This window comes from Bacillus sp. ms-22 (assembly GCF_009759805.1).
In the GTDB taxonomy this organism is placed as follows: domain Bacteria; phylum Bacillota; class Bacilli; order Bacillales; family Bacillaceae; genus Bacillus; species Bacillus xiamenensis.
Genome location: NZ_CP046653.1, coordinates 346,029 through 461,371 on the forward strand (window position 1 = coordinate 346,029; position 115,343 = coordinate 461,371).

A 115,343-nucleotide genomic window follows, 5' to 3' on the forward strand; every position below is an offset into this window, starting at 1 on the left:
CAGGATCAAACGATGATTTTTGTGGAGCATGTGTTGGACGGTGTGATCGAGTGGATGGATCGAGTGATTTTATTAGACCATCAAGGCCGTATTATAGCAGATGGACTTCCAAAAGACGTGATGAAAGCGTTTGGGGAAGAAATGAAAGAGGCAGGAATTTGGCGTCCGAAAATATTTCCCGAGAAATGGTCCACAGTCGTACAAGATCCATTTCATCCACTAAGCCAAACACTCATGCAAACCTTTGAGGCAAGAAAAGAGCGGCATGAGAAAGTCTCATCAATAGATGGAGAGACAATCCTTCGAACCGAACACCTTCAACTAAGCTACGGGAAAAAAAGGATTATAGATGACCTGAAGCTAGACATAAAAGCAGGCGATTGGGTTGCGATCATCGGTGAAAATGGAAGCGGGAAAAGTACGTTTCTTAAACATGTCATACGTTTAGAGCCATTAAAAAAAGGCCACATTTTCTTAAAAGAAAAACATCTAAAAAAGTGGTCTGACCGATCACTATATGAAGAGGCGGGCTTTGTATTTCAAAATCCTGAACTTCAATTTATACAGGACACAGTGTTTGATGAAATCGCATTTGGTGGAAGACAGCGAAATTGGCCAGAATCAGTGGTGCAAGAAAAAACGAATCAGCTATTAGTAGAGTTCGGCTTAGAGAAGCATGCAAACGCGCATCCATTCACCTTAAGTTTAGGGCAGAAAAGAAGACTAAGTGTCGCCACGATGCTTCTTTTCGATCAGGATGTACTCCTTTTAGATGAACCGACCTTCGGGCAGGACGAGAAAACGGCGAAGGAGCTAATCAGACGTCTGAAAGAGCGTCAACGGCAAGGCACCACTATTATCATGGTCACACATGATATGGAGCTCGTCGATGCGTGCGCTGATCAGGTACTTCTTTTTCATCAAGGGAAGCATGTGTATGATGGGACGCCTTTCGATTTATTTTCAAATCAGGAACTCGTCAATGGTTATCAGCTGAGAGTGCCTTTGCATTACCGCTATGTGGTTGAAAGAAAGGAAGTGCTGACGCTTGCAAAGTAATCATTCCTTTCTATCCACTGTGAATCCAGTCGTGAAATTACTCGCTCATCTCCTTGCGATGTGCTGTCTGATGGCCATTTCTGATCCTAAAACCACATTCATCATCTGGCTTTTGGCCCTTGGCATCGGGCTTGTCTTAGGCGGCTGGAATATCCAATATCTCATCACAAGACTTGTTCCTTATCTGCTCTTTTTTATTCTCGTGTTTTGGATGATGGCGGCTTTTGGTAAGGGGGATCATACTGTGTGGAAATGGGCATGGTTTCATGTCACAGAGGAGAGTTTAAGAAATGGACTCACCATTTCTTTTAGAATGCTTGGCTTTGTGACATTTGGTCTCCTTTTTACATCCACAACTGATTTGACGGCCTTTATGATGAGCTTGATACATCAATGCCGAATGTCACCAAAATGGGCGTATGGAATGCTTGCAGGCTTCCGGTTTATCCCGTTGTTTCAAAGTGAATTAAAGCAAATGAAGGCTGCGCATAAAATCAGAGGCTACAAGCAAAAAAACAGCTGGAAAGCTTTTATGCGTTATGCACTGCCCCTTTTCACGCAGGGCATTCGGAAGTCAGAGCGCTTGGCCATTGCGATGGAAGCAAGAGGCTTCACAGGAACGAGAGAGCGAACGTATTATCATGTCATCAGCACATCATGGATTGACTACATGTATCTCTTTTTCATTAGTGTGAGTGTCCTGTTGTGCATGCTTATTTTTTGATAAACCCCCACATTCTTATGATGGAATGTGGGTTTTTTATGTGACTTAGGTCATTTGGTTGATATTGGGACGCATTACAGGCTGTAATAGATCATATAACGAACCGATATAGAGGGTGTACTGAGAAAAGAGAGGATGAACGTGAGCGAATGTCACAAAGAATTGTTGAAAACATAATAGCCACTTTACCCATCGTTGGACTAGCTATGCGAGAGCAACTCACCTTTTCTGTTTTAGGTAAAGAGAAGGTACTTTATTATCAGCAACACGGGGATATTAACTTAGGGTTTAAAACTGGTGATGCAGTTGATGAGGGATTTCAAAATTTTTCTATGCTGAAAAATGGCCGAGAGGCATCATTTATCCAAGTTCCTCAAGAGGTGTACGGAATTCCATTGGATATCGTAGCCGTACCAATCACAGATGAGACAGGTCAAGTGGTAGCTGTCTTTTGTGTTGCTTATGATCAGTCAAATCAACAACGATTAGAACACATTATGACAGAAAGTAACCAAGCTTCTGAAAAACTAGTCGCGATGGTCCAGCAAGTGGCCGCACATTCAGAGGAACTACAAGCGACAAGTGAACAAATTCTACAAAATACAAAAGCCACTGTCGAAAATTCTTCTAAAATCAATCAAGTGTCCAATCTCATTAAAGGAATTTCTGATCAAACAAACTTACTTGGACTCAATGCATCCATTGAGGCTGCAAGAGTAGGTGAAGCAGGGGCAGGCTTTGGAGTGGTCGCAACAGAGGTCAGAAAACTTTCAACCCACGCCAAGCAAGCCACAACGGATATCGAAGCAGCATTGAAAGATGTGCAGGGCTCGATTAAAGGAATGGAAGAAGAAATTGCACAAATTGTAGCTTCTTCTGAACATCAAGCAGAGCTTGTCAGCACTTTCACAAAAATTATTGAAGGACTTCATGAAACAAACGAAACGATGAAAACATTAGCAGATGACTTAGTAAATTATCAAGTAAAATAAAAACTTTTTGACCAAAACCTCCAGCTAGATCGGAGGTTTTTTAACGTTTTAAGGTGAGGTATTTGTCAGAATATTGACCGGTTGATCGCTGACAGGCAGGGTACACTTCTGTATGATAGAAAAAGAGATACCTGTTTGATCACTAGACCGATTCATAAGGAGGAAGACCATCGTGACACAATCAGCAAAGCTGCAAGAAGTACTAGCGCCTTACCGTACATTGTTAGATCAAACCAAAAAACCAAAGATTGAATTACAAATGAAGCAAGGAAAAACAGGACCTTATGACAGTAAAATAGCAGGTGATCCCTACTTCCCAAAGACCGATGAATATCCAGTGGATGCTGAAGGTCATCCTATGAAGCTATTGGCACAAATTAATTTCGGTCAGCTGCCGAAGCTGCAAGATTATCCAGAAACAGGACTTCTGCAAATCTATATTTCTGTGCATGATGATCTTTATGGCATGAATATTGACCATAAAACAGAGCAAAAAGATTTTCAGATCAAATTCATTGAAGAACCTTTTTTAGCAGAAGAAGAGTTATTCACTGATTTTTCTTTTGTGAAGATTCCAGATGATTTTTATTTCCCTGTCACGAAGGAAGGTGCGATCACAGGTGAATTATCAAGCGAAACCATCAGCGTAGGAGATTTTCGCTTTGAAAAAATCGTAGGCACACAAAGCTGGGACTTATTCGAAGAATTGAGTGATGATGCTGAAGAAGCAGATGCATTGCTAGATGAATTTTATGAAACAGAGAGTGGATTTGGTCATAAAATGGGTGGTTATCCAGGGTTTACCCAAGAGGACCCGCGTACCTATGTGGATCAAGAACATACCGTTCTGTTATTACAAATTGATTCAGATGATGAAGTGGATCTGATGTGGGGAGATTGCGGCATCGCCAACTTTTTTATCAAACCAGAAGATCTCAAACGAAAGAATTTCGAGAATGTCGTCTATAATTGGGATTGTTCCTAATTTTATCAAAAGCACTCTTTTATAGAGTGTTTTTTGTCTGCTTTTAGACTTTTTTGCCTCTATTTCATCATTTCTGAGAGGGAATATGTCATTCTTTCTAGTTGACCGTATCAAAAAAAAATGTAAAATCATCTTAAAGTCCTCTTTTTTGAAAATAATAATAAAATGACATATCAACAATGAAATGCTTGAAAAAGCGGAATGTACTGGGGGGGGATCAATTGATCATTTCGAAAGTAATCAATAATAATGTGGTCAGTGCTTATGATGACGAGCAGCATGAGCTGGTCATTATGGGCAGAGGAATTGCGTTTCAAAAGAAAAGCGGAGATCCGATTGACGAAGAACGTATTGAAAAAGTATTTTCCATTCAAAATAAAGATATATCAGAAAAATTCAAAACCCTGCTTTACGATATTCCAATTGAGTATATGCAAGTGTGTGAGGCGATTATTGATCATGCGAGAACGAGCCTGAACAAAAATTTAAATGACAGTATTTATGTCACGTTGACGGATCATATCACCTTTGCCATTGAACGTCATCAAAAAGGAATGGACATTAAAAATGCTTTGCTTTGGGAAATCAAACGGTTGTATAAAGATGAGTTTATGTGCGGTGTAGAAGCAATTCGCATCATACAGGACAAGCTCAACATCCGCCTTCCTGAGGATGAAGCAGGTTTTATTGCCATGCATATCGTCAATGCAGAGCTCAATGAGGAAATGCCAAACGTTATTCAAATCACAAAGCTGATTCAAGATATTTTGAACATCGTCAAATATCACTTTCAAATTGATTTGGACGAGGAATCATTAAATTATTTCCGTTTTGTCACGCATTTAAAGTTTTTTGGACAACGTCTGTTTAACGAAACACAAATGGAAAATCAAAATGAATTTCTGTATGAAGTGGTAAAGGAAAAAAACACAGCAGCTTTTCAATGTGCTGAGAAAATTAATGATTATGTTCAGAAAGAATACAACCGAAGTCTCATAGAAGATGAGATGTTATACTTAACTTTGCATATCGATCGAGTCATAAAAAGAAAATAAATCAAAAAGAAAGCGTTGACATCACAAAATTAACATGATAATTTATAACTATAAACTCAATAACCCACAATCTTTTAGGATTGTTACTGGTCAAGCAGGCAAAACCTAAATCATTGTCCCTATCTTTGATAAGGCATGATTTAGGTTTTTTGTATCTAAAGACTTATAAAATTAAATAACGATCAATCGCTATGAAGGATTGTTACTGGTTAAGCAGGCAAAACCTAAATATCGATTAATGTCTGAATCGCTATTTTTCGGGCATTAATGGATGTTTAGGTTTTTTCTATAAAATGAAATCAACGATTGGAGGGTAACACAATGAACCACAAACAAACAGCAAAAGAAGTTCTAGAGCTAGTCGGCGGTGAAAAGAATGTCAAGCACGTCACACATTGTATGACAAGACTTCGCTTTAACTTATACGATGAGAGCAAGGCGGATAAGGAGAAGCTGCAATCAACAGATGGCGTCATGGGTGTGAATCAAAGCGGTGGTCAATACCATGTCATTATCGGCAACGACGTATCAAACGTCTATCAAGCGATGGTTGCTGATTCAGGGCTATCAACAGAGGTAAAGTCAGGCGGCACAGAAGAAGAAACAAAACAAAATGTATTGTCAAAACTTTTCGATTTTATCTCTGGTGTCTTCACACCGATTCTTCCAGCCATCGCTGGAGCCGGTATGATCAAAGGAATATTGGCACTCATGCTGACGTTCCAGTGGATATCAGATAAAAGCAGCACATATACCATTTTAACAGCAATCGGAGACGGAGCTTTTTACTTCTTACCAATCCTGCTTGCTGTAAGCGTAGCCAGAAAACTGGGCACAAATCAGTATATTGCCGCAGCCATTGCTGCAGCAGCGCTGCATCCACAGCTAACCGCTTTACTTGGTGCAGGAAATACAGAATTTCTAGGCTTGCCAGTGGTAGCCGTTGTGTACTCTTCATCGGTGATTCCGATTCTGCTCACAATCTGGCTTGGCTCATATGTTGAAAGATTCGCAGAAAAATATAGTCCGAAATCATTAAAAATCATCCTTGTTCCAACTGTAACACTTCTTGTCGTTGTGCCAATTATGCTTATAGCAGTTGGACCGATTGGTGCCATTATCGGAAATGGCCTTTCAGGCGGAATTGATTTATTGTTTAAACATGCAGGTATTTTAGCAGGACTCTTAATCGGCGGCTTCATGTCACCATTGATCATTACGGGTATGCACTATGCACTTGTTCCAATCATGATTAACAACATTACGTTAAACGGTTTTGATTACATTATCCCAATGATGTTTGTTGCCAATATGGCACAAGCCGGTGCAGCATTTGGTGTCTTCTTAAAATCAAGAAACAAAACATTCAAGTCATTGGCAATGTCAACAAGTATCACAGCATTAATGGGTATTACGGAACCTGCTATGTATGGTGTCAACATGAGATTGAAAAAACCGTTCATTGCAGCCCTCATCGGTGCGGCAACAGGCGGCGTGTTCATGTCCATCTTTAAAGTAAAATCCTATGTGGTGTCTGGTTCAGCAGGTATTCCAGGTATCCCAACGTTCATTGGACCAACGTTTGTTTACTCGATCATTGGTTTAATCATCGGCTTTGTCGTAGCAACCATCATGACACTTGTGCTTGGATTTAAAGATGTACCAGTGAAAGATGATACAAAAGCAGACAAACCAGAAGAAAATAAAGATACAACAGCGCTTCAAAATGAAGTGGTACAAAGCCCGCTTGAAGGTCAACTAAAGCCGCTAAATCAAGTAAATGATGCAACATTCTCTAATGAAATCATGGGCAAGGGAGCTGCCATTGTACCAACAGTTGGACGAGTGGTTGCACCGTTCAACGGCAAGGTGGAAACCATTTTCCAAACGAAACATGCCATCGGTTTAAAGAGTGATCAAGGTACAGAGCTTCTCATCCATGTCGGAATTGATACAGTAAAACTTGGCGGAAAGCATTTCACAACTCATGTGCAGTCAGGTGATATTGTCCAGGCAGGAGATGTACTCGTTGAATTTGATATCAACGGCATTCAGCAAGATGGTTATGACGTAACCACACCGATTATTGTCACAAACACAAACGATTTTGCACGAGTTGATGCGAAAACAGATGGTACGATTACAGTGAAAGAAACACTGCTTACAGTCAGTGTGGAAGAAAATGAGGAGGGCATTCAACATGACCAAATTAGAAAAAACATTTCCTAAAGGTTTCTTATGGGGCGGCGCAGTAGCAGCCAACCAAATTGAAGGCGCTTATAACAAAGATGGAAAAGGCTTATCTACAGCTGACGTATCACCGCATGGTATTATGCATCCATTCGATGAGTCAATGAAAGACCTTAACTTATACCATGATGCGATCGATTTCTATCATCGCTATAAAGAAGATATTGCTCTTTTTGCAGAAATGGGATTCAAATGCTTCAGACTATCTATATCTTGGCCGCGTATTTTCCCAAATGGCGACGATGCTGAACCAAATGAAGCTGGACTCGCTTTCTATGACAAAGTATTCGATGAACTGCATAAGCATGGAATCGAGCCGGTTGTCACCATTTCTCATTATGAAATGCCGCTTGCACTTGTGAAAAACTATGGCGGCTGGAGAAACCGTAAGCTTGTGGGCTTTTATGAAACCTATGCCAAAACATTGTTCACTCGTTATAAAGACAAAGTGAAATATTGGATGACTTTCAACGAAATCAACGTCGTGTTACATGCACCTTTCACAGGTGGCGGCCTTGTATTTGAAGAGGGCGAAGACGAGAAGAGTATTCAATATCAAGCAGCACATCACCAATTTGTTGCAAGTGCTCTAGCTGTCAAAGCAGGACACGAAATCATTCCAGATGCGAAAATAGGCTGTATGATTGCAGCTATGACGACATATCCGTACAGCTCAAGACCGGAAGATATGTTTGCTGCGATTGAACAAGATCGTAAAACATTGTTCTTCTCAGATGTACAGGCAAGAGGCTATTACCCTGGATACATGAAACGTTATTTCCTGGAAAATAACATCAACATTGAATTCCAAGACGGTGACGAAGACATTCTAAGAAACCATACAGTGGACTATATTGGGTTTAGTTACTATATGAGCTTCGTGGCAAGTACAGACCCTGCAATCCTTGATCAGGCGGAAGGTGGAAACCTATTTGCTGGCGTGAAAAACCCTTACCTAGAAGCAAGTGATTGGGGCTGGCAAATTGATCCGAAAGGACTTCGTACGACACTGAATCAGCTGTATGACCGCTATCAAAAACCATTGTTTATTGTAGAAAATGGATTGGGCGCTGTCGATCAAGTAGAAGAAGACGGATCCATTCAAGACGATTACCGAATTGATTACCTGAGAAGCCATTTGTTAGAGGCAAGAGAAGCCATCGCAGACGGTGTGGATCTCATCGGCTATACAAGCTGGGGCCCAATTGACCTTGTCAGTGCTTCAACAGCTGAAATGAAAAAACGCTACGGCTTCATTTATGTCGACCGTGATAATGAAGGAAACGGTACATTAGAGAGAAAGAAAAAGAAAAGCTTTGATTGGTATAAGCAAGTGATTGCTACGAATGGTGAGCATTTAGATGCATAAATAATAAAAAACAAAAAACCACTCATTACCATGAGTGGTCAGATTGTAGAGAAACTCATGTTTTTCTACAATCTTTTTTATTTTCAGCGTAAGTATGATGGATAAGATTGAATGAAAAAGGCCTCCCACACACCTAGCCTAACTTCGCTAGGTGTGTGGCAATCTTCTTCATGTTCTGACAGGCAGCTGTGAGAAGCACTTGCTCACTCACATTTTGTTTTCCCCTCAACCGGCAGTAGCGAAGCCCATGCAGTTGTTTTGAATCTGCAAAGCTTCGCTCTATTTTTTCTTTTCTTTTTTTGTATAGCTCTTTTCCAGCGGGAGACAGACGATTTTGTCTGACCTTTTCTTTATGTTCCTCCCACACATGTCTTGAGATGACCTTTTGATGATTTTTAGATCTTGTACAGTTTTCAAGAAAAGGACACGAAGCACATTTTTTGGGATCTGATTTGTAGAACCTATAACCTTTTCGATCAGTTGTGGTATATGAAAGCTTTTCACCATTCGGGCATATGTAGTGATCGTGTTCAGAATCATACTGAAATTTCCACTTCTCGAATAATCCTCTTGTTGGATGAAAGCGTCTATGTGCGATAACACCAAAAATACGTCGATCGGATAAACCTTTACAGATTGGGGTTGTCAAATAACCAGAATCAAGGGCAACAGCTTCTACTTGAAAACCAAATCGTGCGATTTGGTGATCCAGTCGTTCAAGATATGGTACAGAATCGTGGACATTACCTGGTGTGACATGAGCATCAGTGATGATATTGTACTTCATATCTGTTGTACGGTGGTCTAGGTAGAAAAAGCCTTCTGGCTTGTTTTCACTTCCTCTTTTACCTTTAAGGGCTTTTTTCCGTGTGCCATCCGATCTTCTTGGATCGCTTCTTCTAAATCATTTATATAGTTCTGGGTATCTTGTTCAATCGTTTTTCTCGTATATTTATGTTTATTGGCATTGGCTTTAAGATGAGTTGAATCAGTAAAAAGAACGCGGCCTCCTACCATATCATGATTGATAGCTTGAAGCACGATCTCGTCGAAAATGTCTTGAAAAATCGTTGTATCTTTGAATCGAGTGCGACGATTCCAGCTAATGGTCGAGTGATGAGGAACGGGATCATTGATGTTCAAACCTAAAAACCATCTATACGCCATGTTATAGTAAATTTCTTTTTCAAGTTGTCTTTCAGAACGGATACCGTACAGGTATCCGATAAACATCATTTTGAACAAAATAAGTGGATCAAGAGAAGGGCGACCTTTATTCTCGCTATAATACGGTCTTACTTTATCTACGATAAATGAAAAATCAATGTACTGATCAATTTTACGAAGCAGGTGATCCTCTTCGACCAGTTGATCTAGCAATACAAATTCGGCTTCGTGCTGAGAAGAATTTCTAGTGTGGAACATGAGAAAAACACCTTCCTTTAGTAGGCTTTTCTCTATTATAAAATGAGAAGATGTAAATTTTAAGGAAAAAATAAAGCTGTCGAGATTTTCTCGACAGCCTGGCCACTCATTACCATGAGTGGTTTTGTTTTTTTACAATTAACAAATATATATGAATTATATTAAAAGTTTGTGAGGATTGTCGTAATATGTCGATCGATAGTAGTTGATATAAAATTGGTAATATAGGATAATTATCCCTATTGCGGAATAACTGTATCGAGAAATCGGGGGAAGATATGTCTAAATTCAAATTTTTATATCTAGCTATTATTTTTGTAGTTGCATCATCATTATTTTATGTTCAAGATGCTCAAGCTTATAGAGCAGTAAAAACAATTTCTAAGGTAACGGCTAAAGCGGATTTACCGTATTGGTCTGATCTTAAAGGTTGCGGTAAATTTAAAGCTCAAAGTCAAACAACACGTACAGGCTTTAAGAAACTTCACCACGATGTCAGTTTTTACACTGTTGGAGGAAGTGTTTCTGCTCCAGGAACGGGAGCTACAGGAAGTGCATCAAGTAAATCTTATAGTAAGTCAACGAAAGGTAAAATCTACACTACTTCAGGTAACGTTTGTGCAGGCGGATTAGCTATTTATCTTGGTATGTATACGACAACTGAAGTAGATCAAAATAGCAGCAGAACTTACACAGCTACAGCTAAAATCTAAATCTAAAAGTCAATTGATTCAGTTATTCCGCACTTATTTCAATTAGTATTAGGAGAATACAACATGTATAGAATACTAATATTTATCATCTCAATGATCTTGATTGTAACGGGATGTAGTCAAAATGAAAAGATATCTATGCAACGAAAGATATATAACAAAGACTTTTTACGTACTATCCACTCTTATATGAAAAGTGAGTCAGGAGGTCAAGTCTTTGAGGTCAATAGTCAGCAAGAGCAACCATCCGAATTAATTCAAAACACGCTAGCCCTTTACCAAAAAAATCATGGTCACGATCGTAAACAAGTAGAGTGTAGGGAAGAAAAAAATCAATTTTTCTGTAAGGTGGCACTTTCTCGCAGTGTGAATAAAAGTCAATTTTCAAAGAAAGATATTACCGGTATGGATTCCTATTTAAATCTTTTTTTATTATATAATGTTTTTACTGAAATTAAGGATTCTAAAGGTGTTAAACTAGTCAATGAAACTTTCTCCAAATTGGAAAAGCCGTCTCCGAAAGATAAAATAGAGTACCATTATTATTTAATATTGACATCATATTTCCATCATAAGGTACCTTCCTTTTTAGAAAAAGAGATTCAATCTAACTTGGAACAATATACAAGTCTATCTCTTTTTGATTATGACGAGCCTATCATTCTTTACGCATCTCTTATATTGGCGAATATGTTAGAGGTAGAACCAAATGTGAAACATTTAACGAAGATTTATTTTAATGAAGGTAACCAAAAAACCATTTTGTTTAGAGATGAAATTACATATTGGTTTCACTTTCAAATCATTCAGTTATTACAGGATATGAATCATAAAAAAGAGAGCGACCTTACTTTTAACATTCCTTCAGATTATAAGCCTTTTCCTTCACTATTTTACTCATTAGATTCTTTAAGGAATCTTTATTTAATGTCAAACATTTTTTCTAGTGCTGATTTTGACCAAGCAGAAGAATATAGACAGATTTTAACTAATAGATATGAAGGTTTACTAGAAGATGAACATCAATTAAGCAGTTATCAAAATCAGTTTTTCGCAAAGCAAATCACGAGTGAACTAGGTTTACCGTTTGACGAAACATCGATCCCTGGTGGCGCGTGTCAAAACATAGAGAACAGTAGTGAAATGTACTATTGTTTTAAACTTAAAGGGGAAAAAGCCGATAAGAGTATTGTGAAGTGGAGCGATTCGGATGATTTATTAACAACACTTATGAAATATGATATTGTAGACATAAATCAAGAAGATAAGAATAAATTGGTAGATATGTTTAATGAAGTTATTTCATATCATGGAGTTAATCATTACATTATTCTCAATTTATATACGGATCTTTTATTGCGCTATAACCTTAATGTGCCAAAAGATCAAATCAAGAAAAAAATTAAATCCTCCCAATGTGGTTTGGGTTATTGCACATCTAAAGGAAATTATGATTTTGAATTGGGTGTTTATGGCAATCACACACTTAATTTGTTAGAGGGGATTGAGATGGCTAGTGAACTTAGATAATAAAGGAGATACGTCGATTCTAAAGATCGATAACCTTGGCTTTCGATATGGGGATGCAACCATATTAAAAGATTTATCTTTACATATTCAAGGCTCTGGCCTTTATGCCCTTCATGGGGAAAGTGGTAGTGGGAAGACGACATTTATTAACATTATTGCGTTGATTCAAAAACCGAGTGCCGGGAAGATGACGTTGTTCAATCAATCCATTGACTTTACGAATCAAGAACAGGTTGATGAATACCGCAAGAAAATTGCCTATTTCTTTCAAGATTTGAACCTGATTGAGTCTTTGACTGTGAGAGAGAATCTACATGTCATCTCGTTAATCAATGAACAAGAAATCTCAAATGAAAGATTAGCAGAACAGGCTAAGAAGCTCAAAATGAGCGAGAAACTTGATGTAACAGTGAGTAACCTATCAGGTGGAGAAAGGCAGCGCGCGGCTTTTTTGAAAATCATGCTGTTTGATTATTCACTGATTCTTTTAGATGAACCAACAAATAACCTTGATAAAGATAATATTCAGATGATGCTTGGTATGTTATCTGAATTGAAGAAAACGAGGACAATTTTAGTCGTTACACACTCTGATATCGTTGTGCAACAAGCCGATGTCGTCCTTCGTTTTGAAGACTTGAATAAAAGGAACCAATCCATATGAAAATGTTATTCGTGTTTGAGTATTTAAAAAAGAAACATCGATCGACTTTGAGAAAATTGGCTGTTTTGAATTTTGTTTTGCTGATGTTGATCTTTTTCTCTATATTTACTATCTTGATTTCAGCTGATAATATTTACAAAAACGTATTGACTAACGATCGGCTTTCAATGGTTTTAATTAATGGGTATTCGAAAACTGGTGAGTACGAGTACGATACAGATAAAATTAAGCGTATGCCGAATGTCAAAGACATTGTCTACGAATATGATGTCTCGTTATCTATCGAAGCAGATGGAGAAACGGATATATTATCAGCTCTATCCTTCAATCCGACAACCAAAGAGGCTGTGAGCTATGAGGGAGATCTAAAAGAGAACACCATCCTTCTTCCAGAAAGGTTCAAGGGTAAAAAAATCAAAGCCTATGATGGTGAAGTGGAGCCATTAGAAGCGAATATCGAGTACTATAAAGGTGAAGGTAACTATTTCTTAAAAGATTACGGTTACCTATCACCAGATCTGTACAAAAAACTGAGTAGTCAAATTAAGATTGGTGAGAACTACGATGGTGTTAGAACACTCATTGTTCATTTAAATAAAACCGAGGATATTTATGAGTTTGTGAACCAGTTTGATCGGATGTTTGATGAAGAGGACGTTTTTGTATACTATCAAGCGCAAGGGCTAGAGAAATTAGTTGCTAATTCAAAATTGTCATTTTTGTTGCTTGTCGTATTTCAGACCATTTTATTTGTGGTCATTGCTTTTATTTATCGAGGTCAGATGCATACACTAATTAGCATTTTGAATCGAGATTTGTTGTCCTTGTATTTAAATGGGATGTCACCCAAGGATATGATCAAGCAATTCTACCGTAGTATAGATAAGATGAATCTAAGAGTGTATATTGTGGCGGTAATACTCATTGCTGTCTTGGGTGCTTTGTTACTTGGACAATTACCAGGAGAGGTCATTTTATGGATTGGCGGTACAGCAGTTGGACTTCTTCTCGTCTTGGTTATACTGAATAAATGGTTTGTGCGCTACATCATCACAAAACGTATGCAGAAAGAACTGTCAAAAGAGAATATCGTATCAAGATTGCGAAACTAAGAAAAGAAAGATGTAGACAAAACCTCGCATTCTTTGTCAACAACCTGAAGAACTGCTGAATGGCAGTTCTTTTTTTAATAAAAAAAGCCCTAAGCCAAGGGGACTGACCCCCGTTTTTGAGACAGGGATCAAAACACCTTTACGAAACAGCCAGTTGCCGAAACTCTTTTGGTGACTGGCTGTTTAATTTCAATTGAATTCGGATATTGTTATAATAATCAATATACTCCCTGACTGTTTTTTCTACAATGGCTGTTGTAGTGTTTGTCAGGTGGTGGAGATAAAATCCTTCTGATTTTAAACTTGAGTGGAAGGATTCGATGGGAGCATTATCAGCGGGCATTCCCTTACGGGACATGCTCATGGTAATGCCTTTTTCCTTTATCTCCTTTTGATAAGCATAAGAAGTGTAGACCGAACCTTGATCACTATGAAGTACGCAGCCTTTAGGCAGTGTCTTTAACTGCTTCAATGTATCTAAAACAAGAGAAACATCCTGTTTATCACCAATCGTATAAGCCACAACCTCACTTGTATATAAATCTTTTATGCTGGATAGATAAAGCATTTTTTGCCCAAATGGCAAATACGTGATATCAGTCACCAATTTTTCAAGTGGCTTTGTCGCAGAAAAATCTCGTTTTAAGTGATTTTCTGCAATGTAATAGGGTTGACCGGTCTGTTTACGCTTTTTCACTTTCACACGACACTGCAAACCGTAGGTTTGCATCATTCGTTGTACTCTCTTATGGTTAATCTTCATTTCTTTGCGTAGAAGAGCCGTTATTTTACGATACCCATACGTATACTTGTGCAACTTACAAAGTGTTGAAATAAGCTTGATTAACCCATGTTGCTCTGAGTGATGATGATCTTGTTTTTTCCAACGATAAAATGTTGATTTAGCCACTTCAAATAGCTGACAGAATTCACTGACACTCACTTTATCTTTTACCGTTTCGTAGATCGACACGAGTGCTTCTTTTTCCACCACCTTTCCCATTCTCGGTACTTTTTTAATATGTCTATTTGTTGATTTAGATAGCGATTTTCTGTTTTCAATCTCTCGTTTTCATCTTGGTATTCAGGTCCTTTACCGTATGAATACTGCTTTCCAACAGGTTGATGAAACCGGTGGGTTTCACCATTGTGATACCATTTCATCCAAGTTTTCACTTGTGTTTTATTCTTAATTCCTAGCTTGTCCATGATTTCTTTTGTTGAGACTCCTGCCAACTTCATCTGAACCGCCTCTTCTTTTACACTTGCGGGGTAACTGACTCTTGTTCCCATACAAAAAACACCTCCAAATTGTTTTCAGATATGATATACCCGATTTTCAACTTAAAGGTGTTTTTATTTGTCTCACTTTATGGGGTCAGTCCCCAAGAGAGCTTAGGACTATACATTTTATTTCCACACTTGATCCGCAATCTCAATCACATGACGCAGCTTTTCCCATTGCTGCTCTTCTGTTAACAGATTGCCTTCCTCTGTTGAAGCGAATCCGCATTGTGGGCTTAGACAAATTTGATTGATGTTTACGTATTGAGCGGCTTCCTCGATTCGTTTTTTGATCTGTTCAACCGGCTCAAGCTCTCCGTACTTTGAAGTCACAAGGCCAAGTACGATTTGAAGGTTTGGATTCTTCACATATCGAAGGGGTTCAAATCCGCCAGAACGATCATCGTCGAATTCTAAAAAGAGACCATCCAGATCTAGGCCGTCAAAAATCGTTTCTGCTGCGGCTTCGTAGCCACCTTCAGCTGCCCAAGTCGATTTAAAATTACCACGGCAAATGTGCATTGTAATGACTAAATCATCTGGTCGATCGGCAACGGCTTCATTAATTGTTTTTGCAAACGACTCACGAAGTTCATTTTCCTCGCGGCCAAAGGCTTTGATTTGTTCATGTCCCTTTTCAGAGAAGAACACAGCCCATGCTGTATCATCTAGCTGTAAGTAGCGGCAGCCAGCATCATAAAATGCACGGATGGCTTTTTTATAAGCCTGTGCCACGTCATGGTGGAATTCATCTAAACTGTCATACACACCTTCATCTAGCTTGCCGCGGAAAAAGAGCATATTCGGGCTTGGAATCGTCATTTTAGCCGTATGATCACCGGCGATGCTGTGAAGGAAGCGATAATCCTCTAGCATTGGATGATCTGTAAAATCAATCTTGCCTGTTACCTTGATGCCTCTCGCTTTTGTCGTCGTGTTGTGGAATTGAATGCCCTGGTCTGCTTCAAATCCTTCGACTCCATCAAGTCCTTCTAGAAAGTCAAAATGCCACCATGCACGTCTGAATTCTCCATCTGTGACAACCTCTAATCCAATTTCCTTTTGCTTCTCTACAATACGTGTAATTTCCTCGTTTTCAATTTGCCTTAGCTGCTCTGCTGTCAGTGTACCGTCGGCTTTTTGCTTGCGAGCTTCTTTGATGCGCTCAGAACGAAGCAAACTCCCTACTTGATCTGCGCGAAATGGCGGCTTTGTTGTTTTCTTTCCGATGGTTTGTACTTGTGTCATGCTGAATCCCTTCTTTCTTCAGGTTAACATTCAAATAAAAAAGCTCTTCCTTGGATAAGGAAGAGCATCATATACTGTGAGATCTCTGCCTTATCTTCAAACAAGCATCAGCTTGTTTAAGGAATTAGCACCATTCTGTTCCGAGGAACAGCGGTTGCCGGGTTTCACAGGGCCAGTCCCTCCACCACTCTTAATAAGGTTACCTTTTGATTCAATTTTCTTAATAAACACAATTATTCAACCTTTTTGAGAAAAAGTCAATGGTTTTTACAATTTATTTTCCTACATGAACAAATCAGCGACGAGGACACCAGCTAGTCCGACAAGTGAAAGAACAGTCACCATCAATGTCCAAGTTTTAAAGGTTTGAGCCATCGACAGATTAAAGTATTCTTTGTAAATCCAGAAACCCGCATCATTCACATGAGAGAATGTAATACTCCCGGCACCTGTTGCAATCACCATTAATTCCGGGCTGACACCCGTCAAACCAATCAGCGGTGCAGAAATGCCAGCCGCTGTGAGACCGGCGACAGTGGCTGATCCTAAAGAGACACGAAGGACAGCGGCAATCAGCCAGGTGAGGAGCAGAGGAGACAGTGTGCTTCCTTGCATAATCCCTGCAATGTATTGATCAACACCGCTGTCAATGAGCACCTGTTTAAAGGCGCCGCCACCTGCAATGATCAATAGAATCATCGCAATGGAGCCAATTGAATCCGTAATCGACTTCATGACGTCCTGCATGCTCTTTCCTCTGCCAAGACCAAATGTGTAGATGGCAAGCAGCACAGAGATTAATAGGGCGATCGCGGGCTCACCTAAAAACTCAGCCGCTGGCAGCAGTGGAGAGGACGGGAAGAAAATTTCTAAACATGCTCTGAATGTCATGAGCAATACAGGCAAAACAGCGGTGAAAATGCTAATGCCGAAGCTAGGCATTTCATCTTCTGTAAATTCCTTTGGATTAAATAAATTCTTTGGAATGTGTGCGTGCAGTTGATCCTTTTTAAATAGTTTTGTAAAGAGAAGTCCGCCTACTAAAACAGCAGGAATCGCTAAAATGATTCCAATTAATAAGGTTTGTCCCATATTGGCTTGAAATACATTGGCAATGGCTGTCGGCCCTGGGTGAGGAGGGAGGAAGCCGTGTGTCGTGATGAGTGCAGCGACGAGCGGCATTCCCACATACAACACAGGAAGTCTTGCGGCTTGAGCAATGGTAAAGACTAATGGAATGAGAATGATGAATCCGGTTTCATAAAATAGAGCAATTCCGATAACAAAACCAGTCAGCATCGTCGCCCATTGAATTTTTCCGATACCAAATCGGTCGATGAGTGTCATCGCGATACGCTGAGCACCGCCAGAATCAGCCATCAATTTACCAAGCATCGCTCCAAAACCAAGAACCAATGCTAAGTGACCGAGTGTGCTTCCGAGCCCTTTTTCGACAGATGCGATCGCTTCAAGTGGTGACATGCCCTCTAACACGGCAACAATTAAAGAGACAATAATCAATGAAATGAAAGCGTTTAACTTAAAGACCACCATAAGTAAAAGTAATAACAAAACGCCAAGTCCAATAAAAACTAATGACATGATCTTTCCTCCTTTGTGTTGCATGAGGGAGCGTGAACACTCCCTATGCTTTATCCTTCAAGTATGTCTACAGCTTCTTTTAACGTATCCTTTGAGCCAACATTTCCCGGGAAAATCACATAAGACATGAATGGGAATTTACTGTCTTCTCCTGTTTGCCAAACGGGAATACCTGGTCGAATTTGACCGGCGACAGTCGCACGCTTGACGTTAAGACCCCTTGTTCCTATATCGCTTGAGGTAATTCCACCTTTGGCAATCAGATACTTAGGACGAATGGAGAGGCGCTGGACAATGCTTGTCACAGCATCACTAATCTGAACAGACAGCTTCAATTCTTCCTCTTGACGATCGTCCCCGAGATCAAGCCGTTCCCTCCTTGTATAAACAGCAACAGATTGCCCTGATGTTAACAGCGCTTCAGTCTGTTGGATCACGTGGTCAATTTCCACTTGAAATGCTTCAGGTTCTAACACGAGGTGTGTATCGAACTCGATAAAAGCGATCTCTTTATTTTGTTGAAGTGCTTTTAATTGTTCCGTTGTTTTCTTGACATGGGAACCAACCATGATGAGACCACCGTGCTGGCTTTCTTCTTGGATCAAATCTTCTCTTGTTAATAAGGGTCGATCCTGAACCCTGCCAAGCACTTTTGTAAGAGCGGCCGCACTTCTAAATAGAAATTGCTGTCCTGCTTTGATGGCATCTATGAGGGCAGTGACAAAGACTTTGACATCATCATAGTCCACCGCATTCACAACCACCTTTTGAAAATTCTTCACGGTCATAAGCTGATTCTTGATGTGGTCAATGCGTAAAGCCCGTATATCCTCTAAAGAAATATAGGTAGTGTTCTCCTTTGTGAACGATCCGCCTGATTTCTCTTCAATCCACTCACCGAGATGAGAAGATTGAAATCCGAATGTACGATCTAGTGCAAACTCTGTCTCACCAGCAGGAATTAATTCGTGTCCTTCCTGTACGTAGTGAATATTGCCAATCGTAAAGCGCCCGCCTTCTTTAAAAAAGGGAAGAAGGATTTCGCCGTCAAATTGGTGGGAGCTTTGCTGTTCAATGGTCGTTCTGAGAATTTCAGTCTCTAGCGGGAAGTGTCCACGCAGGGTGGAATCCCCCCGGCTGACAATGATGAAATCTTGATCAAGCCGTTCAGCCGTTTTCACAATCGTTGATGCGATCGTTTCATGAAGAACCGTCGTTTCTTTCTCTGTCATACTGCGAGAGTTGGTTAAGATAAAGAACATACGGCTGTCTTCAAGAAAACCAGCTTCAATGCTTTTCTCTGACCAATCGGTGAAAACAGAGACGCCGTGTACGGTTTGAATGCCTGTTGGGTCATCGTCTAATACAATCACTTTATGGTGAAATTGATTTAGTGCTTGTTCGTATGCTGATTGAATGCGGTCTGAATCCGCTTTCGGAATGGTATTTAGTAAATCAATACTTTGTTTCATAAAGCCTCATCCCTTCTTCACTTCAACATGAGCCATTTTTTCGTAATATTGAACGATTCCGCCATGATCAAGTCCAGATTTTCCGTCCGCTTTGAGGGCGTGGAAGATTTCAAGCAGCTGACTAGAAAGCGGAAGAGGAACGCCAATATCATGGGCAGTTTCCATCACATTGGTTAAATCCTTTAAGTTGATGTCGATGCGTCCGCCAGGTTCAAAGTTTCGTTCTAAGATGAGCGGAACCTTTGCATCGAGAACAGCACTTCCTGCCAGTCCACCGCGAATAGCCTCATACATTTTATCAATCGCAATGCCTGACTTAGCGGCAAGAACAAGCGCCTCGGACATGGCAGCGATATTTAAGTTGACGATGATTTGATTCGCAAGCTTAGCGGTTGTCCCGCTTCCATTTGATCCAACTAATACGACATCTGTGCCCATGGCATGCAGGACATCCTTCACTTGTTCGAAGATCGCTTCTTCGCCGCCCACCATAATCGCCAGTGTTCCGTCAATCGCTTTCGGCTCTCCGCCGCTGACAGGTGCATCAATAAATTCGACCTGATGCTGTTTTGCCAGTGCAGCTAATGCTCTAGAAGTAACAGGTGAAATAGAGCTCATATCAATGATGACCGTGCCAGGTTTAGCGGCAGCTAAAATGCCCTGTTCACCTGCTACAACTGCTTCTACATGCTCACCCTTGGGAAGCATCGTGATTATGATATCGCTTTCAGATGCTGCCTCAGCAGCTGAAGTGGCGCCTTTTGCTCCTGCTTCTTTTAATGCTTGAACAGCTTCCGTATGAATATCGAAAACAGTCACAGTATGACCGGCTTTTAATAGATTAAGTGCCATAGGTTTTCCCATAATTCCTAATCCGATGAATCCAATTTGCTTCGTCATTTTGTCGCCTCCCATTTCGAAAACCCTTACAAAAAGCGCTTTCTTTTCTTTTTGTTAGTATATATACTATCTATTATATTTGATAGTAGGAAATAAACTATTGTTCATTTAATGTACATGACGTGATAGAACGTGTCAACGGAAAATATGAGGAAAGTCACAAAAAAAGACCGGAATCAGCTCCGGTCTTATGCCATTTATGTTTTATTTTTAGCTACGGCTAATCGAGATCGTTTGACGTTTTCGATCGCATGTGGTCCTAGTTCTAAAACAGCTGCAACGTACAGAACATCAATGATCACAAGCTGGTTAATACGGGAAATCATTGAGTCGGAGCGATAGGTTGTTTCTCTTGATGAACTGAGCAGATGAAAATCAGATCGCTTGGCGAGCTCTGATTTTGGATAGCTCGTGATCGAAGCGATTGCTGCTCCTTTTTCCTTAGCAAATTGCACGGCATCCAGGATTTCTCTGCTTTCTCCTGAATGTGAGATTGCAACGATAAAATCATGTTCCGTTGCATGGGTTGCAATCATATTCATCATATGAGGATCACTGCATAGACTCACTTCAAAACCAAGCTGAAGGAATTTATGATAGGCATCTCCAGCAATAAAACCGGATGCACCTGCTCCAAAGAAGACAGTTTTATGTGCCTGCTTCATTTTCTCAATAAACTTTGTCACAGCCTGGTCTTCTAGAATATGCTTCATATCCTGAATCGAGTTTGTTGTTAACTCTATGACTTTGTGTTTAATATCTGCGACACTATCAGATGCCTCGATCTCGCCGTATATTGATTGGGGCGTATTGGTCGCAATATCCTGCGCGATGTGGACGCGAAACACTTGATATGACTCATAGCCAATTTTTCGTAGAAACCGAAAGATCGTCGTTTCACTTGTGTTGCATTCAGCGGCGAGCGCACTAATGGAATGAAGCACAACTTTCTGAGGGTTTTGCAAAATGTAATTGGCAATCTTTTTCTGTGTTGGAGATAAACTATGAAACGTTGTTCTAATATGACTAAAAATATTCTCTTCTATGATAAACACCACACTTCATCTAACATTCTATATTAAGCATACAGGAACTAATGAAAACGGTAAACAAACCTGATGTGGAAAAAGAAAGGATAATATGGAAAAAATACTTTTTTTGGTTCTTTTGTCATGGTATACTCATTTGGTAATAGACAAAAATGGGGGTTTTTACTATGACAATGAAAAAGAGCTTAACGATCAGCCTGCTCATTTTTTCGCTGATTGTTTCGTTGTTTGCTCCAGTTGGATCTGCGGATGCCAAACAAGCAAAAAAAGCAAAAGTAAGCACACATTATTATAAGAAGAAAAAAACGTTCAAATATGCACAGGTGAAAAACCTTAGTAAGGCGCATATGAAAACCATCAACCATGATTTAAAAGAAGATATCGCATTCTCCTATTCTATGTACTTGTTCTTAAAGGACGAAGCGAAAAAAGAAGGCATTGGGAAGATCACGTACGAGAGATCGTTCGAAACGAAATTTAACAATGGGAAGAAACTAAGTTTCTTAAACTATGATTACATGAATGACGGCACCATGCATGGGGATACGATGGTCACGAGCATGAACTATGTGTTAACAAAGAAAAAGACAAAGCAGTTGTACTTAACAGATGTTGTGAAAACAAAGAAAAAACGCACGAAAGTAAGAGATTATATCTATAAATATACGAAGAAGCATAAAAGTAAATTCTATGCGGACCTGAAAAAAAGTGATATTCAAATCGACTACAACACGCAGTATTACTTCACGAAAAAGGGAATTGCAGTTGTCTTCCAGCCATATGAAATCGCACCATACTCTCAAGGAATCCCTATGATTCAAGTTCCTGCGAAGGTGTATAAATAAAAAAAAGAGAAACGGCCATGAATTTGGTCGTTTTTGATGTGTCTGAATCGGTTATTTGCAAACAAAAAGAGCCCCTGATCAGGCTCTTCCTTTCAATTTATACTTGTTTGGGTGCATTGTGTAGTGGGTGGCGGCGTTTGCCGTTGTAGTGGCGGCGCATACGAAAGATTTCGAACTCCGAAAGCTCTGCGCTTTTTCGTTTTTGGGTGCGGTTATCTTTTTTGAAAGAGAGTAGTAAGTAGCAGCAAAGTGAAGCGATAATCAATAAAATCATCATATGACATTCCTCCAATTCATCCTATTCTTTCAGTGTAGACAGGGTGAGTGATGTTTATAACTGAAAATAAGCAGCAGACTCAGTTTAGTCCTTAAGGTTTAGTTTATCTGCTAATTTAGGTCTAAAATACTGGTCGTTTGTAACTATTATATTTCCAGTTATTTCACTCGTCAAGAAGAATTTTTCTGGGGTTGTCTCTATTAGTACGATTAAGTGTCACAGAAGTTTCAGAAAATTGTAAACTTTCATTAAAAAACCGTTCCCGAACAGGAACGGTTTTAAACATATTTATGCTTTTTCTTCAAATAAACGTGCAATTTCTACGATGACTTCTGTTGCTTTTAGCATGTTTTCCACAGAAATGAACTCATATTTACCGTGAAAGTTCTCTCCACCAGTAAAAATGTTTGGTGTTGGGAGTCCTTTATATGAAAGCTGTGAACCATCTGTGCCGCCGCGGATCGGTTCAATGACAGGTGTCACTGAGCGGTTTTCCATGGCTTCATGAGCGATGTCCACGATATGTTTCACCGGCTCAATTTTTTCTTTCATATTGTAATATTGATCCTGAATGCTGAGGGTAATGCTGTTTTCACCGTATACCGCTTTTAAGTCATTCGCGATTTTTTCAAATAATGCTTTGCGTTTGTTAAACTTTTCTTTATCAAAATCACGAATAATATATTGCAGCTCTGCTTCTTCTACTTCTCCTACAAACCTCGTGAGGTGGAAAAAGCCTTCGTATCCTTCTGTATATTCTGGAGATTCGTCTGAAGGAAGTTTGTTGTGAAAGAGCATTCCGATCTTCGCAGCACTGACCATTTTGTCTTTTGCTGTTCCTGGATGGACGCTGTTTCCTTTAATTGATACTTTTGCACCTGCTGCGTTGAAGCTTTCATATTGAAGCTCTCCAAGCGGCCCGCCGTCAATCGTATAAGCATAAGAAGCGCCAAAGGCATCAACATCAAATTTGTGTGGCCCTCTGCCGATCTCTTCGTCTGGTGTGAAGGCGACTCGAATTTTTCCATGCTTGATTTCTGGATGCTGAATGAGGTAATGCATGGCGGTCATAATTTCTGCGATACCTGCTTTGTTATCTGCACCAAGTAAGGTCGTGCCATCAGTGGTGATCAGTGTATGTCCTCGGTATTTTTGTAAATTTGGAAACTGAGCTGGAGATAAGACGATATGTAGATCTTCATTTAACGTAATGTTGCCGCCTTGGTAGTTCTCATGGATCTGCGGTTTTACATTTTTGCCAGTGAAGTCAGTGGCTGTGTCGATATGAGCCAGGAAGCCAATGGTCGGCACTTCTTTGTCTGTGTTAGATGGGATCGTTCCCATGACATAGCCGTTATCATCCATTGTCACTTCTTGAATGCCGATGTCTTTCATCTCTTCAACAAGCTGCCTCGCTAGGTTCAACTGTCCCTCAGTCGATGGACAGCTTTCTTTTTCTGCATCAGACTGGGTATCCACTTTTACATAACGTGTGAAACGCTGGATCATTTCGTCTTTCATCAATACGTCACTCCTTTTGTAGAATACGTTCATTTTATCATGTCTTGAATGCGCTTCGTAACAAAAAAGGCTTTCTCTGACAATTGGAGAGGAAAAAGGCCTACTTTTATTTTGTGATGTGCTGAATGGTTCTTTAGGGTGATTTTTTTGGGTGTCTTTTTATTTATAATGAGTACATATAAAATCATCCATTTGTACGTTAATTTGGGAGAAAGGGGTGCGAAAGTTGGATTCTAGTCAAACGCTGGCACTCGCTCAAAAGTTTCAAGAAGCGGCTGATGACATTCGGCAGTCAAAGCAGCTGCTTGAGAACCGGTTGAAGGCAGTGGGATCAGGCTGGCAAGGAGAAGCAAGAAATAAATTTGATCAAAGCTTTGAGGAAACAGCGGCACGCTATGATCAATTTGAAAAGGATTTGCTTGAAACAAGTCAGGAACTGCGGGATGCAGCCGCCAAAATCGAGGAGCGTAAAGCTGAAATTGCTCGAATGGAAGAGCTTGAACGAAAAAGAAGAGAAGAACGGAGAGAAAGAGCTCGAGAAGGGAGATGATGTGATGGCACGTGACATTGTAGTGGACCCAGATCAGTTGACAGGGCTGGCGAATGATGTGATAGGAGAGCTTTCGGTCATTGAAACAAAGCATCACGATTTACATAGTGAACTGGATGGTCTGATCCTAGGCTGTGATCCTCGTTATAGAAGCTGTTTTTCTGGAGTTGGAGACGCATGGAGCGCTGGCCAAGCCTTAATCAGCAAATTGAGCAGTGATGATATTGCCATTCGTCATGCCAAGGATAAAATGGTCGAAGCTGATGATATTTTAAGGAAAATGTACAGCATTTATGATCAATATGGTACACTCACGAGCTTAGCTGGTATTGTGATGATGCAGGCGAAATACTATGGGCTCGGGATGACGACCTTCTTGAAGGAAAATGGCCGCTATGCAGCGCAGCATTCAAAGCTGCTTCTTGATCTGACAAACCGGGTCGAAGGAACGAGATTTGACCGGTTGGCAAGGATTTGGCTGAGTAAAAAAGAATTATTAAAACGGTCGAACTGGTCGATGGCTGATTTGGTCCATAAGAAATTCACAAAATTTTATCCTGACGACACGGTTGCGTTTACAAACAGTGTCCGTGATTTCACAAAAGGAAGTATCAATTGGAAGGACACAGCTGGAATCAAGTCTGTTCTGAAAAATGGTGCAAGATTTGCGAAAGGAAATGCCATCATTGCAACGGTTGTCACAGGTGCAACAGAAACGGTTGGCTGTGGTTTGAAAATTGCTGAGAACTATGCAGAATTCGGTGATCAACCGGAAGTGCTCAAGCGTGAAAATGCAAAGGCAGTTGGAAATGCAGTGAATAATACGGTCTTTATCGCAGGCGGGTCCGTTGCAGGTGCCGTTGTCGGCGGCGCTCTTGGAAGCTTTGCAGGGCCGATTGGAACAGTAGTCGGCGGAGCGATAGGATCGGCAGTGGGTGGATTTATTGGTGAAAAAGTCGCCAAACTTACATCCGGTTTTGCAGAACAGGTCGCAGTGAAATTGAAAGACCCGATTCATGCGGTCGTCGACAAAGGGAAAGAAGCATTTGAACTGGCGGGTCAAGGGGTAAAAGCAGTCAATGACACCATTGATCAAGCAAATCAGATGATACATAAAGGAATAGAAAAAACAAAAGAAACCGCAGATTCGCTGATGAAAGGTGCAGGTGATTTCTTGAAGGGCGCATTTTCTTTTGGATAAGGAGAGATCAAGTTGGATCAGCTAAGTCTAAGTATCGAGGAGCTCATCTTTAGTTTTTACAGTGAAGGCTATTTTGAACAAGGCATGTCATTAAAGGAAGCTTATTATCCAGAAGTAGAGGATGAACGTCTTGGTTTTTTATTTGAAATCGCATGCCGCTCTCTGCTGGCAAAGGGCGTACTGGAATTTCGAAACAGACAATACCGTTATAAAGAAGATTACCGGCATTTCATTCAGGCCATGAATGATGCATCGCATACCGTGAAGGCTTCAAGATTTGGCGCGTTAGATGAAGATGTCAGTACGTCCTTTCATACGACGCAGGCAGGTGTGTATGCGCATCATACGCTTTATGACCAGCAAGTGCATCAGATCCACAAACTAAAAGACGATCAGCAGACAGAGGAGCAAGTGACAACCTTCTTGAACATACACATGAGTGATCACCCCACATCCGTCATCAACCTGCAGGCAGAGGAATTTGAAATGCTGTTAGAACAAGCCAGCGAAGGCAAAGGTGAGTGGCTTTCTTTTCTAAACCAAGCAGAGAACCAAGAGCTTGTGATGGCATTTGTTTCTGATGTGCGGGCAAGAAAAGGGAAAATGGACTCCCTCATGAAGGTCGCTTATGACAAAAACAATACGCCGGATGTAGAATCTATGATATTTGTTATTCCGGGGGAGAGGCATTCTTGGCTTGTGTCTGGGATCAAGGAAAACGAATTTCGCATAGAGACAGCTCATAGAGACGGATTACGTTCTATATTCTAATGGGGAAAAGGAGAATGGCGCTTGAATCCAAGTGAAGTAATAGAAGTGAGGAGCAGGCTCTTTCTAAGAGTATGGGCATTCTTAGCAACGGGCGGCTTTGGTATCATCGGTATTTGGTTATTTTCAGAAGCTCTTACATTTGAATCGAATTATACGTTGTTTTTATTTTTAGGCGGACTATTAGGCATTGTCTACGGATGCATATCCTTTTTGATGATCCTGCCGGCTTTTACGAAGAAAGGAAATGTCATTTTTCGCATTCAGCGCGGAGAGAATGGCGCTGTTTTGTATCAACAACAAAAGATCCCTTTTCAAGATATCCAATCCATTGATATGCGTAGGCATCGGTACAGTATAAGGGGCTTTCTTTTCATGGATGTGCTCATTCGTAAAATAGATGGGAAATTAATAAAGATTCCGGCGTACAGTATTTTAGATGAAGAAGTATTTGAGCAAACCGTCAAGCAAGACATATATCCATATTTACATGAGACAGCCCAACAGAATTGGAGACAGCAGCATGGTCAGAGCGAAGAGCCGGTTAACTAAGCTGAATTTGTCATGATTTCATGAGATGAGACGCTACTTTTTTGAAGAAATCGTGTATGATGTCAGTAAAGACTGAACATTCAAGAGGTGATGAGAGATGGACAAAGAAATGGTAATCGACCTCGTCACAGAACAAATGGCACGAATTCGAAAAGAAAAGAATTATACGCAGGATCGTATGGCTGAGGTGCTTGGTCTATCAAAGCGGCATGTGCAGCAAGTAGAAAAAAATAGACTCCGCCTCAACTGGACGCAATCGGCGGCCGTATGTGCATTATTCAGGGATAGTGACATTTTAAAAGGAACACTTGGGGATGATCCGCTCGAGATTTTGGAAGTCGTGGCACATGATGAATTGCATCTATCTGTTGAACGTACGATTGGCGGAAAGGTTTGGTGGCGAACGTCTGTGAAAAAAGGTGCGTTTCGTCTCCAGCAAAATGTGCTGAGCCAGCATTACCGCATCTTAGACGATGAGAATTATCGCTATTATAGTTCCTTTAATAAAGAAGAAGCAAAGCGGCGGTTAGAGGAATTAAGTGAGCTGTCGTAAGCAGCAGCTGATATGAAAGGGAAAAGAGAGGTTACCCGTATGACAGGGACCTCTCTTTTTTGTGTTTATACTTTCAGAGTGTTTTTCGCCCGAATAAAGGCAACAAGCTGTTTGATTTCTTCATCAGTTAGTGGAACGCCGTCTACATAGATCGTTCCTTCTTTTGCTTCCGTCAGTTCAATTTTGATATCAGAGATTTTGCGTTGTATCTCTGGCTCGTCCGTTCTACCAAGTAAAAAATCAATGGACGTATCATACAAATCAGCCAGCAGCTTCACTGCTTCAAGCGAAGGTCGTCGGTACCCAGATTCGTAACCGGCATAGGTGCTTTTGGCGATACCTAGGCGATCTGCCGTATGCTGGAGAGACCATTTTTTCTTCTTTCTAAGGGTGGTTAAACGATCGAGTATCATACATGAACGCTCCTTTATATACAACAACAGTATATCATATTTTGACATAGAGTGTACGCGTTATGCGTAATAATTTCTTGATTAATTCGCGTTATGTGACTATAATGGCAATGAAGGTACGCGTAAAGCGTATATTATAGAATAGCACAAGCTGGCTTATAATATGTGTGACAAACGAAGTAATTTTACTGAAAGAGGTGGACCTGTTGAAGAAATTATTGCTTTTAACGACTGGTGGGACGATTGCATCTGTAGAGAGTGAAAATGGTTTAGCTCCAGGTGTTAAAGCTGAGGACCTTTTAAGCTATTTAAACGAAATTAATGCAGAGTACACAATGGACACAAAGTCCCTGATGAGTATAGATAGTACCAATATGCAGCCTGAATACTGGGTGGATATCGCAAAAGCCATTTATGAAAATTATGATCAATATGACGGATTTGTCGTCACGCACGGAACTGACACAATGGCCTATACATCAGCAGCACTATCTTATATGCTACAAAATCCTGATAAGCCGATCGTTATTACAGGTTCACAAATTCCGATTACCTTTAAGAAAACAGATGCGAAGAAAAACATCACAGATGCGATTCGCTTTGCATGTGACGGCGTTGGCGGGGTGTATGTCGTGTTTGATGGCAGGGTCATTCAAGGAACGCGTGCAATCAAACTAAGAACGAAAAGTTACGATGCATTTGAAAGCATCAACTACCCATATATTGCATCGATTGAAAACCATCAAATTGAATACAATAGCAAAGTAAAAAGATCACCAATGAAACCGCTTAAATTAGATGCATCCTTGAACACAGATGTTTGTTTATTAAAACTGCACCCAGGGCTGAAGCCTGAGTTTTTAGATTCAATCAAAGGTGTATACAAAGGTGTCGTCATTGAAAGCTACGGCAGCGGCGGCATTCCTTTCGAAGGAAGAAACCTTCTAGAAAAAATCAACGAATTGCTGGAAGAAGGCATTTCTGTTGTCATCACAACTCAGTGTCTCGAAGAAGGAGAAGACATGAGTGTGTACGAAGTAGGGCGCAAAATCAATCAAGAACTGGTGGCACGTTCACGCAACATGAACACAGAAGCCATCGTGCCGAAGCTCATGTGGGCATTAGGCAAAACAACAGATCCACGAGAAGTGAAAAAGATTATGGAAACGCCAATCGCAGAAGATTTAGTGATTTAACTATAGAAAGCAGGTCATACAAGATGGTTCAAGCAACTTATCGCTACGAGAAGGATTTTCTTGGTGAAAAAGAAATTCCGGCAGACGTGTATTATGGTGTTCAAACCCTTCGTGCAAAAGAGAATTTTCCGATTACAGGATATCGCATGCATGAGGAACTCATTAGAGCCTTTGCTATCGTCAAAAAAGCAGCCGCTCAAGCCAATATGGAAGTTGGACGTCTATATGAAGGAATTGGCAATGCCATCGTTCAGGCTTCGGATGAAGTCATTGAAGGCAAGCTCCATGAGTACTTTATCGTAGACCCAATTCAAGGCGGCGCAGGAACTTCCATGAATATGAATGCCAATGAGGTCATTGGGAATAGAGCCCTGGAGATCATGGGACATCAAAAGGGTGACTACATTCATTTAAGTCCAAACACACATGTCAACATGTCGCAATCGACAAATGATTCGTTCCCTACTGCGATCCATATTGCTGTGCTGAAGCAGTTAGACATTCTGCTTGAGACGATGCAAGCCATGCAGGACGTATTTCAAAAGAAAGCACAAGAATTCGATCATGTGATCAAAATGGGGCGTACTCATCTACAAGATGCTGTTCCGATCCGTTTGGGACAAGAGTTTGAAGCATACAGCCGTGTGCTTAGCCGTGATATTAAACGAATTAACCAATCAAAACAGCATTTATATGAAGTCAACATGGGTGCGACAGCTGTTGGGACAGGCCTTAACGCAGATCCTCGCTATATTGAGATCGTGGTGAAGAAACTCGCTGACATTTCAGGGCTGCCATTAGTAGGCGCAGAGCACCTTGTTGATGCCACACAAAATACAGATGCGTACACAGAAGTATCTGCTGCATTAAAGGTATGTATGATGAACATGTCTAAAATTGCGAATGACCTTCGCTTAATGGCGTCTGGTCCACGTGCAGGTCTTGCTGAAATTGCATTGCCAGCCCGTCAGCCGGGATCATCCATTATGCCTGGGAAGGTCAATCCAGTGATGGCAGAGCTCATTAACCAAATCGCATTCCAGGTCATTGGGAACGACCACACCATCTGTCTTGCTTCTGAAGCAGGTCAGCTGGAGTTAAATGTGATGGAGCCTGTTTTGGTCTTTAACTTGCTTCAATCTATTAGTATAATGAACAACGGATTCCGCTCATTCACAGATCATTGTTTAGTGGACATCGAAGCAAATGAAAAACGTTTGAAAGAATATGTAGAAAAAAGTGCGGGCGTGATCACTGCCGTGAACCCTCACTTAGGCTATGAAGCAGCCGCTAGGATTGCAAGAGAAGCGATTTTAAAGGGACAATCGATCAGAGATCTTTGCTTGCAGTATGATGTTTTAACGGAAGAAGAACTTGATATTATTTTAAATCCTTACGAGATGACAAAGCCTGGTATTGCCGGTGAAGAGCTGCTAGAGCGACAATAATATCAAAAATTTTATTTTATTAATATGTGGAATTGCCTGTGAAAGAGAGAAAAAACAGGCAATTCATTTTCTTTCAAATTGACACACTTTTTTCGCAATATTTTGAAAACGCTTAACGCACGCACAAAGGGAGGAAACAAACATTGAAATCGGTTCGCTTGCCATCTATGGTAGAGATCATCGCAGTACTAGGGCTATTTTTAGCGATTGTCTTATCCTTTACTATTTATTTTAACTTAGATATTCAACTGGCTTTATTTATTTCATGGTTTCTAGCAATTGGACTTGGTCTTCATTTAGGGCACTCTTATAAAGATTTACAGAATGCTATTACTAGAGGAATATCAAATGGGCTTGAAGCTGTTTTAATTTTACTTGCTGTCGGTGCTTTAATTGGAACATGGATTGCGGGTGGCGTTGTCCCTACACTCATTTATTATGGACTAGAGTTTATTCATCCGAATATCTTCTTACTCGCAACATTAATTATTTGTGCGATCATGTCTGTTGCTACAGGTACTTCTTGGGGAACAGTTGGTACAGCTGGTATTGCCATGGTTGCGATCGGTGAAGGGCTAGGAATTCCCCTGCCAATCGTAGCAGGTGCAGTGTTGTCTGGCGCTTATTTTGGAGACAAGCTTTCTCCGCTATCAGACAGTACAGTTCTTGCCTCGTCTTTATCAAAGGTTGAGGTGCTCGCACATGTAAGAGCGATGATGGTATTATCCATACCGGCCTTTGTTATTACAGCTATTATGTTTACAGTGACTGGATTTATCTATGGAGGGCGCAATATTGATCAAGAGAAGGTGGAATTTTTAAAGAATGCCTTGCTTGATACATTTAATATTAATGTGTGGATGCTCATTCCAGCTCTGATTGTTGTTGTTTTACTCGTGATGAAAAAGCCTGCTTTACCGGTTATTGCGATTGGTGCTTTGTTTGGGGCGGTCTGGGCATTTGCTTTTCAGGGAACGAATCCAAGTGATGCAATTGGTTCAGCATACAATGGATTTTCAATTCAATCAGATGTAGACTTCCTTAACCAATTATTAAATCGTGGTGGAATGGTCAACATGCTCGGCTCTTTGGTCGTCATTATCCTAGGTCTTGGCTTTGGCGGAGTATTAGAACATCTGGGTGTATTGAAAGTCATTGTCTCAACATTTGAGAAAAAGCTATATAATGCGGGAAATGTGACACTGTCCACAATTCTTGTAGCATTCTTTGCCAACGTTTTTGGGTGTGCAATGTATGTATCCATCATTCTTACACCAAAAATCATGGAAAAAAGCTATGACAAATTAAAATTAGACAGACGTGTGTTATCTAGAAACTCTGAGGTCGGAGGAACGCTTACCTCTGGTATGGTTCCATGGTCAGATAACGGAATTTACATGGCAGGGATTCTCGGCGTGTCGACATTCTCATATTTACCATTCATGTGGTTGAGCTTTGTCGCCATTGGACTTGCGATCATCTATGGATATACAGGGAAGTTCATTTGGTACGTGAAAGACCAGCAAGAAAAAGAAGAAGCGGCATCATAAGCGTTTACAAAAGCCGTCCCGTGAGAGGGGCGGCTTTTGTTTGTCCTAGGATCGGAAGACTATATGTATCGTCTAATGGACGAATGTGTATTTTGACCCCTTATAAAAGGGGGCTCAAGGTGTGGTATGCGGTAGATCGAAAGCATATTTATACCATAAAAAGGGCACAAATCCCTATTCAAACATGAGTCTTTGAACCTTATAATAACAATATTGGAAAAAGTACGATTCGCCATTACGCTCGTTTAGAGGGACTCTAAGCAGCGTTTTTATTTTTTGACAGGAGGAGGAACCCATATGAGCTTATCGGATATGCTGTCTGCCCTTAACGGTGGCATTTCAAATAAAAAGGCAGAGATCGAAGAGAAAATCGATCGACTCAAAAAAGCGAAAAGTAAGATTGAACGTGAACAAAATGCGGCAGAAACAGACCTAAAGCAAATCAAGCAGCCAAAGCTTGGGGCCTCTTGGAAAGGTGAGCGGAGCCAAGATTTTAAATCAAAGCGGAATGAAGCACACGATGCGCTGCAAACGATCGTGAATGACAAATACCCACGCTATGTGAGCCGCATTGAATTCAAAATCAGTACATTAGAAGCTGAGCAGTCTGCCTTATCTTTTGCCAGCTCTTTAGCTGGAGACGCCGCACGTCTGGCTGAAAAAGGAGAAGACGCAGTAGAAGACGCAAAACGTTTGATCTCAAAAGCATGGAGCAGCTTGTAAAGCTGCCCTCACGCTGAACAAATCTGGAGGATATCACAATGGGACAAATTAAGTTAAACTACCAAACAGTCATGGATAAACTAGATGAAGTCTCCCAAGCAGTTGAAGCTTTAACAATGAAAAAAGCAGCAGATAAAGCTGGTGAAAACAGCCTTGAATTTGTGACCAAGTGGACGGCACGTGAAGCAGAGGTGGGCGAAATGGTTTCAAGCTTTAAAGAAGCCTTGATCAAAAATGTTCAGGATACACGCTCTAATGTGAAAACATTAAAAGAACAGGACGAAGCGATTGCTGCAAAATAATGTGTCACAATCGTTTTATTGACAGCATAGTTGAATATTAATTGAAATATAGTCTCAAAGACTCATATATAATTCAGGATTTATGACCTTGTATTATTCCGTTTTTTTTCAAACCTCATGGTAAAAGGACACCTTTTCCCTATTTAAGCCTAAGGCTTTTCACCTTATACTATACTTAATGAAAGCGAACGATAGAAATGTCAGGATTGGAAAAAGCAGGTGATCTGCTCGGTTTCCAAGACTCTGGCGCCGTGCTTTCTTATGAGGTCCAATAGAGGTGGATGACATGAGTTTATCCGAGATGCTGCACCATCTGCATATGGGAATTGAAAACAAGCGTGCAGAATTTGACGAAATGATCTCTCGGTTAAAGACAGCCAAAAGTAATATTCGAACAGAACAAGATCTTGCGCAGTCTGACATGAAGGAAATCAAGAAGCCTGCTCTAGATTTGTCATGGAAAGGTGAGAGAGGAACAGACTTTCATTGCCATCGGAAAGAAGCCTATCGTGCGATACACGACATTGTGAACCATGAGTATGAAACCTATATTACGGAGATTGACCAAAAAATTATGCACTTTGAGTTAAAAAAAATGGAGCTCGCTGTCGCTAGTAATTTTGCCGGGAGAGCCCAAGATGTGATGGAAAAGGGCGAGGATTTTGCAAAGGATGTCAAACATTTAATCGAACGGGGCTGGAAAGCTCTTTAATCAAATAAATGAAACAGCCGTCTGAACAGCGGCTGTTTTTTTGTTTTAGTCACATCCGCCGCTTCCGCCTGCATCACCCCCGCAGGAGGCATCAGAAGCGTGATGTGTATACGAATCAGTATAGTGACTTGTTGTTGAACTGTGATGTGCAGAATGTTTAGAAGATGTGCGCTTATCCTTCGGTGTAAGGATATGGGCAACGATGAAACCTAAAGAAGCCAATATGATTATGATCACAAACATGATGTATCCCTCCTCTTGTTTCATATTCATACGTTTGAGCTATAACGAAGTTCCCGAGTCGAAAGAAAAACTGGGCAAAGAGTTCTATTTTCGTTTATGATGATAGGCAAAAGTAATTGACTAAGGGAGGGGAGTCTATGTTATCTCTACGTCAGGAGGAGCTGCTGAGGCGATTAATGCAGGCGGAGCAGGAGCTGACAGGTGAAGAAATTGCCCGCCTGGTAGGCGTCACATCACGAACAGTTCGAACTGATTTGAAAGCGCTTAAATCAATATTGGAAGAACATGGGTCGACACTTCATGTAAAACGCGGAGCAGGATATACATTGACTGTCGAGGATTATGGAGCATTTCGTACATTTTTGAAAAAGTCCATGAGAGAAAGAAATGAAAAAAAGAATCAGGTCATTCCAAATCAGCCAGAGGACCGCATCTTTTATTTACTGAGAAGGCTTTTATTGTCTGAAGACTATATCAAATTAGACGAATTGGCTGAGGAATTATTTGTGAGTGAATCTACCGTGAAAAATGATCTGAAAGCAGTAAGGCACTTATTTTCTTTACATGGACTTTCTGTTTCACATCGGCCTAAATATGGACTAAGGCTGACTGGAGATGAAATGAAATTAAGGTACTGTCTCGCAGAGCATGTATTTCAGCAGGAGCATCCAAATCCTGCGCTTTTACCCGAAGAAACGTATCAATTGATTCAGGATATGGTGCGTTCACGGACAAAGGCAAGCGGTCTTCATGTGTCGGAGATCGGTTTAAGTAACTTAGTGACACATATCGCCATCGCGTGCAAACGAATCGAAGAGAAAAAGCTGGTCATGATGCCAGAGGCCGAACTAAAAGACATTCAAACACAGCCTGTTTTTCAAGTGGCGAGACAAATGGCAGAAGATATGCGTCACGTGCTTGGTATAGAATTTCCTGCATCTGAAATGGCGTATATTGCGATTCATTTAATGGGGGCAAAAATGGTGGCATATGGAGAAACGGGCCACACACTATTTCACATGCTTGATGAAGATCATTTTCGTTTAACCCACCAATTACTTGCTTATGTCGAAAAGCACATGTCACTGGATATTCAGACAGACAAGGAGCTGATCGTAGGACTAAGCCTACATCTGAGATCAGCTATTCATCGGTTCAAGTATGACATGAACATTCGAAATCCCTATTTATCAGACATTAAAAGGCATTATCCGATTGCGTTTGAGGCAGGCATATATATGGGCAGATGGCTGAAGGAAAAAGAGAATGTAGAGATTCATGAGGATGAAATTGGATATTTGGCACTCCATATTGGTGCTGCAATAGAGCGGACAAACACCCAACATGTAAGAAAAAAATGCCTGATTGTGTGTGCAACGGGTGTCGCCAGCAGTCAGCTTCTTCTTCATAAGCTGAAGGCCGCCTTTAGCGGAAGGCTCGAGATTGCTGGAACTGCAAGTGTTGGTGACCTTCTGTCGTATGACCTGAGAAGTATAGATTTTATCATTAGTACCATTCCGCTTCGGAACACGCTGCCCGTGCCAGTGATTGATGTACATACCATTCTCAGTGAAGAGGATATTTTGAGATTGAAACGGTTTGTACAGGGGGCGCAGAATATGGGGGTCTTGCAATATGTCAGTCCGAAGATGACTTTTTTTCAGCAAGATCTACAAACAAGGGAAGAGGTTCTTCAATTCTTCGTGAAAGTATTGCAGGAACAAAATCGCATACCGGATGAGTTCGAACAGCTATTGCTGGAAAGAGAGCAAGTGTCACCTACGTCATTCGGTCATTTGGTCGCGATCCCCCATCCAATTAAACCGGCAACAGATGATACGTTTTGTGCGATCTGTACGTTGAGAAAGCCGGTGCTATGGGGCGAAGAGCGAGTACAGGTCGTCTGCTTGTTAAGTATTCAAAAGACGTATCAAAAAGAATTGCAGTCTCTTTATCAATTTCTTGTGCGGCTGACAGAGCAGAAGGAAGTGGTCGAGCAAATCATCAAAGCTGCTTCATTTGAGGAGTTGACCGCAGCGTTTCACGTGTTGGAACAGCCAGATGAAAAAAATGGACACCCATTTCCGCATCTGTGAGGAAAAAGATTAGATGTTAATGAAAGCGCTTTTAAAATAACATCAAAAAGGAGGATGATTACGAGTTTTTGTAAAGGGGGAGACGGATCATGAGCTTCAAAGAGAAAGCGGCAGACGTCATGGGACATGTCGCTTACCGCATTACCAATCAGAAATATATTATGGCGATTAAACAAGCATTTGTCACGCTGATGCCAATCATCATTACGGGGGCTTTTGCTGTACTAGTGGCGAATATGATCATGAGTCCGGAAACAGGGCTTGCTCATTTTGAGATATTCAGATTTTTAGCAGAGCTTCAGCCAATTATGAAGGCAATCAATTATGCCACGCTGAACTTTTTAACGATTGGGGCTGTGTTCCTTATCGGAATCGAGCTTGGAAAAATCAATGGACACAAATCTTTGTTCCCGGGCTTGATGGCATTGATATCCTTCATATCTGTTATACCGACGACTCTTCTTCTAGAGGTCGATGGATCAATGCGCGAGGTGGTAGATGTCCTGGCGAGACAATTCTCCGATCCAAAAAGTTTATTTTTAGGCATGATCATTGCCATCGTATCTGTTGAACTCTTTTGTAAGCTGACCGAAGTGAAATGGCTTCAAATCAAGATGCCAGATTCTGTTCCATCTAATGTGGCGACGTCTTTTTCTTCACTTTTCCCATCAATTATTACAATCACAATCATTAGTTCATTCGGATTTGCGTTTCACCGTTTGACAGGCATTTATTTGCATGAAGCAGTGTATAACGTGGTGCAGCGTCCGCTTGAAAGTGTTGTGCAGGGGCTGCCAGGCATTTTAACGTTGATGTTTGTGGCTCAATTTTTCTGGGTGATCGGTATTCATGGCAACCAAATGATTAAGCCGATTCGGGAGCCGCTGTTATTAGGGTCGATTGCAGTGAATATGACGGCATTTCAAGAGGGAAAAGAGATTCCGAATATTATCACCATGCCATTTTGGGATGTGTATATGAGTATTGGTGGTTCGGGTGTGACCATTGGGCTTTTGATTGCGATTTTTATCGCTGGGAGAAGGGAAGAGATGCGAAGCATTGCCAAGCTCTCATCAGGACCTGGGCTGTTCAACATCAATGAGCCAGTTATTTTTGGATTACCCGTCATGCTGAATCCTGTGATGGCGATTCCGTTTATCATCACACCGCTTGTGACAGGTACGATTGGTTATATCGCAACGGCTACAGGCTTTGCTGGCAAAGCAGTCGTGATGGTGCCGTGGACGACACCCCCGATTGTGAATGCTTGGCTATCTACTGCTGGCAGCATGGGGGCTGTTATCACACAGCTGATCTGTATTGTCGTCGCAGTCTTCATTTATTTGCCGTTTGTCCTTTTGTCCAACCGGAAGCCAGAGGCTGCACCTGATTCAGAATAGAAGGAGGGTTCATGAATGAACATGCAATTTAGGTGGTATGGGGAGGAAGATCCTGTTTCACTCTCATATATTCGTCAAATTCCAGGCATGAAAGGCATTGTCAGTGCCGTCTATGATGTGCCGGCTGGTGATCTGTGGCCAGAGGAAAGTATTGTTCAATTAAAAGCGCAAATTGAAAGTCATGATCTTACTTTTGATGTCGTAGAAAGTCTTCCAGTCCATGAAGATATCAAGCTAGGGAAACCTAGTCGGGATATCTATATTAAGCATTATCAAGAAAATATCCGCCGATTAGCCAAACATGGTGTGAAGGTCATTTGTTATAACTTTATGCCTGTCCTTGATTGGACACGAACACAGCTCGATTTTCAACTAGCTGATCAATCGACAACCCTTGTCTATTTTCAGCATCAGCTTGAACATATGGATATAGAGAAAGATCAACTTTCCTTACCGGGATGGGATACGTCTTATTCGCAGGCAGAAATGAGACAATTGATGGCTGCATACAGGGATTTGGGAGCTGAAGGGTTATTTGAGAACCTGGTTTATTTTCTGGGAAATATCCTTCCGGTTGCAGCGGAAGAGAACATCAATATGGCACTGCATCCAGATGACCCCCCCTGGGATATATTCGGCCTGCCTCGTATTGTCAGTTGTGAACGACATATAGATCGTATTCTTCAGATTGATGACCGCTCGCAGCACGGTCTCACCTTTTGTTCTGGTTCCCTCGGCTGTGATGTGAAAAACGATGTTCCTTCACTTGCAAGAAAGTATGCGAAAAAAGGGCGAATACACTTTGCTCATTTACGTAATGTCAAATTGTATGAGAACGGTGATTTTGAAGAGTCGGCTCATCTATCGTCAGCAGGCAGTCTTGATATGGGAGCGATTGTGAAGGCGTTGTTTGAGGAAGGATTTACTGGCTATGTCCGGCCAGATCATGGGCGAATGATCTTTGGTGAGACAGGCAGACCTGGCTATGGCTTATACGACCGAGCACTTGGGGCTATGTATGTACAAGGGATTTGGGAAGGACTTCAAATTCAAACGAAGAAGGGTGAGGTGGCACATGAACAAAATGAATATACCGAATGATTTTATCCTAGGTGCTGCGGCTTCTGCTTGGCAGACGGAAGGCTGGAAAGGAAAGAAGCCGCATCAGGATTCGTATATAGATCTCTGGTATAAGGAAGGGTATCACGTGTGGCACAACGGGTATGGGCCGGCAGGAGCGACGAATTTTTACGAGCGGTATCCCGAAGATGTAGCCCTCATGAAGGAGATTGGCTTAACTCATTACAGAACGTCCATCAATTGGTCAAGGTTTCTCATAGATTATGAGAATGGGATTGTGGATGAGACCTATGCTCGTTATATAGATGATTTGATTCATGAACTAATTGCTGCAGGTGTAGAGCCGATGTTTTGCCTAGAGCATTATGAACTTCCTGCTGTTTTACTTGAAAAGTACGGCGGCTGGTCATCTAAGCACGTTGTGGAGCTGTTTGTTCTCTATGCAGAGAAGGTGTTTGAGCGCTATGGAGACCGGGTCAAACATTGGTTTACCTTTAATGAACCTATTGTTGTTCAGACACGTGTTTATTTAGATGCAATCCGTTATCCCTTTGAACAGAATACGAAGAAGTGGATGCAGTGGAACTATCATAAAGCTCTGGCGACAGCAAAAGTAGTGAAGCTGTTTCGGGAAATGGGATTGAAGGAATCTGCGGGTGCAAAAATCGGGGTCATTCTTAATCCAGAAGTGACGTATGCAAGATCTACGGCTCCACATGATCAAGAGGCGGCCCGTATGTATGATTTGTTTTTTAATCGCGTGTTCTTAGATCCCTCCATCAAAGGCGAGTATCCTGAGGAACTGCTTGATGTATTGAAAAAGCATGACATTCTTTTCGATGCAGCAGAGGAAGACCTTCAGATCATCAAAGATCATACAGTAGATGTGGTAGGTCTCAATTTGTACTATCCGCATCGTGTCAAGGCGCCGAGCAAGGCTTGGAACGAAGGAACACCGTTTCATCCATCCTATTATTACGATATGTTTGAACTTCCAGGTAGAAAAATGAATCCATTTAGAGGTTGGGAAATCTATCCGGATATCGTCTATGATATGGGCATGAGAATCAAAGAAGAATACGGGAATATTGAGTGGTTTGTAGCTGAAAACGGTATGGGGGTAGAGCAGGAAGAGCGGTTTAAAAACGAAGAAGGCATCATTGATGACCAATACCGCATTTCATTTATCAGCCAGCATTTGAAAAGGGCCCTTCAAGTGAAAAAAGAAGGCTCAAACTGCAAGGGATATATGCTATGGGCTTTTACGGATAATGTCTCACCGATGAATGCATTCAAAAATCGCTACGGATTAGTTGAAATCCAGCTGGAAAATGAACGGAATCGTCAGCTGAAAGCATCAGCATATTGGTACAAAACATTAATCAAAACAAGAGAACTCAAGGTTGAACCAGATTTCATTTATCAATAGGAGTGATGGAGTATGAAACGAATCATTCTCGCTTGCGCAGCAGGAATGTCAACATCAATCGTTGTGTCTAAAATGAAAGCAGCCGCAGAAGCAAAAGGGCTGGATTATCATATTTATGCCATACCTGAAGGGGCCATTGCGGATGAATTAGAAGAGCATGGAGACGATGTAAAAGTCATTTTGCTAGGACCGCAAGTCAGCTTTATGAGAAAGGCAGCAGAAAAAACGGCGGCACCCTATCACATCCCTGTCGATGTTGTAAATGTAAGATTATACGGAACAGCGAACGGAGACAAAATTCTAGAGCATGCATTGAAACTAGCAAATGAATCTTGAGTAATCGGAGGAGAAGCAGATGACGGTATTAGAGGAAATGCAGGGAGCAGCCTTTCAAATCATTGCCCATGCAGGTGAGGCGAGGAGCCATTATGTAGAAGCTATTCGTCTAGCAAGAGCGGATGACTTTGAAGCAGCGCAGCAGTTGATTGAAAAAGGGGAGGAAGCGTTTCGAAGCATTCATCACCTGCACTTGTCGCTTATTCAAAAAGAGGCGGCGGGTGAACAGCTTCCCTTTTCTTTACTGCTCATACATGCAGAAGATCAAATGCTCACAACAGAGACCATCCATCTGCTTGCCATTGAAATGATCGAAATGTGTAAAAAAATGAACACCCTGTCAAAATAGCTGTCAGCTATTAACCAATTTCTGTTATAATCATTCGGTAGATAGAGAGAAAGCAGGATTGGTGAATGAAAAAAACATGTATGTGGATGTCGGTTGCTTTTGTCTTGCTGCTGATTTCGGGCTGTATGGGAACGAAGCAGCAAACAGAAGGAAACCAGCAAGCAGGAAAAGAGGAAAAGGGTCAAGTACAAGCAAAAGAAACAAAACAGACGCATCAAATAGAAGTGGCAGAGATAGACAAACAAAACTGGATTCAGCAAAAGGAACCAGTTGCGCTTCCGATCTTGATGTATCACAGCATCTCCAGCGGCAACTCGTTACGTGTGCCAATGAGCGAGTTTGCGGCTCATATGAAATGGCTGAAAGACAACGACTATGTCACGCTGTCGCCGGAAGATGCCTATCAGGTCCTCATGACAAATTCGACACCAAGTGAAAAGTGTGTTCTCATCACATTTGATGATGGATATACGGACAACTACATAAAGGCATTTCCGATTTTAAAACAATATGGAATGAAAGCAACTATTTTCATGATTGAGCAATCCATTGGCCGCCTGCATCACTTAACAGATGCTCAAATGGATGACATGATGGCGCACGGTATATCAATTGAGAGTCATACCATTCATCATTTAGAGCTCAATCGTTTATCACAGAAGCAGCAGGAAGAAGAATTAAAAGGATCGAAAGCCTTCTTTGATCAGCGGTTTTCTCAGCAAACGATCATGGTTAGCTATCCGGTCGGACGCTATAACGAAGACACGCTGAAGCTGGCGAAGGAAGCAGGATATGAGATGGCTGTGACCACTGAGCCAGGACATGCCAAAAAGGAACAAGGCATGATGTCCTTACACCGCCTTCGCATTTCACCGGGACTTTCACCCGAAAGCTTTGGCAGGCTGGTAGAAGGAGATTGATATCAGGTCACAGATGTTTCACATGAAACATTTTACGACAAATTTTATGGTGTTGATGGGGAATGGACAACATCATATGGCTTGAGTACATCACCCTAGGCTTTTTCTCAAACGTGATAGTAAAACATCATGTTTGAGAAATGAAAGGAACAGGAAAGGAGAACGATGGTGTCAAATTTCTTTGGGATCGATCATGTCCAATTAGCTGCCCCAAAGGGGAGTGAAGAGAAAGCACGTTTGTTTTTTGGAGACATGTTAGGAATGAGTGAAATACCTAAGCCTATTCATCTAGCTAAACGTGGTGGAGTTTGGTTTCAGTGCGGCAATCAGCAGCTTCATATTGGTATTGAAGAGCCATTTCATGCTGCGAAAAAAGCTCATCCAGCTTTTCAAGTAAAGAGTCTATCAAATTTAAAAGAGACATTAATGAAACATCACATTCTGATAAAAGAAGATCAGCCCTTAGACGGAGCAATCCGTTTCTATGTAGATGATCCATTTGGAAATCGAATTGAGTTTTTAGAGAGAATGGTGTAGAAAACATTTTTTAGGGTGCATCTCAAAAAGAAATCATAAGGCTGTCGAAATTTTCTCGACAGCCTTATGATTATTGATAAACGGGATAGCCCGTTATTTTGATATCTTTCCCCATTTGTTCAATAGAGAGGTGATCCAGTTCAATGGCATCACTCATGAGGCGTATGCCTTCGCCTCCGAAAAAGGAAGGAGAGAGTCGTCCGCCAATGAGTTTAGGTGCCATGTAGATGACCAATTTATCTACAAGCTGCTGTTCTAAAAATGAGGCGTTGACTTGACCGCCTCCCTCGATCATAAGGGAAGAGACCTGTCTTTCTCCAAGCACTTGAAGCACCTCTTGCAAAGGGACTCGCGTGTCTCCATCTGTCATAATGACGTTGACCCCTGCTGCTTCTAAAGCGGCTCGTTTTTCCTTATCGGCTTGCTTTGTTGTAAATATCCACGTAGGTGCCATCTGATCGGTGACGACCTTTGCCGTCAGCGGTGTAGACAGTTTAGAGTCTAAGACAATTCGAATTGGATGATGCCCATTTGGAATCCGCGCAGTTAATGAAGGGTCATCATGTATGACGGTTTGCGCACCGACTAAGATCGCATCGTTGATACTGCGAATGTGATGCGCATCATAACGGGATGTCTCTGACGTAATCCACTTGCTGTCAGACGTAGCAGATGCAATTTTTCCGTCTAACGTGATGCCCGCTTTGAGCGTTACGAAAGGCGTTTTTTTCGTAATAAAGTGGTTAAACACTTCATTCATGAGAATGGATTCCTGTTCAAGTACGCCCGTGATCACTTGGATACCTGCATCTTGTAAAATGGCAATTCCGCGGCCGGCAACAAGCGGATTCGGATCAAGTGCTGCGACAACCACCTTTTCTACGCCAGCTTTCACAAGTGCTTCAGCGCATGGGCCTGTGCGGCCATGGTGGGAACAAGGCTCTAGGGTCACATAGATCGTGGCGCCTTTTGCCTTTTCTCCAGCCATGTTGAGTGCATGAATTTCAGCATGTGGTTCACCAGCCTTCATGTGCGCACCAACACCAACAATTTCATTCTCTCGCACAATGACAGCCCCGACGAGCGGGTTTGGAGAAGTCTGACCTTTCATAGCCCGTGCATTTTCAAGGGCTAGCTTCATATATCGCTCATGATGTGGCAATCGTACGCACCTCTTGATCCGCCTTCATATGGCCTGAGCGGTTAATTTTTGTCTGTAAGTATTTTTCATTGAACTCAGAGACATCACCCCAAAGCGGAATTCGTCCAGAAAGAGAAAGGCCTGCATGGCTGATGGCATCTGTCTTTTTCGGATTATTGGTAATGAGTCTGACTGGCTTTGTACGCAATGTTTGAAGAACAGCAATCGCTTCTTCATATTGACGTGTGTCATCCTCAAAGCCAAGTGCTTCATTTGCTTCTACTGTATCGTAGCCGTTCTCTTGAAGAATGTAGGCCATGGCTTTACTGAAAAGGCCAATCCCGCGGCCTTCATGATTGGCTAAATAAAACAGGGCGCCTGCTCCATTGTCCTCAATCATCCGCATGGACTGTTTCAATTGAAACCCGCAATCGCAGCGTTTGCTTCCGAAAATATCGCCAGTATGGCAAATGGAATGCATGCGGATAAGTGCTTCATCGGCCTGCTCGAAGTCTCCGTAAACAAGGACGCTTGATTGCTGGTGATCTGCAAGCTCACGGGAGGAAAGGCTTTCGATTAAATCTTCATCTGATAAGGGTTCTTTTCCATCGTCCTTTAACCATGAATACCAGTTGAACATCACTGTTCTACCGTCTAAATTCACTGGCAGTTTAATGGGTCCAGTGATATATATATACCCGTCTTCTTGCTGTACTCGTTTGATTTTATCTTTTAAAATGGCTGTTTTATGCTCTGTGTGTTTGTCCATATTCTGCACCTTCTTTTTTGTCAGTTTCTTCAATCTGTAAACGAACGAGAACGCCAAATGGATCAATAAATTCGTTGCTTTTTGCCGTCGTTTTAATGGAAACGCCAGCTTTAGTCAGACGTTCGACGACAGATGTTCGATCTTCTTCTTTTGGAAAAACCAGAGTATAGCTTCTAATTCCTGAAAAGCGTGGATCAATGGCTCCTTTTCTCCCGCGTCCCCATGCATTAAAGGCAAGGTGATGATGGTACACGCCAGCAGCGATAAATAAACTTGCTGGGGGAGCCATGCGGATATGAAAACCGAGCGTATTGACATAAAAGGAATCAGCTTCTTCTGGGTTGAGATGGAAATGCAAATGTCCCATGACTGTTCCAGCCGGGAGTCCTTCCCATGTGGAATCCGCGGCTTCTTGCAGGAGACCATCTCCATCAAGCGGAGCATTCCCGCCACCTTTTAGCTCTCCATGCTCACCGACCCAAATGTCTTCGGGGCGATCAGCATAAATCTCGACGCCAATGCCGTCTGGATCACTTAAATATACGGCTTCGCTGAAAAAGTGATCGCTTGCTCCAATTAAAGGATAGCCTTTTTTGATCACATGCGCCAGCCATGTGCCCAGGTTTTTTCTGGCAGGTAATAAAACGGCAAAATGATAAAGACCCGGCTCATGATCAGGCTTCTCCTTCAGCTGTGGATCTTCTTTCAGTAAAAGGATCGGTTCCTTTGCATTGCTGCCAAGAGTGGCGGTCGATTCTGTCTTTTCTAATAGAGTAAAGCCTAAAATGTCTGTATAAAAAGGTAAAGAACGCTCAAAGCTGGATACGTGCAATTCCGTTACACCCAATCTTAGCTGCTCGATTTTATTCAAAGCTCGGTCATCTCCTTCATGATATATGCATCAGCATGTTCAAATGTTTTAGATAATCTATAAAAATGAATACCTTGTTACTTTTAGTAACTAAACTATATAATAGTTAGTGACTTATTTCAAGTAATTAATTGTGTTATAATGAAAAAAAGTAGAGAAAAGCAGGAGGGAGTAAGGTATGGCTCAAGTAGATGGCTGCCCAATTACAGATGCCATGGAGATTCTAGGGAAGAAGTGGGTCATTCTCATCATCAATCAGCTTTTGACAGGGCCGAAACGTTTTTGTCAGCTTGAAAATGAAATGAACATCAGCGGAAGATTATTATCGGAAAGGCTGAAAGATTTAGAAGCTGAAGGACTCGTTGAGAAAAAAGTATATCCCGACATCCCAGTGCGAATCGAATATGAGTTAACAGAACAAGGAAAGAAAATTGAACCGATTATTCGGGAAATGTATGCTTGGTCTTTAGAGCGAAATTACAGCAAAGAAGGGGAACATGTCCCTTCTTAATCGATTTCGATCAGTGTCCCTGATCGATTTTTTTTGTGATTTTCCAGAAATCTAAGACAATAGTATGAAAAAGGATATTGACAATAAATTCATCCATCATATAATATCAAGGAGAAGAGGGTTCTTTTCCCTGTAATGGAATGGAGGTTATGCCATGGTATCATGAATGGGACATATTGCCTAAAACAAGTATCAATTCATCATCTAGAAACAAACATCTTTGACTTTTTAGAAGCAAAGATTTATTTTTCCAACTCAATTGATAATGATTATCATAATCATTTACGAGTGGATTTTACACTCGTATAAAGGTTATTTTTTTTATTGTCTATTGAGAATAATTATCAATATCATTTAGGAGGGTTCATGATGAAAGGACTTCGTTCAACATCACATATCTTATTATTCTTTAGCTTTGTTCTATTGTTTGCTCTAGCTCCGGTTAGCTCTGCTTCAGCAGCAGGCTTAGCAGATGGTCAATATTCAGCACAATATGTGGTATGGAAAGCAGATAGTGATTCGACTTCAACAGCAAATTCGTATTTTGAAAAACCAGCCAAGCTTGTCGTGAAAGATGGGAAAATCAAAGCACAAGTCACGTTAACGAACAGCTCTTGGATTACAAGTTTTAAAACACTTGATCAAGGTGTATACAAAGATGCAACGGTGATCAGTACAAACACAGCTGCTAATAAGAGAACGGTAGAATTCAATGTAACCAGCCTGACAGACGTTGTACCAGCAAAAGTGAGTGTGACTGTACCGGTCATTGGATACACAGGCAATTACGACATTCGCATCAAGTTTGATGCAGCAACTGTTCAATAAAAAGGGAGGAAATTCGTTTGATGAAAAAATGGATAAGAATGCCTGCCCTGATGGCTGCATGTTTACTGGCACTTATACTGCCCTTTTCAAACGCACAGGCTGCCTCGTTAAATGATGGTACATACTCCGTCAATTATACTGTGCTGAAGGCCGAAGGAAATGCGGTCTCTATGGCAAATGATTATTGGCTGAAGCCAGCAAAAGTGATCGTGAAAAATGGGAAACTGACTGTGCAAATGACCATTAAAAATAGCAGCTGGGTAACGGAATTTAAAGTGCCGGGAAATGGCGGCTATGTCGACACGACGGTTCTATCAACGAATAAAAAAGCCAACACAAGGCTCGTTCAATTCCAAGCGCAGAGCTTGTCTAAACCAATCAAGTCAAAAATTCATGTCACAGTGAAATCTGCTGATTACGATCACGACTATACCATCCAGCTGAAATTCGATGAAAGCAGCATCAAGTCACTTTCGTCGAACAGCTCGAACGAAACAGCAGGTGCAAAAAACAAGCATGCATCATCACAAGAAACAACAAAAAAATCTGATGCATCCACTGATACGAAACAAGAAGAAAATCCTCAAACTGGTGATACAAGCCAGATAGGATGGCTCCTTGTGCTCGTCCTATGCTCAGGCGGGTTTTTAGCGAGAAAGTGGATCATCAAGCATTGACGGAAGGAAGTGTCACCTTTTGAAACGTCTTTTTCATCTAAACGCAGCCATTCTGCTCGTCTTATTCAGTTTGTTGACTGCGTTTCAGCTGCCTCAAGGAACGGCTCAAGCGGCATCGCTGGCTGATGGTGAATATACAGCCGGATTCACTATTTTAAAAAATGGCAGCAGTGAAGCGTCCATGATGGATACCTATACAGAAAAGCCAGCTAAGTTGATTGTGGAAAACGGCAAAACGACAGCCTATGTCACACTAAAACAAAGCAAAGAAATCACAGATTTTAAGGTCGAACAAAATGGCACTCTCGTCACTACTGAAACGGTGAGTGAGGATGAAACAGCCAATACACGTGTGATCAAGTTTGATGTAGCCGATTTATCAGCGAAATTAAATGGCTGGGTCAAAATTTACTGGGATTTAGGCGGTTTTATTTATGACGAAGCGTATGACGTACAGCTTGTTTTCGATCCAAGCAGTCTCACACTTGTCACGCCTGCGAAACCAGACGACAGCGGCACCACGCCAGATGATCAAAACGGCACAACACCAGATGATAGCGAAACAACACCGGACGACAGCGGCACAACACCAGATGATAGCGAAACAACGCCGGATGATCAAAACGGTACAACGCCTGACGATCAATCGACAACACCTGATGATTCTGCACAAAATCAATTAAAAGATGGTGTGTATCGTATCAATTATAGTGTGCTCAAAGGAGATGAGGATGAGGCATCTCGGATGAACCAATACTTCTCACACCCTGCATCTTTAACCGTCAAAAATGGAAAACAAACCATTTCCTTTACGGTGAAGGACCATACGTCTGTTGCTTCTTTGAAAACAGAGAAGAACGGTTCATATCAAGAAGTGAAGACTGTCAGCACAGATCAAGCGAAGAACACAAGAGTGGTCTCATTTGATGTAGCTGATCTGACAAAAGCGGTGAAAGGAAAAGTACACATTGTGGTAGCCGCCGCTCACTATGACCAAACGTACGATATTCGTTTTCAATTTGATTCAAATAGTATCGCTCCACTGAAGGACGGTGAGGTAGAAGAGGAGACACCAGCTTCTTCTGAAACACCAACACCAAATACACCAGCCGCAGAAACCACTAACGGCGGAGCCAATCAAGAGACTGCGCAGCTAAAAGATGGTGTATACAAGCTTCCTTTTTCAATAAAGAAAGCGGACAAGGATGAGCTGTCTCGAATGAACGATTACGTCGTGAGCCCTGCGACATTGGTGGTGAAAAATGACCGCTATTTCGTTTCATATACAGTGAAGAACAGCTCAGCCATCACGTCCTTCCAAATAGGGACTGGCGGGAAATATGCAGAGACACTTGTGGCAAAGACAGACCAAAAAGCAGATACACGAGTGATTCAATATGAAACAAAAAGTTTAAGCAGTGATCAGATGGCACGTGTGAAGATCGATATTCCAGCTGCGAATTACCATGAGCAATATGATGTCAAGCTTGTCTATGACACAAAAGGAATCGCACTTGGTGAAGGAAGCGGGATTGCGACGGTGATTGGAGACGATGAGGGTATCGGCTTTGTTAAAAATCCAAATGATCACGATTCTCAAACAAACCAGCTTGTGAATTTGGCACCAGAGGAAACGGGTGCAGAGCAAATGACATTTACTCCATCAGATGACCAAACCAAGTCTGAGACTGGACAGCTGAACCCGAAAACAGGAGATACCTCTCTTCTCTGGGTGTATCTTCTTTTATTCGGCGGCTCGTTATTCGTGCTCGTGAGAAAGTATCAAACTCGTACAAGATAAAATGATCTATTTTCAGTGAGATGCGCCATTCATCTTGGCGCATCCACGCTCTTTTTTCGAAAGGAGGCTTCTGTTTTTTGAAGCATCGAATGCTATGGACCTTGATCGCTGCTCTCAGCATGTGCATGATCTTGTCAGGCTGTTCACAGTCAGCTGAAAGCTCAGCAAAAGGCAAAAAAAGTGCAGAATCAAGTGCACGCATTGTGGCAACGACTGTAGCTGCTGCAGAGATCATGGATGCCCTAGAGGTGGATCTTGCCGGGGTTCCAACAAGTCAAAAATCCTTGCCAGCTCGTTACAAAGGACTGCCAGAAGTCGGCAACCCAATGAGCCCGGACATGGAAATCATCCAATCACTTCAACCGACAGATGTCTTGTCTGTCACGACCCTTCAATACGATTTAGAGACACCTTTTCAACAAGCAGGTGTCCCTGCCACATACTTAAATCTTGAAAGTCTGGACAACATGGAGAAAGCCATCACAAAGCTTGGAGAAAAGTATGACAGACAGAAACAAGCCAAACGCATTGTGTCTGACTTTGAGCAAAAAAAGAAAGACATACAGGAGAGGACGAAGGGAAAGAGTAAACCGTCCGTTCTCATTTTGCTTGGTGTACCAGGCAGTTATTTAGTGGCAACAGAGAATTCATATATCGGTGATCTTGTGCGTATCGCAGGAGGAGAGAACATCGTCAAAGGTGAGAAGATGGAGTATTTGGCATCCAATACAGAGTATTTACAAAAAGCCAATCCAGATATCATTCTCCGGGCCGCCCATGGGATGCCAGATGAAGTCGTCCGTATGTTTGATCAAGAATTCAAAACAAATGATATATGGAAGCATTTTAACGCAGTCCAGCAAGGTCGAGTGTACGACCTAGAAGAAAGCTTATTCGGGACAACAGGGAATTTAAAAGCAGCAGAGGCATTAGAGGAATTGACCCGTATGTTGTATCCGTCATAAGCGGCGAATCTTAATGACAAAAGGACGTTCAAGATGAAAAAAACAGGGTTTTTGTTTCTGATAGTCAGTTTCTTATTGGTCGGCGTATTTATTTATTCCGCCATTACTGGGAGCATTCATGTCACTCCGATTGAATTATTGGAAGGGCTCATCACCGGTCAACATGCACAGGTAGAAATCATTAAAGATTTGAGAATCCCCCGCATGCTCATTGCAATGTTTACAGGGGCGGCTTTATCTGTCTCCGGTGTCCTGCTGCAGTCGGTTATGAGAAATCCGTTAGCGGATGCCGGCGTCATTGGCATTTCATCAGGAGCCAGCTTCTTTTCTTTAATGGCGATTACAGCGCTTCCTCAATTTTATTTCTACTCTCCTTTATTTTCGGTTTTAGGCGGGGCCATTGCATGTTTCCTCGTATACGTCCTGTCTTGGAAGGGCGGTTTAAGCCCGATCCGTATGATTTTGGTTGGGATCGCCATCAATGCCATGTTTACTGGGATGGCAGAGGCATTTGTCACCATTTGCAGCTATTTTAATATCACCATTAATCAGTCAGGACAGTCGAATCTCACGATGAAAACATGGGGAGATGTCCGTTTAATCGGCGTCTATGGTGTCGCCGGTCTTGTCGCTTCACTTTTCTTTAGCAGATGGTGTAACCTGCTCGCCCTTCAGGATAAGACAGCGAAAAATTTAGGATTGCGTGTGACCAGAATGCGCCTTTTGATTTCAGTGACGGCGGTGTTACTAGCAGCGGTGACAGCTGCAGTAGCGGGCGTGATTGCCTTTGTCGGGCTGCTCATTCCGCACATTTCAAGAAGGCTTGTCGGCTCGGATCATCGGGTGCTGATTCCATTTTCTGCATTAAGCGGGGCATTGCTCATTTTGACGGCTGATACGCTCGGCAGAACGCTTGTAGCGCCAAATGAAATCCCTGCTTCTACGATCATGGCTGTGATTGGCGGGCCGTTTCTGATCTTTTTATTAAGAAAGGGGGATCGTCTTCATGGACATTCGTGAGGTGTCATTCTCCTATGACCAGCAGAGAAACATCGTTCAATCGGTTACAACACGGATTGAAAAGGGGAAAATCACAACCATTATTGGTCCAAATGGCTCGGGAAAGTCCACGCTTCTTTCCTTGATGGCACATAATCATTGCCCAAATAAAGGGCAGATTTACTTAGACGGTCAAGAGCTGAATGCGTTCAAGCCAAAGGAGCTGGCGAGAAAGCTGGCTGTTGTTCATCAGCAAAATGAAGCGCCGCTTGATTTAACCATCGAACGGGTTGTGGCCTTCGGGAGAACGCCTTATCAGACGATGCGCGGCGGTGACAAGGAAAAGGATGAGAAAGCCATTGAGTGGGCGCTGGCCTGTACAAAGCTGACGGAAAAGCGAAAGGTGCCGCTCGCCTCATTGTCAGGCGGAGAGCGGCAGCGTGTATGGATTGCGATGGCTCTGGCGCAAAAAACACCGATCCTATTCTTAGATGAACCGACGACCTATTTGGATATTTACTATCAATTTGACATTCTTGAACTCATTCGAGAGCTCAATGTCGTGCATGGATTAACGATTGTCATGGTGCTGCATGACATGAATCAGGCTGTTCGCTACAGCGACGTCATCATTGCGATGAAGGATGGACAGATCATCAGAGAAGGAAAGCCAAACGATGTGTTAACAGAAGAGATGGTGCGTCACATTTATCACGTGTCCGTCACGATTAGACAGGACGCAGAAACAGGGATGTACATCGTACCTGTTGGGATATAAGTTGTGCAAAAAGCAGGTGAAACAGTATGAAACGAGGAAAGCGGCTCGGTCAGCGGATGCTGACGATCGTCTGTTTAGGTGTATTCATTTATAGCGGTACAGCCATCGGTTTCGAGATCTTCGGTTATTACCAAAATCGTCAGGTACTTGCAAAGGCTCAGACGCTGTACACACAAGAGAATGAAATGAATAAACAGCGGAAACCAGGAGAAATCCGTCAGTCATTTGATGACCTGCGAAAGGTGAATCAAGACATTGTCGGCTGGATCAATATGAAGGACACGATGATTCAGTATCCAATTGTACAATCTCGCGATAATGCATTCTACTTAACTCGCAATTATGTAAAGGACAACACCCGGGCAGGCAGTATCTTTATGGATTATCGGAATGACGTCTTGCATGAAAGCCCAAATACAGTGGTGTATGGCCACCGGATGCGGGATGGATCCATGTTCGCTGGACTCACAAACTATTTAAAAAAAGATTTTTTCCAAGAGCACCGGACATTTCAGTACGATACGCTGTATCAAAGCTATGAAGCAGAGATTTTTGCTGTGTATGAAACAACGGTCGACTTCGATTATATTCAGACTGATTTTCAGGATCTTGGCGAATATGCGCACTACTTAAAAGCGGTGCGTAAGAAGTCTATTTACAAAACAAAGACAGACGTGTCCACGGATGACTTGATCCTCACCCTATCAACCTGTGATCATGTACTGGCACCTAAAAACAGACGTCTCGTGGTACAAGCGAAGCTAAAGAAAGTTTACTAGAAAAGGAGAGACAGACGGTTGAAATGTTTACATGTGATCTTGGCAGGACTCGTCCTGATGCTTCTCCTTGGCGGGTGCAGTCAGGCAGCACCCGCCGAAAAAGGGAGCGGGCAAGGAGCACTGAAGATAAAGGATTTTTCCGGAAGGACGTTGTCGTTTCATGAGTCACCTCAACGTATTGTCTCATTGTCGACTGGCGATATGAGCATCATTTATGCCTTAGGTGGTGAGGTCGTCGGCCGGCCTACTGCCGAATTGCCAGAGAGTCTACAAAAGGCAAAATCCGTACAAACGATCGGCACAACACATCAATTTGATGTAGAGCTGATCACTAGTTTAACGCCCGATGTGGTGCTTGGGAATGAATCATTAAATAAAAAGGACATCTCGACTATAGAAGGAATTGGCTCACAGCTTCTTTTGACAAGTGCCAATTCGGTGAAGGATATCCAGCGTCAGATTACGTTATTCGGAGATTTGCTCGGGAAGCAGCAAAAGGCCCAAGCACTCAATGATCAAATCAATCAGCGGATAAAGCAAGTGAAGCAGCCACAGAAAAAAGTAAAAACACTCGTTGTATACGGTGCACCCGGCACATATATGGCGGCACTACCACAATCTTTAAGCGGTGATCTGCTGCATATCGCTGGTGGTGTGAACATTGCCGAGAATGAACCGGCGCTCGAAAAATTCCCGCAATACGCACAAATCAATGCAGAAAAGGTGATCGAAGCTGACCCGGATCTCATTTTGCTCATGACACATAGCAACCCCGAAGACGTCAAAGCAGGCTTTATGAGTGAGATGAAGCAGAATGCGGCGTGGCATGATGTGACAGCTGTCAAAAATGGACACGTTGAGATTCTGCCAAACGATCTATTTGGGACGAATCCAGGCGCAGAAGTGATCAGAGCGATTGATGAATTAGAGAAGAAATTGAAGCGATTATCATCATGAAAATGAATCCAGAGCTAGATTTTCAAAAAAGGCAGTCTAGACGCAAGTGGCTGTTACCGGGACTGTTTCTCTCTTTATGTGTAGGTGCATGTCTAGGGCTTGCATTAGGTTCTGTGCAATTGTCGATGACGGATGTAATCGCTGTTTTGATGGGATCAGGCCAGCCTGTTCATGAAAAAATCGTGATGGATTTACGTCTGCCACGTGTCCTCATTGGTTTCATCGTCGGTGCTTGTCTTGCGGCATCAGGGGCCATTTTACAAGGAGTCGTTCGAAATCCTCTGGCTGACCCTGGCATCATTGGTGTGACTGCTGGCGGCGGGTTAGCTGCTGTACTCAGCATGATTGTTTTGCCGCAATTCACGTATTTGCTTCCAGCCGCTGCCTTTCTTGGCGCTTTATTAGCCGCACTTGTTGTGTATATGCTGTCATTTGACCAAGGGGTTTCACCGCTTAAATTGATATTGGCGGGCGTCGCAGTCAATGCCCTGCTTGGTGCAGTGATGAACGGGTTTATGGTGCTCTATAGTGAGCGTGTGCAGGCCGTTCTGCCCTTTTTATCAGGAGGATTAAACGGTCGGAGCTGGCATCATCTTAGCTTTGTGTCGCCATATGCGCTCGCTGGATTGTGTCTTTGCTTTTTTGCGATCAAGCCATCAAATCTTCTCTTGCTTGGTGATGAGTCGGCTCAGCTCTTGGGCCTTAAAGTAGAGCGGACCCGCTTTTTCTTAATTGCGCTGGCGGCACTTTTAGCTGGAGCGGCTGTAAGCGTGAGCGGTTTAATTGGGTTTGTCGGGCTGGTCGTTCCTCATTTTATCCGCCTTTTGATTGGAGATGACTACCGGTATTTGCTGCCGATGTCGATGCTGGGCGGAGGCGTACTTGTGGTCTTTGCCGATACAGCGGCACGGGTCTGGTTTACACCGGTTGAATTGCCTGTAGGTATATTACTAGCCTGCATCGGTGCACCTTTCTTCCTCTATTTATTAAAAAAGAAAGGGAGGGGTTAAGTTGGATGTCATTGCAATGGATGATGTGAGTCTCCGTCAAGGGGGCTTTCGGCTGTCTTCCATTTCAGCAGCTGTTCCAAAGGGAAGCGTGACTGGAATCATTGGACCAAATGGGTCAGGGAAGTCGACTTTTATCAAAGCGGCCGCACGTCTCACGTCAATTGAAAGCGGCATGATTTACATTCATGACATACCGCAAAAGGAGATGACGGCGCAGGAGATCGCAAAGGAGATCGCCGTTCTCATGCAGACAAGAACAGCCATCCCATCTATGACAGTACGTGAGCTGGTCGCACTTGGACGCAGTCCGCATCGTTCAATTTGGAAAAAGAGTTCGAAGTCAGATCATGAAGCGGTTGAGTGGGCGCTTGAGGTGACGAATAGCCGCAGCAATGAAAACAGGATGCTGCATACATTGTCAGGCGGAGAAAGGCAAAAGGCGTACATTGCGATGGCGCTCGCTCAGAAGACCGATACCATCATTCTGGATGAGCCCACAACGTATTTAGATATTGCACATCAGCTTGAATTACTGGAGCTGCTCAAACAGCTGAATCAGAAGCATGGGATCACCATTTTAATGGTTCTTCATGACCTGCAGCAGGCAGCAAAATATTGTGACCGCCTCATTGCCATGAAGCGTGGTCAGGTGCATCAAATAGGCTTACCAAAAGAAGTGTTAACAGAAGACTTTTTCAAGGATGTTTTTGGGATTCAGGCAGAGGTTCACTTGGACGGTGAGCATCCGCTTATTATTCCAATTGCTTCGATCAAACAACAAAAGGGAGATGAAAATAACATGATCATTGTAAACAACCAAGTAAGAGTAGAAAAGGGCAGTGCAGACCACCTCGTCAAGCGGTTTAACAAGCAGGGACAAGTAGAATTCATGGAAGGGTTTTTAGGCATGGAAGTGTGGGTCACACAGCAGACAACTGATTACGATGAAGTGACCATTCATACCCGCTGGAATCGAAAAGAAGACTTTGTGAACTGGACAAAATCCCAAGCGTTTGGTGATGCTCACGCTCATGGAAAAGCAAGACCTGAAGGGCTATTAAAAAACAAGATTACGTACTATGAAGTGCAAGTGACAAGACCAGCTTTACAGAAAAAAGCCTAAATAAAATAACAGCGCTGCGGATGATATGCAGCGCTATTTATTTGCGCTTTTTTCTTTCTGTCACATATTTTTGACAAAGTATTCAAATAACTGACACAATACCATCCAATTTTTAGGTAAAATTTACTTTATTTTTGAAGCGCATGGGTGTAAAGTACAGGTATAAATAACTAACCGAATGAAAAACAAGAGTAAAAATTCACCGGATGAACCAACTCAAATAGACTATCATTTGTGAATGTTTGAACAAACGGTGAACTTTATGTGAAGTAGTGAGCATAAATATCTCAAATCATTCGGTAGGCGAAAGTAAGGGAGGATGTAAGGCTGTGAGCGAACTGTTTTTAGCAAGATTTCAATTTGCCTCAACGACATTATTTCATTTTATTTTTGTTCCTATGTCCATCGGTTTGGTGTTTATCGTCGCATTAATGCAGACCCTTTATGTGGTGAAGAAAAAAGACATCTATAAAAAGATGGCGAAATTTTGGGGTCACCTTTTCTTAATTAACTTTGCAGTAGGTGTCGTGACAGGTATTTTGCAAGAATTCCAGTTTGGAATGAACTGGTCTGACTATTCAAGGTTTGTCGGTGATGTCTTTGGTGCGCCACTTGCCATCGAGGCGCTTTTGGCCTTTTTCCTTGAATCAACCTTTATTGGCCTTTGGATATTCGGCTGGGATCGCCTGCCGAAAAAAATTCATTTATTGTGTATTTGGCTTGTTTCTCTTGGTACGATCTTTTCGGCGTTTTGGATTTTACTCGCCAACTCATTCATGCAGGAGCCAGTCGGATTTGTGATTAAAAATGGACGTGCAGAAATGAATGATTTTGGTGCGCTTGTGACGAATCCGCAGCTCTGGGTAGAGTTCCCGCACGTTCTGTTTGGTGCACTGGCAACAGGTGCTTTCTTTATTGCAGGGGTAAGTGCCTATAAAATGATCAAAAAACAAGAGATCGCCTTTTTCAAAAAATCATTCCAGATTGCCATGGTACTCGCGCTTATTTCTGGCTTAGGTGTAGCATTCTCTGGACATGACCAAGCGAAGCATCTCATGGAATCACAGCCGATGAAGATGGCAGCAAGTGAAGCGCTGTGGAAGGATAGTGGAGATCCCGCCGCTTGGACATTATTTGCCAACATTGATACCGATAAAAAAGAAAACTCCAGTGAAATCAATATTCCATTTGCTTTAAGTTACTTAGCTTATCAGAAATTCAGCGGAGATGTTCCAGGGATGCTGACGCTTCAAAAAGAATATGAAGCAAAGTTTGGCCCAGGAGACTACATTCCTCCAGTGAAAACAACGTTCTGGAGCTTTAGAGTCATGGTTGGTGCCGGAATGCTGATGATTTTTGCTAGTATGATTGGTTTGTATTTGAGCTTTAGAAAAAAACTTGAATCAAACAAATGGTATTTACGCTTGATGGTTTGGATGATTGCGTTCCCGTTTATTGCGAACTCAGCCGGCTGGATCATGACTGAAATCGGGCGTCAGCCGTGGACCGTCTTTGGTATGATGACGACTGCTCAATCAATTTCACCAAACGTATCATACGGCATGCTGTTATTCTCAGTGATTAGCTTTACGACCATTTATCTGATTCTTGCCATTGTGCTTGCTTACTTATTCATTCGAGAAATTAAAAAAGGGGCACATTCTGAAGAGGATACAGATCATAAGGATGAAACGGACCTGTCTACAGATCCATTTGATGGAGGCGCATATCATGGCTTATCTTAACGAGATTTGGTTTATTCTTGTCGCAGTATTGTTTGTTGGGTTTTTCTTCTTAGAAGGCTTTGACTTTGGTGTAGGAATGTCCATGCAGCTGCTTGGAAAGGATGCGCACGAGCGCCGCATTTTAATCAATACGATTGGTCCTTTCTGGGATGCGAATGAGGTCTGGCTCATTACAGCTGGAGGTGCTATATTCGCTGCTTTTCCTCACTGGTATGCCACAATGTTCAGTGGATACTATATTCCGTTTGCGGTTCTGTTATTAGCGCTCATTGGGCGGGGAGTCGCCTTTGAATTTCGAGGAAAGGTTGAAAAAGCATCCTGGATCAAAACCTGGGATTGGGTCATCTTCTTTGGCAGTCTGATTCCGCCATTTTTGCTCGGTGTGTTATTCACAAGTATTTTACGAGGCATGCCAATTGATCAAAGCATGAATATGTACGCAGGTTTCACAGACTTTGTGAATCTTTATTCAGTCATCGGCGGGGTGGCGGTGACGGTTCTTTGCCTTCTGCATGGATTGATTTTTGTCACACTCCGAACAGAGGGTGATTTAAGAAATCGTGCAAGAAAGCTCGCTCGGCGTGTCTTATTGATTGCACTCCCAGTTCTTGTTGTATTTGTCGGTGTGTCAATCATTGAAACAGACATTTATACAGTGCGCCCGATCATCACCATTCCGTTAACTGTACTGATTGTGGTTTGTTATCTAGCGGCTCTTGCCTTTATGAAGAAAGAGCGTGATGGCTGGACGTTCTTGTTCACAGGTGCAGGTATTATGGTGACGGTGACAATGCTTTTCACCGCATTGTTCCCACGTGTGATGATTAGTTCAATCAACCATGCGTTTGACCTCACCATTCAAAACGCTGCATCAGGATCGTATTCACTAACGGTCATGACGATTGTAGCCATTTCTTTGCTGCCTTTTGTGCTTGGGTATCAAATTTGGAGCTACTATGTCTTCCGTAAACGTGTAAGCGGTAAGGAGCCAATGACCTACTAATGGATAAACGTTTGCTTCAATTAAAGGGAATGAGAGGGCTGCTTGCCCTCTTAGGTATTGTGTCACTCATCCAAGGAGCAAGTATCATTTTCCAAGCACAGTGGCTGGCACATGCCATAACAACGCTGTTTGACGGGAAAAGCCTCACGCAGGCAACGCCATATGTTTTGCTGTTTCTTGCTGCCTTTCTGGTTCGGCACGGTCTCACCTTCATTCGGGAGAAGGTCATGTTTACCTACTCCTCCCGAATTGGAGCAGACGTAAGAAAGCAGCTGTTAGACCAGCTCTTTCGGTTAGGTCCAGCCTTCACCAAGAAAAAAGGAACAGGAAAGCTTGTGACATTAGCGATGGAGGGAATTGCCCAATATCGTCAGTATTTACAGCTGTTTTTGCCAAAAATGGTGAACATGGCTGTGATTCCGGTGATGGTCCTTGTCTATGTTTGGACATTAGATGAAACATCTGCTGTCATTTTGATTGTGACGCTGCCGATTTTAATTGTTTTTATGATTTTGCTAGGTCTTGTCGCTCAGCGTAAAGCGGCCAAACAATGGAGATCGTATGAGAAATTATCCAATCATTTTACTGATTCCCTCCGTGGTCTTGAAACGCTTCGCTACTTAGGTATTAGCAAAAAGCACTCTCGCAATATCGCGGAGGTCTCAAAGCGATATCGAAAGGCGACCATGAGTACGCTAAAGGTCGCATTTCTTTCATCGTTTGCCCTCGATTTCTTTTCCATGCTGTCCATTGCGACCGTCGCTGTATTTCTTGGCTTGCGACTAATTGAAGGAGACCTTCTGTTATTGCCGGCTTTGACAGCACTGATGCTTGCTCCGGAATACTTCCTGCCAGTACGTGAGGTGGGAAATGATTATCATGCGACGTTAAATGGAAAAGAAGCAAATGAAGCCATTCAGGTCATTTTAGACGAAAAAGGCTTCCGCACGCAGGAGACACAATCTGTGAAGCTGAACGAGTGGAATGACCAATCTGAACTCACACTGCAAGATGTATGTGTCCTGCATGATGAACAAGCCCCTTATTCAATTCAGGATGTGAACCTCACTGTTAAAGGGAAGAAAAAGATTGGTATCATTGGTGCCAGCGGTTCAGGTAAATCGACGTTAACAGATGTCCTCGGCGGTTTTGTTGAACCGTCTTCAGGTCAAATCTTGCTAAACGGCCAGCCGCTTGCTCATTTACAGCTGAAGGCGTGGCAAAAGGAAGTCGTTTATATGCCGCAGCATCCTTATTTGTTTCACATGACATTACGAGAAAACATTCGTTTTTATGAGCCGCATGCAACAGATGAAGAAGTCGAAAGAGCTGTGCAGAAGGCAGGCTTATCTCAGCTCGCAACGGAGCTGGCAAATGGGCTGGATGAGGTCATTGGTGAACAGGGAAGGGGGCTGAGCGGCGGACAGGCGCAGCGGATTGCGCTTGCTCGGACTGTGCTGGGGCAGCGGTCAATCATGCTGTTAGATGAACCAACGGCACATCTGGACATTGAGACAGAGTATGAATTGAAGAAAACGATGCTTCCGCTGTTTGAAGATAAACTTGTGTTTTTGGCCACACACAGGCTTCATTGGATGCCGGATATGGATGAAATCATTGTCATGGATCATGGTACCATTGCAGAAATGGGTACTCATGAATCATTAATGGAAAGAAAAGGTGTGTACTATCAATTGGTACAGGAGCAAATGGGGGCGGTCACACATGGTCAGTAAAGGCTGGTTTATACCTTATATCAAGGAGAATCAAAAGCTGTTTGCCTTGGTACTTTTTTTAGGGGCCATTGCGGTGTTCTCTGCTTCAATGCTCATGTATACTTCAGGATTTTTGATTTCAAAAGCTGCCACAAGACCCGAGAATATCTTGATGGTCTATGTCCCAATTGTGGCAGTACGTACCTTTGGTATTTCACGCTCAGCTGCTCGTTATGCAGAAAGACTGGCGAGCCACCAGCTCATTTTGACGATGATTGAAAAAATGCGGGTGCGTCTATATGACATGGCTGAACGAAGTGCCAAACAGACAAAGCTGGGTACAGGTGAAATGCTTGGGCTTTTGTCAGAAGATGTGGAGAGATTACAGGATGCGTATTTAAAAACCATCTTTCCATCCATCGGTGCGCTGCTTTTATATGCAGGATCGATTGGAGCACTTGGCCTTTTCTCATGGCCTTTTGCTGGATTGATGCTGCTCTATATGGCACTGCTTGTATTTGTTTTCCCGTATGTCACAGTGCTTGTGAACCGGGCAAGGCAAATTCAAATGAAAAAAGGCAGAAATGAACTGTACAGTCATTTAACAGATGCCGTTATGGGTGTCAGTGACTGGTTGTTTAGCGGGAGGCAGAACGATTTTGTTGACGGGTATGAACAGAAAGAAGCGAAGCTGTTAACGCTCGAAGCAGCCAAGCATCGGTTTATCCGTCTGCGCCAATTTTTTTCGCAGCTGATCATTGGAGGAGCAGTCGTCCTTGTCGTGTATTGGAGCGGCTCGGTCGTTCAGTCAGGTTCCATGTCACATACACTCATCGCGGCCTTTGTACTTGTGCTCTTTCCGTTAACAGAAGCCTTTCTTCCGCTGTCAGATGCAGCAGGAGATATTCCTGTTTACCAGCATGCCGTCAGTAGGTTACATCATTATGAAAAGCAGTCATACGAAGGATTAGCGGAGAGGGAGACAGCAGATGAGACACCAGTCTCTCATGATGAAGCGGTCCGTTTTGATCATGTAACCTTTGGATATGAGGCAAATCAGCATGTACTGAAAAACCTCTCGTTTTCCCTTAAACAAGGAGAAACCCTCGCCCTCTTAGGAAAAAGCGGTGCAGGGAAATCGACCATTTTAAAATTGATAGAAGGGGCAGTCATGCCAAATCAAGGTGTTGTTAGCATTCTGGGGAAACCAGTTCAGGGCGTTCAATGGAATATGTCAGATGATGTGTCTGTCCTCAATCAACAGCCCTATTTATTCGATACGTCTGTTTTGAACAATATCCGCTTAGGCGCTACAGGCGCAACAGAAGAACAGGTAAAAGAAGCGGCGAGACAGGTGCAGCTGCACGATTACATTGAATCGTTACCAGAAGGCTATCACACAGGGGTACAGGAGACAGGGGTTCGTTTCTCAGGTGGTGAAAGACAGCGGATGGCGTTAGCTCGGATTTTGCTGCAAAATACCCCGATTGTGGTATTGGATGAGCCAACTGTCGGACTGGATCCGCGCACAGAGTCTGAATTGCTTGACACGATATTTCGTGTATTAAAGGGCAAGACGGTGATTTGGATTACCCATCACCTGACTGGCTGTGAGGCGTGTGACCGTATCATGTTTATTGAAGATGGTCGTATTGAGATGCAGGGCAAGCACCAGGATTTATTGAGAGAAAACCTGCGTTATCAAAAGTTGTATGAGATGGACCGTCCATTTTCTACAGTGTCAATCAAATGAATGACAAGAACGTTCGGACAGATGGCTGTCCGAACGTTTTGTGTATTAAGGATTTACTTTTCCTACACCCGCATTTGATACAACTTCTGATTTCACATTGTTCACGTTAAGCAAAGAGTAGTTATAAGGAGGGTTGTACGTACCTGTTGAAGACGTTGGCAGACTGCCTGTGCTGTTAATGTAAGAGTTGTTGATGACATGCCATGTACCGACTTGACGGCTGTCCCAGCTGCCGATGGCATTGTTTGTATTTTCAAATACGTTATGCTCAATTCTCATTTTCGCGCCCATACGAGAGTTAATCGCTGTTGTATGGATGCCTTTGTAATAGTTGTTATACACATGACCTTCCCCGTAGCGCATAGACGGTACACGAGAGTTCAAGTTTTCGAAACGGTTGTTGTGGAAAGTGATTTTTCGGTTGTAGTTATCGTTATCGGAGCTGCCCATGAGCATCGTTTTCCAGCTGTCATGTACGTAGTTCCATGAGAACGTAATGTAATCAGAGTCATTTTTTACATCAAATAAACCATCATAATCATCTTTATCAGAGTTTAACGTGTTGTAAAGTTCATTATGATCGACCCATACGTTTTTAGAAGCGCCTTCGATGCCGATTGCATCCTTATCACCAATTTTGCTGTGGTGGATTTTCAAGTTACGGATGATAATGTTATTGGCGCGCCAAACTTTAATGCCAATCCCGTTAAATTCGCCATTCGTGCCTTTACCGACGATGGAGACATTGTTTGTATCTTTCACATCAATTTTATTGGCCGATGTATTAGAAGGGGTAATCTTTCCGTCTACAACAATTTTTAACTTCTCATTTGTTCCTTTACTTTTGAGGGCAGCTAATAGTTCATTTCCAGTTTTCACTGTCACCGTTTTACCGCCTTCACCGCCTGTTGTGCCACCATTTAGAGTAGCAAATCCTTGCTGATTAAAATTGGCCATAATTGAAGGGCTTTCTGGATATTTGGTTGCTGCTTGTGCCTCCCCATTTGGTGCAAATAATGAAGTCACGAGGCCAACCGCTAACACACCAGCTAACATTGGAATTTTTTTCTTCAACATGAACATCTCCATTCTATATTTTGTTTTAATGTAAACGTTTCCAAAATAAGCTGCGATTGAAACACTCCTCCTTCTTTCGCCAGCATCGCCTCTTTCGGAATGTAGGACGAGCATAGCATGCGAAAAGGTATCATCGGCTAAGAATAGGATCAATAGATTTCATGATTTTCTAGGAAACTAAGGCGATGATTATTTCATTTTCATCTAAATGAGACAAGGATCATTGACAATAGGTATTGGGATGACATAGGGATTATGGGAAAGAGACGTTCCATTCTATGGAAAATCATGATGATTACGAAAACGTCATTCTGTTAGGGACAAAGCAATGTCATAATCATTACATAAGAAAAAATTGGATATAAAATGGGTCATTGATCGGATTATTAGGGAGAAAAGGTTCCATTTTGAAAAAATAGAGTTCATTTTAAACGATGTGATCAGCAGTGTCGTCTGATAAATAAGCGTAGAAAAGAAAGGAGGGACGTGTTTGGAGCAGACAGAGGAGACCTTATTGATTGAGCGGGCAAAACAGGGAGATGATGCTGCATTTACCGCTCTTTATCGGCATCACTACTCGTTTCTTTATCGTTATCTGATGAAGCTCACCCTTCAGCAAGAGCAGACAGAGGAAATGATGCAAGAGACGATGCTGAAAGCATATATGAAACTTTCTTCTTTTAGAGGAGATTCCTTATTTTCAACATGGCTCGTTTCTATTGCAACTAGACAATTTTTAGACCACCAGAAGAAAAGAAAACGTGAACAAACGAGAGAAGGGAAGGCGAATCAAGAGGCGATACGCCGTTTCAAATGGGACGTTCAGCAAAAGGGGCATACATGGCATGAGATATGGGAGGTTTTAAATGAATTGAAGGTTCAGGAGAGAGTACCGATCATTCTGCATTATAATAATGGCTATACGTACCCCGAAATTGCTTCGATGCTTGGTATGAGAGAAGGCACTGTGAAATCAAGGGTTCATCATGGGGTAAAGAAAATTCGAAAGGAGTGGTTCAAATGAAGGAAGATCGTTTCGCCAAGCGTTTGAAAGAGGAGTTACAGCAGCTAGATGAACAGATTGAAGTAGAAAAGCCGAGTGAACAGGCTTTGATGCGGATGCTAAAGCAGGGAAAGGAAAAAGAGAAAAGACGCTTGAAACAAGAAATGATGGCGTACATCATCACCAGTCTCACCATACTGACACTTTTTGCAGCTGCCATTACTCAATTGCCCATGATCTTCATATGTCTCCAAGTAGTAAGTGTGCCGCTCTGCGTCATAGTAGGCATCAAGGAATATCATCACATCAAAGGAGGGTCTTTCTAATGAGTCAGACGGAAATAATCATCTTATTATGCGTATTGCCGTTATTGTTTGCACAGGGATTTCTTTTATTTATGGATGCGAAGAAAAGAGGGCGTTATAAGTGGTTCTGGGGCATTGTCGGTTTGTTGAACTTCCCATCTTCTTCTATTTTATATTGGCTCTGTGTCGTATTACCTGATCGAAGAGGCGGGAAGCTTCGCAAAGATTGAGCCTCCCTGATAAAACTTTTGGCCTTTTTTTCAAATAAAAATCATCTAGAAAGAAAGAGAAATTCAACAATCTGTCAAAGAAAGCGGGACATAGTAAGTCCAGTTCATCATTTCTAGCACGATCGTCATTCTTTGTGCAGGCATTTTTCAAGACGAAAGATGAGACTGCTTGATCTATCTCAATTCGGCATCATTTTCATCTGTTATCAATATTGATCAGATTTTACAAATGGTGTTAAATTAGTCTCAATATGCGTTAGAAAATCTGACAATCAAAAATGTGAGATATTTACAAGGAGGCAGATGAGACATGTTGACCTTAGATCGAGCAGCACAAACAGCACAAAGCTACATCCACCGTGTACTAGAGGATGTAGAAAAAAGAAATCCAGGCGAGGCGGAATTCCAGCAAGCTGTAAAAGAAATTCTGGAATCACTCGTTCCGGTTTTTGCAAAGCATCCAGAGTATGAAAAACTGGGGATTTTAGAACGATTAATTGAGCCTGAGCGGCTTGTTGTGTTTCGTGTACCGTGGGTAGATGATGAAGGCAAAGTGCAAGTGAATAGAGGGTTTAGGGTTCAATTCAATAGTGCGATTGGTCCTTACAAAGGAGGCATTCGTTTCCATCCATCGGTCAATGCAAGCATCATCAAGTTTTTAGGGTTTGAACAAATCTTTAAAAACGCATTGACTGGTTTGCCGATCGGCGGAGGAAAAGGAGGATCAGATTTTGATCCAAAAGGGAAGTCTGATGGAGAAATCATGCGTTTTGTTCAAAGCTTTACGAGTGAACTCAGCCGTTATATTGGACCAGATCAAGATGTGCCAGCAGGGGATATTGGTGTAGGTGCACGCGAGATTGGCTATATGTTCGGCCAGTACAAAAAAATGCGTGGTGCGTATGAAGCGGGTGTCCTTACAGGGAAAAGTCCTGGATTCGGAGGCAGCTTAGCCAGAAAAGAAGCGACGGGCTATGGACTGGTGTACTTTATGGAAGAAATGTTAAAAGCACATGGACTGCAATTTGAAGGCATGTCGGTTGTTGTGTCTGGCTCAGGGAATGTGTCGATTTATGCCATGGAAAAAGTATTGGAATTAGGCGGAAAGGTCGTTGCTTGTAGTGATTCAAGCGGAGTCATTTACGATCCTCAAGGCATTTCACTTGAGACAGTGAAGCAGCTGAAGGAAGTCGACAACCAGCGGATTGGGGCTTACATAAACACTCACCCGCACGCTGAGTTAATTGAAGATTGTGAACAAATATGGTCTGTCCCTTGTGACATTGCGCTGCCATGTGCGACACAAAATGAAATTTCAGAGACGCAAGCACAGCAGCTGGTGGCAAACGGTGTCATCGCTGTAGGAGAAGGAGCTAATATGCCATCCACTCTTGAGGCGGTCAAAGTATTTGAACAACATGATATTCTGTTTGCACCTGCAAAAGCGGCGAATGCTGGCGGTGTCGGTGTTTCAGCATTAGAAATGGCGCAGAATAGTGCGAGGTTGTCGTGGACGTTTGAAGAAGTAGATGGTCAGTTGAAACAAATGATGCAGTCGATTTATCGTCAGTGTACCGAGACAGCTGAAGAATACGGTCACTCTGGGAACTTAATGGCAGGCGCAAATATTGCAGGATTTCGCAAAGTCGCAGATGCCATGATCGCACAAGGCGTCATTTAATTCCTGCTCTCCCGCACCTGTTTATTTCGTGACAAGATGGGGAATTGTCTTGTAAGAATGACAATAAGGAGGCGCGGGAGAAAATGAAAAAATGGCTGAAACAAATGGTCAAATGGGCTCCAGTGATTTATCCAGTGGTGAGGAAAATATATAAAGAACGAAAAGCATCAAAAAGTCGTAACATATCAGCCGGATAATCCGGCTTCAGCGTGTAGACAAACCCTCGCATTCTTTGTCAGTCCTGCGTGCCGGTGCTCACGAATGTCAAATTCGCTCCGCGCCGGTACTCGTCCTTCCTAGACTGCAAAGGTTTTCATGTCACGCTGAAAAGAAGACAAAGGGCTAAAATAAAGATCATTTTAGCCCTTTGTCAACAATCTGCAGCCGGATAATCCGGCTTTTTTTATGAAATCAATTGAACAAAAAAGAGGCTGTTTGAATGATTGATTTTACATCTCTCTCCGTTCAGTACATAACAAATGAAAATGAAAAAAGCTTTTTAAACGATCCCGCTTCGTTCCGCACTTGATCAGCTAGTTCTCAGAGTATGCCTATTTAGCAGTGAGTACGATGTAAAAGGGAATGGACGGAAGTAAAGCTGTCGAAAAAGAAGCGGAAGCGTGAATTGAAACACGAAGGACTTATGAGATGCGATTGCCTCTGTGTACGGAAAAAAGCAGGGAAACCGTTCAAAGCCATTTGATCATGCAACCGGTACACATGACCAAAGATGACAACTGACTTCCTCATAAAAAAGGCGGATACACGAAGGTGTAACGCCTTTTTCATGATGTTTACAGCAGCCTCTTAGAAGGAGATTCATAGGTCATTAGATATGGTTGATTGTATAAATAGGGGCAATTGTCATATAAATGAGTTGGCAATTTTTATTTCTTTTCAGTAGAATATGAGTAATGAAGAGAACTGCAAGCGTATACAACCTGTCCAGACAAGGCAGATTCTCCACCCTTAATGAAGGAGGCCGATCTGATGCTGAGTAAAAGACTGGCGCATATTTTAAGTCAGCTGATGGCAGCTGAGACTCCTCTCACCAGCGCTGCGCTTTCTGTCAGCTTACAAGTAACAAGCCGCACCATCCGTACAGACATCAAGGAACTGAATGACCGCCTTGCCCCTTATCACGCGAATGTATCAGCTGTTAGAGGAGCTGGTTATGAGCTGCTGATCAAAGATGAGAATGCCTTTCGCCGTTTTATGAAGGAAGAGGTTGAACAGGAAGAGCCTCTGGCCGTTTTACCGGAGGAACGTGTTCGATTTATTTTAAAGAAGCTGCTTCTAGCAGAATCGTATGTGAAGCTAGAGGACTTACAGGAGCAGCTGTTTATTAGTAAATCGACGATGAGTAACGACATGAAATGGGTCAAACGCAAGCTTGAGCCCTTTGATCTGAAACTGGAAGCAAAGCCGAATAAAGGATGCAGAATTAAAGGGTCTGAGATGAAAATCCGCTATTGCATGTCAGAATATTTGTTCAACGAACGCCGTTCCTATCAAACGATGCTGAATACAGCCATCACCATTTTGCCAAAACATGAGCTGGAATTGATTCAGAAAACAATGATTGATTATATCAACGAGGAAAGAATGAATCTATCAGACATTTGCATGAATAATTTAATAGTTCATGTTGCCATTGCCTGTAAACGGATTAGACACGGAAACTATGTATCTGTGCTGCCAGAGGAAATCAATGAAATCCCGAGGGCAAAGGAATACAAGGTCGCCAAAAAAATGGTTGAGCGTCTTGAAGGACTGCTTGATGTCTCATTTCCAAAAGAGGAAGTTGTCTATATTGCCATTCATTTGTTAGGAACAGCCAAAATGGTACAGTCTTTTTCATCGAGCGGTCAAAAACAAATTGTGGATGACGACACGAGCCGTCTTGTTCAGCTTATGCTGAAAGCCATTGACCAAAAGTTACAGCTCGATTTAGCGGATGATGCGGAATTACTGATTGGGCTCAGTCTGCATTTAAAGCCAGCAATGAACAGGTGTAAATATGGAATGAACTTAAGAAATCCGATGCTTGATGAGATAAAAGCAGGCTATCCAATCGCCTTTGAAGCTGGAATTATTGCGAGCAGGGTCATTGAAAAAGAGGCGGGTTTGTCCATTCATGAGAATGAAATCGGATATATGGCGCTTCATTTTGGTGCTGCCTTAGAGCGTAGAAAAATGGAGATACCGCCGAAGCGATGTCTCATTGTCTGTGCATCTGGCGCAGGAAGTGCAAGACTATTGCAGGATCGGCTGCAGTCACAATTTGGATCAAAACTGACCATTTTAGGAACAGCAGAGCTCTACTCACTTCCGCACGTCTCTTTACATTCTTTGGATTTAATTATCACGACCATCCCCATTCAGATGGAATTACCGATTCCAGTCATTCAAGTAAACACGATTTTAGGAGGCAGCGACTTTTTAAAAATTGAGGAAGCCTTGACGAGTGAAACGAGAGTGACACTAGCCTCTCAATATATGAAAAAGGAATTGGTTTTTACAAAATGCGCCTTTCAAACAAAGGAAGAGGTGGTAACATTTCTCACGCAGAAAGTCATTGAGCTGGGGTTAGCGCCAGTAGAACTGACACAATCTGTGATGGAAAGAGAAGAGGCTGCACCTACCTCATTTGGGCATTATACAGCCATTCCGCATCCGATGACGCCGCTGACAGACGAAACGTTCTGGGCGATCTGTACATTAGAAAAACCGATCATTTGGGGAGAGAAAAAAGTTCAATTTGTCTGCTTGCTTTGTGTCGAAAAAGAGAATGTCAAAGACTTAAAAGGCATGTACCGGCTGCTGGGAGAGCTTGTGCATCATGTGAAATTCATTCAGCACCTCATCGCCTGTGATACCTTTGAAGACATGCTGGATGTGATGTATAAAAAAGTTCCTTCGTACAAGAACTAAAGGTGTGATCTTAACTTTTTCCGCTTCCTAAAGGAAAAAGTATAGGTGTTTATGAAAGCGGTTTCATAATATGATGAATGTGTAAAGAAAAGCTTCATACTTCGAAAAGGGGGCGTTTACACATGAACATCTTATTGGTTTGCGCAGCAGGTATGTCAACAAGCTTGCTTGTCACAAAAATGGAGAAAAGTGCACAAGAACAAGGGAAAGACTATCGTATTTGGGCAGTATCTGGAGATGCTGCAAAAAGTCATATTGATCAAGCCGATGTGCTTTTATTGGGACCGCAGGTTCGATATTTATTACCACAAATGAAAAAGCTCGGAGAAGAAAAAGGAATACCAGTAGACGTCATTAATACCGTGCATTATGGTGTTTGTAATGGCGCCGAAGTTCTAAAATCTGCTGAACAGTTAGTGAACGGATAAGGGGGGCGGAAGGGATGAATGGATTCAACCGATTTCTAGAAGAGAAGGTTATGCCGTTTGCAGGAAAGATTGCCGCTCAAAGACATTTACAAGCATTGCGTGACGGAATTGTTTTAACAATGCCTCTCATTATTGTCGGTTCACTGTTTCTTATTTTAGCCAACCTTCCAATTCCGGGATACAGCGATTTTATGGCAAGTATCTTTGGAGACGAGTGGGCCACGAAACTATCTTATCCAGTGAATGCAACCTTTGACATTATGGCACTTGTTGCAACCTTTGGGATTGCGTACAGGCTTGCGGAAAAGTATGCGGTTGATGCACTGTCATCTGGTGCGATCGCTGTTGCGGCTTTCCTTTTAGCCACACCATATCAAGTACCGTTCACACCTGAAGGCTCAACAGAAGCCATTCTAGTGAATGGCGGCATTCCTGTCTCACTCATGGGCAGTAAAGGGTTATTCGTCGCCATGATTATTGCCATGCTTTCAACCGAAATTTACCGTTTTATTGTACAGCGAAATATCGTCATTAAAATGCCTGATGGTGTACCGCCAGCAGTCAGTAAATCGTTTATCGCACTTATTCCAGGTTTTGTGGTCATCACGCTGATCTGGGTCGCTAGACTTTTGATCGAGATGACACCTTTTGAGAGTATTCATAATATCATCACGGTCTTAATTGGCACACCGCTCTCCATTCTTGGCGGAAGCTTAGGTGGAAGTATCGTTGCCATGGGTGTACAAATGCTCCTCTGGGCATGTGGTATTCACGGAGCCACGATTGTCGGAGGCGTCATGGGACCGATTTGGCTCGGGGCGATGGATGAAAACCGTCTTGCATTCCAAGCAGGAGAAGTGCTGCCGAATATTTTCACAGCGCAGTTCTTTGAAATCTTCATCAACGTCGGCGGAAGCGGCGCGACGCTTGCTTTGGTGTTGACGATGATCTTGCGTGCGAGAAGTAAACAAATGAAACAGCTAGGACGTCTTGCCATTGGGCCAGCCATTTTTAACATCAACGAACCGATCATTTTTGGAATGCCAATTGTGATGAACCCAATGCTTCTCATTCCGTTTATCCTCACGCCAATCTTGATGATTGTCACCACATATATCGGAATGAGCACAGGACTTGTGGCAAAACCGGCAGGAATCGCTGTTCCATGGACTATGCCGCCAATCATTTCAGGCTATCTCGCAACAGGCGGGAAAATCTCTGGCGCTGTCATGCAGCTGATCAACCTTGCATTATCATTTGTTCTATACTACCCATTCTTTAGAATGTGGGATAAGCAGAAATTGAAAGAAGAAAATGAGCTGGAAACAAAAGCATCAGCGGATGAAAATGTCGCCAGCATGTAATAAAGGGAACAAGGGGGATGCGGCCGATGGAAATGGAACAAATTGTGTTTCAACTCATCTTGCACGGTGGAAATGGCAGAAGCTCAGCCATGGAGGCCATTACATTTGCAAAACAAGGAAACTTTGATGAGGCGAAGCAAAAATTGCAGGAAGCACAAGACGCGTTAAATGAGGCGCATCACGCACAGACAGAACTGATCCAAGGAGAAATCAGAGGTGAAAAGACTGACATCAGTCTCTTAATGATTCATGCACAGGATCATCTCATGAACGCAATGACCGTCAAGGAGCTTGCAGCGGAAATCATTGAGATCCATGAAAAAATGAAGCAATTTGGAGGGGTCAATTCATGAAAGACGGAATCAAAATTGTCACAATAGGCGGTGGATCGAGCTATACGCCTGAGCTGGTGGAAGGTTTTATCAAACGGTATCATGAATTGCCTATCAAGGAATTATGGCTTGTGGATATTGAAGCAGGGCAGGAAAAGCTGAACATCGTAGGTGCTCTTGCAAAACGTATGGTCGAAAAAGCCGGTTTGCCGATTGACGTGCACCTCACCCTTGACCGCCGGGCAGCCCTGAAGGATGCTGACTTTGTCACAACACAATTTCGTGTAGGACTGCTTGAAGCTAGAGCGAAAGATGAAAGAATCCCGCTTAAATATGGCGTCATTGGACAGGAAACGAACGGGCCAGGCGGTTTATTGAAAGGTCTTCGCACCATTCCAGTCATTCTAGAGATCGTGAAAGATATGGAAGAGCTTTGTCCAGATGCTTGGCTTGTGAACTTTACAAATCCAGCAGGTATGGTCACAGAAGCTGTTTTACGCTACACGAATTTGAAAAAAGTGGTCGGTCTCTGTAATGTGCCGATTGGAATCAAAATGGGGATTGCAAAAGCACTTGATGTCGATGTTGAACGCATCGAGGTGCAGTTCGCAGGCCTCAATCATATGGTCTATGGATTAGATGTGTATTTAGATGGGGTCAGCATTATGGATCAGGTGCTCGATGAATTAGGAAATCCAAATAGCCAGTGGTCGATGAGGAACATTGAAGCGAAAAACTGGGAGCCTTCTTTTGTCAAAGGTTTAGGGGTCATTCCATGTCCGTATCATCGTTATTACTATAAAACGAAAGATATGCTGGAAGAAGAGCAAAAAGCGGCACAAGAAAAAGGAACAAGAGCAGAGGTTGTGCAGCAAGTCGAGCAGGAATTGTTTGAGTTATACAAAGACCCTGATTTATCAATTAAACCGCCGCAGCTAGAAAAAAGAGGCGGGGCATATTACAGCGATGCGGCATGTAATTTAATCAGCTCGATTTATAATGATAAGCATGACATACAACCAGTGAATACAGTAAACAGAGGAGCAATTGCCAGTATTCCGGCTGAATCAGCGGTTGAAGTGAACTGTATCATTACAAAGGATGGACCAAAACCAATAGCGACAGGTGATCTCCCTGTGGCTGTAAGAGGACTTGTTCAACAAATCAAATCATTCGAGCGTGTGGCAGCTGAAGCGGCTGTGACGGGTGATTATGAGACGGCGCTAGTCGCCATGACGATCAATCCACTCGTTCCTTCTGACGAAATCGCAAAGCAAATTTTAGATGAAATGCTAGAAGCGCACCGTGAATATTTACCGCAATTCTTCAAATCAGTGAATGCATAAAACGAAATGGCCCCTTTATGGGGTCGTTTTTGATGATTTGACCATATGGAAACATGAGAAAGAAGTGTATGATAGGAAGGGTTCTACAGAAAACAGCACGTACTGCTGAAAAGAAAGAGGTGGAAGAAGAATATGATGGCAATCGGCTTCATGCTTTACGGGTTTGTCGTCCACCCGATGATGAGCTTTGGCACGGTGGCGCTGTTTTTGTATGGAGTGATCGCTTCGATTATCGGTCTCATTCGGTATCAATCATATGTATGGATATGTATGTACTGCGTTTGTTGGTTTGTCTGACAATCCCTGTGACCAACTTGTTGATGTATTTTGCGACAATTGGAGGAGACGCGAGAGAGTTTGATTTTCAGCCAATGCCGCTTGCTTACAATCTTGTCTTTATCCTTGAAATCATCATCATCTTTTTGCCGGAAATCTTTTTGTTGATTGAAAGAAAGCGGGAGATCAAAGGGGTAAAGTGGATGTATGCTGGGATGATTGTCTGTGTATCAATTTTGTTTTGGTGCACGATTTAATTCGATCGAGCGTGAAGTTGAGTCTTATTTTGTCTTTTGACTATGTCGTCTCTTTCGTCGATATTTCACAAAAGTAACAGAAAGGGCAATGGTAGAAATCCCGAGAAACTTAAATGTAAATCGAGTGAGAAACGGCGAATCCTCGAATCCTGTAGCCACTATGCATGACCCAATGAAAATCCCAAATATAGCTAGTAGATAAGTCAAAAACATACCATCACTCCTTTTTGGGAATAAGTGTATAATGACCATTATAAGCGATAAGGAAGGTAAACATAAACAAAAAAAAGAACCCTTCGTGAAATGAAAGGTTCTTTCGCTTGCTTATGCCTGCTTGACGACCGAGTCGACTTCTACGGTCCAGCCGAAGATGTCTGGCTGCGTGCCTTTTTGGATGCCAGTAATCGCATTGTACAACTTCTTTGATACTTCACCCGTTTGACCATTTTGAATGACGTATGACTGATCATGATAAATTAATTCACCGACAGGAGAAATCACAGCCGCCGTTCCTGTTCCAAAGATTTCTTCAAGCTCACCTGATTGATGGGCTTCAATGATCTCATCAATTGAAATTTTTCGTTCTGTCACTGGGATCTCCCAATGCTTTAGAAGTTCAAGCACAGAGTTACGTGTGATGCCTTCCAAAATGCTGCCATTCAATTCAGGCGTCACGATTTCTCCATTGATTTTAAAGAAGATATTCATACTCCCGACTTCCTCAATATACTTCTTCTCGATGCCATCAAGCCAAAGAACTTGTGAAAACCCTTTGGCTTCAGCGACTTGCTGTGCCTTCAGGCTGGATGCATAGTTTCCAGCTGTTTTGGCATTTCCTGTTCCGCCCTTAACGGCACGGACAAACTCGTTTTCAACCGCAATTTTGACCGGATGGATGCCTTCTTTATAGTAAGAGCCTACTGGAGATAAGATAATGATCAGTTTATATGTGCTTGATGGTGCAACACCTAAATAGGGCTCAGTGGAAATAATGAATGGACGAATATACAAAGAAGTGCCCTCTGCATCAGGTACCCAATCCTTGTCAATGCGAATGAGTTCATTTAAGCCCTCTAAAACCGTTTCTGTATCAATTTGCGGGATACACAGGCGGTCATTCGATCTGTTTAAGCGTTCCATATTTTTTTCTGGACGGAATAAGAGAATCTTTTGATCCTCAGAAACATAAGCCTTTAAGCCTTCAAAAACCGATTGGCCATAATGGTAGACCATAGAAGCTGGGTCCATGGGAATCGCCTGATAAGGAATAATTCTTGGATCATACCAGCCTTTATCAATTGAATAATCCATCACAAACATGTGGTCTGTGAAGATTTTTCCGAATTCAAGTTGATCAGATTGAGGTTTTGGTTTTTTTGTTGAACTAAGTTCAATGCGGATGGGTTGTTTTGGCATCGTAAATCTCCTTGCTGTTTGATTATTTGAAAATTCTAATAATATGAAATAATTATGATTCTATTCTATACCTTCACAAAATATTAGCAATAGGTTTTCTGGAATTCAAACAAGAAAAATCTGTTAAGCGCTTTCCTCCTCTCTGCCGTCTGTCTTACGGGTGTCACCTCTTTTCAAAAAAAGAAATAAAAGCCAATTTCGTTATTAACTGATTAATCTGACAATTTTAAAGCGTGTGGTTTTTCTGTAAGATATTCTTTCAACCATACACCTTTTGACTAGTACATTGCAAGGGGCAGCGCCATATTTTAACCCTCTTTTTTTTAGCCGATAAAGTAAGAAGAGAATGGAAGGGAGCAAACAACGAGATGAAACGAATCATACCAGGTATCCTACTGATTGTATTCATGATCGTGATCAGCTTTGGTTGTCAAGCAATGACAGAGAAGGCTGGTGCGAAGCAAGGAACAACGTATTACGTGGCAGTAAACGGAAACGACAAAAATTCGGGAACGAAGTCAAAACCTTTCCGTACGCTGAAAAAAGCGGCAAGTATGGCTAAAGCAGGGGTAACGATTTACATAAGAGGCGGTACATACAAAGAGAAATTGATTGTCCACCATTCAGGAACAAAGAAAGCACCTGTTGTCTTTCAAGCCTATGGAACAGAAAAGCCTGTTATTAGCGGGCGGTCTTTCAAAGGAAATCAAGCTGACGGGGGTCTTGTCAACATTGATCAAAAAAGCTACATCACCCTCAAAGGCGTAACGGTCGGACATATCAAAACGAATAAAGAAGATGTGACACCGGTCGGTATGTTGATCACAGGCAGCGGCAAAGGAGTCAAGCTGCTCAACAACCGTGTGTACGACATTCAGACAACACACAAAAATGGGAATGCACATGGTATTGCTGTCTATGGAACAAAAGCACCTGCGGCGATTGAAGACATTGAAATCAAAGGAAATATCGTTGAAAAATTGAAGCTGGGTTTTAGTGAAGCGCTTGTGCTAAATGGGAACGTCAAAACATTCCGCGTGACACATAATACGGTTAGGCATACTGACAATATCGGTATTGATTTGATTGGTTTTGAGAATGTCGCACCTTCTAAAAAGTATGATCAAGTTAGAAACGGTGTCGTATCTAGAAACAAAGTCTATGACATAACGAGTGTTGGGAACCCAGCCTATGGCAAGGACATCTCCGCTGGGGGAATTTATGTTGATGGCGGAAAAGATATCGTGATCGACCATAACATCACCCATCACAATGACCTTGGAATTGAAGTCACAAGTGAGCATAAAGGGAAAACGGCCGATCGCATTCGCATTGAGCACAATCAAGTGTATTTGAACCGTTATACAGGCATCTCAATTGGCGGTTATGACAAGAAGCGGGGCGGAACCACAAACACGACGATCTCCCATAACATTCTGTACAAAAATGACACAGCCGGTTTAGAAGGCGGTCAATTGCTGATGCAATATCGATCCGTGAACAATCGAATCACGAATAATATCATGACAGCTAGTGCTTCGCATTACTTAGTCGTGAACCTTTATAAAGTGAACCAGAAGAATACATTCCAGAAGAACGTGTATGATGACCGTAAAGGTGCGAAAGCATCACAGTGGGTATGGCGAGGAAAATGGATGGAAGGCTACAAAACGTATCGCTCCAAAAGCGGTCAAGATAAAGGATCAGCACACCTCAATCCACAATATGTGAATGAGAAAAAATATGATTTCCGTCTTAAGGCATCATCACCTGCTACAAAAATACTCCGAAAAATGGAAATAAAACCCCAAAATCATTAAGATTTTGGGGTTTTATTGCATTCGGATTGTAAGGGCAGGAGCATTGAAAATATACTTCCTTCCCCTTTGACACTTTGGACAGTCAGATCACCACCATGTAATGAGAGGATGGATTTGGAAATAGATAAACCTAATCCTGCCCCACCAAACCTTCTAGAACGGGAGTTTTCTTCTCGGTAAAAGCGATTAAAAACAAAAGGGATTTTTTCTTTATCAATACCACTTCCGTTATCTTGAACAGATAACACAATATGTGTTTCATTTTGGTATAACTTCATTTGAATGATTCTGTTGGTATGATTGGTATGCTGAACGGCATTCATAAACAAATTGAGAATGACTTGTTTGATCTTATCAATATCCACGCAGGTGAATACGCCACTCTCAACATGATACATCACATGTCCGCCCCCTGCCAAAAGGTCAAGCTGATGTTTCATCTCTTGTAATAATTGATCTAAATAGACAGGTTCTTTTTGGAGAGTAGGCGCTTTATCTAGTTTAGCAAGTGTTAATAAATCTTCCACAAGACGCTGAATACGGGTTAATTCAGTATGCATATTTCTTAAAGACAAGTCCAATTGTTTTGGTGTGGTGGCAGCTCCCCGTAATAGCACTTCTAAAAACCCCCGAATGGATGTTAGTGGTGTTCTGAGTTCATGAGAAGCATCAGAAATGAAATGTCTCATTCGTTCTTTTGCTCTCCGTTCCGCGTCAAATGCTTCTTCAATTCGTTTCAGCATAGCATTTAATGAAACGGAAAGAACATGAATCTCATATTGCCTAGGAAATGAAGGGAGTTGCTGGTGTAAATTATTTGCATCAATTTGTTTCATCAAGCGAATGACTGAAAATAAGGGTTTCAGTGCGATAGACAATACAAAATAAAGGATAGTAAATCCGATGAACAAAGCCATAAATGATATGAGGGCATAGTTTTTCATCTGCTTATAAAGAATATCTGTGAGACCCACTGTAAAGGAGCTCATTTGAATTGCACCGACTACTTTTCCATCTATACGGATGGGTTCAACAACGACAAGAATTTCTTGTCCTGAATGTTCATTTAACAGTTTAAAATTAAGTCTTTTTTTCGGTTGAAGAAAGTGACGGTATGTTTCCTTTTTTAATGTTGGGACAGACCCTGCATGAGGATCTTTGGACAAAACGGTTACTTTTTCATCAGTAGAGACAAAGGCGACACTCACTCCTGGAAAGAAAACATTTGGGATGTTTGATTTTTCTAATGCAGAGGGTTCGCTATGTTCAAGCCAAGTTTCCCCAGGGACGGACAAAATATGACTTTGTAGGCTGAGAGCTTTGTTTTCATATAAAAACTGCTTCATAAAGATAAACTGAAAATAACCAATGGCAACAAGTAGGAAGAAAAGAATGAGAAAAGAACCTAACAATAGCTGAATACGTAATGACCGAATTCGCATGCTCATTGAATATCCAATCTATAGCCTGTACTCCTAAGCGTACGTATCATTTTGTGTTCCTTGTCACCAATTTTATCTCGTAAAGCACGGATATAAACTTCGACAATATTGTCCTCCCCATTAAAATCATAGCCCCAAACCTTTTCTAAAATGGTTGATTTGCTCAATACAATACCATGATTGACAATGAATAACTTTAACAGCTCATACTCCGTGGCAGAGAGCTTTAATACCTTTTGGTTGAAGCGAATTTCCTTTCTTCTGTCATCAACTTGAAAAGGGCCAATAGATAAATCACTTAATAAGTAAGGAAATTGATTGCGCAGTCTCGCTTGAATTCTTGCAAGAAGCTCATCAAAGCTAAATGGCTTCATCATATAATCATCTGCTCCGCCACACAAACCTTTGATTCGGTATTCGACTTCATCTTTTGCAGTAAGCATAATAATTGAGATTTGACAAACCTTCTTCATCAATTTACATACTTCATAGCCATCCATACCTGGCATCATCACATCCAAAATGCATATGTGTGGTTGATACGTTTTGACTATGTTTAAAGCGGATAGACCATCAGTGGCAGTTTTAACTTGAAAACCTTCGTTTTCGAGCCCCAATGTTAAAAAGTCGACAATGGCTGGTTCGTCATCGACTACAAGTAATTTAATATGCTGATACTTCATGATCATGACTCCTTCCAAAAAGCTCATACCGTTATTATTTTGTGTTTAGCTGAAAGTATCCTGAAAAACAGCTGAAAATGAGTTGAATGAAAGATATGCTATTTTTTCCATGCTTCAAATGAGCAAAAATATCCCTTTATATCAAAGAATGTCACAACCAAAATAAGATATTTATCAGTTTTCAGCTTATTTTCAGGTGGCCTTAAAGTCCTTTTCAGGTTGAGGGTGTAGAATCGCTAGTGTTGGGAGAAGCTCAACAGTAAATTTGAGGAGGCATTTCATTATGAAAGGACCATTTAAAGTATTATCAGGAGCTGCTTTAGGAACAATTATTTCAATTAGCTCATTAACATCGGCACATGCTGCTGTATTGCATAAGGAGGGTGACGTTGTCCAACAAACGACCAAGCAAGAACAAACGGCTGTAACAGAAGCCACTGCGAAAAAAGTGGCTTTGAAAAATTGTTCAGGTGTCATTCAATCGACTACTGTAAAAACTGAAAAGTCAGTAACAGTCTATGTGGTTAAAGTTCTTGGAGAAGATGGTAAACAGCATACGCTGAAAGTCAATTGTCATACAGGAAAAATCATCAAGCACGAAACAGCAAAAAAAGAAAAAGCAATTAACAAGCAAACCGCTCAAAAGATTGCTTTGAAAAATTGCTCAGGTGTCATTCAGTCATTAGAAATGCAAAAAGAGGATCAGACCTATGTTTACGTCATTAAGCTACTAGGTGACGATGGTAAACAACATGTTGAAAAAATCAACTGTCAAAATGGAAAGGTAATCTCACACCAAACTGGCAGTCAAACGATCAGTATTTCGAAATCAAAAGCACAAACGATTGCACTTTCTAAAACAAAAGGTGCTATTCAATCGGTACAATTAAAAAAGGATACAGATGAATATGTTTATGTGATAAAAGTATTGGGTGAGGATGGAAAAGCTTACACGTATCATATCAATTGTGAAAAGGGTCAAGTAATGAAACAAAAAGTGTCTGCAAAAGCAGAGGGAATTACAAAACAACATGCTAAAGAGATTGCCTTAAAAAATTGCACAGGCGTAGTCAAAGATATGCAATTAAAGAAAGAAGGAAATATAACAATGTATGTCATCAAAGTCGTTGATCAGTCTCAAAAAGAGCAAACAGTGAAAATCAATGCAAATACAGGGAAAGTCTGTTCATAATCTAATATTTCGGCACATTTCATTTCTTGTTCATGACAATTCCAAAACTACCTAAAAACACGCAAATCTTGCTCCTGATAGTCATTGACTATCAGGTTTTTTTATCATTCGATTTCTTTTTGATCACGATATCAAATTTAAAATATTCAAAAAATGATTGACAATGATGGAACATCACATTAAAGTTAAGAAGACATTTCAACTAAAACAAACTTCATAACACATCTCTTATCAAGAGAGGCAGAGGGACTGGCCCTATGACGCCCGGCAACCGTTTCTATTATTCAAGAAATTGGTGCTAATTCCTGCAAAGCTGTTACAGCTTTGACAGATAAGAGAGGAAGACTTCCCGATACATGTTTCATGCAACGGTGATCAAGCCTCTCTTTACAAGAGAGGCTTTTTTGTTTCTTTTGAAGAAACAAATGATTGGTTGACAGGCATTTTCCCACTTTTTACCCTAGTTTTCTGATGTGAAAACAAAAATAATTGAAGGAGGAACAACAATGAAACGTAAATATTGGACATCATCCCTTGTATTATTGACGATCCTGACAGTTCTATTATCTGGCTGCGGTACGGGATCGAGCGCAGGCTCAAAAGCCAATGCAAACGAAAAGGTATCCTTTGACAATGTACCGAAGCGCTTTGCAAAGGGGCAGGGAGCAAAAATTAAAGTCATCCGCAAAATTGGCGGGGACGATCATACGGCTCAATTTTTAGCAGGGACAAAGGCAGAAGGTGAAGCGCTGGGCTTTACAGTGGACGTCTACACGGCAAATGGTGATACAGCAAAGTTCCATGATGCCATTTCTCAGGCACTAGAAGAAAACTATGATGGCTTTATCATCTCGCATGGGGATGATGAGGCGACAGTCGCTGATGTGAAGAAGATCACAGCGAAAGGCATCCCAGTTGTGGCGTTTGATTCGAACCCGAAGCTAAAGGACATCAAAGGAGTCACCGTGACATCTCAAGATGATGAACAATTAGCGAAAAAATCATTAGACGCGCTCGTGGCTGATTTTAAAGGAAAAGCAAACATTGCGTACCTTTGGGTAGACGGGTTCCCGCCGATGGTGAGACGAAACAAGGTGTACCAAGAAACGCTCAAACAACATACAGGGATCAAGGAGCTTGACCGATTTGGCGTTGCTTCCTCTGATACGTCTGTTCAAACACAAAATGCAGTAGCGGCGATGCTGAATAAGTATCCAAAGGGCAAGCTTGATGCGATTTTTGCCACATGGGATGCATTTGCCATCGGTGCGGCAAGAGCTTTAAAGGAAGCAGGAAGAACAGAAGTGAAAATTTACGGTATTGATGTGTCTAATGCCGATCTGCAAGAAATGACTTCGGAAAACAGTCCGTGGAAGTACACAGCAGCGGTCGATCCGAAGCTCATCGGGGCAGTCGACGTGAGGATTCTTGCGAAGAAAATAGCTGGCGAGAAAACGCCATCTTCCTATGACCTTGAGGCCTCCCTCATTTCACAAAAGCAACTTCAACAAGCAGGAAAGGCCATCAATATGGTCAATCTTGCAGAGGAAGTAAAAGGGTTCGGTTCATCGACTGCCTTTGAAGAAGATTGGATGAAGACCTTGAAGAAGCATTATGCAAAATAACCCGCGTGCACTCTCTTTCAATAGAGGGTGTTTCGTTTTTCAAATGACGATCAGTAGAGAAGGAGGACACCTATGACATCGCCACTTGTTTGTATGAAGAACATTTCGATTGAATTTCCAGGGGTCAAAGCGCTGGATCAAGTGAATTTCACATTAAAAAGAGGAACGGTCCATGCCCTTATTGGGGCGAACGGTGCTGGGAAGTCCACGTTAATGAAGGTTCTCTCTGGTGCTCATTCGCATTTTGAAGGAACCATCCACATCAATGGCGAGGCGGCAGCGATTCAAACACCGAAGGATGCGGCCTCATATGGTGTGCAGACAGTCCATCAAGAAGTGGATACAGCCCTAGTTCCCTATTTAAGTGTTGGTGAAAATATGATGATACATGAGATTGAGAAAAAACCATTTGTCCGCTGGAAAGAGCTTCATCGCAAGGCAGCTCAACTATTAAAAGAGATGGACATTGACATCTCCACGAAGCGTCTTGTGAGTGACCTGACACTGGCAGAAAAACAGATGGTGCTCATTGCCAAAGCTGTTTCTATCAAATGCAGCATTTTAATTTTAGATGAACCAACGGCTCCACTCAGTCATGCGGAAACAAGCAAATTATTCTCAATGATTCAGCAATTGAAACAGAAAGGCACGGGCATCATTTTTATCTCGCACCGCATGCCAGAAATTTTCAACATTTGCGATGAATTGACTGTGATGAGGAATGGAACCGATGTGGCGGTACACCTTGTCAAAGAGACCGATCCAAAGCAGGTCATTGAAGAAATGTTAGGTGCACCATTAGAGGAGCAATTCCCGCCCCGTACACCTTTGAAGGATGCACCGATTGTGCTTGACGTGAAAGAGTTGCATGACCAGCATAAATTGAACAACATTCACCTCCATGTGAAAAAAGGGGAAATCCTCGGGATCGCAGGACTAGTCGGCGCTGGTAAAACGGAACTGTGCAAAGCCCTGTTCGGTGCTTCAGAAAAAAAGACAGGCACTGTGGCACTTCATGGTCAAACCATTCATATCCAATCGCCTCATCAGGCCGTGAGAGCTGGAATTGCCCTTGTGCCGGAAGAGCGGAGAAAAGAAGGGATTCTCACAGAAGAGACCGTGGGATGGAACTTAACAGCTGCAAGCCTCCGTTCGTTTGCAAGGATATTCAGCTTCTTACATCGTTCTAAGGAAAGGCAGGCAGCAAGTGAAATCGTCAAACGGCTAGGTGTCAAAACACCTTCTCTGGAAGCGAAGGTGAAGCATCTATCTGGCGGCAATCAGCAAAAGATTGCAATTGGAAAATGGCTACTGGCTGAGGCGGATGTGTACCTCTTTGATGAACCAACCAAAGGCGTAGACGTTGGAGCGAAAAAAGACATTTTCACTCTTATTGCAGAGCTTGCTGCCCGTGGAAAATCCGTTATTTATGCCTCAAGTGAACTGTCGGAAATCGCAGGGATCGCAGATCGAGTATACGTCCTATACGATGGCAGCATTGCCCGGGAAATGACTGCACCAACGACAGAAGAAGAGCTTTTATATCATTCAACAGGAGGACAATCATGAGTGAGCGACAAATTTCAGCCCCTGTTCAGCAAATCAAAAAACAGCGGCCAACATTTCACCTGTTTGATTTCTTTTATCAATATGGCACCATTTTAACAATCGTCGTATTGATTGTTGTATTTGCGACAGCGAATCCAGCATTTTTACAGTCAGGTAATATCATCAATATTTTACGATCCATCTCCATTGTGACCATCATTGCGGTGGGATTAACCATCTCATTAGCAGTGAATGGCTTTGATTTATCCGTAGGATCGGTTGCAACGTTATCGAATGCGATTGTGATTTCTATGTTTGTATGGTTCTCGCAAAACCCACTGATTGCGATCCTTTCTGCGCTAGCGGCTTCCCTTATTGTCGGCTTGCTGAATGCCTGGATGATTGTCAAAATGAAGATCCCAGATATGCTCATGACATTAGCCATGATGTTTATCATTCAAGGGCTGGCACAAACCTATACGAAAGGGGCAACCATTTCTGAAAATATGGTGATGCCGGATGGCACGTTCTCAACTGGTACCATCCCTGCCTTTTTCAGCAAAATCGGGCAGGTGCCCTATATCATTATGATTATGGCAGCCATCGTGTTGTTTGCGCATGTTTTCATGACCTACACAAAGCACGGGCGATTGATGTATATCATCGGTGGAAATAAAGAGGCGGCCCGATTATCTGGCATACATGTGAACAAATACAAAATCGCAGCATACCTTCTGTCTGCTTTATTTGCTGCAATCGGTGGTATCGTGCTCGCTTCAAGGGTCATGACAGCAGAAATTAATGCTGGTACGCCTTATTTAATGGATGGCGTTGCTGCTGCATTTATCGGTTTTTCGGTCATGGGAGCAGGTAAACCAAACGCATTTGGTACATTTATTGGTGCGGTGCTCATCGGTATTTTGCAAAATGGTCTTGTGATGATGTCTGTCCCTTATTACGCGATGGATATTGTAAAAGGATCTGTGCTGGCACTTGCATTAGCGCTGACTTATTACAAACAGCGGGGCTAAGATGTATTTTTTTAAAACCATTCGAGTCCTTTCTCCGTCTAGTAAACGGAAAGCGGTGTAACAGCTGTTTGCCAAAAGGAGATGACAAAGAGAAATGAATATGTCAGCAACTCATGTAGAAGATTTGAAAAGTGTCATGGAAGACTGGAAAAATGAATTATTAGTATATAAATTTGCATTAGATGAAATGGATACAAAGTTTTCGATCATTAGTCAGGAATATAATTTAATCCATGGACACAATCCAATAGAGCATACAAAATCACGCATCAAATCCTTTGAAAGCATCGTGAACAAACTAGCAAGGAAAGGGTGCGACATCACCACACAATGTGCCAAGGAGCATATTCATGATATTGCTGGTGTCCGCATCATCTGCTCTTTTATTCAAGATATCTATAACATTATTGATGTGCTGAGGCAAAGAGAGGATTTAAAGATTCTTGAGGTAAAGGATTACATTCAAGATCCAAAACCAAATGGCTATAGAAGTCTGCATTTAATTGTTGAAATTCCTGTCTACTTAACGAATCGTGTGGAGCATGTGAAGGTTGAGATTCAGGTGCGGACCATTGCGATGGATTTTTGGGCGAGTCTTGAACATAAAATCTATTATAAACTGCAAAATGATGTCCCTCATCAGCTCACCGATGAGCTAAAGGAAGCGGCAGATATCGCCCATTACTTAGATGAAAAGATGCAAAATATCAAACGAGAAATTGATTAGCAGATAAAAAAGAGTAGCTGGTTATGATCACAGCTACTCTTTTCAGTCGTATTAAGGGTTGGTTCCGCGATCTCTCTTTTGAATGATCGTACCCTCATCTTGTGATTGGGCAGATTGGCTGCCTTTTTGGGTAGAAGTACCAATGAAAACACCTGTGATCAAGAGTGCAAAAATTGAACTTAAAATAAGCCATTTCTTCATCATACATCACTCCATCTTCTTAACAAGTTTTGATTGATAAAGCCTTGTTCCAAAAATAAGTTGATTCTTGATGAAGACCATTTTCAGTTAAGTATGCCGCTACATCTTGACAGATGGCCTCAAGATCAACAAGGAAATTCATGGATTCTAATTGATCACAATAAGAAATGATCTGCTCAATCATGTTGTCTGGCTGGAGCATGAGTGTTTCTAAAATTGATAATTTAAGTGAAATGTTTCGTTGTTTTAAATTTTCTGCTTTTTGAAGTGAAAGCTGTACATAATAGTGGAACAAACCAGGCTTTTTCAGCTTAAATAGTGCTTTCGTGTAGGCATACATGGCCAGTAAATAGCCGCCTGGAGAAGAAGTTTCGAATGCCTCAATCAATAAAGCTTTTTCTAGGAGCGGTACAGCTTCACTATATTCATTTCTTAAGCTTTTTATAAAGGCTGCATTGCAATACGCGTGACCAAGTAAATCTGGGTCCTTCATCTGTTCTAGTGAATGAATCACTTGTTCAAATAAAGTTTCTGCCTCATCATATTTCGATTGATCAGCATAATTCAAAGCGAGCATCATTTGACAGCTGATTGATTTTTTCACATAACATGGATCTGCGTCATAAATAGATGAAGCCATTTTCAAGTGGTGGATGGAGAGAAGTGTGGACCTAATATTATAGTATAGGCACCCTGTTTTATAATGGAATTCTGCTTTTTCAATGTCATCATGTACGAGATCTAATTTATCCTCGGCCAATTTCAAATGGTGTAATGCTGTATCCTGATTCCCTTTGCGCATTTCATACATTCCTTTAAAGAAATAAAAATAGTAGCTGAGCATATCATCTGTCCGGATTGCATGTTCATCAACAAAAAGACTATGATCTAACGAAGCTGTATCTTCGATTAAATCCTTGAAACGGTATTCTAGAAGTTGATAGTAAAGTAAAACGTCTTGATTCTCTTCCATTTGATCAAACGCTTGAAGAATGTCTTCTTTTAGTTGAATGGCTTCTTGTATCTCTCTTTTTTTCATCATGACATACCAGTCATTTAGCATGTTTGCTACATCGACGGACGATAAAACACCTGTTTCTGCCAATTGGCATCCTCCTTTCTTCACCTATTCATGTATTCCGATTCCCGTTCATTTGAATGTATCTTCTTATATTTTAAGCGGTCTCTCGCAATTTGTAAAACATGTTTTTTGATGTAAATTCAACCATTGGTGAAAAATAAAGGGAATAACCGCTCGTTTGTATACGCTTGCATTTTTTTAGGTAAAAAGAGGATGTTGGAGAAAATATATCACGATATTAATAGAGGGAGGAAGGCGGTGGAAGAGTATTTTTTCATAGATTAGAAAGAAACGTCGGTTCTAAAGGGTAATCCTTATTTTTTTTGTGAGATTTTATAACATAAATATTGTGAATCACTCTGCTTTCGGAATAAAATGAGTTATTCGCAAAAAAGTAAAATTTAAAGAGACTATCGATCTAGAATTGTATAGATCTTTGGTATTGATAAAAAATATCACACATCGTAGCTTTAGCGTGTTATAGTAAGATTGTTGTTGCGAATATTTAGACAAAACTGACAATAGGGGGTCGTGTTTTATGAAGAAATCGATGCTACTGATCATGGGATTAATTGTTGTGCTCGTCATGGCAGCCTGTGGATCAAAATCGGACAGCGGTTCAGGAGAAAGCAAAGGTACATATAAAATTGGGATAGATACAACATATCCGCCATTTGAATTTGAAAAGGGCGGTAAATATGAAGGAATAGACGTAGATTTAATTAACGCAATTGCGAAAGACCAAGGCTTTAAAGTGAAGCTTGAAGCAATGGACTTCTCAGGGATTATCCCAGCAATGCAAGCTGGTCAGCTTGATGTTGGAATGGGCGGAATGAGTATTACAGATGAGCGTAAAAAGAAAGTAGATTTCTCAGATCCATACTTTGACGCTGGACTGACAGTTGTTGTGAAGAAAGACAGCAGCATCAAATCGATTGATGATTTAAAAGGGAAAAAGCTAGCGGTTAAAAATGGGACAACAGGAGCGAAATTTGCATCTGATAACGCTGATAAATATGGGTATGAAGTTGTTCAATTTAATGATAGTCCATCTATGTTCCAAGAAGTATCTAATGGAAATGCAGACGCATTGATTGAAGATTATCCTGTCATTACGTATGCAATTGCTCAACAAGATTTAAAATTGAAAACAGTTGGAGACCGCTTGAATGGAGACCAATATGGTATCTCTGTGATGAAGGGGAAAAACCAAGACCTATTGAAGAAAATCAATAAAGGCCTAGAGAACCTAAAGAAAAACGGTGAATATGACAAAATTATTGAAAAATATTTGAAGTCATAACAAAAGCGAGGCGCGCTACGAGCGCGCTTTCTTTATGTGTAACCGTATGTGAATTAGGGAGGGAGAAACATGGACACGATTGTTAATGCATTTCCGTATTTAATGGATGGTTTGCAAACCACTTTATATATCTTTGTTGTTGCCATCATTTTAGGGTTTATTATCGGTTTAATTGTGGCATTATTCCGCTTGTCACCATTTAAAATCTTGAATTTCATTGCACTTGTTTTTGTGAATGCGATTCGAGGTACGCCATTTATCGTACAGCTATTTTTCATTTATTTTGGTTTAAATACACTTGAATTTATCTCGCTTGATCGAGTGCCGGCAGGGATTATTACAGTAGCGATTAATGCGGGGGCTTATTTCTCAGAAATTATTCGTGCAGGAATTCAGTCCATTGACAAAGGACAAACAGAAGCCGCACGCTCTTTAGGATTTACAGGTGGGCAAAACATGCGCTTTATCGTCCTTCCACAGGCATTTCGTCGCATGCTTCCAGCCATTACCAACCAAGCCATCATCAGCTTGAAGGACACGTCACTCTTATCCATTATCGGGATTGCCGATATCATGCAGAGGGGACAAGTTCAAGCATCGGCTACATTTGATCCTTTGAATGTCTGGCTCATTGTCGGTGTCATTTATTTCGTGATCATTTATTTACTTTCTCTACTGGCTAGTTACGCAGAAAGGAGATTTGATGTGAAATGAGTATGATTACGGTGAAAAATTTAAAGAAATCCTTTGGTGAAAACGAAGTCTTAAAGGATATTAATGCAGTCATCGAGGAAAAGGAAGTCGTGTGTGTTATTGGTCCTTCTGGGTCAGGAAAAAGCACGTTTTTAAGATGTCTCAATAAATTAGAGGATATTACGGCTGGAGAGGTCGTTGTCAATGGACATACGATTACAGACCCAAAGGTCAACATCAATAAAGTACGACAAGAAGTGGGCATGGTGTTTCAGCACTTTAATTTATTTCCTCATAAAACCGTTTTAGAAAATATCACGATCGCACCAATTAAAGTAAAAGGTGTCGAAAAGAAGGCGGCAGTCGAAAAAGCTTTAGACTTGCTTGAAAAAGTCGGCTTAAAAGACAAAGCCAAAAGCTACCCTAACCAATTATCCGGTGGCCAAAAGCAGCGTGTCGCCATTGCAAGGGCCTTGGCGATGGACCCGAAAGTGCTATTATTCGATGAGCCGACATCTGCGCTTGACCCTGAGGTCGTTGGGGATGTATTAGCTGTCATGAAACAACTAGCAGTCGAAGGGATGACGATGATTGTCGTCACACATGAAATGGGCTTTGCTAGAGAGGTTGGAGACCGCGTGATCTTTATGGACGGTGGATATATCGTCGAAGAAGACAAACCAGAAGCACTCTTTGGAAACCCGCAGCACGAGCGTACAAAATTATTTCTTAGTAAGGTGTTATAAAAAAAGAGTAAGAGCAGGGATACATGCTCTTACTCTTTTTCTTTTGTTGAAAAATGAAGTGACTAGAATGAACAAATTCACTCAATAAATGAAGAAGTACAATGGTGGCAAGGAAGACGGCACCGATAAACAGGTAATGCCCGTCTTATTTGCATGTTCACAAATGTGAAAAGCCCCTAATATGACATGCATTTCCTAGGAAATATTAGCGCTGAAAGAATTCAATCCATTCTTGGTCAGGTCCTCTGAAAAAGAAGTAGCAATATCCATTTGGCAATGTTGTGATTTCTTCATCAATTAATTCAATTTGCAGCTTTTGAATACGATTGAATTCAGCGTGAATATTGTCTGTTGTGAAGGCGAGATGATGAACCTTTCCTTCAGATGGCAGATCACTGCTGTAGCCCTGAATGAGCTCAACTTCTGTCTCTGCTTCGTTCTTGAATCCAAGAAATGCAAGCTCAATGACTCCGTTTGTATGTGTGATTCGATCCTTTAATTTCATGCCCACAACCTTTTCATAAAAATCAATGGACTGATCAATATCTGTAACCATAATACCTGTATGATCTAAGCGTAATGTTGTCAAAAGAAGAGCCTCCTCTATGTCATGTTGATATTTTTCTCCTCATCTTATCATAATAGAAGTAACGTATACATTCATATGGTAGGATAGAGAGAGTCAATTTAGGATAAGGATGACACAAATGAAAAAAATCTCATTAAAACAAACATTTGCAGAACAAGTGAAAAAGGGATATCCGCTTATTTCAAAAGATGCTGTATCACGTGTGAACGGTGTACAGGAAGGCGAGCTCATTGAATGGGTGGATGAAAGAGGCTCTTTTTTAGGAAAAGGGTATTATGGTGTGCAAAATAAAGGGATTGGCTGGGTGCTTTCCTTTGATGCGAACGAAACAATAGATCAAGCCTTTTTTGTCTCTAAGCTGGAGCAGGCAGCGAAAAGTAGAACGCATTTATTTCGTGATGCGCAGACAACGGCTTTTCGTGTGTTCAATGGAGAGGGAGATGGAATTGGTGGATTCACGATTGATTATTATGACGGATTCTATCTCATCCAATGGTATAGTGAAGGTGTTTATACATTTAAAGCAGAGGTATTGACTGCGCTTGAGCAGGTGTACCCTGACTATAAAGGAATTTATGAAAAGAAACGATTTGATACATCTGGACAATATATTGAGGACGACGATTTTGTGAAGGGAGAGAAAGGTGACTTTCCTCTTATCGTGAAAGAAAACGGGATGAACGTGGCAATTTACTTAAATGATGGTGCAATGACAGGCATTTTCCTTGATCAGCGTCATGTAAGAAAAGCAATTCGAGATCGCTATGCAAAAGGAAAGACCGTTCTTAATACGTTTTCTTATACCGGCGCTTTCTCGGTGGCAGCAGCGCTTGGCGGAGCGAGCCGTACGACAAGTGTGGATGTCGCAAATCGCAGTTTGAAAAAGACAGCCGAGCAGTTTGAAGTGAATGGAATTGACGTGGACGAGCAGGATATTAAAGTCATGGACGTATTTAAATACTTTCCGTTTGCGGCGAAAAAAGGCTGGACCTATGATCTAGTCATCTTGGATCCGCCTTCCTTTGCACGAACGAAGAAACACACATTCAGTGCGGCGAAGGATTATAAGAAACTATTAAAAGAAGCCATCCAGATCACAGCTGAAAACGGCGTCATTGTGGCATCAACCAATAGCAGTGCATTTGGGATGAAAAAGTTTAAAGGATTTATTGCACAGGCCTTTAAAGAATCAGGGAAGACGTATCGTATTCTTGAAGAATATACACTCCCTGAGGACTTCCGTACAACAAAAAATTATCCCGAGGGGAACTATTTAAAGGTTGTCTTCATCCAAGCTTAAAGAAAAAAGCCATTTTCCGATAAGGGGAAATGGCTTTTTCTATAAGGCAAACGACATGAGGATAGGCGCTGCACATAATGTAATAATGGCTGAAATAATCATGGATACACTTGAGATCGTGCCTGAGACGGAGCTCAGTTCAAAGGCCTTCGATGTTCCTGCACCGTGAGCTCCTGTACCAAGCAGGACGCCCATTGCAATGTCATTATCAATGCGGAAATAACGGATGACCAATGGGCCAATGATCGAGCCAAATAGGGCTGTTAAAATGACGAATACAGCCGTAACGGACGGCATGCCGCCAATCATTTCAGACACGCTCATCGCAACAGGTGTTGTGACGGACCTTGGGACGAGGCTCTCAATAAGGCCCGTGTCCAAATGAAACCATTTGGCGATAAATGCTGTTGATAAAATGGCAACGACAGAACCGCAGGCCACATTCAGAATGATTTCGACTGCATGCTTCTTCAGAATGTGAAAATACTTATATAAAGGAATGGCAAATGCCACAGTCGCAGGCTGAAGCATATTTGTCAGCCATTTCCCGCCTTGATTGTAAGCGTCGTAAGGAATGTTCACGATTAACAGCAAGGCCACAAGGACGACAGGGGTCACAAGTAAAGGGGAGACGTAGACTTTCGGATGCCGTTTGTAAACCGCTTTTGAGCCGAGATAGATCAGAATCGTTAAGATCAAAAATAGTCCGCCAACTAACATAGCTTTTTTCGCTCCTTTCTTTTCGCAATCATCTGCGTCATCATGCCAGTCGAGAGCATGACCACAAAGGTACTAAGTAAAACAACAAGGACAATACTTGTGCCAGACTGAGAAAGCAATGTTCCATAATCAATCACACCTACTGCTGAAGGGATAAAGAACAGCAGCAGTTCTCCAAGCAGCCATACGGCGCCAAGTTCAATCCATTTTAATTGAATGATGTTAAAATGAAGTAATAAGAAAATGACAAGAATGCCTAAGATTGTGCCCGGAATTCTTAAATGCAAAAAGGCCGCCAGCACATTCATCAATTTCGCAAAAACAAATAAAGCCATAATCTGAAGGATAGCCATCAGCGGCGTTCTGAGCAATTGCACTTTCTGTTCACTCCTTTTTCTATATAAATTGTTCACTGTTTCACAAAAACAAAACAACGTTCTAATCGGTGAGCTTACTTTAAAGTGTACAGCACGTTTCATTATAGGTAAAATACATATATTGAATAGTTATTATTCCTTTTGTCTATAGAAAGGGTGAATCATATGGACATCAGACATTTAACATATTTCTTAGAAGTGGCAAGGTTAAAGAGTTTTACGAAAGCATCACAATCCCTTTATGTGTCGCAGCCGACCATTTCCAAGATGGTCAAAAACCTAGAGGATGAACTGGGGGTACAGTTGTTTTACCGTAATGGCAGGCAGGTTGAAATGACAGATGCTGGACAAACCATGTATACACAGGCGAGTGAAATCACACAATCATTTCAGAATTTAACAAGTGAATTAAATGATGTCATGCATGTGAAAAAAGGACATATCCGAATAGGACTGCCGCCTATGATTGGATCAAGTTTTTTCCCAAATGTCATGGGAGAATTCCGCCAGCATTATCCAGATGTCACCTTTCAATTGGTGGAGCACGGCTCCATTAAAGTAGAGGAAGGGGTCGAGGATGGGTCGTTAGATATTGGTGTGATTGTTCTGCCTGCAAATGATAAAATTTTTCATACATACACCATTATTAAAGAAAATATGAAGCTTGTGACGCATCCATCGCATCCGATGGCAGGACGTGATGAGGTGCATTTAGCCGACTTAAAGGAAGAGTCTTTTATTTTCTTTAGAGAGGATTTCGTTCTGCACAGCCGAATCTTGAATGAATGTATGAATGCGGGGTTCAGACCAAACGTCATTTATGAAACGTCACAATGGGATTTCATAAGTGAAATGGTAGCTGAGAACCTTGGGATCGGGCTTTTGCCTGAACGGATCTGCCGTGATCTAGATCCTGAAAAGGTGAGGGTTATTTCCTTAAATCCGTCTATTCCATGGCATTTGGGTGTCATTTGGCGAAAGGACCGCTACTTGTCCTTTGCAGCAAGAGAATGGTTAAAGCATACAAAATCCTATGTTTGGGATGCAGAGTAAAAGGGAGGATGATACTGATGAAATTAAGCAGCGCGTCTCATCTATTGGAGAAGGTTCGAGCGGATCATCCACTCGTCCATCATATCACCAACCAAGTCGTGACGAATTTTACAGCGAATGGACTGCTTGCTTTAGGTGCTTCTCCAGTCATGGCAAATGCAAAAGAGGAAGTGGCCGAAATGGCGCAATTAGCTGATGCACTTGTGCTGAATATCGGCACACTGACCAAGGATACGGTGGAGGCAATGAATATCGCTGGACAAGCGGCCAATGAAAAAGGTGTACCGGTCCTTTTAGATCCTGTTGGTGTGGGTGCGACTGCGTTTCGGACGAGTGCGGCGAAACAGCTGTTACAGCAAGTGAACATAACGGTTGTCAGAGGAAATGCTGCTGAAGTGGCTCATTTAATCGGAGTGGATGGCTGGCAGTCAAAAGGCGTTGATGCAAAAGAGGCAAGTGGAAATGTATCGTCTTTAGCAAAGCAAGCGGCAAAAGCACTGGAGACTGTTGTGGTGATCACAGGAAAAGTCGATGTCGTATCAGATGGAGATGAGGTTCTGTCCATTCATAATGGACATGAATGGCTGACCAAGGTGACAGGGACTGGCTGTTTACTTACATCTGTCATAGGGGCATTTTGTGCAACAGGTGAACGTCCAATTCATGCCTCAGCAGCAGCTCTGCTGTTTTATGGTGTCGCTGCTGAAAAGGCTGTTCAGGAGACAAAAGAGAAAGGGCCGGGGACCTTTCAAATGGAACTATTAAACGCATTATCAAATACAAATGGCAATGATGTGATGACGCTTGGGAAAATAGGGGGAGTTTTGCATGACGAAGGCTGATCAACAGCAAATCAAACAGCAATTATCGGTTTATTTTATTATGGGAACAGCGAATACAAGCAGACATCCGCTTGATGTCGTGAAAGAAGCCATTCAAGGCGGCATCACCATGTTTCAATTTCGTGAAAAAGGTGAAGGAGCTCTGCAAGGTGAAGAGAAGAAATATTTGGCCCAGCAAATTCAGGCACTTTGCCAAGAAGCGAATGTCCCCTTTATTGTGAATGATGATGTACAGCTTGCGATAGAACTTGATGCAGATGGAGTCCATGTTGGACAGGAGGATGCACGCGCGCAAGACGTAAGGGAAAGGATTGGGGATAAAATATTAGGCGTGTCCACGCACAACTTAGATGAAGTGCGACAAGCGGTGAAGGACGGAGCAGATTATGTCGGGATGGGCCCGGTTTATCCTACAGAAACGAAAAAGGATACACGAAGTGTTCAAGGTGTTTCTTTAATCAACGAAGTACGTCGTCATGGTCTTCATATTCCCATTGTGGGTATCGGCGGCATCACTTATGAAAATGCGGCACCAGTCATCCAAGCAGGCGCAGATGGCATCAGCATCATTAGTGCCATCAGCCAAAGCACTGATCCCCAAAAAGCAGCAGCAGAACTAAAATCACTTGTATTATCAGAGAAAGCATCTTACTAACCTGTAGAAGACATGGATTGATTCAATCCATGTTCAGCGTGTAGACAAACCCTTGCATTCTTTGTCAGTCCTGCGTGCCGGTGCTCACGAATGTCAAATTCGCTCCGCTCCGGTACTCGTCCTTCCTAGACTGCAAAGGTTTTCAGGTCACGCTGAAAAGAAGACAAAGGGCTAAAATAAAGATCATTTTAGCCCTTTGTCAACAATCTGGACATGGATTGATTCAATCCATGTCTTTTCTGATCCGGGTGAAAAATGGACAGGGGAGAAACAATTGTGTACAATCTAATTATTCGATTGTTATCGAAATGACAGGTAAATAAAGGAGAATGAATGATGGAAGTGCTCGAAACGTATTTTCGCCGATATGATGAGGCGGGAAAAGGACATGAGCAAATGGACGAACTGCTGGCGCTATTTTCGGATGATGTCATGATTGTCTTAAATGGTGCCGAGAAGCCTGGTATCCAAGAGTTTACACAATTTTTAAACACGTTCTTTCATGTACATGAAGACATTAAGCATATGTGGGATGGCTGGGTAAAACGAGAAGATGGAAAGTATGAGACAAACTGGGCCGTTTGTGGAAAGCTGAAAGATGGCCGTTTATATACAGCAGAAGGAATTGATATTGCGGGGCTGGACGATCAAGGGAAGATCATTTATTTAGAAAATGTTCCGAAAAACCCAGAGTTATTCCAGCGATATTAAAAAGCCGGCAGAGCAGCCGGCTTCTTTTATTTGTCTAAAGAATAAGCTTCAATCGCTTCTTTAGAAGATATTTCTTTTTCAAAAAGAAGATATCGGCTGTACACTTCACTTAAATGCAGGGGACCTTCGTCTAAGTTATCGACAAGCTCAAAGATATCTAAGATGGCTGCTAGTTTTGTGGTTGTTTGTCCATGATCTCCATTTTCAAAGGTTTCGTCTGGAAAAAAGTTTTTGACGATTTCTTTCACTTTTCGGTTGTTTTTTGCTCTCACTAAGATGATTCGCTCCTCAAAGATCTTCTCTGGTCTAACCTCTGGTGAGGAGCTAGATTCAAATAATAATTTTGCTGAGTAGAGTCTATGCATGTGATTCACTCCTTTCTTGAGGTGAATTTCCAGTGTGTATGTAAAATCATAACATAGGAAAGACATGATGCAGGAGAATATCAGGCTAATGGGGAGTGGTGATAGAGATGAAGAGTTTTATTGATAATAGGGGGGAGAATCATCACATGCTGTTCTTTTATCACGTTTAGAAGAATTGACAGGTTAGAAAGATTTAAAGAGAGATGATAAGGTCGATTAAAACCGTATTGAGATCTGTTTTGAATAGAAAGAACACAAAAAAGCCGGCAGAGCAGCCGGCTTTTCTGATCAATCAGTATCCATATGCATGCCTGTATGTGCCTTTACTTGAATTTCTGTAAAGGTGTCTTCATCTGCTTTTTCAGAGGAGAAAATGGTGCCTAAGTAAGCCGCAAGGAATCCAAGAGGGATAGAGATAATCCCAGGGTTCGACAGCGGGATGAGCGGCTCTCCTGTGAAGATGGCTCCCCCTGATGGGTCCCAGACGCTTGGGCTGAGCGATACGATGATGAGTGCGCTCAAAAGACCTGTTAAGCTTCCTGCTATAGCGCCAGTAGAATTGAATCGTTTCCAAAAGACCGTGAAAATGATCAATGGCAAATTCGCACTTGCTGCAACGGCGAAGGCAAGTGATACAAGAAAAGCGACGTTTAAGGATTGAGCAAATAACGCAAGGACAATAGAGAGAATAGACACGCCAATGGAAGCAAAGCGTGCTGCCTTAACTTGTTCCCGTTCGCTCGCTTTCCCTTTACGGATGATCTGACTATAAAAGTCATGGGCAAAAGCAGACGCTGCGGAAAGCACTAATCCCGTCACCACAGCCAATATAGTCGCAAAGGCGATGGCAGAAACAAAGGCAAATAAGAAATCTCCTCCAAGAGCTTGTGCAAGCAGTGGTGCGGCCATATTTCCTGCTGCATCCGCTGCTGTGATGGCCTCTGTGCCGACAAAGGCAGCGGCACCGAAGCCAAGAAACACCGTCATTAAATAAAAAATCCCGATGATCCAAGTGGCTGAAAGGACAGATTTCCGCGCAGAAATCGCATCCTTAACCGTATAAAAACGAATCAAAATATGCGGCAAACCTGCCGTCCCAAGCACCAGGGCAAGGTTAAGGGACAATGTTTCTAAAGGGACATCATATTTATTCCCCGGATGGAGGAAAGCTTCACCGAGCGGGGTCGCTGTTTTCATTTGTTCAAACATCTTCAGCAAACTAAAATCAAACTTTGCAAACACAAGCAGTGATATGATCAACGTTCCGAGCATTAGGAGAACAGCCTTCGTGATCTGTACCCAGCTGGTAGCGATCATACCGCCAAACACAACATAAATGGTCATCAAGACACCCACGATTAACACAGCGATCCAATAATCAATGCCAAGCAGCAGTTTAATTAATGCCCCTGCTCCTACAAGCTGTGCAATCATATAAAAAGTAGAGACCGTGATGGTGTTAAAGGCAGCAACGCCTCGAATGGCAGGCCGTTTGAATCGTGCAGCAATCATATCGGCCATTGTATATTTCCCTAGATTTCGCAGTGGTTCAGCCACGACATAAAGGACGACAAGATATGCTACAAGAAAGCCAATGCTATAGAAGAAGCCATCAAATCCATTTAAGGCGATCATTCCAGCGATCCCTAAAAATGAAGCAGCAGACATATAGTCACCAGCGATGGCAAGACCATTTTGAAACCCTGTAAGGCCGCCGCCTGCTGTGTAAAAATCACTTGCATTGCTTGTTTTTTTCGCAGCAAAATATGTGATGACCAATGTGAGCCCTACGATCGCTACGAATAAAATAAAAGCGGTCATGCTCATTCGTCATCACCTCTCGATTCAACTTTTAAAGCGCTTACATATTTGTCGAACTGAGCTGCTTTTTTCGCATAAAGCCCACATAAAACCCATGTCATGACAAATTGTGTGAGGGCGAATAACCAAGCCCAAGTGATCGCCCCGATTGCTGGCGCGTTCAAAAAGGTGAAGTAGGATGTAGCAACCGGAAGTGAAAAGTAAAAGAGAAAAAAGAAAATCGTCAACGGTACGATAAATCTGCGTTTTTCCTCAAGAAGTTTTCTGAAATCCTCTGAAGCGGCAACCTTCTTATAATGAACTTTTTTGTCTGCCATTGTTTCCTCCTTTGTACGAATTAGGGACAAGGTACTCCAATGCATATGAGACAATCTGGCTGTTTATGACAGTATATCATAAAAAAGGCACCCGGAAAGGGTGCTTTCTACCGATAATTCGCAAGAAATGTTTGTCTCGCTTTTTCATATGCTTCAGCGTCAAAATGATCTCCGCATTTGTGTATACACCAAGGTTCTTCTTGTTTCGCAATCCCAACCTCATACCCTTGCTGAGCGAACTCAAATGACTGTGACACATCATAAAAATGAAAGCCGTCAAACAGATCCTCACGCCACTTCATGTCATATTGAGTCGCCATAAAAAGACCGTCAACAGCCGAAGCTTTCAAATAATCTTGTTTCTCCGTTTGTTGATGACGTGATTCAAACGAAAGCAGCTGATAGGTGTCGTGACGATACTCTATCACTTTTCCTCTGCAATTATGGCTTTCCCACCAAATCCCATTGTCAGGCACACTTTCTGCACCTATCACCCCAAGTAAGCCGAGTGATGGATTTTGTAAAAAAAGCGGAATGAGCTCTAGAAGCATATGTTGTTTGACGATCAGTGTATCCTGATGAAGATAAATTTTAAATTGAGCGGGATGAGAGAGGGCTTCATTGTATCCAGAGGCCATACTTGAAGCCTGTCTAATGGGAAAGACCTCGACATGATACCCATGCGGAGCAGGAAGGGAAGCGAGCTGCCGGAAGCAAGCTTCAAACATTGACTCATCATTCACGCATAGGACAAATAAGATGGCAGGGTTACTCATTGAACTGAACGGCCTCCACCACGTATTGATAGGCTGTTGCTGCCTCGTTAAAATCGAAACGGATGCCATGCTTCACAAGTAATTCATGCAAATCATTCATTACGGCCTCATAGGAAGGATGCTGTACGCGAATGGTTTCGAGCTCCCGAATATGAAATCCCGCCGAATGAAAAAGTGCATGAATTTCATGAAGGGTAAAGAAACGTAAATGTGTTTGATCCATTAACCCTTCATCTGTATAAGAAAATTTTCCGGCTAGTAATTCTAAAACCGTTGAAATATGACCAATATTCGGAATGGATGCCAGGATGACTCCTTCCTTTTTAAGAAAGGGTTTGACCTTTTTTAAAGCAGCCCACGGGTCCAATAAATGTTCGAGGACGTCTCCGAAAATCATGCAGTCAAACTGTTCATCCCGATAAGGAAGAGCCATCTGTTCAATATTGCCGCATAAAACATGATCTAACGTCTGTTCAGCCTGCTTTGCCGCATCCTCAAAAGCTTCAATCCCGTATATGGCCCGGCCCTGCTGTTTTAGGACTTTTCCAAGCTGGCCTGTGCCGCATCCGATATCCAAAATAGATGTCCATTCCTCATGAATACGGCTGACGATGACAGGATTCACACCGTGATAATACTGATCCTTTTTGTGGTGATAATAGGAAAGGGAATCTGAACTCACGCTCCACCCGCCTTTCTTTCTTCGTATTGTGTTCATGCTTAATATATGGGTGGGAAGCTTGGTTTTATAACGAAGGAAGGGCACTTTCCATGAATGGCGGTTAAAAAGGAATCATATAAAGAACGGGAAACGGACTGTCCTCCTAAAATAGAAAGACAGAACCCCATTGAGTGGAAGGGATTGGTATGATGAGGTGTTCAATTATTGTAGCGTATTGTCATGAAAGGATTTTCAAAAGGTCAATTGACAGGTCAGAACTTTTAGCCAAAGCAATCTGAAAGACAAAGGATAACGGCGTTGATTTACGGTTTGTTTATCATCTTCTGATCACCGTTGGATGTTAAAAAAGCTTGTATTTCTTCGATGCCTAGTCCAATTTTTTTCGCTTCCTGAATCAAATAAACCCACTCTTCGTCAACTCTTCTTTTCACTTGCGTATCCATAATATCCTCCAGTTCAATAAGACATATTCATCTGCAACCAATGACTTGAACAAACCGTCTAGTAACTGTACGTGTGTGTGAATGCAGCACAAAAATAGATTTTTGTCGAAAAATGATGACATTTAACCTATTTTGTAAAATCTATCACCTACCACGTCCCTAAAAAAATGACTAAAAAACCCAAAAATATTGATTTCTTACTTCTAATAATAAACAATTGTAAAGTCAGTTAAAAGATTATAAATTAAAATAATGATAAAGACCTAAATCGTTTGACTCATATAAACCGATGAGGTTGACATATGCCATCAGTTAGAACAAATTTCATCTTTGCAGGACGTACATATTGTTCGTTTGGGAAGTTCTTCTTCAGATGGTATTCTAAAAGAAACAGAATTCACCAAGAAGGAATGAAGAAAGACATGTATAGCCTTTTTCAAAAGTATCAAGAAGTTGTCATGTATCTGGTCATGGGTGTGTGTACAACCATTGTCAACATAGTCAGCTTCTATTTATTCGTTGAGATGTTTTCCATGGATTATAAAACAGCAACGGTTGTTTCATGGGTATTTGCTGTTCTCTTTGCTTATATCACCAATAAGAAGTATGTCTTCAAGCAAAAGGCTCGTGACACAAAAAGCCTCATGCGTGAGCTTTCTTCATTTTTTAGTGTCCGTCTCATGTCTCTAGGTGTAGATCTGGGGCTGATGATCTTATTTGTGAGCCAAATGGCGCTCAATGAAACCGTCGCAAAAATCCTTGTTAACTTTGTGATTGTCGTGGTCAATTATGTCGCCAGTAAATGGTTCGTGTTCAAGAAAACAAAAGAAGATGCGATTTAACACATGAAAAAGATAGGTGATGTGAAATGAGCAGCAGGCCAGACGTATTATATGATGCCGTGTATCAACAAACAGAAAAGCAGCATGAACAAGTGTTGAGGCTAGTCAAAGAAATGACCGCACATCCAGAAGCGTTTTCTGAACAAGAAAAGGAAAAGATCAACCGAATGGACATTGCGCTTCAAACGGCAACGGACATTTTAGAAAATTTAATGACCCCTGACACGCAAATGACCATTGTTTTAAGACAAGGGAGAATTCGTGTTGACCTGACGAAAGCGTAAAAGAAGCAGCCAATTGAAAAGCGGCTGCTTTTTATTATGCATCGCTTGTTTCCCGCAGTTGCTTTGGAGACATGCCGATTTTCTTTCGAAAAACTTTATTCAAGTAATTCGCGTTTCGGTAGCCACACTGTATGGCGATTTCTTCAATCGAGTATTTCGTTGTTTTTAATAACGTTTCCGCCTTTTCTAAACGAATATTGGTTAAATAGTGAATCGGTGTGAAGCCAGTTGCCTTTTTGAATTCCCTCGTAAAATGACTTTTAGATAAACGTGCCGCAACTGCCATGTCGTCAGGGCCGATTTCCTCGTGAAAATGATGACTTGCAAACAAGGCCGCTTGGACGATGGGTTCAGGCCATTTCTCCATTTGTCCTTCAAGCTTTGGCAAATATGAATACAGTTCCATGACAAATTGATAAGCAAGGCTAGATCCCTCAAATGGATTGGTGATCCGTCTTTCACTGGCTTCATCATAGATTTTCTTTAGCAGGCGGATCGGTTTGGAATTTGGATGAAAACGTATGACCTGCTTTCCTTGATTCATAAATTGATCAAAGCAAAGATCGCAAGCTTCCCCGTAAAGGGTCAAATAGAGAAATTCCCAATGCTCACTGTCTTCTGGAAAATAGTATTGATAGGCACTTGGGCTTTTCACGAGAAAGGCCTGTCCAGGCAATACTTTGAATCGCTTCTGTCCGATTTCAATCATGCCATGTCCAGACAGTGTGAGCTGAAAGATGCACTTGCCCTGATCCTTCCGCTCTACTCCATTCCAACTGTACAGCGAAGATGATTGCACTTCCCAGCCAACAGACCATATTTGGGCCGGCAATGTTACATCAGAATGGTGAAAACGAAATGCAAATGCTTCCTTCTTCAAATTGGAAATCCCCCTTCACAGCAAAAAACAACCTTTTTCTATTTTGAATCATGGTACACCTCATATCACATCGTACCATTCACAGCAAAAAAAGGGTATTTTTAAACGGTTTTTTTACCATTGAATTTCCGCTGCCTGGGCAACTAAAATAAGATTATCAGAAGAGAAAAGGGGAATGGATATGATCGACACGTTACGAGCGGCCTTTCACCAGCAATTTGGAGATCAAGAAGAACTTCGGTATTTTTTCGCCCCAGGCAGGGTGAACCTGATCGGTGAACATACAGATTACAATGGAGGCCATGTCTTCCCTTGCGCTCTCACTCTTGGCACGTATGCGGCGGGAGCAAAACGGACAGATGGCCGCGTCAGAATGTACTCCTTGAACTTTAAAGAAGAAGGTGTGAAAGAGTTCAATCTTTTTGAAATCGCTTACGTAGAATCGGACGGCTGGGCGAACTATCCAAAGGGAGTGTTCAATCAGTTTATTGAAGCAGGCATGGATATAAAAGAAGGCTTTGATATTGTGTACGGCGGTAATATTCCAAACGGTGCAGGATTGTCATCCTCTGCCTCCATTGAGCTCGTTACAGCTGTCTTGATCAATGAATGGTTGTCATTCGGCGTTTCACATGTCGATCTCGCCCTTCTTGCGCAGCGTGCAGAAAATGAATTCATTGGCGTCAATTGCGGTATCATGGATCAGTTTTCGATTAGCCTTGGAAAAGAAGGTCACGCCATTTTACTTAATTGTGACACCCTTTCCTTTGAATACAGCCCATTTCGGCAAGAGGGGCTAGCGCTCGTCATTGCCAATACAAACAAAAAGCGGACACTGGCAGACTCCAAATACAATGAACGCCGTTTTGAGTGTCAATCTGCTTTAAACGACCTTAGGAAAGAAATAGACATAGCGCATTTATGTGAGCTCACGTCGGATGAATTCGCCAAGTATGCCCATTTGATTCAAGATGAAACGTGCCGCAAACGTGCAACACATGCAGTGACGGAAAACGAGAGGACCATGAAAGCAGTAAAATTTCTAAAAGATGATAAAATGAAAGAACTAGGCGTTCTCATGAAGGCTTCTCACCTTTCTTTAAAGAATGATTATGAAGTGACTGGACTCGAACTAGATGCACTGGCAGAAGCCGCCTGGCACCATCCAGGGACGATTGGTTCCCGTATGACAGGTGCTGGCTTTGGGGGCTGCACAGTCAGCATTGTGAAAGAAGAGCTGGTGGACTCATTTATAGAAGAAACAGGTGCGATGTACGAAGAAAAAACAGGAATTCAAGCCTCTTTTTACACAGCTGGAATTGGAGGCGGCGCCAGAGAATTATAAAAGGAGGAAATTTAATGACAATTTTAGTTTGTGGAGGAGCAGGTTTTATTGGCAGTCATGCAGTGGCGGCTCTTTTAGCTAGAGGAGAACAAGTGGTGATTGTTGATAATCTGCAGACAGGACATAAAGAAGCGGTTATTGAGGGAGCTGTATTAGAGGAGGGTGATTTAAGAGATCAAGCTTTTCTAAGACGGGTTTTTCAAACGCATCAAATTGAAGCGGTGATGCACTTTGCAGCAGATTCACTTGTTGGTGAGAGTGTGACCGATCCGTTAAAGTACTATGACAACAACGTCGGAGGGGCCACTGCTTTGCTTCAGGTGATGAATGAATTTGGTGTGAAACGCATCGTCTTCTCTTCAACTGCTGCTACATATGGTGAACCAAAGCGTGTGCCGATCGTTGAAACGGATGAGACGAATCCAACAAACCCTTATGGAGAAACGAAGCTGGCGATTGAAAAAATGCTGAAGTGGTCTGAGCAAGCATATGGCATAGAGTACGTTGTGCTTCGTTACTTTAATGTAGCGGGTGCTCATACAGAAGGCCTTGTCGGTGAAGATCATCAGCCAGAAACGCATCTGATCCCGATTATTCTTCAAGTGGCTTTAGGAAAACGTGATCAGATCATGATTTACGGCGATGATTATGAGACAGAGGACGGCACGTGCATTAGAGATTACATTCATGTCATGGATTTAGTGGAGGCACACATCTTAGCGGTTGATCGTCTGCGTGAAGGAAAAGGAAGTGCAACTTACAACTTAGGGAATGGCACTGGCTTCTCTGTGAAGCAGGTAGTGGAAGCCGCAAGAGAAGTAACGGGTCATGCCATTCCAGCACAGATAGCAAAAAGACGCGCAGGAGATCCTGCAAAGCTGATAGCTTCTTCAGAAAAGGCGCTGCAAGAATTGGGATGGAAGCCTCAATATGCAGATCTTCACACCATCATTCAAAGTGCATGGGATTGGTTTCAGAAACATCCAGAAGGCTACCAAAGTGAGTAAAGCATAACAGGTAGGCAAGAGAGGAGACCGAGGGAATGGCGACTGATATTTTTGAAAGGCTGGAACAGCTGATTCAATACGGGATCGATAAAGAGCTTATATCACCACTAGATATCGATTATACGAGGAATCGACTGCTTGAAGTGCTTGAGCTCGATGAAGCGGAGGCAAGGAAGGTCTCAGGCGGAATGGACCTTGAAGACATCTTAATGCCAATGCTTGATTGGGCAGTGGAAACAGGTCTCATTCCAGAAGGGACGGATACGTATCGTGATTTACTAGATGCCAAAATCATGGGCTGTCTAGTGGCGCCTCCAAGTGTCATCTATGGGAAGTTTGAAGAGAAACGCCAGCATGAAGGGCCAAAGGCCGCCACAAACTGGTTCTATGAGATGCAGCAGCATGCACACTATATTCATACAGGCAGAATCGCCAAAAATGTGCAGTGGTTTACACCTACAGACGATGGTGTACTGGAGATCACGATTAATCTATCGAAACCGGAAAAAGACCCAAAAGCGATCGCTGAAGCCAAGAAGCTCAGTCAAAAGCAATATCCTCTTTGTCTCCTTTGTAAAGAAAACGTTGGGTTTGGGGGACGGATCAACCACCCAGCAAGGCAGAATCACCGGATTATCCCTGTCACGCTCACAGATGAATCATGGTTTATGCAATTTTCACCATATGTGTATTACAACGAGCATTGCATTGTGTTCAAAGGTGAACATGAGCCAATGAGCATCACAAAAAAGACCTTTGAACGACTGCTTTCCTTCATATCTATATATCCACACTATTTCATTGGATCAAACGCCGATCTCCCCATCGTCGGGGGCAGTATATTAAGTCATGACCATTTTCAAGGCGGTGCACATGAATTTCCGATGGCGAAAGCAGAGATGGAAGATGTTTTTTCTCTCGAAGGGTTTTCACATGTGAAAGCGGGCATTGTGAAATGGCCGATGTCTGTGATTCGGCTTCAAAGCAGCGACCGGCAGATGCTTGCGAACGCAGCGGAATTTATTTTAAATGAGTGGAAAATGTATTCAGATGAAGCTGTGGATCTGATTGCTCATACAGGAGAGACTCCGCACAATACGATTACACCTATCGCACGCCGTCATGGGGATGAGTATGAATTAGATCTAGTGCTGAGGAATAACCGTACAGACGAACGTCATCCAGACGGAATCTTCCACCCGCACAAAGAAGTCCATCATATGAAAAAAGAGAATATCGGGTTAATTGAAGTCATGGGTCTTGCCGTCCTTCCTGGAAGATTAGCAGAGGAGTTAAGCCAGTTAAAAACGGTGCTGCTCTCTGAAAACCCTCTTGAACAAATCAAGGCCCGCCCTGCCATTATGAAGCACGAGTCATGGACGGAGCGTCTGCTTGAAGAGCATATCTTTACAGAGGACAACATAGAAGCGATTTTACAAAAAGAAATCGGCCTGATTTTTTCTCAGATTCTTTCGCAGGCGGGTGTGTTTAAAAGAACCGGGCAAGGGAAAACAGCATTTAAGCGTTTCATTCGAACACTCCATACAGGCAGGTGATTAGATGATTGAACAGGTAAGAAGCTTAATGGAAACAAAACAGCTTGATGGTGTCCTGATTCAAAAGCGAAATAACTTTTCCTGGCTCACAGGAGGGAGAAGAAATCACATCGTGTTAAACACGCCAGAGGGCGTTTGCCACCTGCTTGTGTTGAAAGACGACATCGTATTGATTGTGAATCAAATGGAAGAAAAACGAATCATTGAAGAAGAAATGGCGTATTTTGATCACCCCTATCAAGTGGTGACGATGGATTGGTATGAGGATGAGACTGCCTATGTTCAAAAGCTCACAAAAGAAAAACGAATCGGAGCGGATATTCAAATGGAAGGCGTTGAATGGATTGAACCAGATTTGTCTCTTGTTCGATCAATCCTTTCCTCATCACAGCTCAGCCAATATGAAACCCTTTGTTATGAAACAGCCGTCATTGTAGAGAGTGTCTGTAAAGAAATCGTCCCAGGCCAGACAGAGCACGAAATTGCCTCGCTTGTTGCTCAAAGAGCGATCGCGCAAGGTATGACAATTGAAGTGCTCCTCGTGGCGACAGATGACCGGATACAGCAATATCGTCACCCGATTCCAACTGAAAAATCGATTCAAAAGCATGCGCTTGTTGTCCTTTGTGCGGAACGGCATGGACTCGTGGCAAATGTCACAAGATCCGTTTACTTTGGCCAGCTTCCAAAGGAGCTTGAAGAAAACAGGGGACGGCTTGCGCGGATTGACACGGTCATGAATACGGCTACTCGTCCTGGAAACACCATTGGAGATGTACTGAAGGCAGGAATTGCCCAGTATGAAAAAGAAGGCTTCCCCGATAGCTGGAAAAAGCTTCATCAAGGCGGGAAAACGGGTTTTGTATCTCGAGAGATCATTGCAGTTCCATCATCGAAGGAAGAGATTCAGCTTCATCAAGTATTCACTTGGAACCCTTCATTACCGGGGTTAAAATCTGAGGATACGATGGTCGTAGAGACAGAGGGAAATCGCTTCTTAACCTATACGGGCAAGTGGACATACATTGACATCGAACATGATGGCGTCATCTATAGACGTCCCGACATCTTGGTGAGAGAAGAATCATGAGAAAGCCGGCGATGAGCCGGTTTTTTTGCTGGAAGTCTTTAGTGAGATTCCACTCATTTATCACCATTACCAATCATTACAGCGCACAGGAGGACGATCGATACTTTCTTTTCTTGTCAACTTGCGTTAAAATGAAAAAGGTTTTTGTTAAATGTGGGGATACCTATTTTGAAATTGTTTACCTAGATAAAATTTCATCAAGTTAAATTGAAATTTGACCAAACTTTTTTATTGTGGTAAACCTAAATTTGACAAAGTTCTTGATTGTATGTCCTTTGCCTTCCGCTCTCAACTTTTCAAATTCCTAGAAATTTATTGTGTCTGCAATAATATAAATTTATGGCGAATTTATGACATTTTATTAGAAATCTGTTGAAAAATAAATGAACTTTTGAAAAAAGGGAAGCTAACTCTAACAGATTTTGATAGCATTACAAAGGGAAGAAAAGTTTTCGAAGGCAGATGGCTTTTCACAATTATTCAGCAATTTATACATTATTTAAGGAAGGATGGTGATCTTCTTGTTCAGAGCCATTAAACCTATGCTTTTATTAGCGATGCTCGTGAGTGTTTTTGTATTAGGAGGTTGCAGCAATATCGCTGTTTTAGATCCTAAAGGGCCAGTCGCAGCACAACAAAAAGACTTAATCCTTTTATCTATCGGATTCATGCTCTTTATCGTTGGTGCGGTATTTGTACTGTTTACCATCATTTTGGTGAAATACCGTGAGCGTAAGGACGTTGGAAACGCCTCTTATAACCCGGAATTACACGGGAATACGCTTCTAGAAGTTATCTGGACAGTGATCCCAATATTAATCGTTGCTGCCCTTTCGGTTCCAACTGTAAAAACAATTTACTCTTTGGAAGAAGCGCCTCAAGCAACAAGCCATAAAGATCCACTGGTTATTTATGCTACAGCAGTTGATTGGAAATGGATCTTTAGTTATCCAGAGGAAAATATTGAAACAGTGAACTACTTAAACATTCCAAAAGATCAGCCGATTTTATTCAAAATCACTTCCGCTGATACAATGGCATCACTATGGATTCCTCAGCTAGGCGGGGAGAAGTATGCGATGGCTGGAATGGAAATGGAACAATATCTTCAAGCTGATGAAGTAGGCACATACGAAGGAAGAAACGCCAACTTCACAGGTGAAGGCTTTGCTCAGCAAAAATTCAAAGTCAATGCGATGACGCAGTCTGACTATGATAAATGGGTAAGTAAAACGAAAAAAGAAGCACCAAAGTTAACGAAGAAAACGTATGACTACTTGATGCTTCCTGATGCTGCAGATGTGCAGACTTTCTCATCAACACATTTATCTTTTGCGAAGCACGGAGAGGATGCTGAATACGCACTCCAAGCACGCAAACGTTTAGGTTATCAAGCAGTTTCTCCGCATTCCAAGACAGATCCTTTCGAGAATGTGAAGAACTATAAAAGAAAACTAGAATCAGAATAAACTGACTAAGGAAAGGAGGAGGCCGTTATGCATTTAAAATGGGATGAGTTTTTTGTAACTGGAGACCCATTAATTCTTGGTGCGCAAATTTCTATCGCTCTTACTTCCATTGCCATCGTGTTTGTTTTAACCTACTTCAAAAAGTGGAAATGGCTCTGGAAAGAATGGCTGACATCAGTTGATCATAAAAAGCTGGGGATCATGTATATCCTTGCTGCTGTGATTATGTTCTTCCGCGGTGGGGTAGACGGACTGATGATGCGCGCACAGCTGGCGCTTCCTAATAATACGTTTTTGAATTCCAACCACTATAATGAAATTTTTACAACGCATGGTACGATCATGATTCTATTCATGGCGATGCCATTTTTAATTGGTTTGATCAACGTCGTTGTTCCTCTTCAAATTGGTGCACGTGACGTTGCATTCCCGTATTTGAACAACCTTAGCTTCTGGACATTCATGGTCGGAGCAATGCTGTTCAACATTTCCTTCGTTATTGGAGGATCACCAAGTGCAGGCTGGACGAGTTACATGCCGCTCGCCGGAAATGATTTCTCACCAGGACCTGGACAGAACTATTACTTGCTTGGGCTCCAAATTGCAGGTATTGGTACACTTATGACAGGTATTAACTTCATGGTGACCATCTTAAAAATGCGTACAAAAGGTATGACGCTTATGCGTATGCCGATGTTTACATGGACTACATTGATTACGTCTGTCATCATCGTTTTCGCATTCCCTGTATTAACAGTTGCTTTAGCACTTATGACATTCGATCGTTTATTCGGTTCTGCATTCTTTACACTCGAAGCAGGCGGTATGCCAATGCTTTGGGCGAACCTTTTCTGGATTTGGGGACATCCTGAGGTATATATCGTGATCCTGCCGGCTTTCGGTATTTTCTCAGAAATCTTTGCGACGTTCTCAAGAAAGCAGTTGTTTGGTTACAAAGCGATGGTTGTATCGATTGTGGCAATCTCTGTTCTTAGCTTCATTGTGTGGGTTCACCACTTCTTTACAATGGGGAACAGTGCAGCGGTTAACTCATTCTTCTCGATTACAACAATGGCGATTTCTGTACCAACAGGTGTAAAAATCTTTAACTGGCTCTTTACGATGTATCGAGGCCGTATCAGCTTTACATCCCCAATGCTTTGGGCACTTGGTTTCATCCCGAACTTTGTGATCGGTGGTGTGACTGGGGTTATGCTTGCGATGGCAGCTGCGGATTACCAGTACCATAACACGTACTTCCTAGTATCCCACTTCCACTATGTATTAATCGCAGGTACGGTATTTGCTTGTTTTGCTGGTCTTGTTTTCTGGTATCCGAAAATGTTTGGTTACAAGTTAAACGAACGCATCGGCAAATGGTTCTTCTGGGTATTCATGATTGGTTTCAACATCTGTTTCTTCCCGCAGTACTTCTTAGGACTGCAAGGAATGCCAAGACGTATTTATACGTATGGACCAGAAGATGGCTGGACGGCACTAAACTTTATTTCAACAATTGGTGCATTCATGATGGGTATCGGATTCATCATCCTTTGCTACAACATTTACTACAGCTGGAGACACGCGAAACGTGAAGTGTCTGGAGACAGCTGGGGAGAAGGACGTACACTTGACTGGGCGACATCTTCTGCAATTCCGCCGCATTACAACTTTGCAGCACTTCCAGAAGTGACAGCACCAGATGCATTCCATCATTGGAAGAAGAACAATGTAGACGTTCATCCTGAAAAAGAATTCAAGAAAATTCACATGCCGCACAATTCAGGCAGACCACTTATCATGTCTGCATTCTTCGGACTTGGTGCATTCGGTCTTGTATTTGAATGGTACTGGATTGGCGTAATTGGCTTAATCGGTGTATTCGCAACAATGATTTTACGTTCATTCGAATATGACGATGGCTACTATATTCCTGTTGAAGAAGTGATTGAAACAGAGAAAAAGAATAAGGAGGCGCAGAAGTAATGGGACATAATGATAGCAGCTATGCAAATGCACCGCTTGAATATCAGTCTGAAACCGGACGTTTAAATATCCTTGGTTTCTGGATATTCCTTGGCGCGGAAATCGTGTTATTCTCAACACTTTTTGCGACCTACTTTGTTCTTCATGGCAGAACAGCTGGCGGCGTTTTACCAGCTGAGCTGTTTGATATGAAGCTAGTATTGATCATGACATTCCTGCTATTAGTTAGTTCATTTACGTGCGGGATTGCGGTTCATGAAATGCGCCGCGGAAGTACAAAAGGGGTTGTCATCTGGACGATTCTGACACTGCTTCTAGGTGCAGGCTTTGTTGGTTTTGAGATTTTCGAGTTCTTCCATTATGTACATGAGGGTGCCAGCATCCATACAAGTGCGTATTGGTCTGCATTCTTTGTTCTTTTAGGAACACACGGACTACACGTATCCATCGGTATCTTCTGGATTACTGGGATCTTGTTCCAAATTAAGAAACGTGGTTTAACACCACAAACAGCAGCGAAGATCTTTATCTCAAGTCTATACTGGCATTTCCTTGATGTTGTATGGATTTTCATCTTCACAGCTGTTTACTTGATCGGATTAGGGGGGCTTTTGTGATATGGCTGGAAAAACACATTCCTCAGCAGAGCACGAACACTTCCCTTGGAAACATGTAGTCGGCTTCGGTCTATCTATTGTGCTAACGATCTTAGCATTTTGGATTGCCATTGGAGCTGAAATTGGCAGTACCGCAAAGCTATGGATCATCTTTGGTTTTGCATTCATTCAAGCATTCTTGCAGCTGTTCATGTTCATGCACATGACAGAGAGCGAGAACGGGACTGTTCAAGTCGGAAATACATTGTTTGGCCTATTCTGTGCGATTATTTTCGTCATCGGATCTGTTTGGATCTTCGCGGCTCACTACAGCCACGGGGAAAACAGCAAAGACGGATATTCACCGTCTGCGCCAAAGCAGTCTGAGCATTCAGGTCATTAATAAAAAACCACTCATCATCAAAGATGAGTGGTTTTTATGATGGTTGTGATAACGTTTCCAATTGGTGGTGTGATAACTATCTGCTGCTGAATCTTTTGCGAATGAATGGAAGTCCATAGATGAGGAACGCTGCAATGTGAGCCAAAATGACGTTAATGGCAAAGAATGCGATCATGAAGGTATGTCCTGTTGGAGATAAGCTGCTTGTCATATAAAGACCGAAGAAAATCCACATAATCATAATTGGTGGAATAGAAGCTAATGCAATCTTTCTGTTTTCTAACCATAAAAACAGGGGTGTAGCCGTTGCAATACATAGGTACGCAAAGAACATATCCATCGTATCCAACTCCTTTGTAAGTTGATGTTCAAGTCAAATGAGAGGTCAGGATGCAATTGTGTCTGTTTTTAGGAGATATTGTGAACATTTTGTTACAATTATTATACCACAATTGACATTGTTGTAAACTCAATAATTGGAAAATGGGCCTTATTCCGTAGAAAATGGTTTTTTCTTATACCTCAGTAAAACTTATGCTGGTATGATGTTAGCTTTTCATATCGCCACATAAGTCATTGAATTTTCCCCTTAAAATCTGTAAAATAATCTTTTTAAAGGACTTGTGATCGGCTGAATTAATAGAGTGCAAAGGAATTTTTTCCTATTGTTAGAATGAAAAGTATTTCACTTTTTGAAAATTGAATGGAACCTTTAGGATGTATCTTCCGTCATATTTAAGGTGAGTTGCTTTTGTGAAAATTTCAATCTAATATAAATAAGGGCTTTTATGTTTTGTAATAAGGGTGGTTAGTTCATGAACAAGCAGAATACATCTCCTTACTATCAGGGAGATTTGATTTTTATATTTTTAGCCTTCTTTGCCATCAGTGTTATTGCCATATATGCTGCGGGTCAGTTTGGACAGTATGGTTCTAACGCATGGACCAGACAGATCATTTACTACATGGTCGGGGTCATATGTATTGTGGCTATTAATTACTTTGACCTTGAACAATTAGAAAAGCTGAGCTTATATATTTTTATAGGCGGCATTATGCTATTAATCTTTCTGAAAATCGCTCCTGCACAAATTGCAGGTCATGATTTTGCACCAATTAAAAATGGTGCAAAAAGCTGGTTTGTGTTACCGGGTATTGGAACACTTCAGCCTTCAGAGTTCATGAAAATTGGATTGATTATGATGCTCGCATCTGTCATTGGGAAGGCAACCCCAAGAGGTAAACGGACATTAGAAGATGATATTTTTCTTCTTTTAAAAATCGCTGGGGTGTCTGCTGTACCAGTTGGGCTAATCTTTTTGCAGGATGCAGGGACGGCTGCGGTATGTATGTTTATTGTCATCGTCATGGTATTTTTATCAGGGGTCAATTGGAAATTGATCTCTCTCCTCGGTTCAGTGGTTGTACTCTTAGTGGCTGCTGTGTTAGCCGTCATCATCCTATTTCCTGATTTCGCACAAAAAATGGGGATTCAGCAGTATCAGATCAACCGGATTACCGCTTGGCTGCCTGATAGTTCTACTTCAGATAACCAAGCGCAGACACAAGATGCTACAAGTAGTGACAAGTTTCAGGTTGATAGAGCCATTATGGCTATTGGGTCTGGACAAATCTTTGGGAACGGCATTAAAAACTTGAAAGTATATGTCCCAGAGGCACAGACAGATATGATTTTCTCTATTATAGGAGAAGCCTTTGGCTTTGTCGGCTGTGCGTTTGTTGTGATCATGTTCTTCTTCCTGATTTACCGGCTTGTCGTGCTGATTGATCGTATCCATCCTTATAGCCGATTTGCGTCATTCTTCTGTGTAGGATATACAGCACTGATTGTGATTCATACGTTCCAGAACATTGGGATGAACATCGGCGTCATGCCTGTAACAGGGATTCCGCTCCTGTTTATCAGTTTTGGAGGAAGCTCTGTCGTATCTGTTTTAATTGGGTTTGGTATCGTATATAACGCAAGTGTTCAATTAACGAAATATCAAAGTTATTTATTTAAGTAAAGCGGGTAAAGGGCAGTCTAAGCAGAGACTGCTCTTTTTTGTGCGTGTCTAACTTTTGAAAAGCAATATCACTTTGTCTTATGATAGTAGGAGTGAAGGAGGTCTTCGAAGTGAATCAAACGATAGAAACCATATTAAATCATCGGTCCATCCGTTCGTTTACAGACGAGCGTCTGACAAAGGACGAGGTGCTGACACTTGTCAAAAGTGCACAAGCGGCATCCACATCCAGCTATGTGCAGGCGTATAGCATCATTGGTGTAACAGATCAGGAGAAGAAGGCCAAGCTTGCTAAACTTGCCGGAAATCAGCCATACGTTGAGAAGAATGGGCATTTCTTTGTCTTCTGTGCAGATTTGAAACGCCACGATTATCTTGCGCAAAAAGCAGGGAAGAACCATCAGGAAGCATTTGAGAATACGGAAGCCTTCCTCATCAGTGTGATTGATGCGGCGTTGGCTGCGCAAAATCTCAGTGTTGCCGCAGAATCAATGGGACTTGGTATCTGCTATATTGGCGGACTGCGTAATCAGCTGAAGGAAGTGTCTGAATTACTTGAAACACCTGCCTACGTACTGCCGTTATTTGGTTTGGCTGTCGGGCATCCTGCCAATCCATCGTCACAAAAGGAACGACTGCCAGCTGAGCTGATTTATCATGAAAACTCATATCAGCAAGATGAAGCACATATGGATCGTTATTTAAAAGAGTATGATGAACGCATTTCAGCATATTATGAAGAACGAACAAACGGCGAAAGAAAAGATACTTGGTCTGAGCAGATGCTGCGAGGCTTCAGCCAGCCAAAACGTACCTACCTCGGAGATTTTGTGAAAGAGAAGGGTTTTAATCGAAAATAAATAGAACTTCCCCCTTTCGATGAGAGAGGGGGATTTCTGTAAGAGGTGCAACATCATGAAATTAAGTATACTGGATCAATCTCCTTTGATTGGAGATGCGACGCCTGCAGAGGCGCTGAGGCAGACAGTTGAGCTGGCGAAGCAGGCGGAAACATGGGGCTATCACCGATTTTGGGTATCTGAGCATCATTTTTCAAACCGGCTCGCAGGATCGAGTCCAGAGGTGCTTCTCGGCCATTTATCAGCCGTTACGTCACATATACGTATTGGCTCTGGCGGCGTCATGCTTCCCCACTACAGTGCCTATAAAGTAGCAGAGAACTTCAGAGTGCTCGAAGCATTGGCTCCGGGCAGAATTGATCTTGGTTTTGGACGTGCCCCTGGAGGCATGCCAATCTCCTCCATTGCCCTTCATCATGGTGAACGCAAGCGCCTTGGTGATCAATATCCTGAGCAGGTAGAAGAATTGAAAGTTTATTTACATGATTTAGCCGATGAATTTTATCCGTTGCCTCATCTGACCGCTTCTCCGAAGGTAGAAACCGCACCAGAGGTATGGATGCTTGGTTCCTCTGGAGGAAGTGCTCGGCTTGCCGCAAAAGCAGGTGCAGGCTATACGTTTGCTCTGTTTATTAATGGTGAAGGCGGAGAAGACTCTATGAGGCAGTATATCAACCGATTTGAACCTTCAGTATTTGGTGATCAGCCGCGCGTCAGTCTTGCGGTCTTCGTTTTATGTGCAGAAACTGAGGAGCATGCAGAAAAACTGGCTATCAGCTTAGATTTATCATTATTAGCCAATGAGCAAGGTCAGAATCTTGGCGGATTCCCTTCATATGAAGAAGCGCAGGCATATCCCTACAGTCCATATGAACAAAAACGAGTAGCAGCCAATCGAAAGAGGATGGTCGTTGGAACCCCATCCTCTGTGAAACAGCAGCTGACAGCACTTGCAAAGGCTTATCGTACAGATGAAGTGATCGCTGTGACCATCACACATGATATAGAAGACCGTTTGGCTTCGTATCGTTTATTAAAGGAAGCTTTTCAAGCGTAACGTATGTATATTTACCGTCCGCGCAGCCAGTAAAAGGGGTAGAGGAGTATCATGATGAGAATAAAGGCAGCTGTCATCGCCAAGCTAAGCGGATATATACAGGTGACATAGACAGTCAGCTCACATGCTTTTTGAAAAGGACGAGGCTGTTTTGCGAGTAAAAAGGTAAAAAAGTAAACCAAGGTGATCGTCAGAAAAAAAGCAGTCAAAAAAGAAACGGTCCATAGCAATATCAACATGAATAACTCTTTCCTCCATATATGATAGAAAAGCCTTGTTGAGCTGATGTGCTCATACAAGGCTTTTTATGTGATTCTTGTTTATTCAGGATAAATGTCAAACGGTTCTCTCGTTTGAACCGTATCTGATTTGCCTTTCAGGCTCGCATACGCAAGCATTGTATACTCACCAGCTGCTAGCTTTTGACCTTGATTGATCGTGCCATTCCATTTCAAGCGCTGCTCTCCTTTATCAACATGTTGATAAACACCTGCTTCACCTAAATATTCTCCATCTGTCGAGTAGACGAGGAATGCAAGGTTTTCAGCACCGCCTGGAAGATAGCTGCTAATCACATAGCTTCCAGCACGATTATCCGGCTCTACTGAAACAGAAGTAACGCGCGGATAATCCGGTTCTTTTACAATCAACAATGTTGGGATTTCAGTGACCTTTCTGCCATTTTCCCGA

At 42.0% G+C, this 115,343-nt stretch carries 116 protein-coding genes, 1 pseudogene and 2 riboswitches (2 of these 119 cut by a window edge); of the genes and pseudogenes, 84 read left to right on the forward strand and 33 right to left on the reverse strand.

Going from position 1 to position 115,343, the window contains the following annotated elements; all coding sequences use genetic code 11:
* The 7 genes from GPA07_RS01845 to GPA07_RS01875 all read left to right on the forward strand — a co-directional run.
* Positions 1 to 1,059 carry the 3' portion of an ABC transporter ATP-binding protein gene (locus GPA07_RS01845; protein WP_157291936.1) on the forward strand. 540 nt of this gene lie to the left of the window's left edge, so only the last 1,059 of its 1,599 coding nucleotides appear in the window; its start codon lies beyond the left edge, outside the window; it ends in the stop codon at positions 1,057 to 1,059.
* Entirely contained in the window at positions 1,049 to 1,783 is a 735-nt protein-coding gene (locus GPA07_RS01850; protein WP_157291937.1) for an energy-coupling factor transporter transmembrane component T family protein, read from the forward strand. Before GPA07_RS01845 ends, GPA07_RS01850 begins: the two co-directional genes overlap by 11 nt.
* Positions 1,784 to 2,319: 536 nt before the next feature.
* Entirely contained in the window at positions 2,320 to 2,775 is a 456-nt protein-coding gene (locus tag GPA07_RS19095; RefSeq protein WP_442859328.1) for a methyl-accepting chemotaxis protein, read from the forward strand.
* A 172-nt stretch (positions 2,776 to 2,947) separates the two neighbouring features.
* Positions 2,948 to 3,760 carry a YwqG family protein gene (locus GPA07_RS01860; RefSeq protein ID WP_157291938.1) on the forward strand — a complete coding sequence of 271 codons (813 nt, stop codon included), beginning with the start codon at positions 2,948 to 2,950 and terminating at the stop codon, positions 3,758 to 3,760.
* Positions 3,761 to 3,981: 221 nt separating this feature from the next.
* A complete protein-coding gene (gene licT, locus GPA07_RS01865) occupies positions 3,982 to 4,815 on the forward strand; it encodes a BglG family transcription antiterminator LicT (RefSeq protein ID WP_008355583.1) in 834 nt (277 codons plus the stop codon).
* A 321-nt stretch (positions 4,816 to 5,136) separates the two neighbouring features.
* Entirely contained in the window at positions 5,137 to 7,044 is a 1,908-nt protein-coding gene (locus GPA07_RS01870) for a beta-glucoside-specific PTS transporter subunit IIABC (RefSeq protein ID WP_071168349.1), read from the forward strand.
* Positions 7,016 to 8,434, forward strand: coding sequence for an aryl-phospho-beta-d-glucosidase (locus tag GPA07_RS01875; protein ID WP_071168350.1), 1,419 nt, complete (start codon positions 7,016 to 7,018; stop codon positions 8,432 to 8,434). The genes GPA07_RS01870 and GPA07_RS01875 overlap by 29 nt, the downstream gene beginning before the upstream one ends.
* Before the next feature lie 133 nt (positions 8,435 to 8,567).
* On the opposite strand, the pseudogene GPA07_RS01880 reads toward GPA07_RS01875, so the two are convergent.
* A pseudogene (locus tag GPA07_RS01880) lies at positions 8,568 to 9,859 on the reverse strand (transposase).
* Positions 9,860 to 10,137: 278 nt separating this feature from the next.
* On the opposite strand from GPA07_RS01880, the gene GPA07_RS01885 reads away from it, so the two are divergent.
* From GPA07_RS01885 to GPA07_RS01900, 4 genes are all read left to right on the forward strand, one after another.
* Entirely contained in the window at positions 10,138 to 10,572 is a 435-nt protein-coding gene (locus tag GPA07_RS01885; protein ID WP_034324807.1) for a hypothetical protein, read from the forward strand.
* Positions 10,573 to 10,635: 63 nt separating this feature from the next.
* Positions 10,636 to 12,102, forward strand: a complete 1,467-nt coding sequence (locus GPA07_RS01890; RefSeq protein ID WP_071168351.1) for a hypothetical protein — start codon at positions 10,636 to 10,638, stop codon at positions 12,100 to 12,102.
* Complete coding sequence (locus GPA07_RS01895; protein ID WP_232532097.1) at positions 12,089 to 12,766, forward strand: ATP-binding cassette domain-containing protein; 678 nt, start codon at positions 12,089 to 12,091, stop codon at positions 12,764 to 12,766. Before GPA07_RS01890 ends, GPA07_RS01895 begins: the two co-directional genes overlap by 14 nt.
* Positions 12,763 to 13,878 (forward strand): hypothetical protein, encoded by a 1,116-nt coding sequence (locus GPA07_RS01900; RefSeq protein WP_157291939.1) that lies wholly within the window; start codon positions 12,763 to 12,765, stop codon positions 13,876 to 13,878. Before GPA07_RS01895 ends, GPA07_RS01900 begins: the two co-directional genes overlap by 4 nt.
* A gap of 139 nt (positions 13,879 to 14,017) precedes the next feature.
* Here the strand turns inward: GPA07_RS01900 and GPA07_RS01905 are convergent.
* The 6 genes from GPA07_RS01905 to GPA07_RS01930 all read right to left on the reverse strand — a co-directional run bounded on the left by GPA07_RS01905 (position 14,018) and on the right by GPA07_RS01930 (position 21,439).
* A protein-coding gene (locus tag GPA07_RS01905; RefSeq protein ID WP_157291940.1) for an IS3 family transposase occupies positions 14,018 to 15,171 on the reverse strand; the annotation gives its coding sequence in 2 pieces (ribosomal slippage) (positions 14,018 to 14,898 and positions 14,898 to 15,171; 1,155 coding nt in all).
* A gap of 117 nt (positions 15,172 to 15,288) precedes the next feature.
* The gene (locus GPA07_RS01910; RefSeq protein ID WP_157291941.1) at positions 15,289 to 16,410 is read right to left on the reverse strand and encodes a 5-methyltetrahydropteroyltriglutamate--homocysteine S-methyltransferase; all 1,122 of its coding nucleotides are present in this window, start codon (positions 16,408 to 16,410) and stop codon (positions 15,289 to 15,291) included.
* 87 nt (positions 16,411 to 16,497) lie between these two features.
* Positions 16,498 to 16,610, reverse strand: a riboswitch (SAM riboswitch).
* A gap of 82 nt (positions 16,611 to 16,692) precedes the next feature.
* A complete protein-coding gene (locus GPA07_RS01915; RefSeq protein ID WP_008355563.1) occupies positions 16,693 to 18,012 on the reverse strand; it encodes a gluconate:H+ symporter in 1,320 nt (439 codons plus the stop codon).
* A gap of 50 nt (positions 18,013 to 18,062) precedes the next feature.
* A complete protein-coding gene (locus GPA07_RS01920; RefSeq protein WP_157291942.1) occupies positions 18,063 to 19,484 on the reverse strand; it encodes a four-carbon acid sugar kinase family protein in 1,422 nt (473 codons plus the stop codon).
* 6 nt (positions 19,485 to 19,490) lie between these two features.
* Complete coding sequence (gene garR, locus GPA07_RS01925; protein ID WP_008355560.1) at positions 19,491 to 20,384, reverse strand: 2-hydroxy-3-oxopropionate reductase; 894 nt, start codon at positions 20,382 to 20,384, stop codon at positions 19,491 to 19,493.
* 197 nt (positions 20,385 to 20,581) lie between these two features.
* The gene (locus GPA07_RS01930; protein WP_174549226.1) at positions 20,582 to 21,439 is read right to left on the reverse strand and encodes a MurR/RpiR family transcriptional regulator; all 858 of its coding nucleotides are present in this window, start codon (positions 21,437 to 21,439) and stop codon (positions 20,582 to 20,584) included.
* A 161-nt stretch (positions 21,440 to 21,600) separates the two neighbouring features.
* Between GPA07_RS01930 and GPA07_RS01935 the strand changes: the two genes are divergently transcribed.
* Positions 21,601 to 22,278 (forward strand): DUF3298 and DUF4163 domain-containing protein, encoded by a 678-nt coding sequence (locus GPA07_RS01935; RefSeq protein WP_008355557.1) that lies wholly within the window; start codon positions 21,601 to 21,603, stop codon positions 22,276 to 22,278.
* Positions 22,279 to 22,375: 97 nt separating this feature from the next.
* Here the strand turns inward: GPA07_RS01935 and GPA07_RS01940 are convergent, their stop codons facing one another.
* Complete coding sequence (locus GPA07_RS01940; RefSeq protein ID WP_082194719.1) at positions 22,376 to 22,555, reverse strand: hypothetical protein; 180 nt, start codon at positions 22,553 to 22,555, stop codon at positions 22,376 to 22,378.
* A gap of 288 nt (positions 22,556 to 22,843) precedes the next feature.
* Positions 22,844 to 24,076: a peptidase T gene (pepT, locus tag GPA07_RS01945; RefSeq protein WP_008355555.1), complete on the reverse strand. Its 1,233-nt coding sequence runs from the start codon at positions 24,074 to 24,076 to the stop codon at positions 22,844 to 22,846.
* Between the two features lie 226 nt (positions 24,077 to 24,302).
* Here pepT and GPA07_RS01950 point away from each other — a divergent pair, with 226 nt between their 5' ends.
* The 5 genes from GPA07_RS01950 (at position 24,303) to GPA07_RS01970 (ending at position 27,700) form a co-directional block, all read left to right on the forward strand.
* Complete coding sequence (locus GPA07_RS01950; protein WP_008355553.1) at positions 24,303 to 24,626, forward strand: WXG100 family type VII secretion target; 324 nt, start codon at positions 24,303 to 24,305, stop codon at positions 24,624 to 24,626.
* Between the two features lie 4 nt (positions 24,627 to 24,630).
* Positions 24,631 to 25,827 (forward strand): DUF6861 domain-containing protein, encoded by a 1,197-nt coding sequence (locus GPA07_RS01955; RefSeq protein ID WP_157291943.1) that lies wholly within the window; start codon positions 24,631 to 24,633, stop codon positions 25,825 to 25,827.
* 12 nt (positions 25,828 to 25,839) lie between these two features.
* On the forward strand, positions 25,840 to 26,598 hold the full coding sequence (locus GPA07_RS01960) for a hypothetical protein (protein ID WP_008355549.1): 759 nt from the start codon (positions 25,840 to 25,842) through the stop codon (positions 26,596 to 26,598).
* A gap of 21 nt (positions 26,599 to 26,619) precedes the next feature.
* The gene (locus GPA07_RS01965) at positions 26,620 to 27,147 is read left to right on the forward strand and encodes a YfjD family protein (protein ID WP_157291944.1); all 528 of its coding nucleotides are present in this window, start codon (positions 26,620 to 26,622) and stop codon (positions 27,145 to 27,147) included.
* Positions 27,148 to 27,244: 97 nt separating this feature from the next.
* Positions 27,245 to 27,700, forward strand: coding sequence for a helix-turn-helix domain-containing protein (locus GPA07_RS01970; RefSeq protein ID WP_008355546.1), 456 nt, complete (start codon positions 27,245 to 27,247; stop codon positions 27,698 to 27,700).
* 65 nt (positions 27,701 to 27,765) lie between these two features.
* Here the strand turns inward: GPA07_RS01970 and GPA07_RS01975 are convergent, their stop codons facing one another.
* Complete coding sequence (locus tag GPA07_RS01975; protein WP_008355544.1) at positions 27,766 to 28,113, reverse strand: helix-turn-helix domain-containing protein; 348 nt, start codon at positions 28,111 to 28,113, stop codon at positions 27,766 to 27,768.
* A 206-nt stretch (positions 28,114 to 28,319) separates the two neighbouring features.
* Between GPA07_RS01975 and GPA07_RS01980 the strand changes: the two genes are divergently transcribed.
* The 6 genes from GPA07_RS01980 (at position 28,320) to GPA07_RS02005 (ending at position 34,044) form a co-directional block, all read left to right on the forward strand.
* Complete coding sequence (locus tag GPA07_RS01980; protein WP_008355543.1) at positions 28,320 to 29,309, forward strand: asparaginase; 990 nt, start codon at positions 28,320 to 28,322, stop codon at positions 29,307 to 29,309.
* A gap of 23 nt (positions 29,310 to 29,332) precedes the next feature.
* Complete coding sequence (aspA, locus tag GPA07_RS01985) at positions 29,333 to 30,757, forward strand: aspartate ammonia-lyase (protein WP_008355541.1); 1,425 nt, start codon at positions 29,333 to 29,335, stop codon at positions 30,755 to 30,757.
* Positions 30,758 to 30,900: 143 nt separating this feature from the next.
* The gene (nhaC, locus tag GPA07_RS01990; RefSeq protein WP_008355539.1) at positions 30,901 to 32,307 is read left to right on the forward strand and encodes a Na+/H+ antiporter NhaC; all 1,407 of its coding nucleotides are present in this window, start codon (positions 30,901 to 30,903) and stop codon (positions 32,305 to 32,307) included.
* A gap of 297 nt (positions 32,308 to 32,604) precedes the next feature.
* Positions 32,605 to 33,030: a YwqH-like family protein gene (locus GPA07_RS01995; RefSeq protein ID WP_008355538.1), complete on the forward strand. Its 426-nt coding sequence runs from the start codon at positions 32,605 to 32,607 to the stop codon at positions 33,028 to 33,030.
* Positions 33,031 to 33,068: 38 nt separating this feature from the next.
* Positions 33,069 to 33,332: a YwqI/YxiC family protein gene (locus tag GPA07_RS02000; protein WP_008355536.1), complete on the forward strand. Its 264-nt coding sequence runs from the start codon at positions 33,069 to 33,071 to the stop codon at positions 33,330 to 33,332.
* 286 nt (positions 33,333 to 33,618) lie between these two features.
* Positions 33,619 to 34,044 carry a YwqH-like family protein gene (locus tag GPA07_RS02005; RefSeq protein ID WP_157291945.1) on the forward strand — a complete coding sequence of 142 codons (426 nt, stop codon included), beginning with the start codon at positions 33,619 to 33,621 and terminating at the stop codon, positions 34,042 to 34,044.
* Between the two features lie 45 nt (positions 34,045 to 34,089).
* On the opposite strand, the gene GPA07_RS02010 is transcribed toward GPA07_RS02005, so the two are convergent.
* Positions 34,090 to 34,287, reverse strand: a complete 198-nt coding sequence (locus GPA07_RS02010) for a hypothetical protein (protein WP_157291946.1) — start codon at positions 34,285 to 34,287, stop codon at positions 34,090 to 34,092.
* A gap of 137 nt (positions 34,288 to 34,424) precedes the next feature.
* Between GPA07_RS02010 and GPA07_RS02015 the strand changes: the two genes are divergently transcribed.
* The 8 genes from GPA07_RS02015 (at position 34,425) to GPA07_RS02050 (ending at position 42,434) form a co-directional block, all read left to right on the forward strand.
* Positions 34,425 to 36,383 (forward strand): BglG family transcription antiterminator, encoded by a 1,959-nt coding sequence (locus tag GPA07_RS02015; protein WP_071168362.1) that lies wholly within the window; start codon positions 34,425 to 34,427, stop codon positions 36,381 to 36,383.
* An 89-nt stretch (positions 36,384 to 36,472) separates the two neighbouring features.
* Positions 36,473 to 37,783 carry a PTS sugar transporter subunit IIC gene (locus GPA07_RS02020; RefSeq protein ID WP_008355527.1) on the forward strand — a complete coding sequence of 437 codons (1,311 nt, stop codon included), beginning with the start codon at positions 36,473 to 36,475 and terminating at the stop codon, positions 37,781 to 37,783.
* A 15-nt stretch (positions 37,784 to 37,798) separates the two neighbouring features.
* Positions 37,799 to 38,884 (forward strand): mannonate dehydratase, encoded by a 1,086-nt coding sequence (locus tag GPA07_RS02025; RefSeq protein ID WP_071168363.1) that lies wholly within the window; start codon positions 37,799 to 37,801, stop codon positions 38,882 to 38,884.
* The gene (locus GPA07_RS02030; RefSeq protein ID WP_157291947.1) at positions 38,859 to 40,292 is read left to right on the forward strand and encodes a glycoside hydrolase family 1 protein; all 1,434 of its coding nucleotides are present in this window, start codon (positions 38,859 to 38,861) and stop codon (positions 40,290 to 40,292) included. The genes GPA07_RS02025 and GPA07_RS02030 overlap by 26 nt, the downstream gene beginning before the upstream one ends.
* A gap of 12 nt (positions 40,293 to 40,304) precedes the next feature.
* Positions 40,305 to 40,628, forward strand: a complete 324-nt coding sequence (locus GPA07_RS02035) for a PTS sugar transporter subunit IIB (protein WP_008355521.1) — start codon at positions 40,305 to 40,307, stop codon at positions 40,626 to 40,628.
* Positions 40,629 to 40,647: 19 nt separating this feature from the next.
* The gene (locus GPA07_RS02040; protein WP_008355519.1) at positions 40,648 to 40,977 is read left to right on the forward strand and encodes a PTS sugar transporter subunit IIA; all 330 of its coding nucleotides are present in this window, start codon (positions 40,648 to 40,650) and stop codon (positions 40,975 to 40,977) included.
* Between the two features lie 65 nt (positions 40,978 to 41,042).
* Positions 41,043 to 41,897 carry a polysaccharide deacetylase family protein gene (locus tag GPA07_RS02045; protein WP_008355517.1) on the forward strand — a complete coding sequence of 285 codons (855 nt, stop codon included), beginning with the start codon at positions 41,043 to 41,045 and terminating at the stop codon, positions 41,895 to 41,897.
* A gap of 168 nt (positions 41,898 to 42,065) precedes the next feature.
* The gene (locus tag GPA07_RS02050) at positions 42,066 to 42,434 is read left to right on the forward strand and encodes a VOC family protein (RefSeq protein WP_082194718.1); all 369 of its coding nucleotides are present in this window, start codon (positions 42,066 to 42,068) and stop codon (positions 42,432 to 42,434) included.
* A 70-nt stretch (positions 42,435 to 42,504) separates the two neighbouring features.
* Here the strand turns inward: GPA07_RS02050 and ribD are convergent, their stop codons facing one another.
* The 3 genes from ribD to GPA07_RS02065 are packed head-to-tail and all read right to left on the reverse strand — an operon-like array spanning position 42,505 to position 45,215.
* Positions 42,505 to 43,596 carry a bifunctional diaminohydroxyphosphoribosylaminopyrimidine deaminase/5-amino-6-(5-phosphoribosylamino)uracil reductase RibD gene (gene ribD / locus GPA07_RS02055; protein WP_071168364.1) on the reverse strand — a complete coding sequence of 364 codons (1,092 nt, stop codon included), beginning with the start codon at positions 43,594 to 43,596 and terminating at the stop codon, positions 42,505 to 42,507.
* Positions 43,583 to 44,344 carry a GTP cyclohydrolase II gene (locus GPA07_RS02060; RefSeq protein WP_157291948.1) on the reverse strand — a complete coding sequence of 254 codons (762 nt, stop codon included), beginning with the start codon at positions 44,342 to 44,344 and terminating at the stop codon, positions 43,583 to 43,585. Before GPA07_RS02060 ends, ribD begins: the two co-directional genes overlap by 14 nt.
* Positions 44,322 to 45,215, reverse strand: coding sequence for a VOC family protein (locus tag GPA07_RS02065; protein WP_008355510.1), 894 nt, complete (start codon positions 45,213 to 45,215; stop codon positions 44,322 to 44,324). The genes GPA07_RS02060 and GPA07_RS02065 overlap by 23 nt, the downstream gene beginning before the upstream one ends.
* A 178-nt stretch (positions 45,216 to 45,393) precedes the next feature.
* Here GPA07_RS02065 and GPA07_RS02070 point away from each other — a divergent pair, with 178 nt between their 5' ends.
* The 15 genes from GPA07_RS02070 to cydC all read left to right on the forward strand — a co-directional run bounded on the left by GPA07_RS02070 (position 45,394) and on the right by cydC (position 61,859).
* A complete protein-coding gene (locus tag GPA07_RS02070; protein WP_008355508.1) occupies positions 45,394 to 45,726 on the forward strand; it encodes a winged helix-turn-helix transcriptional regulator in 333 nt (110 codons plus the stop codon).
* Positions 45,727 to 46,095: 369 nt separating this feature from the next.
* On the forward strand, positions 46,096 to 46,554 hold the full coding sequence (locus tag GPA07_RS02075; RefSeq protein WP_008355506.1) for an NEAT domain-containing protein: 459 nt from the start codon (positions 46,096 to 46,098) through the stop codon (positions 46,552 to 46,554).
* Positions 46,555 to 46,574: 20 nt separating this feature from the next.
* A complete protein-coding gene (gene isdC, locus GPA07_RS02080; protein WP_034738274.1) occupies positions 46,575 to 47,231 on the forward strand; it encodes a heme uptake protein IsdC in 657 nt (218 codons plus the stop codon).
* A gap of 19 nt (positions 47,232 to 47,250) precedes the next feature.
* Entirely contained in the window at positions 47,251 to 49,032 is a 1,782-nt protein-coding gene (locus GPA07_RS02085) for an NEAT domain-containing protein (RefSeq protein WP_071168367.1), read from the forward strand.
* 77 nt (positions 49,033 to 49,109) lie between these two features.
* Positions 49,110 to 49,997: a heme ABC transporter substrate-binding protein IsdE gene (gene isdE, locus GPA07_RS02090; protein WP_071168368.1), complete on the forward strand. Its 888-nt coding sequence runs from the start codon at positions 49,110 to 49,112 to the stop codon at positions 49,995 to 49,997.
* A gap of 33 nt (positions 49,998 to 50,030) precedes the next feature.
* Positions 50,031 to 51,017 carry a FecCD family ABC transporter permease gene (locus tag GPA07_RS02095; RefSeq protein WP_008355498.1) on the forward strand — a complete coding sequence of 329 codons (987 nt, stop codon included), beginning with the start codon at positions 50,031 to 50,033 and terminating at the stop codon, positions 51,015 to 51,017.
* Positions 51,004 to 51,774 carry an ABC transporter ATP-binding protein gene (locus GPA07_RS02100; RefSeq protein ID WP_071168369.1) on the forward strand — a complete coding sequence of 257 codons (771 nt, stop codon included), beginning with the start codon at positions 51,004 to 51,006 and terminating at the stop codon, positions 51,772 to 51,774. Before GPA07_RS02095 ends, GPA07_RS02100 begins: the two co-directional genes overlap by 14 nt.
* Before the next feature lie 26 nt (positions 51,775 to 51,800).
* The gene (gene srtB, locus GPA07_RS02105) at positions 51,801 to 52,553 is read left to right on the forward strand and encodes a class B sortase (protein WP_008355495.1); all 753 of its coding nucleotides are present in this window, start codon (positions 51,801 to 51,803) and stop codon (positions 52,551 to 52,553) included.
* An 18-nt stretch (positions 52,554 to 52,571) separates the two neighbouring features.
* A complete protein-coding gene (locus tag GPA07_RS02110; protein ID WP_071168370.1) occupies positions 52,572 to 53,510 on the forward strand; it encodes an ABC transporter substrate-binding protein in 939 nt (312 codons plus the stop codon).
* Positions 53,507 to 54,520, forward strand: a complete 1,014-nt coding sequence (locus GPA07_RS02115) for a FecCD family ABC transporter permease (protein WP_071168371.1) — start codon at positions 53,507 to 53,509, stop codon at positions 54,518 to 54,520. The genes GPA07_RS02110 and GPA07_RS02115 overlap by 4 nt, the downstream gene beginning before the upstream one ends.
* A 1-nt stretch (position 54,521) precedes the next feature.
* Positions 54,522 to 55,643, forward strand: coding sequence for a heme oxygenase (gene isdG, locus GPA07_RS18990; RefSeq protein WP_008355488.1), 1,122 nt, complete (start codon positions 54,522 to 54,524; stop codon positions 55,641 to 55,643).
* 329 nt (positions 55,644 to 55,972) lie between these two features.
* Entirely contained in the window at positions 55,973 to 57,388 is a 1,416-nt protein-coding gene (locus tag GPA07_RS02125) for a cytochrome ubiquinol oxidase subunit I (protein WP_157291949.1), read from the forward strand.
* On the forward strand, positions 57,375 to 58,391 hold the full coding sequence (cydB, locus tag GPA07_RS02130; protein WP_157291950.1) for a cytochrome d ubiquinol oxidase subunit II: 1,017 nt from the start codon (positions 57,375 to 57,377) through the stop codon (positions 58,389 to 58,391). Before GPA07_RS02125 ends, cydB begins: the two co-directional genes overlap by 14 nt.
* On the forward strand, positions 58,391 to 60,127 hold the full coding sequence (gene cydD / locus GPA07_RS02135) for a thiol reductant ABC exporter subunit CydD (protein ID WP_008355483.1): 1,737 nt from the start codon (positions 58,391 to 58,393) through the stop codon (positions 60,125 to 60,127). The genes cydB and cydD overlap by 1 nt, the downstream gene beginning before the upstream one ends.
* Positions 60,117 to 61,859, forward strand: a complete 1,743-nt coding sequence (gene cydC, locus GPA07_RS02140; protein WP_157291951.1) for a thiol reductant ABC exporter subunit CydC — start codon at positions 60,117 to 60,119, stop codon at positions 61,857 to 61,859. Before cydD ends, cydC begins: the two co-directional genes overlap by 11 nt.
* 45 nt (positions 61,860 to 61,904) lie before the next feature.
* On the opposite strand, the gene GPA07_RS02145 is transcribed toward cydC, so the two are convergent.
* The gene (locus GPA07_RS02145) at positions 61,905 to 62,936 is read right to left on the reverse strand and encodes a pectate lyase family protein (RefSeq protein ID WP_034738258.1); all 1,032 of its coding nucleotides are present in this window, start codon (positions 62,934 to 62,936) and stop codon (positions 61,905 to 61,907) included.
* Positions 62,937 to 63,426: 490 nt separating this feature from the next.
* Between GPA07_RS02145 and sigY the strand changes: the two genes are divergently transcribed.
* From sigY to GPA07_RS02195, 11 genes are all read left to right on the forward strand, one after another.
* Complete coding sequence (gene sigY, locus GPA07_RS02150; protein WP_157291952.1) at positions 63,427 to 63,960, forward strand: RNA polymerase sigma factor SigY; 534 nt, start codon at positions 63,427 to 63,429, stop codon at positions 63,958 to 63,960.
* Positions 63,957 to 64,265, forward strand: coding sequence for a YxlC family protein (locus GPA07_RS02155; protein WP_157291953.1), 309 nt, complete (start codon positions 63,957 to 63,959; stop codon positions 64,263 to 64,265). Before sigY ends, GPA07_RS02155 begins: the two co-directional genes overlap by 4 nt.
* On the forward strand, positions 64,265 to 64,474 hold the full coding sequence (locus GPA07_RS02160) for a transcriptional regulator (protein ID WP_071168378.1): 210 nt from the start codon (positions 64,265 to 64,267) through the stop codon (positions 64,472 to 64,474). Before GPA07_RS02155 ends, GPA07_RS02160 begins: the two co-directional genes overlap by 1 nt.
* A 310-nt stretch (positions 64,475 to 64,784) precedes the next feature.
* Positions 64,785 to 66,155, forward strand: coding sequence for an NADP-specific glutamate dehydrogenase (gene gdhA, locus GPA07_RS02165; RefSeq protein ID WP_008355471.1), 1,371 nt, complete (start codon positions 64,785 to 64,787; stop codon positions 66,153 to 66,155).
* A gap of 83 nt (positions 66,156 to 66,238) precedes the next feature.
* The gene (locus tag GPA07_RS18760) at positions 66,239 to 66,352 is read left to right on the forward strand and encodes a hypothetical protein (RefSeq protein WP_008355469.1); all 114 of its coding nucleotides are present in this window, start codon (positions 66,239 to 66,241) and stop codon (positions 66,350 to 66,352) included.
* Positions 66,353 to 67,145: 793 nt separating this feature from the next.
* Complete coding sequence (locus GPA07_RS02170) at positions 67,146 to 69,089, forward strand: BglG family transcription antiterminator (RefSeq protein ID WP_071168379.1); 1,944 nt, start codon at positions 67,146 to 67,148, stop codon at positions 69,087 to 69,089.
* Between the two features lie 122 nt (positions 69,090 to 69,211).
* Positions 69,212 to 69,517 carry a PTS sugar transporter subunit IIB gene (locus tag GPA07_RS02175; RefSeq protein ID WP_008355465.1) on the forward strand — a complete coding sequence of 102 codons (306 nt, stop codon included), beginning with the start codon at positions 69,212 to 69,214 and terminating at the stop codon, positions 69,515 to 69,517.
* A 14-nt stretch (positions 69,518 to 69,531) separates the two neighbouring features.
* Entirely contained in the window at positions 69,532 to 70,881 is a 1,350-nt protein-coding gene (celB, locus tag GPA07_RS02180) for a PTS cellobiose transporter subunit IIC (RefSeq protein WP_008355463.1), read from the forward strand.
* A 26-nt stretch (positions 70,882 to 70,907) separates the two neighbouring features.
* The gene (locus GPA07_RS02185) at positions 70,908 to 71,234 is read left to right on the forward strand and encodes a PTS lactose/cellobiose transporter subunit IIA (protein ID WP_008355460.1); all 327 of its coding nucleotides are present in this window, start codon (positions 70,908 to 70,910) and stop codon (positions 71,232 to 71,234) included.
* The gene (locus GPA07_RS02190; protein ID WP_008355457.1) at positions 71,231 to 72,559 is read left to right on the forward strand and encodes a 6-phospho-beta-glucosidase; all 1,329 of its coding nucleotides are present in this window, start codon (positions 71,231 to 71,233) and stop codon (positions 72,557 to 72,559) included. The genes GPA07_RS02185 and GPA07_RS02190 overlap by 4 nt, the downstream gene beginning before the upstream one ends.
* Before the next feature lie 68 nt (positions 72,560 to 72,627).
* A complete protein-coding gene (locus GPA07_RS02195) occupies positions 72,628 to 73,092 on the forward strand; it encodes a hypothetical protein (RefSeq protein ID WP_232532098.1) in 465 nt (154 codons plus the stop codon).
* A 324-nt stretch (positions 73,093 to 73,416) separates the two neighbouring features.
* Here GPA07_RS02195 and GPA07_RS02200 read toward each other — a convergent pair whose 3' ends face one another.
* The gene (locus tag GPA07_RS02200) at positions 73,417 to 74,508 is read right to left on the reverse strand and encodes a branched-chain amino acid aminotransferase (protein ID WP_157291954.1); all 1,092 of its coding nucleotides are present in this window, start codon (positions 74,506 to 74,508) and stop codon (positions 73,417 to 73,419) included.
* 368 nt (positions 74,509 to 74,876) lie between these two features.
* On the opposite strand from GPA07_RS02200, the gene GPA07_RS02205 reads away from it, so the two are divergent.
* Entirely contained in the window at positions 74,877 to 76,328 is a 1,452-nt protein-coding gene (locus GPA07_RS02205) for a DUF1565 domain-containing protein (protein ID WP_157291955.1), read from the forward strand.
* Here GPA07_RS02205 and GPA07_RS02210 read toward each other — a convergent pair.
* Positions 76,325 to 77,776 (reverse strand): sensor histidine kinase, encoded by a 1,452-nt coding sequence (locus GPA07_RS02210; RefSeq protein ID WP_008355449.1) that lies wholly within the window; start codon positions 77,774 to 77,776, stop codon positions 76,325 to 76,327. The two genes, GPA07_RS02205 and GPA07_RS02210, sit on opposite strands and share 4 nt — an antisense overlap.
* Entirely contained in the window at positions 77,773 to 78,453 is a 681-nt protein-coding gene (locus GPA07_RS02215) for a response regulator transcription factor (RefSeq protein WP_008355447.1), read from the reverse strand. The genes GPA07_RS02210 and GPA07_RS02215 overlap by 4 nt, the downstream gene beginning before the upstream one ends.
* Before the next feature lie 283 nt (positions 78,454 to 78,736).
* On the opposite strand from GPA07_RS02215, the gene GPA07_RS02220 reads away from it, so the two are divergent.
* The 5 genes from GPA07_RS02220 (at position 78,737) to GPA07_RS02240 (ending at position 84,576) form a co-directional block, all read left to right on the forward strand.
* Positions 78,737 to 79,645 carry a PepSY domain-containing protein gene (locus tag GPA07_RS02220; protein WP_157291956.1) on the forward strand — a complete coding sequence of 303 codons (909 nt, stop codon included), beginning with the start codon at positions 78,737 to 78,739 and terminating at the stop codon, positions 79,643 to 79,645.
* A 225-nt stretch (positions 79,646 to 79,870) separates the two neighbouring features.
* Positions 79,871 to 79,983: riboswitch (SAM riboswitch) on the forward strand.
* Between the two features lie 168 nt (positions 79,984 to 80,151).
* A complete protein-coding gene (locus tag GPA07_RS02225; RefSeq protein WP_008355443.1) occupies positions 80,152 to 81,270 on the forward strand; it encodes a sugar ABC transporter substrate-binding protein in 1,119 nt (372 codons plus the stop codon).
* Between the two features lie 72 nt (positions 81,271 to 81,342).
* Positions 81,343 to 82,839: a sugar ABC transporter ATP-binding protein gene (locus tag GPA07_RS02230; protein WP_157291957.1), complete on the forward strand. Its 1,497-nt coding sequence runs from the start codon at positions 81,343 to 81,345 to the stop codon at positions 82,837 to 82,839.
* Positions 82,836 to 83,849: an ABC transporter permease gene (locus tag GPA07_RS02235; protein WP_008355439.1), complete on the forward strand. Its 1,014-nt coding sequence runs from the start codon at positions 82,836 to 82,838 to the stop codon at positions 83,847 to 83,849. The genes GPA07_RS02230 and GPA07_RS02235 overlap by 4 nt, the downstream gene beginning before the upstream one ends.
* A gap of 94 nt (positions 83,850 to 83,943) precedes the next feature.
* Entirely contained in the window at positions 83,944 to 84,576 is a 633-nt protein-coding gene (locus GPA07_RS02240) for a GTP pyrophosphokinase YwaC (RefSeq protein ID WP_008355437.1), read from the forward strand.
* Between the two features lie 51 nt (positions 84,577 to 84,627).
* On the opposite strand, the gene GPA07_RS18570 is transcribed toward GPA07_RS02240, so the two are convergent.
* Both GPA07_RS18570 and GPA07_RS02245 read right to left on the reverse strand, forming a co-directional pair.
* Positions 84,628 to 84,777 (reverse strand): hypothetical protein, encoded by a 150-nt coding sequence (locus tag GPA07_RS18570; RefSeq protein ID WP_167358859.1) that lies wholly within the window; start codon positions 84,775 to 84,777, stop codon positions 84,628 to 84,630.
* Positions 84,778 to 84,796: 19 nt separating this feature from the next.
* Positions 84,797 to 85,882, reverse strand: coding sequence for a Rap family tetratricopeptide repeat protein (locus tag GPA07_RS02245; protein ID WP_157291958.1), 1,086 nt, complete (start codon positions 85,880 to 85,882; stop codon positions 84,797 to 84,799).
* A gap of 514 nt (positions 85,883 to 86,396) precedes the next feature.
* On the opposite strand from GPA07_RS02245, the gene GPA07_RS02250 reads away from it, so the two are divergent.
* The 3 genes from GPA07_RS02250 (at position 86,397) to GPA07_RS02260 (ending at position 88,600) form a co-directional block, all read left to right on the forward strand.
* A complete protein-coding gene (locus GPA07_RS02250; protein ID WP_008355433.1) occupies positions 86,397 to 87,161 on the forward strand; it encodes a transporter substrate-binding domain-containing protein in 765 nt (254 codons plus the stop codon).
* 69 nt (positions 87,162 to 87,230) lie between these two features.
* On the forward strand, positions 87,231 to 87,875 hold the full coding sequence (locus GPA07_RS02255; protein WP_008355431.1) for an amino acid ABC transporter permease: 645 nt from the start codon (positions 87,231 to 87,233) through the stop codon (positions 87,873 to 87,875).
* Positions 87,872 to 88,600 carry an amino acid ABC transporter ATP-binding protein gene (locus tag GPA07_RS02260; protein ID WP_157291959.1) on the forward strand — a complete coding sequence of 243 codons (729 nt, stop codon included), beginning with the start codon at positions 87,872 to 87,874 and terminating at the stop codon, positions 88,598 to 88,600. The genes GPA07_RS02255 and GPA07_RS02260 overlap by 4 nt, the downstream gene beginning before the upstream one ends.
* A 205-nt stretch (positions 88,601 to 88,805) precedes the next feature.
* Here the strand turns inward: GPA07_RS02260 and GPA07_RS02265 are convergent, their stop codons facing one another.
* Positions 88,806 to 89,189 carry a glyoxalase GlxA gene (locus GPA07_RS02265; protein WP_157291960.1) on the reverse strand — a complete coding sequence of 128 codons (384 nt, stop codon included), beginning with the start codon at positions 89,187 to 89,189 and terminating at the stop codon, positions 88,806 to 88,808.
* Positions 89,190 to 89,307: 118 nt separating this feature from the next.
* Between GPA07_RS02265 and GPA07_RS02270 the strand changes: the two genes are divergently transcribed.
* Entirely contained in the window at positions 89,308 to 90,489 is a 1,182-nt protein-coding gene (locus GPA07_RS02270) for a class I SAM-dependent rRNA methyltransferase (protein WP_157291961.1), read from the forward strand.
* A 39-nt stretch (positions 90,490 to 90,528) separates the two neighbouring features.
* On the opposite strand, the gene GPA07_RS02275 is transcribed toward GPA07_RS02270, so the two are convergent.
* The gene (locus GPA07_RS02275) at positions 90,529 to 91,209 is read right to left on the reverse strand and encodes a CidB/LrgB family autolysis modulator (protein ID WP_071168384.1); all 681 of its coding nucleotides are present in this window, start codon (positions 91,207 to 91,209) and stop codon (positions 90,529 to 90,531) included.
* The gene (locus GPA07_RS02280) at positions 91,203 to 91,562 is read right to left on the reverse strand and encodes a CidA/LrgA family holin-like protein (RefSeq protein WP_034738272.1); all 360 of its coding nucleotides are present in this window, start codon (positions 91,560 to 91,562) and stop codon (positions 91,203 to 91,205) included. The genes GPA07_RS02275 and GPA07_RS02280 overlap by 7 nt, the downstream gene beginning before the upstream one ends.
* A gap of 189 nt (positions 91,563 to 91,751) precedes the next feature.
* Between GPA07_RS02280 and cidR the strand changes: the two genes are divergently transcribed.
* The 4 genes from cidR (at position 91,752) to GPA07_RS02300 (ending at position 94,847) form a co-directional block, all read left to right on the forward strand.
* A complete protein-coding gene (gene cidR, locus GPA07_RS02285; protein WP_008355418.1) occupies positions 91,752 to 92,639 on the forward strand; it encodes a cidABC operon transcriptional activator CidR in 888 nt (295 codons plus the stop codon).
* A 17-nt stretch (positions 92,640 to 92,656) separates the two neighbouring features.
* Positions 92,657 to 93,481 carry a hydroxyethylthiazole kinase gene (gene thiM / locus GPA07_RS02290; protein WP_008355416.1) on the forward strand — a complete coding sequence of 275 codons (825 nt, stop codon included), beginning with the start codon at positions 92,657 to 92,659 and terminating at the stop codon, positions 93,479 to 93,481.
* The gene (gene thiE / locus GPA07_RS02295) at positions 93,468 to 94,136 is read left to right on the forward strand and encodes a thiamine phosphate synthase (RefSeq protein WP_157291962.1); all 669 of its coding nucleotides are present in this window, start codon (positions 93,468 to 93,470) and stop codon (positions 94,134 to 94,136) included. Before thiM ends, thiE begins: the two co-directional genes overlap by 14 nt.
* A 336-nt stretch (positions 94,137 to 94,472) precedes the next feature.
* The gene (locus tag GPA07_RS02300) at positions 94,473 to 94,847 is read left to right on the forward strand and encodes a nuclear transport factor 2-like protein (protein ID WP_157291963.1); all 375 of its coding nucleotides are present in this window, start codon (positions 94,473 to 94,475) and stop codon (positions 94,845 to 94,847) included.
* Positions 94,848 to 94,873: 26 nt separating this feature from the next.
* Here the strand turns inward: GPA07_RS02300 and GPA07_RS02305 are convergent, their stop codons facing one another.
* The 6 genes from GPA07_RS02305 to GPA07_RS02330 all read right to left on the reverse strand — a co-directional run bounded on the left by GPA07_RS02305 (position 94,874) and on the right by GPA07_RS02330 (position 99,251).
* Complete coding sequence (locus GPA07_RS02305; protein ID WP_157291964.1) at positions 94,874 to 95,212, reverse strand: DUF4288 domain-containing protein; 339 nt, start codon at positions 95,210 to 95,212, stop codon at positions 94,874 to 94,876.
* A 288-nt stretch (positions 95,213 to 95,500) separates the two neighbouring features.
* Positions 95,501 to 97,039 (reverse strand): solute symporter family protein, encoded by a 1,539-nt coding sequence (locus tag GPA07_RS02310; protein WP_008359646.1) that lies wholly within the window; start codon positions 97,037 to 97,039, stop codon positions 95,501 to 95,503.
* Positions 97,036 to 97,350, reverse strand: coding sequence for a DUF485 domain-containing protein (locus tag GPA07_RS02315; RefSeq protein WP_008359643.1), 315 nt, complete (start codon positions 97,348 to 97,350; stop codon positions 97,036 to 97,038). Before GPA07_RS02315 ends, GPA07_RS02310 begins: the two co-directional genes overlap by 4 nt.
* 107 nt (positions 97,351 to 97,457) lie before the next feature.
* Positions 97,458 to 98,126: a glycosyltransferase family protein gene (locus tag GPA07_RS02320; RefSeq protein ID WP_157291965.1), complete on the reverse strand. Its 669-nt coding sequence runs from the start codon at positions 98,124 to 98,126 to the stop codon at positions 97,458 to 97,460.
* Positions 98,119 to 98,808, reverse strand: a complete 690-nt coding sequence (locus GPA07_RS02325) for a class I SAM-dependent methyltransferase (protein WP_157291966.1) — start codon at positions 98,806 to 98,808, stop codon at positions 98,119 to 98,121. The genes GPA07_RS02320 and GPA07_RS02325 overlap by 8 nt, the downstream gene beginning before the upstream one ends.
* 302 nt (positions 98,809 to 99,110) lie before the next feature.
* Positions 99,111 to 99,251 carry an anti-repressor SinI family protein gene (locus tag GPA07_RS02330; protein WP_008345506.1) on the reverse strand — a complete coding sequence of 47 codons (141 nt, stop codon included), beginning with the start codon at positions 99,249 to 99,251 and terminating at the stop codon, positions 99,111 to 99,113.
* Between the two features lie 458 nt (positions 99,252 to 99,709).
* Here GPA07_RS02330 and GPA07_RS02335 point away from each other — a divergent pair, with 458 nt between their 5' ends.
* Both GPA07_RS02335 and GPA07_RS02340 read left to right on the forward strand, forming a co-directional pair.
* The gene (locus tag GPA07_RS02335) at positions 99,710 to 100,093 is read left to right on the forward strand and encodes a GtrA family protein (protein WP_012011676.1); all 384 of its coding nucleotides are present in this window, start codon (positions 99,710 to 99,712) and stop codon (positions 100,091 to 100,093) included.
* A 26-nt stretch (positions 100,094 to 100,119) separates the two neighbouring features.
* The gene (locus GPA07_RS02340; RefSeq protein ID WP_008359632.1) at positions 100,120 to 100,377 is read left to right on the forward strand and encodes a hypothetical protein; all 258 of its coding nucleotides are present in this window, start codon (positions 100,120 to 100,122) and stop codon (positions 100,375 to 100,377) included.
* Positions 100,378 to 100,411: 34 nt separating this feature from the next.
* Here the strand turns inward: GPA07_RS02340 and GPA07_RS02345 are convergent, their stop codons facing one another.
* Positions 100,412 to 101,257: an AraC family transcriptional regulator gene (locus tag GPA07_RS02345; RefSeq protein ID WP_008359630.1), complete on the reverse strand. Its 846-nt coding sequence runs from the start codon at positions 101,255 to 101,257 to the stop codon at positions 100,412 to 100,414.
* 181 nt (positions 101,258 to 101,438) lie between these two features.
* Here GPA07_RS02345 and GPA07_RS02350 point away from each other — a divergent pair, with 181 nt between their 5' ends.
* From GPA07_RS02350 to qoxD, 8 genes are all read left to right on the forward strand, one after another.
* Positions 101,439 to 102,602 (forward strand): galactokinase, encoded by a 1,164-nt coding sequence (locus GPA07_RS02350; protein WP_071169211.1) that lies wholly within the window; start codon positions 101,439 to 101,441, stop codon positions 102,600 to 102,602.
* Between the two features lie 14 nt (positions 102,603 to 102,616).
* On the forward strand, positions 102,617 to 103,609 hold the full coding sequence (galE, locus tag GPA07_RS02355) for a UDP-glucose 4-epimerase GalE (RefSeq protein WP_008359625.1): 993 nt from the start codon (positions 102,617 to 102,619) through the stop codon (positions 103,607 to 103,609).
* Positions 103,610 to 103,644: 35 nt separating this feature from the next.
* Positions 103,645 to 105,165, forward strand: coding sequence for a UDP-glucose--hexose-1-phosphate uridylyltransferase (gene galT / locus GPA07_RS02360; protein WP_157291967.1), 1,521 nt, complete (start codon positions 103,645 to 103,647; stop codon positions 105,163 to 105,165).
* 4 nt (positions 105,166 to 105,169) lie between these two features.
* The gene (locus GPA07_RS02365) at positions 105,170 to 106,255 is read left to right on the forward strand and encodes a M24 family metallopeptidase (protein WP_157291968.1); all 1,086 of its coding nucleotides are present in this window, start codon (positions 105,170 to 105,172) and stop codon (positions 106,253 to 106,255) included.
* 512 nt (positions 106,256 to 106,767) lie between these two features.
* Positions 106,768 to 107,724 carry a cytochrome aa3 quinol oxidase subunit II gene (gene qoxA, locus GPA07_RS02370; protein ID WP_145939431.1) on the forward strand — a complete coding sequence of 319 codons (957 nt, stop codon included), beginning with the start codon at positions 106,768 to 106,770 and terminating at the stop codon, positions 107,722 to 107,724.
* A 27-nt stretch (positions 107,725 to 107,751) separates the two neighbouring features.
* Positions 107,752 to 109,710, forward strand: a complete 1,959-nt coding sequence (gene qoxB, locus GPA07_RS02375) for a cytochrome aa3 quinol oxidase subunit I (protein ID WP_008359617.1) — start codon at positions 107,752 to 107,754, stop codon at positions 109,708 to 109,710.
* Positions 109,710 to 110,327: a cytochrome aa3 quinol oxidase subunit III gene (gene qoxC / locus GPA07_RS02380; RefSeq protein WP_008359616.1), complete on the forward strand. Its 618-nt coding sequence runs from the start codon at positions 109,710 to 109,712 to the stop codon at positions 110,325 to 110,327. Before qoxB ends, qoxC begins: the two co-directional genes overlap by 1 nt.
* Position 110,328: 1 nt before the next feature.
* The gene (qoxD, locus tag GPA07_RS02385; protein WP_157291969.1) at positions 110,329 to 110,709 is read left to right on the forward strand and encodes a cytochrome aa3 quinol oxidase subunit IV; all 381 of its coding nucleotides are present in this window, start codon (positions 110,329 to 110,331) and stop codon (positions 110,707 to 110,709) included.
* Between the two features lie 76 nt (positions 110,710 to 110,785).
* On the opposite strand, the gene GPA07_RS02390 is transcribed toward qoxD, so the two are convergent.
* Positions 110,786 to 111,049, reverse strand: coding sequence for a spore morphogenesis/germination protein YwcE (locus tag GPA07_RS02390; RefSeq protein ID WP_008359613.1), 264 nt, complete (start codon positions 111,047 to 111,049; stop codon positions 110,786 to 110,788).
* Positions 111,050 to 111,524: 475 nt separating this feature from the next.
* Here GPA07_RS02390 and GPA07_RS02395 point away from each other — a divergent pair, with 475 nt between their 5' ends.
* From GPA07_RS02395 to GPA07_RS02405, 3 genes are all read left to right on the forward strand, one after another.
* On the forward strand, positions 111,525 to 112,736 hold the full coding sequence (locus GPA07_RS02395) for an FtsW/RodA/SpoVE family cell cycle protein (protein WP_008359611.1): 1,212 nt from the start codon (positions 111,525 to 111,527) through the stop codon (positions 112,734 to 112,736).
* A 110-nt stretch (positions 112,737 to 112,846) separates the two neighbouring features.
* The gene (nfsA, locus tag GPA07_RS02400; RefSeq protein ID WP_071168388.1) at positions 112,847 to 113,596 is read left to right on the forward strand and encodes an oxygen-insensitive NADPH nitroreductase; all 750 of its coding nucleotides are present in this window, start codon (positions 112,847 to 112,849) and stop codon (positions 113,594 to 113,596) included.
* A gap of 55 nt (positions 113,597 to 113,651) precedes the next feature.
* Positions 113,652 to 114,653, forward strand: coding sequence for an LLM class flavin-dependent oxidoreductase (locus tag GPA07_RS02405; protein WP_157291970.1), 1,002 nt, complete (start codon positions 113,652 to 113,654; stop codon positions 114,651 to 114,653).
* Between the two features lie 11 nt (positions 114,654 to 114,664).
* On the opposite strand, the gene GPA07_RS02410 is transcribed toward GPA07_RS02405, so the two are convergent.
* Positions 114,665 to 114,892: a hypothetical protein gene (locus tag GPA07_RS02410; protein WP_008359606.1), complete on the reverse strand. Its 228-nt coding sequence runs from the start codon at positions 114,890 to 114,892 to the stop codon at positions 114,665 to 114,667.
* A gap of 81 nt (positions 114,893 to 114,973) precedes the next feature.
* Positions 114,974 to 115,343, reverse strand: partial view of a S8 family peptidase gene (locus tag GPA07_RS02415; RefSeq protein WP_157291971.1) — the 3' portion only. The gene runs 2,057 nt beyond the window's last position; 370 of the gene's 2,427 nt are visible here — the last part of the coding sequence; its start codon lies off the right edge, out of view; its stop codon occupies positions 114,974 to 114,976.

Bases quoted from the DNA above. Each gene is read 5' to 3' on its own strand.
- GPA07_RS19095 (WP_442859328.1), top strand. From the start codon at position 2,320: ATGGTCCAGCAAGTGGCCGCACATTCAGAGGAACTACAAGCGACAAGT.
- GPA07_RS01870 (WP_071168349.1), top strand. From the start codon at position 5,137: ATGAACCACAAACAAACAGCAAAAGAAGTTCTAGAGCTAGTCGGCGGT.
- GPA07_RS01875 (WP_071168350.1), top strand. From the start codon at position 7,016: ATGACCAAATTAGAAAAAACATTTCCTAAAGGTTTCTTATGGGGCGGC.
- GPA07_RS01885 (WP_034324807.1), top strand. From the start codon at position 10,138: ATGTCTAAATTCAAATTTTTATATCTAGCTATTATTTTTGTAGTTGCA.
- GPA07_RS01890 (WP_071168351.1), top strand. From the start codon at position 10,636: ATGTATAGAATACTAATATTTATCATCTCAATGATCTTGATTGTAACG.
- GPA07_RS01900 (WP_157291939.1), top strand. From the start codon at position 12,763: ATGAAAATGTTATTCGTGTTTGAGTATTTAAAAAAGAAACATCGATCG.
- GPA07_RS01910 (WP_157291941.1), bottom strand. From the start codon at position 16,410: ATGACACAAGTACAAACCATCGGAAAGAAAACAACAAAGCCGCCATTT.
- GPA07_RS01915 (WP_008355563.1), bottom strand. From the start codon at position 18,012: ATGTCATTAGTTTTTATTGGACTTGGCGTTTTGTTATTACTTTTACTT.
- GPA07_RS01920 (WP_157291942.1), bottom strand. From the start codon at position 19,484: ATGAAACAAAGTATTGATTTACTAAATACCATTCCGAAAGCGGATTCA.
- garR (WP_008355560.1), bottom strand. From the start codon at position 20,384: ATGACGAAGCAAATTGGATTCATCGGATTAGGAATTATGGGAAAACCT.
- GPA07_RS01935 (WP_008355557.1), top strand. From the start codon at position 21,601: ATGACAATGAAAAAGAGCTTAACGATCAGCCTGCTCATTTTTTCGCTG.
- GPA07_RS01940 (WP_082194719.1), bottom strand. From the start codon at position 22,555: ATGATGATTTTATTGATTATCGCTTCACTTTGCTGCTACTTACTACTC.
- pepT (WP_008355555.1), bottom strand. From the start codon at position 24,076: ATGAAAGACGAAATGATCCAGCGTTTCACACGTTATGTAAAAGTGGAT.
- GPA07_RS01955 (WP_157291943.1), top strand. From the start codon at position 24,631: ATGGCACGTGACATTGTAGTGGACCCAGATCAGTTGACAGGGCTGGCG.
- GPA07_RS01970 (WP_008355546.1), top strand. From the start codon at position 27,245: ATGGACAAAGAAATGGTAATCGACCTCGTCACAGAACAAATGGCACGA.
- GPA07_RS01975 (WP_008355544.1), bottom strand. From the start codon at position 28,113: ATGATACTCGATCGTTTAACCACCCTTAGAAAGAAGAAAAAATGGTCT.
- aspA (WP_008355541.1), top strand. From the start codon at position 29,333: ATGGTTCAAGCAACTTATCGCTACGAGAAGGATTTTCTTGGTGAAAAA.
- GPA07_RS01995 (WP_008355538.1), top strand. From the start codon at position 32,605: ATGAGCTTATCGGATATGCTGTCTGCCCTTAACGGTGGCATTTCAAAT.
- GPA07_RS02000 (WP_008355536.1), top strand. From the start codon at position 33,069: ATGGGACAAATTAAGTTAAACTACCAAACAGTCATGGATAAACTAGAT.
- GPA07_RS02005 (WP_157291945.1), top strand. From the start codon at position 33,619: ATGAGTTTATCCGAGATGCTGCACCATCTGCATATGGGAATTGAAAAC.
- GPA07_RS02010 (WP_157291946.1), bottom strand. From the start codon at position 34,287: ATGTTTGTGATCATAATCATATTGGCTTCTTTAGGTTTCATCGTTGCC.
- GPA07_RS02015 (WP_071168362.1), top strand. From the start codon at position 34,425: ATGTTATCTCTACGTCAGGAGGAGCTGCTGAGGCGATTAATGCAGGCG.
- GPA07_RS02020 (WP_008355527.1), top strand. From the start codon at position 36,473: ATGAGCTTCAAAGAGAAAGCGGCAGACGTCATGGGACATGTCGCTTAC.
- GPA07_RS02025 (WP_071168363.1), top strand. From the start codon at position 37,799: ATGAACATGCAATTTAGGTGGTATGGGGAGGAAGATCCTGTTTCACTC.
- GPA07_RS02030 (WP_157291947.1), top strand. From the start codon at position 38,859: ATGAACAAAATGAATATACCGAATGATTTTATCCTAGGTGCTGCGGCT.
- GPA07_RS02035 (WP_008355521.1), top strand. From the start codon at position 40,305: ATGAAACGAATCATTCTCGCTTGCGCAGCAGGAATGTCAACATCAATC.
- GPA07_RS02040 (WP_008355519.1), top strand. From the start codon at position 40,648: ATGACGGTATTAGAGGAAATGCAGGGAGCAGCCTTTCAAATCATTGCC.
- GPA07_RS02045 (WP_008355517.1), top strand. From the start codon at position 41,043: ATGAAAAAAACATGTATGTGGATGTCGGTTGCTTTTGTCTTGCTGCTG.
- GPA07_RS02060 (WP_157291948.1), bottom strand. From the start codon at position 44,344: ATGGACAAACACACAGAGCATAAAACAGCCATTTTAAAAGATAAAATC.
- GPA07_RS02070 (WP_008355508.1), top strand. From the start codon at position 45,394: ATGGCTCAAGTAGATGGCTGCCCAATTACAGATGCCATGGAGATTCTA.
- GPA07_RS02075 (WP_008355506.1), top strand. From the start codon at position 46,096: ATGAAAGGACTTCGTTCAACATCACATATCTTATTATTCTTTAGCTTT.
- isdC (WP_034738274.1), top strand. From the start codon at position 46,575: ATGAAAAAATGGATAAGAATGCCTGCCCTGATGGCTGCATGTTTACTG.
- GPA07_RS02095 (WP_008355498.1), top strand. From the start codon at position 50,031: ATGAAAAAAACAGGGTTTTTGTTTCTGATAGTCAGTTTCTTATTGGTC.
- GPA07_RS02100 (WP_071168369.1), top strand. From the start codon at position 51,004: ATGGACATTCGTGAGGTGTCATTCTCCTATGACCAGCAGAGAAACATC.
- srtB (WP_008355495.1), top strand. From the start codon at position 51,801: ATGAAACGAGGAAAGCGGCTCGGTCAGCGGATGCTGACGATCGTCTGT.
- GPA07_RS02115 (WP_071168371.1), top strand. From the start codon at position 53,507: ATGAAAATGAATCCAGAGCTAGATTTTCAAAAAAGGCAGTCTAGACGC.
- cydB (WP_157291950.1), top strand. From the start codon at position 57,375: ATGGCTTATCTTAACGAGATTTGGTTTATTCTTGTCGCAGTATTGTTT.
- cydD (WP_008355483.1), top strand. From the start codon at position 58,391: ATGGATAAACGTTTGCTTCAATTAAAGGGAATGAGAGGGCTGCTTGCC.
- cydC (WP_157291951.1), top strand. From the start codon at position 60,117: ATGGTCAGTAAAGGCTGGTTTATACCTTATATCAAGGAGAATCAAAAG.
- GPA07_RS02145 (WP_034738258.1), bottom strand. From the start codon at position 62,936: ATGTTGAAGAAAAAAATTCCAATGTTAGCTGGTGTGTTAGCGGTTGGC.
- GPA07_RS02155 (WP_157291953.1), top strand. From the start codon at position 63,957: ATGAAGGAAGATCGTTTCGCCAAGCGTTTGAAAGAGGAGTTACAGCAG.
- GPA07_RS02160 (WP_071168378.1), top strand. From the start codon at position 64,265: ATGAGTCAGACGGAAATAATCATCTTATTATGCGTATTGCCGTTATTG.
- gdhA (WP_008355471.1), top strand. From the start codon at position 64,785: ATGTTGACCTTAGATCGAGCAGCACAAACAGCACAAAGCTACATCCAC.
- GPA07_RS18760 (WP_008355469.1), top strand. From the start codon at position 66,239: ATGAAAAAATGGCTGAAACAAATGGTCAAATGGGCTCCAGTGATTTAT.
- GPA07_RS02170 (WP_071168379.1), top strand. From the start codon at position 67,146: ATGCTGAGTAAAAGACTGGCGCATATTTTAAGTCAGCTGATGGCAGCT.
- GPA07_RS02175 (WP_008355465.1), top strand. From the start codon at position 69,212: ATGAACATCTTATTGGTTTGCGCAGCAGGTATGTCAACAAGCTTGCTT.
- celB (WP_008355463.1), top strand. From the start codon at position 69,532: ATGAATGGATTCAACCGATTTCTAGAAGAGAAGGTTATGCCGTTTGCA.
- GPA07_RS02185 (WP_008355460.1), top strand. From the start codon at position 70,908: ATGGAAATGGAACAAATTGTGTTTCAACTCATCTTGCACGGTGGAAAT.
- GPA07_RS02190 (WP_008355457.1), top strand. From the start codon at position 71,231: ATGAAAGACGGAATCAAAATTGTCACAATAGGCGGTGGATCGAGCTAT.
- GPA07_RS02195 (WP_232532098.1), top strand. From the start codon at position 72,628: ATGATAGGAAGGGTTCTACAGAAAACAGCACGTACTGCTGAAAAGAAA.
- GPA07_RS02200 (WP_157291954.1), bottom strand. From the start codon at position 74,508: ATGCCAAAACAACCCATCCGCATTGAACTTAGTTCAACAAAAAAACCA.
- GPA07_RS02205 (WP_157291955.1), top strand. From the start codon at position 74,877: ATGAAACGAATCATACCAGGTATCCTACTGATTGTATTCATGATCGTG.
- GPA07_RS02210 (WP_008355449.1), bottom strand. From the start codon at position 77,776: ATGAGCATGCGAATTCGGTCATTACGTATTCAGCTATTGTTAGGTTCT.
- GPA07_RS02215 (WP_008355447.1), bottom strand. From the start codon at position 78,453: ATGAAGTATCAGCATATTAAATTACTTGTAGTCGATGACGAACCAGCC.
- GPA07_RS02220 (WP_157291956.1), top strand. From the start codon at position 78,737: ATGAAAGGACCATTTAAAGTATTATCAGGAGCTGCTTTAGGAACAATT.
- GPA07_RS02225 (WP_008355443.1), top strand. From the start codon at position 80,152: ATGAAACGTAAATATTGGACATCATCCCTTGTATTATTGACGATCCTG.
- GPA07_RS02230 (WP_157291957.1), top strand. From the start codon at position 81,343: ATGACATCGCCACTTGTTTGTATGAAGAACATTTCGATTGAATTTCCA.
- GPA07_RS02235 (WP_008355439.1), top strand. From the start codon at position 82,836: ATGAGTGAGCGACAAATTTCAGCCCCTGTTCAGCAAATCAAAAAACAG.
- GPA07_RS02240 (WP_008355437.1), top strand. From the start codon at position 83,944: ATGAATATGTCAGCAACTCATGTAGAAGATTTGAAAAGTGTCATGGAA.
- GPA07_RS18570 (WP_167358859.1), bottom strand. From the start codon at position 84,777: ATGAAGAAATGGCTTATTTTAAGTTCAATTTTTGCACTCTTGATCACA.
- GPA07_RS02250 (WP_008355433.1), top strand. From the start codon at position 86,397: ATGAAGAAATCGATGCTACTGATCATGGGATTAATTGTTGTGCTCGTC.
- GPA07_RS02255 (WP_008355431.1), top strand. From the start codon at position 87,231: ATGGACACGATTGTTAATGCATTTCCGTATTTAATGGATGGTTTGCAA.
- GPA07_RS02260 (WP_157291959.1), top strand. From the start codon at position 87,872: ATGAGTATGATTACGGTGAAAAATTTAAAGAAATCCTTTGGTGAAAAC.
- GPA07_RS02270 (WP_157291961.1), top strand. From the start codon at position 89,308: ATGAAAAAAATCTCATTAAAACAAACATTTGCAGAACAAGTGAAAAAG.
- GPA07_RS02275 (WP_071168384.1), bottom strand. From the start codon at position 91,209: ATGTTAGTTGGCGGACTATTTTTGATCTTAACGATTCTGATCTATCTC.
- GPA07_RS02280 (WP_034738272.1), bottom strand. From the start codon at position 91,562: ATGGCTATCCTTCAGATTATGGCTTTATTTGTTTTTGCGAAATTGATG.
- cidR (WP_008355418.1), top strand. From the start codon at position 91,752: ATGGACATCAGACATTTAACATATTTCTTAGAAGTGGCAAGGTTAAAG.
- thiM (WP_008355416.1), top strand. From the start codon at position 92,657: ATGAAATTAAGCAGCGCGTCTCATCTATTGGAGAAGGTTCGAGCGGAT.
- thiE (WP_157291962.1), top strand. From the start codon at position 93,468: ATGACGAAGGCTGATCAACAGCAAATCAAACAGCAATTATCGGTTTAT.
- GPA07_RS02300 (WP_157291963.1), top strand. From the start codon at position 94,473: ATGGAAGTGCTCGAAACGTATTTTCGCCGATATGATGAGGCGGGAAAA.
- GPA07_RS02305 (WP_157291964.1), bottom strand. From the start codon at position 95,212: ATGCATAGACTCTACTCAGCAAAATTATTATTTGAATCTAGCTCCTCA.
- GPA07_RS02310 (WP_008359646.1), bottom strand. From the start codon at position 97,039: ATGAGCATGACCGCTTTTATTTTATTCGTAGCGATCGTAGGGCTCACA.
- GPA07_RS02315 (WP_008359643.1), bottom strand. From the start codon at position 97,350: ATGGCAGACAAAAAAGTTCATTATAAGAAGGTTGCCGCTTCAGAGGAT.
- GPA07_RS02320 (WP_157291965.1), bottom strand. From the start codon at position 98,126: ATGAGTAACCCTGCCATCTTATTTGTCCTATGCGTGAATGATGAGTCA.
- GPA07_RS02330 (WP_008345506.1), bottom strand. From the start codon at position 99,251: ATGGATACGCAAGTGAAAAGAAGAGTTGACGAAGAGTGGGTTTATTTG.
- GPA07_RS02335 (WP_012011676.1), top strand. From the start codon at position 99,710: ATGTATCTGGTCATGGGTGTGTGTACAACCATTGTCAACATAGTCAGC.
- GPA07_RS02340 (WP_008359632.1), top strand. From the start codon at position 100,120: ATGAGCAGCAGGCCAGACGTATTATATGATGCCGTGTATCAACAAACA.
- GPA07_RS02350 (WP_071169211.1), top strand. From the start codon at position 101,439: ATGATCGACACGTTACGAGCGGCCTTTCACCAGCAATTTGGAGATCAA.
- galE (WP_008359625.1), top strand. From the start codon at position 102,617: ATGACAATTTTAGTTTGTGGAGGAGCAGGTTTTATTGGCAGTCATGCA.
- galT (WP_157291967.1), top strand. From the start codon at position 103,645: ATGGCGACTGATATTTTTGAAAGGCTGGAACAGCTGATTCAATACGGG.
- GPA07_RS02365 (WP_157291968.1), top strand. From the start codon at position 105,170: ATGATTGAACAGGTAAGAAGCTTAATGGAAACAAAACAGCTTGATGGT.
- qoxB (WP_008359617.1), top strand. From the start codon at position 107,752: ATGCATTTAAAATGGGATGAGTTTTTTGTAACTGGAGACCCATTAATT.
- qoxC (WP_008359616.1), top strand. From the start codon at position 109,710: ATGGGACATAATGATAGCAGCTATGCAAATGCACCGCTTGAATATCAG.
- qoxD (WP_157291969.1), top strand. From the start codon at position 110,329: ATGGCTGGAAAAACACATTCCTCAGCAGAGCACGAACACTTCCCTTGG.
- GPA07_RS02390 (WP_008359613.1), bottom strand. From the start codon at position 111,049: ATGGATATGTTCTTTGCGTACCTATGTATTGCAACGGCTACACCCCTG.
- GPA07_RS02395 (WP_008359611.1), top strand. From the start codon at position 111,525: ATGAACAAGCAGAATACATCTCCTTACTATCAGGGAGATTTGATTTTT.
- GPA07_RS02405 (WP_157291970.1), top strand. From the start codon at position 113,652: ATGAAATTAAGTATACTGGATCAATCTCCTTTGATTGGAGATGCGACG.
- GPA07_RS02410 (WP_008359606.1), bottom strand. From the start codon at position 114,892: ATGTTGATATTGCTATGGACCGTTTCTTTTTTGACTGCTTTTTTTCTG.